The sequence below is a fragment of the Kitasatospora sp. NPDC001603 genome (genome assembly GCF_040298365.1).
Lineage (GTDB): Bacteria > Actinomycetota > Actinomycetes > Streptomycetales > Streptomycetaceae > Kitasatospora.
On record NZ_JBEPAA010000006.1, the window covers coordinates 1 to 114,483 of the forward strand.

Below are 114,483 nucleotides of genomic sequence, written 5' to 3' on the forward strand. Positions count from 1 at the left end.
ATCTGGCGCCCCAGCGCAGCGCCAGGGCCAGCGCGGGGCCGGCCGCCCGGGCTCGCCCGGTCGGCGGCCTGCGCCTTGATGGCGCGCTCGACCCCGGCGCGCTGCTCGATCACCCGGCGACGCAGCGCCGGCGCCGGCTCGGCCGTGCTCAGCCAGGCGTCGGTGGCGTCCAGCGTGGCCTGCTCGACCTGCAGCGACGGGTACAGCCCCACGATGATCAGCATCGCGATCTCGTGGCTGCGGCTCTCCCAGATGCCCTTGAGCGCCGCGAAGTACTTCGCGCCGTAGGGCGCCAGCAGCTCGCGCTGGTCGGCCTGCTGGAAGCCGGCGATCACCGCGTCCTGGACGTAGTTGGTGAGCTTGTCCGACTCCATCACCGAGGCCCAGGCCGCGGCCTTGGCCTCGGCGGTCGGCACGGCGGCCCGGCAGCTGGCGGCGTGCTCCTGGCCGGCCGCGGTGTTGTCGCGGGCCAGCTCGGCCGCGATGGCGGCCTCGTCGGCGCGGCCGGTGGCGGCCAGCCGGCCGAGCAGCGTCCAGCGCAGCTCGGTGTCCACGGCCAGGCCCTTGATCTCGACCGAGCCGTCCAGCAGCGCGGCGAGCAGGTCCAGCTGCCCCTCGCTGCGGGCGACGGCGGCCAGCGCGCGGGCCCAGGCCAGCTGGTGGTCGCTGCCGGGCTGGGCGGCGCGCAGCTGCTCCTCGGCGGCCTCGGCCCAGCGGGCGAGACCCTGCTCGCTCCACGCCGGGTCGGTGTAGGCGTCGAGGGCGAGCTTGACCTGGCGGTGCACCGACTGGACGACGCCGATGTCGGACTCCCGGCGGAGGCCCGAGACGGCCAGCTCCAGGTAGTCGCGGGCGGCCATCTCGCCGTCGCGGGTCATGTCCCAGGCGGAGGCCCAGCACAGGGCGCGCGGCAGCGAGTCGGTGAAGCCGCCGAGGTGCTCGGTGACGACGGCCAGCGAGTCCTCGTCCAGGCGGACCTTGGCGTAGGAGAGGTCGTCGTCGTTGAGCAGGATGACGGCCGGGCGGTGCCGGCCGACCAGCTCGGGGACCTCGGTGCGCGGACCGTCGACGTCCAGCTCGATCCGGTCGGTGCGCACCAGCGCGCCGTCGGCCAGCTCGTAGAGGCCGATGGCGATCCGGTGCGGGCGCAGGACGGCCTCGCCCTTGGCACCGGCCGGCAGCGCGGGGGCCTCCTGCAGCACGGCGAAGGACTCGATCTCGCCGTCGGTGTTGAGGGTGAGGGCCGGGCGCAGCACGTTGATGCCGGCCGTCTCCAGCCACGCCTTGGACCAGGCCTTGAGGTCGCGCCCGCTGGCCTCCTCCAGTGCGCCGAGCAGGTCGGCCAGGCGGGTGTTGCCCCAGGCGTGCCGCTTGAAGTAGGCCTGCACGCCCTGGAAGAAGGCGTCCTGGCCGACGTACGCCACCAGCTGCTTGAGGACCGAGGCGCCCTTGGCGTAGGTGATGCCGTCGAAGTTGACCTGGACGTCCTCCAGGTCGTTGATGTCGGCCATGATCGGGTGGGTGGACGGCAGCTGGTCCTGCCGGTACGCCCAGGTCTTCATCTGGTTGGCGAAGGTGGTCCAGGAGTGCGGCCACTTCGAACCGGGGGCCTCGGCCTGGCAGACGGCCTCGGCGAAGGTCGCGAACGACTCGTTCAGCCAGAGGTCGTTCCACCACTCCATGGTGACGAGGTCGCCGAACCACATGTGGGCGAGCTCGTGCAGGATGGTCGCGGCCCGCGCCTCGTACGCGGCGTCGGTCACCTTGGAGCGGAACACGTACTGGTCCCGCAGGGTGACGGCGCCCGCGTTCTCCATCGCGCCGGCGTTGAACTCCGGGACGAACAGCTGGTCGTACTTGGCGAACGGGTAGGGGAAGTCGAACTTCTCCTGGAAGTAGTCGAAGCCCTGCTTGGTGACCTCGAAGATCGCCTCGGCGTCCAGGAACTCACGCAGCGACGGGCGGCAGTACACGCCCAGCGGGACCTTCTGGTCGCCGTTCTCGTAGCTGTCGAAGACCCCGACGTACGGGCCGGCGACCAGTGCCGTGATGTAGGAGGAGATCCGGCCGGTGGGCTCGAACCTCCAGACCTGGCTGTCGCCCTCGCCGACCGGGGTCGGGGTGGGCGAGTTGGAGACCACGACCCAGCCGGTGGGCGCGGTCACCGTGAAGGCGAACGTGGCCTTGAGGTCGGGCTGCTCGAAGGTGGCGAAGACGCGGCGGGCGTCCGGCACCTCGAACTGGGTGTACAGGTAGGTCTCGTCGTCGACCGGGTCGACGAACCGGTGCAGGCCCTCACCGGTGTTGGTGTAGGCGCAGTCGGCGACGATCCGCAGCTCGTTCTCGGCGGCCAGGTTCGGCAGCGTGATCCGGCTGTCGGAGAAGTTGGCGTTGTCGAGCCGCTCGCCGTTGAGGGTGATCTCCTCGACGCTCGGCGCCACGAGGTCGATGAAGGAGGACGCGCCGGGGGTGTTGGCGCTGAACCGGACCACGGTGGTGGACCGGAAGGTGCCTCCCTCCCGGGCCGAGCTCAGGTCGAGCTCGATGTCGTACGCGTCCACGTGCAGGAGGTCGGCCCGGGTACGGGCCTCCTCACGGGTGAGGTTGGTGCCGGGCACTCGCAGGACTCCTTCGTCAGGCTGATGCTTCGCATCCTCCCATGCCCGGCGCGCGGCGCCCGGGGAAATGTTCGAGGGCGGGGCGGAACAGGCGGGTTGGCCTGTTCCGCCCCGCCCTCGACCGGGTCGGGCACCGGGGCGCTACGCCCCCGGCGTCACTTCTTCGCGTACTTGACCACGGGCGCGTCCGAGCCCGCGCTGCGGGCGAAACCGAACAGCGAACCGTCCGACTGCAGCACGTACTCGGTGGTGCTGGAGCCGATGAAGTCGGAGTTCTTCTGGCTGGTGATGGTGCCGAGTTCGGTCACCGCGCCGTCGGCCGGCGCGAGCGTGACGATCTTGGCACCCTTGCCGTAGCCCATGTCCAGCACGGCCCGGACCCTGCCGTCCTTGTCGGTGCCGGAGACCAGCCGGATGCCGTCGTTGGTGCCGCCGGTGGACGACCAGAGCCGCTTGCCGGTCGTCAGGTCGTAGGCGTTGACGGCGGGCTTGCTCGGGTTGGTCTGGACGTACAGCGTGGTGCCGCTGACGACGTTCTGGGTGAACGCGTCCGCCTGGCCGGAGAGCCGCAGGCTGTCCGCCCCGGGCTCCTTGACCGACATCGGGGTCATCGGCTTGTTGCTCTTGTCGAACGGCAGGATGTAGTCGCCGTTCGGACCGCTGGTCACCAGCAGCACCAGCGGCTGGTCCGAGACCACCTTGTCGATGCGCTCGATGCTGCCGGTGAACGGGACCGGCGCGGGGCTGGTGGTCTTGCCGGTGTCGGTGTCGACCAGCACCAGCTGCGACTTGGGGTTGGCGTTGGAGCCGTAGCAGCGGTCGCTCACCGCGATCTGGGTGCCGGCGACCTTGCCGTAGACGTTGCAGTCCTTGTCACGGGGCTGGAACTGCCAGACCGGCGAGCCGTCGGCGATGTTCACCGCGCCGGCCACGTTGCCGCCGATGCCGATGACCTTCTCGGTGACGGTCAGGGTGGGCGAGGACATCCGCTCGGTGCTGACCTTGGCCGACCAGAGCAGCTTGCCGGTGCTGATGTCGACCGCGCCGACGGTGGAGCAGTCGCTGTCACCGGTGTTGAGCGCGACGGCGGCGATGTGCTTCGAGTTCACCCCGTACGAGACGGCGCAGAACTCCTTGCTGCCGGCCGGCGGCGCGAGCGTCCACAGCTCCTTGCCGTCGGCCGAGTTGAGCGCGCGGATGCCGTAGCTGTCGGCGCGCACCACGGCCTTGTCGGCGCCCCAGATACCGAGCAGCTGCGAGCCGCTGGCCGCGTTGGCCGGCTTCGCGGCGGTCCAGGCGAGGCTGTAGGAGCCCGCCTTGCCGCCGCTGCCGCCGCCGGTGCCCGCGGAGGGGTCGGTGGTCGAGCTGTCGGTGGTGCCGCCCGTGCTGCTGGTGCCGCCGTCCGCGGACGGGGTGTCCGGGTCCTTCTTGTTCTCGGTGAACAGCACGACCAGACCGGCGACGATGGCGATCGCCAGCACACCGCCGATGATGCCGCCCCAGACCATCACCGGGTTGCGCCGCTTGGGCGGCGCCGGCACCGGTGCGCCGGGGAAGGCGTACCCGGGCTGCTGCTGCGGGTATCCGTACCCGGCTCCGCCGTCGGCCGGCGGCGGGGCGGTGTAGCCGTACTGCTGGCCGGCGTTGGGGGCCGGGAACGGGGGCTGGGCCGGGTTGTACGGGCCGGCCGGTGCGGCGCCGGGCGGCGGCGGGGCGCCCTGGGCGGGGAAGGCGGCGGCGGTGGGCGCGTAGGCGTACTCGCTGCCCGGGGCCGGCGGCTGCCCGGGTGCGGCGCCCGGCGCGGCCGGTCCGCCCTGCCCGGGGACCGGAGCCCCGTCGAGCTGTGTCATCTGGTTCGCCACGGCGGCCGGGTCCACGCCTCCCGGCGTGCGGCCGAGCGAGACGCCCCGATTGTCCTGCGGCCCGGTACCGGGTGTGTCGCCTGCCCCCGGCGTAGGGTGATCCCCTGCCATCTGATGCCCCGTCATGTCTGGAAGCGCCCCCCGGCCGGTCACGTCCGTGGCCGGTGGGACGGGTGAGAATGGGCACCATGGTACGGGTGGGCGGTTTTCGGCCGGTCGCAGGAGCCCGGCAGGCCGCGCGTCGCGGCTCTGAGCTGCGGCCCCGTCCCCGGCGCCCGCCGCCCGGTGGCACACCGCCCGGCGCCCGGTGGCACACCGCCCGGCGCCGTGCGAGGCCCCGGAGCAGTCCACCGGGACCACCTTGCCCACCCCTTCCCTCCCCCTTCCCCACCCCGCCACCGCGGTAGCCGCGCCACCCGACGCCGTCAGGCCCTAGGCTTCAGGAGTTGAAGGGATCGCCCGGCGGAGGGGTTCCCTCGCCCTTGGAAGGGTGGATCATGGCGACGGACACACCGGGTTCGCAGTCCTCACTGCACCGGGCCAACCTGGAGCGGGTGCTGCGCGCGGTACGGATGGCCGGCTCGCTGACCCAGGCCGAGATCGCCCGCGCCACCGGCCTCTCGGCGGCGACCGTGTCCAACATCGTCCGGGAGCTCAAGGAGAGCGGCACCGTCGTGGTCGCCGACACCTCCTCCGGCGGCCGCCGCGCCCGCAGCGTCTCGCTCAGCGGCGACGCCGGCATCGTGGTGGGGATCGATTTCGGCCACACCCACCTCCGGGTCGCCGTCGGCAACCTCGCGCACCGGGTGCTCGCCGAGGAGAGCGAGCCGATCGACGTCGACGTCTCCGCGGCCCAGGGCTTCGACCGCGCCGAGGCGCTGGTGGACCGGCTGCTCCAGGAGGCCGGCTTCCGCCCGGACAAGGTGATCGGCGTCGGCCTCGGCGTCCCCGGCCCGATCGACGTGGAGACCGGCGCGCTGGGCTCCACCGCGATCCTGCCCGGCTGGACGGGCATCGCCCCCGGCCGGGAGCTGGCCGAGCGGCTCGGCATGCCGGTGCACGTGGACAACGACGCCAACCTGGGCGCGCTCGGCGAACTCGTCTGGGGCGCCGGCCGCGGCCTGAGCGACCTCGCCTACATCAAGGTGGCCAGCGGCGTCGGCGCGGGACTGGTGGTCAACGGGCAGATCTACCGCGGCCCGGGCGGCACCGCCGGTGAGATAGGGCACATCACGCTGGACGAGGCCGGCCCGGTCTGCCGCTGCGGCAACCGCGGCTGCCTGGAGACCTTCGTCGGCTCCCGCTACCTGCTCGGCCTGCTCTCCTCCACGCTCGGCCAGGACCTGAGCGTGCCCCGGGTGGTCGAGCTGGCCCACCAGGGCGACCTCGGCTGCCGCCGGGTGATCGCCGACGCCGGCCGGCAGATCGGCACCGGTGTCGCCACCCTCTGCAACCTGCTCAACCCGCGCCGGGTGATCCTCGGCGGGGACCTCGCCGACGCCGGTGAGCTGGTGCTCGGCCCGATCCGCGACTCGGTGGCCCGCTACGCCATCCCCAGCGCGGCCCGCCAGCTCTCGGTCGTCCCGGGCACCCTGGGCGGCCGGGCCGAGGTGCTCGGCGCGCTCGCCCTGGTGATGAGCGAGATGGACGACTCCAGCCCGATCGGGCGGTCCGTACAGGCGTCCGTCGCCCGGCCGTGAGTGCCGGCCGGTCCGCGGCGGTCCGACCGTCCGTGTCCGGCGCCGACCGGGTCTGCCGCCCTTCGACCGTCCGTGCCCGCCCCCGGACCCTCCGTGGCCGCGGCGCGCCGTGAACGGCGAGTACGGGCCGCCGGCACCGGGCACCCCGCTCGGTGTCCGGTAGGCGGACATTAGACTCGACCGGTCGGCGCACCGCCGAGACCGATCGGCGCGACGGCACACGGGCAGCGAGGCCCGTCGGACCGCCCGCGGTCCGCGACTTTGAACGAGGAGGAACGGGTGGCCCTGCTGACCCGCATTCGGGGACCGCGCGATCTCGACCGGCTCACGCCCGGACAGCTGGCCGCGCTGGCCCAGGAGATCCGGACCTTCCTGGTGACGGAGGTCTCCAAGACGGGCGGCCACCTCGGGCCCAACCTCGGCGTCGTGGAGCTGACCGTCGCGCTGCACCGGGTCTTCGACTCGCCGCGCGACCGCATCCTCTTCGACACCGGCCACCAGAGCTACGTCCACAAGCTGCTCACCGGCCGCCAGGACTTCTCCCGGCTGCGGATGAAGGACGGCCTCTCCGGCTACCCCTCCCGCGCCGAGTCCGAGCACGACGTCATCGAGAACTCGCACGCCTCGACCGTGCTCTCCTACGCCGACGGCCTGGCCAAGGCCAACCAGCTCCAGGGGAAGAAGGACCCGGTCGTCGCCGTGATCGGCGACGGCGCCCTCACCGGCGGCATGGCCTGGGAGGCGCTCAACAACATCGCCGACTCCAAGGACCGCCCGCTGGTCATCGTCGTCAACGACAACGAGCGGTCCTACTCCCCGACCATCGGCGGGATGGCGAACCACCTGGCCACGCTGCGCACCACCCAGGGCTACGAGCGCTTCCTCTCCTGGGGCAAGGACGCCCTGCAGCGCACCCCGGTGGTCGGCCAGCAGCTCTTCGAGACGCTGCACGGCGCCAAGAAGGGCCTCAAGGACTTCATCGCCCCGCAGGGCATGTTCGAGGACCTCGGCCTCAAGTACATCGGCCCGATCGACGGCCACGACCTCACCGCCCTGGAGTCCGCGCTCACCAAGGCGCGCGGCTTCGGCGGCCCGGTGATCGTGCACTGCCTCACCGAGAAGGGCCGCGGCTACCACGCCGCCGAGAACAACGAGGAGGACCGCTTCCACGCGGTCGGCGTGATCCACCCGGAGACCGGCCTGCCGATCAAGAGCGCCGGCAAGGACTGGACGTCCGTCTTCGGCGAGGAGATGGTCGCGCTCGGCCGCGAGCGCGAGGACATCGTCGGCATCACCGCCGCGATGCTCCACCCGGTCGGCCTGGCCCCGTTCGCCAAGGCCTTCCCGGACCGGATCTTCGACGTCGGCATCGCCGAGCAGCACGCCGTGACCAGCGCGGCCGGCATGGCCACCAACGGCCTGCACCCGGTGTTCGCGGTCTACGCGACCTTCCTCAACCGGGCCTTCGACCAGGTCCTGATGGACGTGGCGCTGCACCGGCTGGGCGTCACCTTCGTGCTGGACCGGGCCGGTGTCACCGGCACCGACGGCGCCTCGCACAACGGCATGTGGGACATGTCGATCCTCCAGGTCGTCCCCGGTCTGCGGCTCGCCGCCCCGCGCGACGCCGACCAGCTGCGCGCCCAGCTGCGCGAGGCCGTCGAGGTGGAGGACGCCCCGACCGTGGTCCGCTACTCCAAGGGCACGGTCGGCCCGGCCGTCCCCGCGGTCGGCCGGATCGGCGGCATGGACGTGCTGCGCGCCCCCGAGGCGCCGGCCGAGGAGCGCCGCGCCGACGTGCTGATCGTCTCGGTCGGCGCGATGGCCGCGACGAGCCTGGAGGTCGCCGACCTGCTGGCGGCCGAGGGCGTCACCGCCACCGTGGTGGACCCGCGCTGGGTCAAGCCGGTGGACCGCGCCCTGCCGGGCCTGGCCGCCGAGCACCGCGCGGTCGTCACGATCGAGGACAACGGCCGCGTCGGCGGTGTGGGCGCCGCCGTGGCGCAGGCGCTGCGCGACGCCGAGGTGGACGTCCCGGTGCGCGACTTCGGCATCCCGCAGGAGTTCCTGGACCACGCCTCGCGGCCCGAGATCCTCGCCGAGATCGGTCTCACCGCCCCGGACATCGCCCGCAAGGTGACGGCCCTGGTCTCCCGGCTGGACGTGGCGGCCGTCCGCGCCTGAGCCGCCCGGTCCGCGGCCGTTTGCCACAACTGGGCAACAGTTCGTCGCAAGACAGGCTGATAATCGCACCGAAAGGCGGGACCGGCGCTGCCCGCGCCGATCCCGCCCGGTAGGTTGTCATCCGTGCCGACCCCCACCCGCCCCCGCCTCGTCGGGCTTGCCGAGCGCCTGCCCGACCGCGTCCGCCAGGGTTACTGGACGAGGCTGGTGCCGGTGCTGGCCCTGGTCGCGCTCGCCACCCACATCCCCTCCTTCGTCCGGCCGGTCTGGAGCCCCGACGAGGGGTTCCTGGCCACCCAGGCCCGGATGCTGGCGGACGGCGGCGTCCTCTACGACACCGTGGTCGACCGCAAGCCGCCGCTGCTGCCCTGGCTCTACCAGGCCTGCTTCGCCGTCTTCGGCTCCGCCTCGCTCTGGCCGCTGCGCACCCTGGCGGTGGTCGCCCACCTGGTCACCGCGATCCTGCTGGCCTCGATCGCCCGCGGCCGCTGGGGCAACCGGGCGGGCGCCGGGGCGGGTCTGCTCTACCTGCTGGTCTCCATCGGGCTCTCCCCGGAGGACACCCAGGCGGCGACCTTCGAGGTCTTCATGCTGCCCGCCATGGTGGCCGCCTTCCGGTACGCCGAGCGCCGCCGCTGGCTGGCCGCCGGCATCGCGGTGGCACTCTGCTCGCTGACCAAGCAGACCGGCGGCGCCGTCCTGCTGCCGGTGCTCTGGATGCTGTTCCAGGACGCCCGCCGGCGCGGCGTCCGCTGGCCGCCCGCCCTGTTCAAGATCGGATTCGGTTTCACCCTGCCGATAGCGCTGGTCGCGGTGATCCTCACCAAACCCAAGGGCTTCCTGTTCTGGGTGGTCACCGGCAGCGGGGACTACGCCTCGGTGGGCGGCGCCTGGCTGCAGATGGCCGGCCGCGCGCTGGGCAACTCGGCGATCCTGGTCGGCGCCGGCCTGGGCTTCCTGCTGCCGGTCGGCCGCCGGCTCTGGCTGAAGCACCGCCACCGCCCGCTGCCGGTCGCCGGGGAGGAGCACGGCTCCACCACCGACCTCTGGGTCTGGCTGCTCTCCTCGGTGGTCGCGGTCAGCGTCGGGTTCCACTTCTTCGGCCACTACTACCTGCAGCTGATGCCCCCGCTGGTGCTGCTGGGCACCGGCGCGGTCGCCACCTCGGCGATCCGCTGGAAACCGGTCCTGGTGTACACCACGGCCGCCGCCACGGTGTTCTGGGGCCTCGCGCTGGCCTGGCCGGGGGAGCGGCTCACCCGGACCACCGAGGTGGCCACCGCGGTCGCCGCGCAGAGCAAGCCGCAGGACACCGTGCTGGTCTGGGGCATGCACCCGGAGCTGTACTGGCTGGCCGACCGCAAGCCGGCCACCCGCTACCTGACCGCGGGCTTCCTGACCAACTTCAGCGGCGGCAAGGACGGCAACGCCAACGTCGGCGAGCAGTTCAGCGTCAGCAACGCCTGGCAGACCTTCGACCGGGAGATCGCCAAGGGCCTGCCCGAGATCGTCGTGGACGACTCCGGCCTGGCGCCCTACCAGCCCGGCATGATCCCGAAGATCGAGAACCTGCTGGACACCCACTACGAGATGGTCGGCGTCTTCGCCGACACCGTGGTCTACCGCCTCAAGCGCTGACCGCGCCCGGCGCGCGACAGGGCCCTCGCGCCCGCGGCCCCGGGCTCCCCCGGCCCCGCCCCGCCGAGAGTGCCCGCCGCGCCCCACCGCCCCCGCCACGACGCGCAGGAGCCCCGGTGACCCTGAGGTCACCGGGGCTCCCGCGTCGTACGGGGCCTACGCCTTAGGCGGGCACCGAGGCCACGCCAGGGGCGAGGAACCGCTTGCCGTTCACCCGCTCCGAGACGCCCTCACGGTCCAGGTACGGGGTGATCCCGCCCAGGTGGAAGGGCCAGCCGGCGCCGGTGATCATGCAGAGGTCGATGTCCTGCGCCTCGGCGACGACACCCTCCTCCAGCATCAGGCCGATCTCCTGCGCGACGGCCTCCAGAGCGCGGTTCAGCACCTGCTCCTCGGTCAGCACGGTGTCGCCGAAGGTGAGCAGCTCCAGCACCTCGGGGTCGAGCACCTGCTTGCCGTCGACCCAGGTGTAGAAGCCGCGCTTGCCGGCCTTGACCACCCGGCCGAGGTTCTCGGAGACGGTGAACCGCTCCGGGAAGGCGCCGCGCAGCGTCTCCGAGACGTGCAGCGCGATGGCCGGGCCGACCAGCTCCAGCAGCACGATCGGGGACATCGGCAGGCCGAGCGGCTCGACGCCCTTCTCGACCGTGGCGATCGGGGTGCCCTCGTCGATGATGTCCTGGATCTCGCCCATGAAGCGGGTCAGGATCCGGTTCACCACGAACGCCGGGGCGTCCTTGACCAGCACCGAGGTCTTCTTCAGCTTCTTCGAGACGCCGAAGGCGGTGGCCAGCGCGGCGTCGTCGGTCCGCTCGCCGCGGACGATCTCCAGCAGCGGCAGGATCGCGACGGGGTTGAAGAAGTGGAAGCCGACGACCCGCTCGGGGTGCTTCAGCTTCGAGGCCATCTCGGTGACCGAGAGGGAGGAGGTGTTGGTCGCCAGCACGCAGGTCGGCGAGACCACGTTCTCCAGGTCCGCGAAGACGTTCTGCTTGACGCCCATCTCCTCGAACACGGCCTCGATCACGAAGTCCGCGTCGGCGAAGCCGGCGGCCTTGTCGAGCGAGCCGGTGACCAGGCCCTTGAGCCGGTTGGCCTTGTCCTGGCCGATCCGGCCCTTGCCGAGCAGCTTGTCGATCTCGGCGTGGACGTAGCCGACGCCCTTGTCGATGCGCTCCTGGTCGATGTCGGTGAGGACCACCGGCACCTCCATCCGGCGGGCGAACAGCAGCGCCAGCTGCGAGGCCATCAGACCGGCGCCCACGACGCCGACCTTGGTGACCGGGCGGGCCAGCGACTTGTCCGGCGCACCGAACGGACGCTTCGCCCGGCGCTGCACCAGGTTGAAGGCGTAGATGCCGCTGCGCAGCTCGCCGCTCATGATGAGGTCGGCCAGCGCCGCGTCCTCGGCGTCGAAGCCGGCCTGCAGGTCGGCGTCCTTGACCTGCTGGATGATGTCCAGCGCCTTGTAGGCGGCCGGGGCCGCGCCGTGCACCTTGGAGTCGGCGACCAGCCGGCCCCAGGCGACGGCGTCGTCCCAGGCCTTGCCGCGGTCGATCGCCTCGCGCTCGACCACGCCGTCGCCGGTGAGCACCTTGGCGGCCCAGAGCAGCGACTGCTCCAGGAAGTCGGCCGGCTCGAAGATCGCGTCGGCGATCCCCAGCTCGAACACGTCCTTGCCCTTGAGCTGCTTGTTCTGGCTCATCGAGTTCTCGATGATGACCTTGATCGCCTTCGAGGGGCCGATCAGGTTCGGCAGGATGGTGCAGCCGCCCCAGCCGGGGACGAGGCCCAGGAAGACCTCCGGCAGCGAGAACGCCGGGACGCCCGCGCTGACGGTGCGGTAGGTGGCGTGCAGGCCGACCTCGACGCCGCCGCCCATCGCCGCGCCGTTGTAGAAGGCGAAGGAGGGGACGGGCAGCGCGGCGATCCGCTTGAAGACCTCGTGGCCGCCCTTGCCGATGGCCAGCGCGTCCGCGTGCTCCTTGAGGATCTCGACCCCCTTGAGGTCGGCGCCGACCGCGAAGATGAACGGCTTGCCGGTGATCGCGACACCGACGATCGTGCCCGCGGCGGCCTCGGCCTCGACCTGGTCCAGCGCGGTGGACAGCTTCAGCAGCGAGCCCGGGCCGAAGGTGGTCGGCTTGGTGTGGTCGAAGCCGTTGTCCAGGGTGATCAGGGCCAGCCGGCCGGCCTGCAGCGGCAGGTCCAGGTGGCGGACGTGCGCGGTCGTGACGACCTCGCCGGGGAACAGCTCGGCGCCCTGCTGCAGCAGCTCAGTCGTGGTGCTCATGGTCACTTACCACCCTCGAAGTGCGGGTTCTCCCAGATGATGGTGCCGCCCATGCCGAAGCCGATGCACATCGTGGTGAGGCCGTAACGGACGTCCGGGCGCTGCTCGAAGCGGCGGGCCAGCTGGTTCATCAGGCGCACGCCCGAGGAGGCCAGCGGGTGGCCGAAGGCGATCGCACCGCCGAACGGGTTGACCCGCTCGTCGTCGTCCGCGATGCCGTAGTGGTCCAGGAAGGCCAGCACCTGGACGGCGAAGGCCTCGTTGACCTCGAAGGCCTGGATGTCGTCGATGGTCAGACCGGCCTTGGCCAGCGCCTTCTCGGTGGCCGGCACCGGGCCGATGCCCATCACCTCGGGCTCGACGCCCGCGAAGGCGAACGAGACCAGGCGCATCTTGACCGGCAGGCCGAGCTCCTCGGCGACGTCCTCGGCGGCCAGCAGCGACGCGGTGGCGCCGTCGTTCAGGCCGGCCGAGTTGCCCGCGGTGATGTTGCCGTGCGGGCGGAACGGGGTCTTCAGACCCGCCAGCGACTCCATCGTCGTGCCCGGGCGCATCGGCTCGTCCGTGGTCGACAGGCCCCAGCCGGTCTCGCCGACCTCGGGGTTGGAGTTGCGGACCGAGATCGGCACCAGGTCGGGCTGGATGTCGCCGTTGGCGTACGCCTTGGCGGCCTTCTCCTGCGAGCGCACGGCGTAGGCGTCGCAGCGCTCCTTGGTGATGTGCGGGAACCGGTCGTGCAGGTTCTCCGCGGTCATCCCCATGAACAGGGCGGACTCGTCGACGAGCTTCTCGGACACGAAGCGCGGGTTCGGGTCGACGCCCTCGCCCATCGGGTGACGGCCCATGTGCTCGACGCCGCCGGCCACGACCACGTCGTACGCGCCGAAGGCGATGCCGCCGGCGGTCGTGGTCACGGCGGTCAGCGCGCCCGCACACATGCGGTCGATGGCGTAACCGGGAACGGACTTCGGCAGGCCGGACAGCAGGGCCGCGGTGCGGCCGATGGTCAGACCCTGGTCGCCGATCTGCGTGGTGGCCGCGATGGCGACCTCGTCGATCCGCTCGACGGGCAGGTTCGGGTTACGGCGCACGAGCTCCCGGATGCACTTGACGACGAGGTCGTCGGCGCGCGTCTCGTGGTAGATGCCCTTCGGGCCGGCCTTGCCGAACGGGGTGCGGACGCCATCGACGAAGACGACGTCCCTCGCGGTACGAGGCACGGGGGCTCTCCTCCCAGGGACCAACAGGTTGAGGTGGGCAGGCTGCCGCCGTCCGTCGCACGGGGGCACGTGAGCGGCGCTGCTTCACCGTCATGCTACCCGCCGGTAACCAACCTGCCCAGGCCCGACGGCCGGTTCACCCCGTGTGTCCCCCGACACGTCCTCCCGGCGGAGCCCGGGAGCGGTGGCGCCGGGGCGCGCGGGCGGCCGCCCGGACACGGCGGAGGGGATGCCGTCGCTCGACGGCATCCCCTCCGCGCGGCAGCGCTCCGCCGCTGCCACGGTCCCCGGTCCGGCCCGCGGGTTACTCCGGCTCGACCTCCGCGGCCTTGACGAAGGCCGCGGCCACGACCGGTGCCACCAGGTCGACCTGCCACTGCCGGGCGCCCAGCCGGCGCAGCGCGGCGGCCACGCCGACCGCGCTCGGGTCGGCCGGCGGCTCCCAGGAGACCCGGCGGACGAGGTCCGGCGTGATCAGGTTCTCGGCCGGCAGGTTGCGCGCCTCGGCCAGCTCGCTCACCGCGGCCCGGGCCCCGGACAGCCGGGCGGCCGCGACCGGGTCCTTCTCGGCCCAGGCGCGCGGCGGCGGCGGGCCGTCGTGCGGGGCGGCGGCCGGCGGCAGCTGGTTCTCCGGGACCTCCCGGCCCCGCTGGACGGCGGCCAGCCACTGCTCCAGCTGGCGGCGGTGGACCCGCGGCCCGAAGCCCTGGACGGCCTGCAGGGCGGCGATGTTCAGCGGCATGGCCAGCGCGGCGTTGACGATCGCCGCGTCCGAGAGCACCCGGCCGGGCGAGACGTCGCGCTCCTGCGCCAGCCGGTCCCGGGTCAGCCAGAGCTCGCGCACCACGGCGAGCTGGCGGCGCCGGCGGACCTTGTGCAGCTGCGAGGTGCGGCGCCAGGGGTCGGTGCGCGGGGCCGGGCGGGGTGCGGCGGCGATCGCCGCGAACTCCTCCAGCGCCCAGCCGAGCTTGCCCTGGGCGTCCAGCTCCTGTTCGAGTGCGTCCCGCAGCTCGACCAGCACCTCGACGTCCAGAGCGGCGTAGCGCAGCCACGGCTCGGGCAGCGGGCGGGTGGACCAGTCGACGGCGGAGTGCTCCTTGGCCAGGCTCAGCCCGAGCACGCTCTCGGTCATCGGTCCGAGGCCGACCCGGGCGAAGCCGGCGATCCGTCCGGCCAGCTCGGTGTCGAAGAGCCGCTGCGGCCGCATCCCGACCTCGGCCAGGCAGGGCAGGTCCTGGGTGGCGGCGTGCACCACCCATTCGGTGTCCGCGAGGGCGGCGCCGAGCCCGCTGAGGTCGGGGCAGGCGATCGGGTCGATCAGCGCGGTGCCGGCGCCCGCGCGGCGCAGCTGGATGAGGTACGCCCGTTGGCCGTAGCGGTAGCCGGAGGCTCGCTCGGCGTCCACGGCGACCGGTCCGGTGCCCGCTGCGAAGGCGGCGACGGTGGCGGCCAGCGCCTCCTCGTCCGCCACGACTGGCGGGATCCCCTCCTTCGGTTCGAGGAGCGGGACCGGGGCTGCTTCTTCTTGGGTGGCTGCTACGGCGTCGGTCACTCACCAAGGGTACGACGGACCTCGGGGCCAGGAGTGTTGTCGGACTGGTCAGACCGGGTTCGTGACTATGCCACCGGACGGCCTGCGCCGTCCCCGCTCCCGTGGTCCGGGACCGGGGGCGGTCCGGAGCGGCCGCGGGGGTCGCGGTGACGCCGCCGCGGGGCCGTCCGGACGCCGCTGCGGCGGTCCTGGAGGAAACGTTCCTCCAGGACCGCCGCAGCGGCCCACCGATCGCTCAGTGGATGATGCCGGTGCGCAGCGCGACGGCGACCATCCCGGCCCGGTCACCGGTGCCCAGCTTGCGGGCGATCCGGGCCAGGTGGCTCTTCACGGTGAGCGCGGACAGGCCCATCGCGACGCCGATGGCCTTGTTGGACTGGCCCTCGGCGACCAGCCGCAGCACCTCGACCTCACGGCCGGAGAGCTCGCGGTAGGCGGACTGCTGGGTACCCGGCGCGCCGGGCGCACCGGGAGCTCCGGGGGCGCCCGGCGCACCGGCGGCACCGGGCATCCCCGGCATGCCGGGGCGGCGCATCCGGCCGGCCAGACCACCCGCGCCGAGCGGCAGGCCGGGGCGACCCGGCATGGCCACGTTGGTGCGGGTACCGGTGACCACGTAGCCCTTGACGCCGCCGGCCAGCGCACTGCGGACCGCGCCGATGTCGTCGGCGGCGGAGAGCGCGAGGCCGTTGGGCCAGCCCGCGGCGCGGGTCTCGGCCAGGATGGTCAGCCCGGAGCCGTCCGGGAGGTGGACGTCGGCGACGCAGATGTCGCGTGGGGTGGAGACCCGGGGGCGGGCCTCGGCGATCGAGGACACCTCGATCACGTCCCGGACGCCGAGCGCCCAGAGGTGGCGGGTGACGGTGTTTCGGACACGGGGGTCAGCGATGACCACCATGGCGGTGGGCTTGGTCGGCCGGTAGGCGACCACGTTTGCGGGGTGCTCAAGAAGGACCGACACCAGGCCTCCTGCGGGGAGTGGCGGACGGAACCCCGATGGGGCGGTCGGAGTGTTCCGCGTTTGGAAAGGGTCACAGTCTGCTTCGGCAGCTACCGTGCCCGGCTTTAGCGAAAGATCACGATCTAGTGAGTAACAATACGGACAAATCGCGCAGGTGACTGATACGACATGCCTGAAATTCGTACAAAATCGATCAGAGTCGGCATGAATCGGTCACGTCAGGCATCACGTCAGGCCGGACAAATTGCCGCAGAGCGGGTCCGAAGCCACACTCCGTCAGCCCTGGGGGTGGCGCTGGGTCCGGTACCGCCGCCGGCGGCCACGGACCACCCGTCAGTGCGAGCGCGGGCGCCGGCGGGCGGGCATCGGGACCACCCCACCGAGTGACGGCACGTCGACGGCCGGCTGCGGCGCGGGCGCGACCGGGGGCAGACCGGCGCTGATGCAGAGCAGGTCCCCCCAGGCGGCCAGGTGCCGCTCGAAGCGGCCGTCGGCCGGCGTCCAGGAGGCCCGGATCTCGATCTCGGTGGACGACTCGCGGTCCGCCAGGGCGCCGAAGTACTGCGAGGCGCACCTGGTCACCGTCCCGGACGGCTCCGCGTACCCGGCGCCGTGCGCCTGCAGCGCGTCCATCAGCCAGGCCCAGCCGACCTCGGAGAGCATCGGGTCGCCGGCCATCTCCGGCTCCAGCTCGGCCCGGGTCATGGTCACCACGCGGAAGTCCCCGTTCCAGGCCTCCTGCCCGGCCGGGTCGTACAGCAGCACCAGTCGGCCGTCGGCCAGCTCGTCGCCGTCCACCTCCACCGAGGCGGTCAGGGCGAACGCGTGGGGGGCGAGCCGGCGCGGCGCCGGGGCGGGGGAGAGTTCGAGCTCGGGGCGCAGCCGCGCCGCCGTCAGAGCCTCGACCGCGGCCCGGAACTCGCTCGGCGCCGCCTCCCGACCCGTTCCGCCACCTGTTCCGCCACCCTGTGCGGGGTGCCCGCCGACCGCTGCCATGCCCCGAAGACTAGGTCGAAGGCCGGGGTAATCGCCGCAACTTCTGCCCGCGCGGCGTGCCGGGACGGCAAACCGACCAGATCTTGGAGGAACCGACGAGCCCGGGCGGGGAGCCGGGTCCGGGGCGCGTGCGAAGATTTGAACCGTGAGCGAGACAACGGCAGACACCACGGCAGTCACTCAGGCAGGCACCCCCACCGGTCAGCAGCCCTCCGTGCGACGCGGCGCCGCGCACGACTCCGCGTTCCTGCGGGCCTGCCGGCACGAGCCGGTGCCCCACACCCCGGTGTGGTTCATGCGCCAGGCCGGCCGCTCGCTGCCCGAGTACCTGAAGGTCCGCGAGGGCATCCCGATGCTGGACTCCTGCATGCGGCCCGAGCTGGTCAAGGAGATCACCCTGCAGCCGGTCCGCCGGCACAAGGTCGACGCGGCGATCTTCTTCAGCGACATCGTGGTGCCGCTCAAGGCCGTCGGCATCGACGTCGACATCAAGCCCGGCATCGGCCCGGTGATCGCCGACCCGATCCGCACCGCCGAGGACCTCAAGCGGCTGCGCCCGCTGGAGCCGGACGACGTCCCCTACATCACCGAGGCGGTCGGCCTGCTCGTCGACGAGCTCGGCGGCACCCCGCTGATCGGCTTCGCCGGCGCGCCCTACACCCTCGCCAGCTACCTGATCGAGGGCGGGCCGTCCAAGAACCACGAGAACACCAAGGCCATGATGTACGGGCAGCCCGAGCTGTGGGCCGCCCTGCTCGACCGGCTGGCCGACATCACCTCCGCCTTCCTGAAGGTGCAGATCGAGGCCGGCGCCTCCGCCGTGCAGCTCTTCGACTCCTGGGTGGGCGCGCTCGCCCCCGACGACTACCGCCGCTCGGTGATGCCGTCCAGCACCAAGGTCTTCGACGCGGTCGCCGGGTACGGCGTGCCGCGGATCCACTTCGGCGTCGGCACCGGTGAGCTGCTCGGTCTGATGGGTCAGGCCGGCGCGGACATCGTCGGCGTGGACTGGCGGGTGCCGCTGAACGTCGCCGCCGAGCGGGTCGGCCCCGGCAAGGGGCTCCAGGGCAACCTGGACCCGGCCGTCCTCTTCGCCCCCACCAAGGCGGTCGAGACCAAGGCCCGCGAGGTGCTGCACGCCGCCCAGGCGCTCGGTACCAGCGGCCACATCTTCAACCTCGGCCACGGCGTGCTGCCCAGCATGGACCCGGACGCGCTCAGCCGGCTGGTCGCCTTCGTGCACGAGGCCAGCGCGCGCTGACCGACCGCGTGGCGGGTCCCCGGGTGTCGGGGGCCCGCCACCGTCGTGCTCAGGCCTCCCGCCGCTGCGCCTCCTCCTCGTTCGCCGTCTCCCCGCTCTGCCCGCCGTGCCCGCTCTCCCCGCTTTCCTCGCGCCGCGGCGGCTCGGTGGGCTTCGGCGGCAGCGCGGGCGTCCGGCGCCGCCGGACCAGCCGGAGCACCGCCACCACCGGCACGAGCACCAGCAGGAACGGCGCCGCCGCCGCGACCGCGACCGCCAGTGCGCGCACGATCGCGACCAGGACGTCCCAGCCGCCGCCGAGGCCCGCGCCGACCGAGTGCCAGAAGCCGTCCTTCTTCGCCGGGGCGGCCTCCCCGTCCGGTGCCCTTGTCTCCGTCCTCTGCCGCACGTCCAGCGTGACCGTGGAGAGCGACGTCTTCGCCGACAGCTCCTTCAGCTGCTTCTGCAGCGACTCAAGATCCGCCTCGCGGCGGCTCAACTCGCCCTCCAGGCTGGTGATCTCGGCCAGCGTCTTCGCCTGCGCCATCAGCGCCCGGACCCGGTCGACGCTCGCCTGCTGGGTCTGCACCCGGCTGCCGACGTCGGCGACCTGCTGGGTCAGGTCGTCCGCCTGGCTGCGGCGGGACAGCACCTCGCCCAGCCCGGCCAGCTGGTCCAGGGTCTGCTGGAACGCCGCCGACGGCACCTTCAGCGTCAGCTGACCGCTCTGCGGTCCGGCCACGCCGTCGGCGGGCTGCCCGCCGCTGCCGGTCACCGTCTCGCTCGCCACGTACCCGCCGGCGGCCAGCGCCAGCTCGCGCGCCCGCGCCAGCGCGGCGTCCGCCTTGGCCACCCGAACCGACAGCTGCGCGCTGTACGCGATCTGCCGGGTGTCCACCACCGGCACCGCGGCCGACGCCCCGGCGGCGGCGCCCGGAGCGGGCGCGGCCTTCGGAACCGCCGACGCGGCCACGCCCGGGGCCGCCGCGTCGCCCGCCGGGGCCGCGGCCGACCTCTCCCTCGCCCCGCCGCCGTCCGCGCCGCACCCACCGGCCAGCACCGCCACCACGGCCACCGCCGCCAGTGCCCCCGCTCCGCGCCGTCCTCGTCCCACGACCGACCCCTCCCAGTCCACGGTTGCGGCGCCGCGTCCTCCGGCGCCCGGACCATTCGACGGCCGCCGCCCCCGATCGGACCCGCCCCGGAGGTCGCAGCTCGATCACGACTCGGCCGCACGCCGGTCAAGGCCGCGGCCCGCCGTCGCTCGTTCGGGTGAGCGGAGGGCCGCGGGCCGCCTCCTACGCGCCGGCCGGGATCCTCCGGGGGCGGTTGCGGCGGCCGGTGCCATTCGCCGTCGATCTCGACCTCGACGGTCTCGTGCCTGTCCGGAAGCGGGCGGATTGAGGCATTGATGTAAGGACCTGCGAGACTGCGGGGCATGTCGCAAGCACAGGTCGTCGTGATCGGTGGCGGTATCGCGGGGCTGGCCGCGGCCGCTTTTCTCAGCGGGGCGGCCGGCGGGGCCGCGCGGGCGCGGGTGACGCTGCTGGAGGCGTCCGACCGGCTCGGCGGGAAGCTGTACGGGGGAGAGGTCGGCGGGGTCCGGGTGGACCTCGGGGCCGAGTCGATGCTGGCGCGGCGGCCGGAGGCGGTCGAGCTGGCGCGGGCGGTCGGGCTGGGCGGCGAACTGGAGCCGCCCACCACCGCCAAGGCCGCGATCTGGACCAGGGGCGCGCTGCGGCCGCTGCCAGGCGGCCAGGTGATGGGCGTCCCCGGTGACCTGGTGGCGCTCGCCGCCTCCGGGGTGCTCAGTGCCGAGGGCCTGGAGCGGGCCCGGCACGAGGGCGCCACCGAGGTCGGGGACGATGTCGCGATCGGGCGGTACGTCGCGGACCGGCTCGGGCGCGAGGTGGTCGACCGGCTGGTCGAACCGCTGCTCGGCGGCGTCTACGCCGGGCACGCCGACGAGATCTCGCTGCGCGCCGCCGTGCCGCAGCTGCTGGAGGTCGCGCGCGGCGGGGGCTCGCTGGTCGAGGGCGTGCACGAGCTCGCCAACCGGCCGCGCACCGTCGGCACTCCCGTCTTCCAGGGCCTGCGCGGCGGTCTCGGCACGCTGCCCGAGGCGGTCGCCGCGGCCTGCGCCCGGGCCGGTGCCGAGCTGCGCACCCGTACCGCGGTGGAGGGGCTGCACCGGACCCCGGGGGGCTGGCGGGTGGTGACCGCCGGGGGCGGGGCGCTGGAGGCGGACGCCGTGGTGCTCGCGGTGCCCGCGCCCGCCGCCGCCCGGCTGCTGCGCGCGGACGCGCCGGGGGCCGCCGTCGAGCTGGACGCCGTCGAGTACGCGGGGATGGCTCTGGTCACCCTGGCGTTCCGGCGGGCCGAGCTGCCCACGCCGCCGGCCGGCAGCGGTTTCCTGGTGCCGCCGGTGGACGGCCGCCGGATCAAGGCGTCCACCTTCTCCTCCAACAAGTGGGGCTGGCTGGCGCGTTCGGCCCCCGACAGCTTCGTGCTGCGCACCTCGCTCGGCCGGCTGCGCGAGGAGCAGCCGCTGGAGCTGTCGGACGAGGAGCTGGTGGCGCGGTCGCTGGCCGACCTGGGCGAGGCGATCGGTCTGACCGCCCGCCCGTACGACACCGTGGTGACCCGCTGGCGGGCCGGCCTGCCGCAGTACCCCGTCGGCCACCTCGACCGGGTGGCCCGGATCCGGACCGCGGTCGGCCGGGTGGGCGGGCTGGCCGTCTGCGGCGCGGCCTACGACGGCGTGGGCATCCCGGCCTGCGTCGCGAGCGCGCGGGCGGCCGTCGCCGCGCTCGACGAACTGTTGACCCCGGCGACCGGGGAGAACGTCACGGAGAGGACAATGGGCGCATGACTGAGACCGTTGAGCAGCAGCCGGAGCAGCAGCCCGAGAAGAAGAAGGCGCGCGACCTGAACCAGGTCATCCGCTACACCATGTGGTCGGTGTTCAAGCTCAAGGGCGAGCTGCCCGAGGACCGCACCGCGCTGGCCGCCGAGGTCGACGAGCTGTTCGCGCAGCTCGCCGCGAAGGACGTCACCGTGCGCGGCACCTACGACGTCTCCGGTCTGCGGGCGGACGCCGACATCCTGGTCTGGTGGCACGCGGCGGACTCCGACGACCTCCAGGAGGCGTACAACCGCTTCCGCCGCACCGGCCTCGGCCGGGTGCTGGAGCCGGTCTGGTCCAACATGGCGCTGCACCGCCCGGCCGAGTTCAACAAGTCGCACATCCCGGCCTTCCTGGCCGACGAGCGCGCGCGCGACTACGTCTGCGTCTACCCCTTCGTCCGCTCCTACGAGTGGTACCTGCTGCCGGACGCCGAGCGGCGCGCGATGCTCGCCGAGCACGGCCAGATGGCGCGCGGCTACCCGGACGTGCGGGCCAACACGGTCGCCTCGTTCGCGCTCGGCGACTACGAGTGGCTGCTCGCCTTCGAGGCGGACGAGCTGCACCGGATCGTCGACCTGATGCGCGACCTGCGCCCCTCCCGGGCCCGGCTGCACGTCCGCGAGGAGGTCCCCTTCTACACGGGCCGCCGCAAGCCGGTCAGCGAGCTGCTCAACGGCCTGGTCTGACGCCTCCGCCCGAGGGGCCGGCCGTTCCCGTCGAGGGGAGCGGCCGGCCCCTCGGCCGTCGGCGGGTCAGCTCCGGTGCGGGCGCAGGGCCGCGCGGAGGCGGGCGTCCGGCAGCGCGACGGAGCCGATCATCGCGACGGCGGTGAGCAGCTCGCGCTCGTCGTCGTCGGTGAGGCCGTGCTGGCGGGGCGGCCGGACCTCGCGCAGCACCTCCTGGCCGACCGGGGAGGCCCAGCGGGTGTAGGGGTAGACGTCGACCCGGGCCATCAGCAGCGTGCCCGCGGTCAGCACCAGCGGCAGGGAGAACCAGGCCAGCGGTGCCAGCGCGTCACCGCCGGAGAAGCCGCCGACCGCCAGCGCGGCCGCCAGCAGCACCAGCGTGAGCAGCATCGCCTGCCGGACCTGGCGGATCACCAGGACGGTCTGCCGCTGCACCGGCGCCGGGGTGGCCAGACCGGCCAGTGCGAGGCGGCCGCCGATCTCCAGCACGGTCGGGTGGACGGACATCACCCGGCGCAGGTCGTCCGTCCGGCACTGGCCCCCGGGCCCGACGGCGGCGACCACCGCCCGCTCCAGGCGGCTGCGGCCCCTGGGGTCGACGACGGTGGTCCAGCCGGTGTGGGCGAGGTGCAGCCGGCCCCGGGAGGCCATCAGGACCAGGGCCAGTTCGACCACCCGGTCCGGGCCGCCCGCCAGGTAGGCCGTCTCGTACAGGCCGATGCCGACCGCCTCGCGCGGCCGGGGCCCCTCCTGTCCGGCGAGCGCGTCGGCGGTGGCGGTCATCCGGACCAGCCGGATGCAGGAGAGCACCGCGCTGACGCAGGCCGGGATCAGGAAGAGCAACCACATGGGCCCGTTGTAGACCTGCCCCCGCTCCGGGCGGAACGCCTTTCCGGTGCGCGATATCGAACTGTGACTCGGGAGGGCGGTGGGCCTCAGGATCCGCAGCTGCTCCCGCCGCCGCAGCTGGAGGAGGATCCGCAGCTGCTGGAGCTGCCGCCGCAGCTCGACGAGGAGGAGCCGCAGCTGCTTCCGCCGCAGCTCGACCCGGACGAGCCCGAGCCCGAATCGGAGCCGCTGCCGCACCAGGTGACGCCGCCGCAGGAAGTGCCGGAGGAGCCGGAGGAGCACGAGGTGTAGGTGGAGGACGAGGAACCGCCCGTCGCCGCGGCCTTGGCGGTCGCCAGGTCGGCCGCCGCCGCGGCGAGCATCGCCTCCTGGAGCTCCGCGTCGTCCAGCCCGGAGGCGGCCAGCCCGCTGAGCGCGACCGCGCCGAGCAGGACGCCGCCGGCCGCCCGCGGTGCCAGGCCGGCACTGGGCTTCCACGGCTTGCCGACGGACATCAGGGCGAGCTGACGGCGGCCGGCCGGGGTGATCCGCCCCTTGAACGGCCAGGTCACCAGCAGCGACACCAGACCGAGGACCACCAGCACGGACGGGAGCCAGAGGACGGGGCGGTCCGCCTCCCCGTGGTCGACCGCGTGGGCGACCACGGTGGTCACCACCACGCTCAGCAGGGCGAGCCAGAGCAGCCGACGGGCCACCTTGGCCCGGTGCATCAGGGCGGGGTTGCGCAGCAGCCCGCGGTTGGCGAGCCCGTCGCCGAGCTGCTGGACGGCGGGGGCGCGCATCACCGCGCGCCGCAGCGGGGCGAGCTCCCGCTGCCCGGTCGGCCCGACCGCCTCGATGATCGCCTCGTCGACGGCGTCGTAGGCCTTCCGGGTGGTCAGCGTGACCAGGCCGGCCCGGTTGACGACGACGCGGCCGGCCTGGTGCATCCGGACCAGGGCGGTGTCGAAGACCCGGCCGGGGCCGCCGGAGAGGAACGCGGTGTCCAGCAGCGGCAGTCCGCGGCCGGGCAGGCCCTTGACCTGCGGTACCCGCCGGACCCGGCCCTTGGTGTACGAGGCGTACGCCGCGGCCGCGACCATCAGCAGCGCCGGTACGACGAAGAAGGTGTTGTGCCACATGGGCGGTTCCCCCGGAATGGTGTGGGTGGTTCTGGTTCAGTGCCGCGGGCCGGGCCGCAGGGCCCGGCGCAGGCGGGCGAGCGGCCCCTGCGGGCGCTCGGGCGCGGGGCCGTGGAGCCACCGCTCCAGGGCCTGCCGCTGCTCGGGGTCGAGCGTGGGGTCGAGCGCGGGGCCGGGCTCGGTGCCGGACCGCCCGGCGTCCGGGCGGGTGCCCGGCTCGTCGGTGAGCGCCCACGCGGCGAAGGCGCGGGCGTCGGCGCGGTAGCCGCCGGTCTGCGGGTGCGTCCGCGCGTAGGCGAGGAACAGCGGCCCGTACCGCCGGCCGAGCAGGCGGGGCAGCTCCGGGGCCACCTTGGCGGTGGTGTCCCGGCGCTTGGCGGCCAGACCGGCCGACTGGGCGCGGACCTGGGCCGGGTCGAAGCCGGGCGGGACGGGCCCGCCGGCCACCAGGGCGGCCAGCAGTTCCTCCTGGCGCCGGGCCAGCGCGGCGCGGGCGGCGGTGAGGCCGTGGGCCTCGCCGGTCGGGCCGGTCATCCGGCCCGACCCCCGTCCAGCACGCGGCGGATGGCGTCCAGTTCGGCCGCCAGCTCCGCGGGCGGCGGGAAGTTGGCGTCCCGCTCCAGCAGGACGCCGGGCGGTGCGACCCGGTCGCAGAGTTCGGCCAGCACCTCCAGCACCGGTTCGGTGACGGGGTGGGCGTGGGTGTCGTGCCAGACGCCGTCGATCATGGTGCCACCGGCGACGTGGACGTAGGCCAGCGCCTCCAGCGGCAGGCGGTCCAGTTCGGCGGCCGGGTCCAGACCGAGGTTGACCCGGTTGGTGTGCAGGTTGGCGACGTCGATCAGGAGCCGGACACCGGTGCGCTCGACCAGCTCGGCGAGGAACTGTCCCTCGGTCAGTTCGTCGTCCGGCCAGGCCAGCTGGGCGGCGATGTTCTCCAGGGCCAGCGGCACCGGGAGCCGGTCCTGCGCGATCCGGACGTTCTCGGCGATCACCCTGAGCGCGTCGCGCGAGCGGGGCACCGGCAGCAGGTGCCCGGCCTCCAGGCCACCGGCCCGGACGAACGCCAGGTGCTCGGTCACCAGCGGGGAGCCGAGCGCGCCGGCCGCCTCCGCGAGCCGGTCGAGCCGTGCCGGGTCGGGCCGGTCGGCGCCGCCGAGGCCGAGCGAGACGCCGTGCGGGACCACCGTGACGCCGCGGGCCCGCAGGATCCGCAGCGACTCGGGGAGGTGGTCGGCGCAGACGTTCTCCGCGACCACCTCGACCCAGTCCAGGCCGGGCTGGCGCTCCACGACGGTGTCGATCTCGCCGCGCCAGCCCAGGCCGACGCCGAGCGCGGTGGGTGCGGGACCGGCCGTACCCGCCGGTCGTTCGGTGGCCCTGGTCGGAGCGGCGGGCGTCCTGCGCCGGACGGCAGGAGAGGTCATGGGTTCGCCCCCTTCGGAGGGCTGGGTGGGAAGCCGTCGGCCGACGCGGGCATCGTCGCCAGGGTCGGGCCGGGCCGTGCTGCTGAGGATGTCCCCGGTGGGGGCGGCTGCCAAGCCCCATCCGGTCTTCTCAGAGCATTATTTGAGCTTGTCGACCCGGTGATGAGGGACTTTGGTCCCGTCCCTGTCACCGGCCCCCCGGACGGGGCGGAAATTCGGAGGCGAACCGGTCGGCGGGGCGGTTACGGTACCCGCCCATGACGACGCTGACCGTGCGTGACTTCCGCCCCGCCGACGCCGAGGCCGCCGCGGCCGCCCACCGGGCGGGCCGCGAGCACCTGCTCCTCACCCCCGAGGTCTTCGCCTGGCTGAACGCCCGCCGGGCCACGGGGGAGCACTTCCGCACCTTCGTCGCCGAGCTGGACGGCGAGGTGGTCGGCTCGGTCCGGTGCGGTGTGGTCGTCGGCACCACCACCCGGGGCATCGGGTACGCCAACGGCAGTGTGCTGCCGGCCTTCCGGCGCCGCGGGGTCTTCACCGCCCTGCTGGCGGCGGCCGAGCGGCACCTGGCCGGGCACGGCGTGGTCGAGCTGCACAGCTGGGTGGACGAGGAGCCGGCGTCGCGCGCCTTCGCCGCCGCCCGCGGCTTCACCGAGGGGCGGCTGGCCCACTTCGCCGGCCGGGACCTCGCCCGGCCGCTGCCCGCGGTCCCGGCACTGCCGCCCGGGGTCGAGCTGCGCCCGGCCACCGACTGGGCGGACGACCCGTACCCGATCTTCGTGATCGAGGCGGACGCGGCCCTGGACGAGCCGGGCGAGATCGCGATGGACGCCGCCGACTACGAGGCGTTCCTGACGGGGGACTGGGCCCGCCCGGACCTCGACCGCGAGCTGACCGTGGTGGCGGTGGTCGACGGCGAGCCGGCCGCGTTCAGCGCGGTGCAGACGGACGGCGCGGAACGCTACTGGTCGGCGTTCACCGCCTGCCGGCGGGCCTTCCGGGGCCGGGGGCTGAGCAAGCTGGCCAAGACCGAGTCGCTGCACCGGGCCCGGGCGGCCGGCTACCGGTGGGCCTACACCAGCAACGACGCCACCAACGCGCCGATGCTCGCGATCAACGCGTGGCTCGGGTACGAGCGGTGCGCGAACGAGCGGAAGTTCACCAAGCGGTCCCAGAGGTGACGGGTCGGGAGGGAGCGGCCGGTTTCGGTCGCTCGAAAGAGTGAATCCGGCGCACTTCCCCCGCGCTGCGCCGGGTGGACCGCCGTGTCGGGAGTCCCCGGCGTTCTGTGCGGGCATCACCTCACGGCAGACAGTTCGTGCCCGAGTCTTCCTCGGTGGGGGATGCTATGGAGATCCTGCTTCAGGTCCTGGTCGGGTTCGTTCCGGCCGTGATCGGCTTTCTCGCGGCCCGCTCCCTCGCCCGGACCAGACTGTTCCTGCGGTACGGCTTCCTCCGGGTGCTGCTCGCCCCGTACGGCCGGGTCCAGATCGTCACCCCCAGCATCGAGGCGGCGGCGTTCGCGTTCGCGAAGGACGGCCGCCCGCTGATCAGCCGGGGGCCGAAGAACGTCCTCTTCATGCCGATGGCCGAGGCCCGGGCGATAGCCCAACTCACCGATCTGCTGAGGAAGATCAACCGGAAGGCGACGATAGAACTGGTCACCGCCGGGGCGCAGGACCCGAGGATGCCGACCTTCTCGATCGGCGGACCGAGCGTCAATCCGTACTCGGCGACCGTGCTCGGCGCGGGATTCCCGGACTTCTGCATCGAGTACCCGGACGCGGCCCGGGCCCGCTGGGGCGGAATGACCTTCGAGGCGCAGTACAACGCGGCCGACGAGTTGATCCGGGACCACGGTTTCGTCTTCGTGACCCGGACGTCGCGCCAGGCGCCCTGCGTCGTGCTCTGCGGGGTCTTCGCCTTCGGCTCGGCGATGGCCGTGGAGGCGCTGGCGGCCGCCACCCGGAAGTCGCCGCTGGCGGCGATCTTCCGCGCGGGGGAGAAAGGATTCGTCGCGGTCGAGGGCCGGGTGATCGGGCTGGACACCGTCGATGTGACCGTCGAGGTCTGCCGGTTGCTGCCGGTGGTGTGAGCGGACGGCGCCCCGGGTGCGGCGCCGCCGGCCTTTCCGGCAGCTCGGGGCGGCCTTCCCGTCCTGCCCCTTGAGACGAAGTGGTCCAGACCGCATGGGTGCGAAACGGGACAGGTCGGGAGGGTCTGGGGCGGGAAGTGGCTTGAATCGCCGGTGTTTTGCTTCACTGTCATCACATCATCGGCATAATCGCGCCCATGACGATCAGCCGCGCGAACGTGAGCGCGATTGCCGAGGACCTGTATGTGTGGCTTCCGCCGAAGCGCGGCTGGGGCCTGGCCAACTGCGGGCTGCTCACCTCACCGCGGACGGCGCTCTGGATCGACACGCCCTACGATCCCTCCCTCGCCGCGGAGTTCCTCGCGCAGAGCCGGCAGCGGCTGGCCGACGGGGTGGACATCGACCGGGTGATCGTCACCCACGCCAACGGCGACCACCTCTGGGGCGCCGGGGTGGTGCCCGACGCCGAGGTGATCGCCACCCGGGAGGCGCTGGAGCACATCCACTGGGAGCCGACGCCGAAGCAGCAGCACGCGCTGGTCGCGGGCAGCGACCCGGCCTCGCCGCTCGGCGGCTACCTCCGGGAGCACTTCGGCCCGTTCGACTGGTCGCAGACCGATCCCGTCCACCCGCACACCGTCTTCACCGGTGAACTGGAGCTGCGGGTGGGGGAGTACCCCGTGCGGATCACCGGGCTGCCGGCCGCGCACACCGGCGGCGACCTGCTGGTCCACCTGCCGCACCAGCGGGTGGTGTTCACCGGCGACGTGATCTTCGGCTCGACGCCCGAGCAGCCCGGAGACCACCCCTCGCACTGGGCCGGACCGCTGGAGAACATCATCGGCGCCTGCGAGCAGGCGCTGGCCACCGGCGCCGAACTCTTCGTCCCCGGCCACGGTCCGGTGCTCGACCGGTCCGGCGTGGAGGCCCACATCGGCTACCTCGGGTACGTGCGCGGCCGCGCCCACGCGCTGCACCGCGCCGGGATACCGGCCCTGGACGCGGCCCGGCGGATCATCGCCGAGCAGCGCCACCCCGAACTCGGCCTGCCCGAGCGGCTGGTGCTCACCGTCGCGGCCGAGTACCGGCACCTGGACGGCAGCGCGGTGCCGAACGTCCTGGAGGCGATGGGCCAGGTCGCCCTGGTGGCGCGGGAGCTGGCCCAGGACGCGGGCCGGGTGCCGTCCTCCCGCCCCCGGCGGTTCCCCTCCTCGCCGGCCTGACCACCTGTCGCCGAGGCTCCGCCACCGGCACCTCCCCACCCCTTCGAGCGAGGACTTCCGAGGACTTCGATGACCCAGATCGCGCTGCTGGCCCTCGCGGTGGCCACGGTCGCCGCGCTCGCGGCGGCCGCCGTCCTGGCCCGCGGACGCGCCCGGGCACTCGCCCGGGCCACCGCCGCCGAGGCGGCCACCGTCCACAGCGAGGAGCGCACCCGCACCGCCGAGGGCCGGCTGGCCCGGGTCGAGCAGCAACTGCGCGAGGCCCAGACGGCCGCCCGGCGGGCGGACGAGGAGGCCCGCCGGGTCGAGACCAGGGCGCTCGCCGCCGAGGGCCGGGTCCGGGAGGCCGAGCAGCGCACCGCGGCCGCCGACCACCGCGCGGCCGAGGCGGAACTGCACGCCCGGGCGGCCGAGGACCGCACCGCGGAGGCAGGCCGGCAGCTCGCGGCCGCCCAGGGGCGGTCGGCCGCCCTGCTGGCCGAGGTCGGCCACCTGGCCGAGGAGCGGGTGGCGGCCGCCGCGCTGCGGCTCAGCCACCCCAACGCGCCGGACACCGGGCCGCTGGACGCGCGGGCCGCTGGTCCCGAGGCGGTGCGCGCCCTCCAGGCCGTGCTGGACGCCTCGGTCGCGGCCGTCACCGGTGAGCGCGAGCGGGTCGACGCCGCCGCCCGGGCCGCGATGCGCGGTGCCACCTCCAAGATCCAGACCCTGCTGTACCAGATCCAGAGCCTGGTCCAGCAGCTCCAGCACGACAACGACGACCCGCGGCTACTGGAGGTCGACTTCCGCAACGAGGTCGCGCTGCGCCGGATCCAGACCATCGCGGTGCTCTGCGAGGCCTGGCCCGGTCTGGCCCGGACCGACTCGCCGCTGGCCGAGGTGGTGGTCGGGGCGCTCTCCCGGGTGCCCGGCTACGCCCGGATCAAGGTGGCCAACCACCTGCGCGAGAACCGGCTCGCCGTGGTCGCCCGGGCCGCCGAGCCGCTCGCCATCACGATCGCCGAGCTGCTCGCCAACGCCGCGTCGTACTCGCACCCGGAGACCGATGTGCCGGTGACCGTCCAGCAGGGCGGCCGCGGCGCCCTGGTGATCATCGACGACAGCGGCATCGGGATGGAGGAGGACCAGCTGCGCCGGGCCCGCCGGCTGCTGGCCGGTCCCTCGGACGTGCTGCTGACGGAGCTCGGCAACCCGCCGAAGACCGGCTTCGCGGTGGTCGGCAAGCTCGCCCGGCAGTACGGGTTCTCCTGTCACATCGAGCCCTCGCCGTACGGCGGCATGCGGACCATCGTGCGGATCCCGGCCGCCCTGCTGACGGTCGTGGACGAGGAGCAGCCGCTCTCGGTGCTCACCCCGCTGCCACTGCGGGCGGGCGCCGGCCCGGCTCCCGCGCCCACCGTCCAGGCGGTGCCGACCCCGCGTGCGGGATCCGATGATCCCACCGGGCAGGACGTGCCGGAGTGGCACGACGTGCCGGACGGGCACGACACGCCGACCCGGCACCCGGCGCCGGCCATGCACGTCGTGCCGCCGGTACGGGGGGTGACCGCCGACGACAGCGGTCTGCCGAGCCGGCGCCGGCGCCGACCGCTCGGCCCGCAGGTGCCGGAGGCGGCCCGGCCCTCCGGCGGGGCGGCCGCGCCGGAGGATGCCGCGGACGGCGCGGCGCGGTCCGCGGCCACCGGCCGGTCCGCCCGGACGCCCGAGCGGGCGGCCGCCCGCTGGGACGCCCTGCAGCAGGGCACGGGCTCCGGCCGCGCCGCCGTCGCGGAGGCGGCCGCCGCGGGCACCTCGCCCGGCGGGGCCCCGGACCCGACCGCCACCGGAGCCGCCACCGACCCGGCGGGTACCGGCACGACGGGTACCGCCCCCACGAGCGACACCTCCACGAGCGACACCTCCACGAGCGCCGCCTCCACGAGCGCCGTCCCCACGAGCACCACCCGCGCCGAGGCCACCGGAGCGGAGGCCGCCGACCACCCCGGCCCCGCCGGCCGCTCGGACCGGACCGGCCGCCACCCCGCCCAGACCTCCGAAGGAGCCGAGCAGTGAGCACGCCCAGCCCTACCGCCACCGATGAGATCTCGTGGGTGCTGACCCCGCTGCTGGAGCTGCCGGGCGTCCTGCACGCGGTGATCGCGACCGGTGACGGCCTCGTCGAGGGCGCCTCGGCCGGCCTCGGCCGCGCCTCGGCGGAGCGGGTCGCCGCGATGACCGCCACCGTGCACGCCGCCGCCCGCGCGTTCACCACCGCCTTCACCGACGTCGAGCAGCCCCGGCTGGCACAGACGGTGGTGGAGTCCGAGCTGGGCTTCGCCATCGTCGTCCCGGCCGGGGAGAACACCTCACTCGCGGTGTTCACCACGCCGGAGGCCCAACTCGGCAACGTGGCCTACCAGATGCAGGTGCAGGTCGCCGCCCTGGGCCGCGCGCTGGCGAGCCCGGCCCGGCAGCAGGACACCACCGCCCGGTCATGACCGCCGTACCCCGCAGGCGGATGGTCCCCGCCTACCTGGCCACCGGCGGCCGGACCAGGCCCGGCACGGCGGGCTTCGATCGGCTCACCGTCCTGTACGCGGCCGGTGCGGAGCCGCCGCAGGACGTGGAGGACGAACACCGGCGGCTCTGGGAGCTGCTGCGGCCGGGCGCACTGACCGTGGTGGAGGCCGCCGCCCACCTGCGCCTGCCGGTCAGCGCCACCGTCTTCCTCGCGGCCGACCTGGTCGAGGCGGGCTGCTTACAGGCCCGTGCCCCGATCCCCCGCGCACAGCAGACCGACCGCTCCATCGTCGAGAGGCTCCTCGTTGGACTCCGCACGCTCCGGTAGCCCGACCGGCCGGACCGACCGGGTGGGCTACCTGCCCGACCGGGACCAGACGCTGATGAAGCTGGTGGTCGCCGGCCCGTTCGGCGTCGGGAAGACCACGCTGATCCGCACCCTGTCGGAGATCCCCACGCTGCACACCGAGGAGGCGATGACCGAGACCGGTGCCCCCGTCGACGACGCGGAGGGTCTGCCGGGCAAGACCACCACCACGGTGGCGGTCGACTTCGGCCGCCTGACGCTGCCCGGGCAGGTGGTGCTCTACATGTTCGGCACCCCCGGGCAGCGCCGGTTCTTCCCGCTCTGGCAGGACATCGCCCGCGGCGCCCTCGGTGCCCTGGTGCTGGCCGACACCCGCCGGCTCGCCGACTCCTTCGAGATCATGGACATGGTCGAGGAGCAGGGGCTGCCCTACGCGGTCGCCGTCAACTGCTTCCCGGGCGCGCCCGCGCACCCGATCGAGGTGCTCCGGGCCCACCTGGACCTGCACGCCGCCACCCCGCTGGTGCTCTGCGACGCCCGTGAGCGCGGTTCCAGCCTCGACGCACTGATCGCGCTGACCGAGCACGTGCTGCACGGTCTGCCCGCCACACCCGACGCCGCCCCGGAGCAGCCGTGACCAGCACCGACGAAGCGACCGCCACCGCCGAAGCGACCGCCACCGACGAGGCCCCCACGGCCGCCGGCCCGGCCGCCGGCTCCGGCAGCGCGCCCGGCACCCGGCCGGTGCCGATCTACGGCCCGGCCTTCGCCGCCGACCCGCAACTCGTCTACGAGCGGCTGCGCCGCTACGGCGCCGTCGCCCCGGTGGAGATCTCGCCCGGCGTGGAGGCCCTGCTGGTCACCGACTACCAGGCCGCGCTGGACCTGCTGCGCGACACCGACACCTTCTCCAAGGACTCCCGGGCCTGGCAGCAGACCGTCCCGCCGACCTCCCCGCTCCTGCCGGTGCTCGGCTACCGCCCCACCGCCTTCTTCAGCGACGGCGAGGTGCACGCCCGCTACCGCCAGGTGATCACCGACGGCCTGGCCCTGCTCGAACCGCACCTGCTGCAGCGCCGGGTCGCCGAGGTCGCGCACCGGCTGATCGACGCCTTCGTGGCCACCGGTTCGGCCGATCTGATCGACGAGTACGCCCGGCAGCTGCCGGTGGCCGTGTTCAACACCTGGTTCGGCGTCCCCGAGGAGCACAGCGCCCGGCTGGTGGCCGGCATCGCCGGCATGATGGAGTCCACCGAGAAGGCCGTCGCCGCCTACGGCGACCTCGTCTCCGTGGTCACCGACATGGTCGCCGAGCGGCGCGAGCGCCCCCGGCACGACCTCACCTCGTGGTTCCTCACCCACCCGGCCGGGCTGGACAACGACGAGGTGGTCCGGCAGATCACCCTCACCATGATCGCCGGGAACCAGCCGACCACCAATCTGATCGGCAACGCGCTGATGCGGCTGCTCACCGACGCCCGGTACGCGGGATCGCTGTTCGGCGGCGCCATGACGGCCTACCAGGCGATCGACGAGGTGCTCTGGCACGACCCGCCGCTGGCCAACCTCTCCGCCCACTACCCTCGCTACGACATCACCTTCCACGGCCGGGAGATCCCCGCCGGCTCGCTGGTGCTGGTCTCCTACGGGGCCGCCAACTCGCAGGCCGCGCCGCCCACCGACGGCACCGAGCTGCGCAGCGGCGAGTCCGCCCACCTGGCCTGGGCGGCCGGCCCGCACGCCTGTCCGGCCCGGGACCCGGCGCTGCTGATCGCGATCACCGCGATCGAGCAGCTCACCAGCCGGCTGAGCGACCTCGAACTGAGCACCGGCGCCGAGGACCTCCTCTGGCGCCCGGGCCCGTTCCACCGCGCCCTGCTCCACCTCCCGGTGCGCTTCCAGCCGGTCGGCGGATAGCCGCGGGCCCGGGCGCCGAACCGGCTCCCGGGCCCGCGTGCCGTGCTCAGCCGCCGTCGGCCGGGCGCAGCGTCAGCGAGATGCTGTTGATGCAGTAGCGCTGGTCGGTCGGCGTGCCGTAGCCCTCGCCCTCGAAGACGTGGCCCAGGTGCCCGCCGCAGCGCGCGCAGCGGACCTCCACCCGGCGCATGCCGAGCGTGGTGTCCTCGATGTACTGCACCCGGTCCCCGGCGAGCGGGGCGTAGTAGGACGGCCAGCCGCAGTGGCTGTCGAACTTGGTCTCCGAGCTGAACAGCTCCGACCCGCAGGCGCGGCAGCTGTAGACGCCGACGGTCTTGGTGTCGGTGTACTCACCCGTGAACGGGCGCTCGGTGCCGGCTTCGCGGAGCACGTGGTACTCGTCGGGGCTCAGCTCGGCGCGCCACTCGGCGTCGCTCTTCTCGATCTCGTAGCTCATCGCAGACTCCCGGTCGGCAGGTCTCGGACGTCGGTGCCAACGCTCGCGAGGTGCCGGAGGATTTCCGGCCCGAGGTTGGTGACGTCACCGGCACCCATGGTGAGCAGCAGGTCGCCCGGGCGGGTCAGGCCCGCCAGCAGGGCGGGGGCGGCGTCGAACGCGTGCTCGGCGGTGACCTCGGCGCCGGCCCGCTTCGCCGCGTCGATGATCAGCTCGCTGGTGACGCCGGGGATCGGGTCCTCGCGGGCGGGGTAGATGTCCAGCACCACCGAGGCGTCGGCCAGGGCGAGCGCCCGGCCCATCTCCTCGGCGAGCTGCTGGGTGCGGCTGAACAGGTGCGGCTGGAAGACCACGAGCACCCGCCCGGCGCCGTCCAGGCCCTCGCGGATCGCCTCCAGGTCGGCGGTCATCTCGGTGGGGTGGTGGGCGTAGGAGTCGATCACCTGGACGCCGGCCGCCTCGCCCTTGAGCTGGAGCCGCCGCCGCACGCCGGTGTAGGCGCCGAGCGCCTTGGCGAGGTCGGCGGCCGGCACGCCCAGGGCGACGCCGGCGGCCAGCGCCGCGACCGCGTTGTGGGCGTAGTGCCGGCCGGGCACCGAGACGGTGAAGGTCAGCTCGGCGCCGTCCAGCCGGACGGTGACCTCGCTGGTCATGCCGTGCGCGACCACCGACAGCACGCGGACGTCGGCGTCCTCGGCCGCGCCGACGGTGACGACGTTCAGGCCCTCGCGGCCGGCCACCCGGGAGGTCAGCTCGCGGGCGCCGTCGTGGTCGGCGGAGACCACCAGGGTGCCGCCGGGGGCGATCCGGCCGACGAAGGTCTCGAAGGACTCGTAGATCTCCTCGATCGAGGCGTAGTTCGCGTGGTGGTCGAGCTCGACGTTGAGCACGATCGCCACCTCGGGCGCGTACTTGTGGAAGCTGCGGTCGCTCTCGTCGGCCTCCGCGACGAAGATCTCGCCGGTGCCGTGGTGGGCGTTGGAGCCGGGCGCGTCGAGGTCGCCGCCGATCGCGTACGAGGGGTCGAGGCCCAGCTCGCCGAGGGCGACGGCGAGCATGCTGGTGGTGGTGGTCTTGCCGTGGGTGCCGGCCACGGCCAGCGCCCGGCGGCCGCCCATCAGCGCGGCCAGCGCGTCGGAGCGGTGGACCACCGGGACGCCCCGCTCGCGGGCGGTGGCCAGCTCCGGGTTGTCCGCGCGGATGGCGCTGGACACCACCACGCTGCTGACACCGTCCGGCACGTGCTCGGCGGCGTGGCCGATGTGCACGACGGCGCCGAGCGCGCGCAGCGCCAGGACGGTCTCGGACTCCTTGGAGTCGCTGCCGGAGACGCTGGCGCCGCGCACCGCGAGGATCTTCGCCAGGCCGGACATCCCGGCGCCGCCGATACCGATGAAGTGCGGGGCGTGCAGGTCGTGCGCGGCGTCGTTCAAGGCAAGGCTCCGTACGGGCGGGGGCAGACAAGGGGCAGAGCGGGTGCAGCGGGTACGTCGGTCGGCGGACCAACGGGCGAATCGTCCTCGCGGACGGGCCGCAAGGACGATTCTGCACCACCGGCGGGTCGGTTCAGGAGTCGCTGGCGAACAGTCGCAGGACCGGGACACCCACCTTGTGCCGGGCCTGGGAGGCCCAGTCGCGGTGGAAGAACTCCTCCACGAAGTGCGGCGAGGTGAGCACCACGACCTCGTCGGCCCGGTGCTCCTCGACCACCGCGCGCAGCCGGTCCAGCGGCTTCTCCTCGACCAGCTCGCCGATCGCCTCCGCGCCGGCCTGGCGCAGGTGGCGCAGGCTGTGGGCGAGCGATTCGCCGGCCACCGTCGGCTCGTGCTCGGACTCGTCGTGCTCGCGCACCACCTTGTCGAGGTGGCCGAGGGCGACGTCGTCCAGCGCCCTCAGCAGCTCGTCCTGTTTGCCGCGCGGCTGCATCAGGACGACGAAGGACACCTTCTCGTCGCTGTGGAGCGTGGTGACGAGCTCCACATCGGCGTCGGAGAGCGCCTTTTCGATCATCAGTACCGTCTTGAACACGTGAGTCCCTTCCATGACCGGCCCCCGGGCCCCGGCATCGCATCCCATACTGCCCGGCGGGAAGCTTTCCGCATGCTGCCCCGCGACCCTGCGGGCCACGCGGGTGGAGCTCCCGAAGGAGAGCGGGATCACTGTCCGGCGGTCACGGGGGCCGGTGACGCGGCTTGCGGGTGAAGACGCAGGTAGCGGGTGAAGAGGAATCCTTTCTGCTCGATCAATGAGACCAGTCGCATCCGCTGCACGTCAGGCATTTCCGCATCGTGGATGATGCGCGGCGCGTCGCCGGCCGTGATCAGCGGTGCCACCGACAGGCACAGCTCGTCCAGCAGGTCCGCGGCGGCGAGCTGCCCCAGCAGCCGCGGACCGCCCTCGCTCAGCAGCCTCGTCCACCCCCGCTCGGCCAACGCGGCGACCGCGGCGGGCAGGTCCACCGAGCCCTTCCCGGCCACCACCACGTCGGCCACCTCGGCCACCGCCCGGCGGCTGCGCGCCGGCGCGTCCTCGGTGGTGATCACCACCGTCCGCACCAGCGGCTCGGTGAACAGCGGCGCCGCGAGGTCCAGCCCCAGCGAGCGGCTGACGATCGCGATCACCGGGGCCGGGGCCTGCCCGGCCGCCGCCCGCGCCGCGGCGAAGTCGGCCCGGGCCCGGCCCGGCCGGTACCCCTCGGCGCGGACCGTCTCGGCGCCCACCAGCACCACGTCCGACAGCGCCCGCAGCACTCCGAAGATCCGTTTGTCGGCGTCCCCCGAGAGCCCCTCGGACAGGCCCGCCAGCTTCGCCCCGCCGTCCAGGCCGGCCACCATGTTGGCCCGCAGCCACGGCCGGCCGTGATTCACCTGCTCGGGGTACGCGTAGACGGCGGCGAGCGACTCCAGCGACGCGGGATCGGCGAACGGCCGGGACAGCGGACTGATCAACTGTTGCATGCCGTCCAGTCTCGTCGCCCGGGGCCCGGCGATCCACCGGCGGCCCTCGGCCCGAGCGGTGCGCCGGCAGGCGTACCCTCTAGTACCGTGCCCGCAGCCCCACTCCCCGACGCGCCGACCGAGCCGATAGCGACCGCAGACGTGGCCACCGCTCCCCTCGCGCTCACCGACCGGCGCCCCGTCGTCCCCGCCGAGCGCCTGGTGGCCGAGATGGTCCCGCCACCGCGCTTCTCCCTCGTCAGCTTCGGAACGTACCTCCCGGACCCGAACCAGCCCAGCCAGTACGAGGCGGTCCAGGTCCTGGAGCAGTTCGCCGGCACGCTCAACGCCGGAGACGGCGGCGCCCCCAAGCGCAGCTGGTTCCGCCGTACGGCCCCCGTGCCCACCGGCCCGGCCGGCGTCTACCTGGACGGCGGCTACGGCGTCGGCAAGACCCACCTGCTGGCCTCGCTCTGGCACGCCGCCCCCGGCCCTAAGGCGTTCGGCACCTTCGTCGAGCTGACCAACCTGGTCGGCGCGCTCGGCTTCCAGCAGGCCGTCCGGACCCTCTCCGACCACCGCCTGCTCTGCATCGACGAGTTCGAGCTGGACGACCCGGGCGACACGGTGCTGGTCTCCACCCTGCTCGGCCGCCTGGTCGACAACGGCGTCAAGCTCTGCGCCACCTCGAACACCCTGCCGGAGAAGCTCGGCGAGGGCCGGTTCGCCGCCGCCGACTTCCTGCGCGAGATCCAGGGCCTCTCCGCGCACTTCCGCCCGATGCGGATCGACGGCCAGGACTACCGCCACCGCGGCCTGCCGGCCGCCCCGCCGCCGTACGACGACGAGACCGTCGCCGCCGTCGCCGCCCGCACCCCGGGCGCCTCGCTGGACGAGTTCTCCGGGCTGCTCGACCACCTCTCCGCCGTCCACCCGAGCCGCTACGGCGCGCTGCTGGACGACGTGCAGGCGGTCTGCCTGCGCGGCGTGCGGCAGGTCGACGACCAGTCGACCGCGCTGCGCCTGGTCGTCCTCGCCGACCGGATGTACGACCGCGAGCTGCCGATCACCGCCTCCGGGATCCCCTTCGACCAGGTCTTCCCCGAGGAGATGCTGCGCGGCGGCTACCGCAAGAAGTACCTCCGGGCGGTCTCCCGGCTGGTCGCGCTGGCCCGGGACAGCGCCAAGTAGGCGCCGGTTGTCAGTGGTGGGTCGTACGGTGGACACGTGCGACCCATCACGAGTATTGAGCGCTCAGAGACGCCCTTCGAGGTCGTCAGCCCCTTCCAGCCCAATGGCGACCAGCCGGCGGCGATCGCCGAGCTGGAGCGCCGGATCCGCGCGGGGGAGAAGGACGTCGTCCTGCTCGGCGCCACCGGCACCGGCAAGTCGGCCACCACGGCCTGGATGATCGAGAAGCTGCAGCGCCCCACCCTGGTGATGGCGCCGAACAAGACCCTGGCCGCCCAGCTGGCCAACGAGTTCCGGGAACTCCTGCCGAACAACGCGGTCGAGTACTTCGTCTCGTACTACGACTACTACCAGCCCGAGGCGTACGTCCCGCAGACGGACACCTACATCGAGAAGGACTCCTCGATCAACGAGGAGGTCGAGCGGCTGCGCCACTCCGCGACCAACTCGCTGCTCACCCGCCGGGACGTGGTCGTCGTCGCGTCCGTCTCCTGCATCTACGGCCTCGGCACCCCGCAGGAGTACGTCGACCGGATGGTCCGGCTCAAGGTGGGCGAGGAGATCGACCGCGACGTGCTGCTGCGCCGCTTCGTCGACATCCAGTACACCCGCAACGACCTCGCCTTCACCCGCGGCACCTTCCGGGTCCGCGGCGACACCATCGAGATCTTCCCGGTCTACGAGGAGCTCGCCCTGCGGATCGAGATGTTCGGCGACGAGATCGAGTCGCTGTACACCCTGCACCCGCTGACCGGCGAGATCATCAGCCAGGACGACTCCGTCCACGTCTTCCCCGCCTCGCACTACGTGGCCGGCCCGGAGCGGATGGAGCGTGCGGTCAACGACATCGAGAAGGAGCTGGCCGAGACGCTGGCCCGGATGGAGAAGCAGGGCAAGCTGCTGGAGGCCCAGCGGCTGCGGATGCGCACCACCTACGACATCGAGATGCTCCGCCAGATCGGCACCTGCTCGGGCGTCGAGAACTACTCGATGCACTTCGACGGCCGCGCGCCCGGCTCCCCGCCGAACACCCTGCTCGACTACTTCCCGGAGGACTTCCTCCTGGTCATCGACGAGTCGCACGTCACCGTCCCGCAGATCGGCGCGATGTACGAGGGCGACGCCTCCCGCAAGCGCACCCTGGTCGAGCACGGCTTCCGGCTGCCCTCCGCGATGGACAACCGCCCGCTCAAGTGGGAGGAGTTCCTGGAGCGGACCGACCAGACCGTCTACCTCTCGGCCACCCCCGGCGCGTACGAGCTGTCCCGCGGCGACGGCCAGGTCGAGCAGATCATCCGCCCGACCGGCCTGATCGACCCCGAGGTGATCGTCAAGCCGACCGAGGGCCAGATCGACGACCTGGTGCACGAGGTGCGGACGCGGGTGGAGCGGGACGAGCGCGTCCTGGTCACCACCCTCACCAAGAAGATGGCCGAGGACCTCACCGACTACATGCTCGGTCTGGACATCCGGGTCCGGTACCTGCACAGCGACGTCGACACGCTGCGCCGGGTCGAGCTGCTGCGCGAGCTGCGGGCCGGCCGGTACGACGTGCTGGTCGGCATCAACCTGCTCCGTGAGGGCCTCGACCTGCCCGAGGTCTCCCTGGTGGCGATCCTGGACGCGGACAAGGAGGGCTTCCTGCGCTCCGGCACCTCGCTGATCCAGACCATCGGCCGCGCGGCCCGCAACGTCTCCGGCCAGGTCCACATGTACGCGGACCGGATCACCCCCTCGATGGCGAAGGCGATCGACGAGACCAACCGCCGCCGGGCCGTGCAGCAGGCCTACAACAAGAAGCACGGGATCGACCCGCAGCCGCTCCGCAAGAAGATCGGCGACATCCTGGACACCCTCGCCCGCGAGGAGGTCGACACCGACGAGCTGCTCTCCTCCGGCTACCGGGCGGGGGGCAAGGGCAAGGCCCCGGTGCCGGCGCTGGGCGCGGACCGCAAGCCCGCCAAGAGCCTGCCGGCGGCCGAGCTGGCCGAGCTGATCCAGTCGATGACGGAGCGGATGCACGCGGCCGCGACGGACCTCCAGTTCGAGGTCGCGGCCCGGCTGCGCGACGAGGTCAAGGAGCTGAAGAAGGAGCTCCGCCAGATGCGCGAGGCGGGTATCGCGTAGGGCCGGTCGCGGCCCGCGCCGGGCTTGGCCGGATCCGGTACCGGTCAAGCCCGGCGGTGTCTCAGCCTTGCCACAAACGGGTAGACGCTGACGGACGCGGCCGACCGCAGGCCCTAGGCTGGCCTGCGGTGCCGCCCGGGACGGGCGGTCGCATCAGGGGGCCTCAGCCGGGGGACGGCAAGGGGGTGTTCCACCGTGAAGCCGGCGCGGATACCGACCGCCCGGCTGGGCAGAGAGGACAATGCCGTGTCGGTGAACCTTGCCAAGGGGCAGCAGGTCAGCCTGCAGAAGGGTTCGGGCGAGTCGCTGACGGTCGTCCGGATGGGGCTGGGCTGGAAGGCGGCGCCCAAGCGCGGCCTCTTCGGCAGCCGGACGCGACAGATCGACCTGGACGCCTCGGCGCTGCTGTACGCCGAGCAGACCCCGTCCGACGTGGTCTTCTTCCAGCACCTGGAGAGCAACGACGGCTCCGTCCGGCACACCGGGGACAACCTGGTCGGCGGCACCGGGGCGGGCGAGGACGACGAGTCGATCCTGGTCGACCTGGCCCACGTACCGGTGCACATCACCCAGGTGGTGTTCACGGTCAGCTCGTACACCGGGCAGACCTTCGCCGAGGTGCAGAACGCGTACTGCCGGCTGGTGGACGACTCGACCGGGCTGGAGCTGGCCCGCTACGAGCTGGCCGGCGGCGGCCCGCACACCGGGCAGATCATGGCGAAGGTGTTCCGCGAGCCGTCCGGCGGCTGGGGGATGCAGGCGATCGGCGCGCCGGCCCGGGGCCGGACCTTCCAGGACCTGCTGCCGGCCATCGAGCCCTTCCTCTAGCGGGCGGGGCCCCGGCCGGCGGCGGACGCCCCGGGTCGTTCTTTACCTTCTTTACCTTCTCTTGGTTCTTCTGTTAGCCTCGTGGGAGCGGAGGGGAGTATTCCCTCGCAGTTGTCCCGTCATCACGGGCGCCCACCTGGCGGCGTCCCGGGGCGCTGGTCCGCGGGCGCCGCCCATGCGCCCGGCGGGCGGAAGAGACCTCCGGCAGTGACGATGACTGTCTCGCCTACCTGCCGGAGGAGCAGTAGTGGACGTTTCCGTAAGTTTGTGGATCGGCACGATCGGTGTGCTGTTGGCCCTGATCGTGGCCGACTTCTTCATCGGCGGCCGCAAGCCGCACGAGGTGTCGGTCAAGGAAGCCGGTGTCTGGACCACGGTCTGGATCGTGCTGGCCGCCGTCTTCGGCGGGTTCCTCTGGTGGCACTCCGGTTCCAAGCCGGCCGGTGAGTTCTTCGCCGGGTACATCACCGAGAAGTCGCTCAGCGTCGACAACCTGTTCGTGTTCATCCTGATCATGGGCAAGTTCGCGGTGCCGAAGATCTACCAGCAGCGCGTGCTGATGTTCGGTGTGATCATCGCCCTGGTGCTGCGGGCGGTCTTCATCGCCGGCGGCGCGGCCCTGGTGGCGCAGTTCTCCTGGGTGTTCTTCATCTTCGGCGGCTTCCTGGTCTGGACGGCCTGGAAGCTGATCAAGGAGGCCCGGGCCGACGAGGAGGACGAGGAGTTCGAGGAGAACCGGCTGCTCAAGTCGATCGAGCAGCGCTTCCCGTCGACCGACAAGTACCACGGCACCAAGCTCTTCATCCGGGAGAACGGCCGTCGGCTGATGACGCCGATGCTGATCGTGATGCTCGCGATCGGCACCACGGACGTCCTGTTCGCGCTGGACTCGATCCCGGCGATCTTCGGCCTGACCCAGGACCCGTACATCGTCTTCACCGCGAACGCCTTCGCCCTGATGGGGCTGCGCCAGCTGTACTTCCTGATCGGCGGGCTGCTGAAGAAGCTGGTCCACCTCTCGTACGGCCTGTCGGTGATCCTCGGCTTCATCGGCGTGAAGCTGGTGCTGCACGCGCTGCACGAGCAGGGTGTGCACGTCCCCGAGATCGGCATCCCGTTCTCGCTGGGCTTCATCGTGGTGGTGCTGGCCGTCACCACGGTGACCAGCCTGATCGCCGCGAAGAAGCAGGAGCGGGCCGACGAGGCCCCGGAGAAGATCGACGCCTGATCCCCTGTTCCCCCGGACCCCCGGGGGCCACGGCGGCGGGCCCGCGACCGAGCAGTGGTCGCGGGCCCGCCGTTCCTCGTACCGGGGCTACCAGCCGCGCTCGCGCCACTCCTGGAGGTGCGGGCGCTCCGCGCCGAGGGTGGTGTCCTTGCCGTGGCCGGGGTACACCCAGGCCTCGTCCGGCAGCACGTCGAAGATCTTCTCGTTGACGTCCCGGTAGAGGCTCTCGAAGGCGGCCCTGTCGTCCCAGGTGTTCCCGACGCCACCGGGGAAGAGGCAGTCGCCGGTGAAGACGTGCGGGTGGCCCTGGGGGTCGTCGTAGACCAGCACGATGGCGCCGGGGGTGTGCCCGACCAGGTGCCGGACGGTCAGCTCGATCTGCCCGAACCGCAGCGGCTCGCCGTCCTCCAGCAGCAGCTCGGTCGGGACGTCGATGCCCTCGGCGTCGTACCGCCCGGCGGCGGTGCGGGCGCCGGTCGCCGCGACCACCTCGGCGAGCGCGCCCCAGTGGTCGTGGTGGCGGTGCGTGGTGACCACGGTGGTCAGCTCGGCACCGACCGTCTCCAGCAGCACCGGCGCGTCGGCGGCGGCGTCGATCAGCAGCTGCTCGTCGGTGGCCCGGCAGCGCAGCAGGTAGGCGTTGTTGTCGTACGGGCCGACGGCCGCCTTGGTGATGATCAGGTGGGCCAGCTCGCGCACGTCCGGCGGCCCGCCGACCTTGACCGCTCCGTGGTACGTCATCCGTCCGCTCCTCGTCGTTCCGGGGCCGCCGTCGGCATCGCCCCTGCTGCCAGCATCGTCGCGCGGCCGGGCCGCGTCTTGTGGATCTTCCCGTGCCGGGGCCCGGCCCGGTGCGGGTGCCCGCCCCGCGTCAGCCCAGCGGCGGGAGCGCGGGCAGCGCGCTGCGGCCGTCGGCGAGCTGGTCGCCGCCGCGGTGGACCTGCAGGCCGTCGCCGTCGGAGCGGCCGGAGAGCCAGGCGGCGAGCGCCCGCACCGGGCCCTCGGCGGTCAGCCCGGGCCCCTCGCCGGCGGTGCCGATCACGGCCCGGTCCTCGGTGTCGTCGGCGACCAGCTCGACCGCGGGCAGGCCCTCGGCGCCCGCCAGCCGGTCGGACAGGCGCCGGAACTCGGCCACCGCGAAGAGCTCCGGCCAGTGCGCGGGGGAGTAGCCGGCGGCCAGGTCGACGTGGTGGTACTCGACCTCCATCAGCCGCTTCCACGGGATGTCGGCGGCCGGGAAGACGTAGCCGGTGCGGTGGCGCACCGAGGCCGTCCAGGCCCCGGGCGCCAGCGCCGCGGCGGCCGCGGCGAACCGCTCGTCGGAGTCGCGCAGGTCGTCGAGCTGGACGTCGAGCGGGCGGCCGGCGCCGTCCTCGATGCCCTGGTCACGGGCCTCGTCGCTGGGGTACTGCGGGATGTCGGTGGCGGTCCGGGCGCCGTCGAGCAGATTGACCAGCGAGTCCGCGTTGCGGGCCAGGTGGGCCAGCACGTGGCCCCGAGTCCAGCCCGGCAGGGCGGAGGGCTCCGCGAGGGCCTCGGGCTTCAGTCCGGCCACGGTGTGCAGCAGGTGCCCGGTGCTGGTGGCGACCAGCCGGAGCCGCTCGTCGGCGAGGTCGGCGGCGGTCTGGGGGTCGGTCATCGGTGGCGGCCTCCGTCGGAGTGGTCGGCAGCGTTGCCCGCACGGGCACTCGCTCGTTGACGAGGGTGACGCTATCTCCGATGTCACGGCTGAGCAGGGCTTTTCTCGAACAGGCCCGGTCAACGTCGAGCAGGTCTCTCACTCGATCGGGTGGACTCCGCTGGACAAGGTCGAGAATCGAACGCCTGAGCTATAGGCTGGCAGGCGCATCCTGGAAGAAGTACACCTCTCACGCAAAGCCATCTCGCCCCGGAGAAAGGCGCCAGAAGCAGTGGCCGACCGCCTCATCGTCCGCGGTGCTCGCGAGCACAACCTCAAGAACGTCTCGCTCGACCTGCCCCGCGACTCCCTCATCGTCTTCACGGGCCTCTCCGGCTCCGGCAAGTCCTCGCTCGCCTTCGACACGATCTTCGCCGAGGGCCAGCGCCGATACGTCGAGTCGTTGTCCTCCTACGCCCGTCAGTTCCTCGGGCAGATGGACAAGCCCGACGTCGACTTCATCGAAGGCCTCTCCCCGGCCGTCTCGATCGACCAGAAGTCCACCAACCGGAACCCGCGCTCGACCGTCGGCACCATCACCGAGGTCTACGACTACCTGCGCCTGCTGTTCGCGCGGATCGGCAAGCCGCACTGCCCGCACTGCGGCCGCCCGATCGCCAAGCAGTCCCCGCAGGCGATCGTGGACAAGGTGCTGGAGCTCACCGAGGGCACCCGGTTCCAGGTGCTCAGCCCGGTGGTGCGCGAGCGCAAGGGCGAGTTCGTCGACCTCTTCGCCGACCTCCAGTCCAAGGGCTACGCCCGGGCCCGGGTGGACGGCGAGACGGTCCAGCTCGCCGAGCCGCCCAAGCTCAAGAAGCAGGAGAAGCACACCATCGAGGTGGTCATCGACCGCCTCACCGTGAAGAGCAGCGCCAAGCGCCGGCTGACCGACTCGGTGGAGACGGCCCTGCGGCTCGGCGGCGGCATGGTCGTGCTCGACTTCGTCGACCTCCCGGAGGGCGACCCGGAGCGCGAGCGGATGTACTCCGAGCACCTCTACTGCCCGTACGACGACGTGTCGTTCGAGGAGCTGGAGCCGCGCTCGTTCTCCTTCAACTCGCCGTTCGGCGCCTGCCCGGACTGCTCCGGCCTGGGCAACCGGATGGAGGTCGACCCGGAGCTGGTCGTCCCCGACGAGGAGAAGTCGCTGGACGAGGGGGCTATCCACCCGTGGTCCGGCGGCCACACCAAGGAGTACTTCCAGCGCCTGATCGACGCCCTCGCCGGCGAGCTGGGCTTCCGGACGGACCTCCCCTGGGCCGGGCTGCCGGCCCGCGCCAGGAAGGCGCTGCTGTACGGGCACAAGCACCAGGTCGAGGTGCGCTACCGCAACCGCTACGGCCGGGACCGCTCCTACACCACGGGCTTCGAGGGCGCGGTGCCGTTCATCCAGCGCCGGCACACCGAGGCGGAGAGCGACAGCAGCCGCGAGCGCTTCGAGGGCTACATGCGCGAGGTGCCCTGCCCGACCTGCCGGGGCACCCGGCTCAAGCCGGTCGTGCTGGCCGTCACCGTCGAGGGCCGGTCCATCGCGGACGTCTCGGCGATGTCGATCAGCGACTGCTCGGACTTCCTCGGCGCGATGAAGCTCAACGCGCGGGACAAGCGGATCGCCGAGCGCGTCCTGAAGGAGGTCAACGAGCGGCTGCGGTTCCTGGTCGACGTCGGCCTGGACTACCTCTCGCTGAACCGCGCGGCCGGCACCCTGTCCGGCGGCGAGGCCCAGCGGATCCGGCTCGCCACCCAGATCGGCTCCGGCCTGGTCGGCGTGCTCTACGTGCTGGACGAGCCCTCGATCGGCCTGCACCAGCGGGACAACCACCGGCTGATCGAGACCCTGGTCCGGCTGCGGGACATCGGCAACACCCTGATCGTCGTCGAGCACGACGAGGACACCATCAAGATGGCCGACTGGGTGGTCGACATCGGCCCGGGCGCCGGTGAGCACGGCGGCAAGGTGGTGCACTCCGGCTCGCTCAAGCAGCTGCTCGCCAACAAGGAGTCGCTGACCGGCCAGTACCTCTCCGGCAAGCGGTCCATCCCGATCCCGGCCACCCGCCGCGAGCGGGACAAGAAGCGCCAGCTGACCGTCCACGGCGCCCGCGAGCACAACCTCAAGGACGTCACGGTCGGCTTCCCGCTCGGGACGTTCACCGCGATCACCGGGGTCTCCGGCTCCGGCAAGTCGACGCTGGTCAACGACATCCTCTACACCCACCTCGCCCGGGAGCTGAACGGCGCCCGCAGCGTGCCGGGCCGGCACACCCGGATCACCGGCACCGACCAGGTGGACAAGGTCGTGCACGTCGACCAGTCGCCGATCGGCCGCACCCCGCGCTCCAACCCGGCCACCTACACCGGCGTGTTCGACCACGTCCGGCGGCTCTTCGCCGAGACGCAGGAGGCCAAGGTCCGCGGCTACCTGCCCGGCCGGTTCTCGTTCAACGTCAAGGGCGGCCGCTGCGAGAACTGCTCCGGCGACGGCACCATCAAGATCGAGATGAACTTCCTGCCGGACGTCTACGTGCCGTGCGAGGTCTGCCACGGCGCCCGGTACAACCGGGAGACGCTGGAGGTCCACTTCAAGGGCAAGTCCATCGCCGAGGTCCTGGACATGCCGATCGAGGAGGCGATGGACTTCTTCGAGGCCGTCCCGGCGATCGCCCGGCACCTGCGGACGCTCAACGACGTCGGCCTCGGCTACGTCCGGCTCGGCCAGTCCGCGCCGACCCTCTCCGGTGGTGAGGCGCAGCGCGTCAAGCTCGCCTCCGAGCTGCAGAAGCGCTCCACCGGGCGGACGGTCTACGTGCTGGACGAGCCCACCACCGGTCTGCACTTCGAGGACATCAGCAAGCTGATCAAGGTGCTCTCGGGTCTGGTGGAGAAGGGCAACACGGTGATCGTCATCGAGCACAACCTCGATGTGATCAAGACCGCCGACTGGATCGTCGACATGGGCCCCGAGGGCGGCTCCGGCGGCGGCATGGTGGTGGCCGAGGGCACGCCGGAGCATATCGCGGCGGTCTCCGAGAGCCACACCGGCAAGTTCCTCCGGGACATCCTCCCGGGCGAGTTCACCGACGCCGCGGCGCCGGTGAAGGCCCCGCGCAAGCGGGCGGTCGCCAAGAAGAAGTAGCGCCGCGAGGTCGGCGGCACGACACCGGCCCGGCCGACCCCCGCTCGGGGGGCGGCCGGGTAAGGGCCGCATAGAATCACCGCCGACCGGCGCCGCGGGGGGACCCGCGGCGAACCGCAGCGACTCCAGGAGCGAACCACATGTCCGAGGCCCCCGAGAGCCCGCTGGGCGAGAACCCCGCCACCTCCCGCCGCACCCTGCTCTGCGGTGCCGCGGCCGTCCTCGCCGCAGGCGGCGGCACGCTGGCGGTCGCCGGCTGCTCCTCGTCGTCCTCGTCCACCTCCACGTCCTCCGGGCCCAAGACCCCGGTGGACGTCGGCCCGGCCACCGCCGTGCCGGTCGGCGGCGGCACCGTCTACCGGGACAAGAAGATCGTGGTGACCCAGCCCAACGCCGGCGAGTACAAGGCGTTCAGCGCCACGTGCACCCACGCCGGCTGCATCGTCGACCAGGTCAAGAACCAGAAGATCCAATGCCCCTGTCACGGCAGCATGTTCGCCATCACCGACGGCGCGGTGCTGGACGGACCGGCGCCCACCCCGCTCCCCGCCTACTCCGTGGCGGTCGAGGGCGGCAACCTCAAGGTGACCCCGAGCTGAACCAGTTGATCTCCCCTCCGCAGCCCCGGCCCGACTCGGTACGGTGGACCCATGGCTGACCCGTCCACCTACCGCCCCGCACCGGGCGCGATCCCGACCTCGCCGGGCGTCTACAAGTTCCGCGACGCCCACGGGCGGGTCATCTACGTCGGCAAGGCCAAGAGCCTGCGGCCCCGGCTGTCGTCCTACTTCCAGGACCTCGCCGGGCTGCACCCGCGGACCGCGACGATGGTCACCACGGCCGCCTCGGTGGAGTGGACGGTCGTCGCGACCGAGGTCGAGGCGCTCCAGCTGGAGTACTCCTGGATCAAGGAGTTCGATCCCCGCTTCAACGTCAAGTACCGCGACGACAAGAGCTATCCGGAGCTCGCGGTCACCCTCAACGAGGAGTACCCGCGGGTCCAGGTGATGCGCGGGGCGCACAAGAAGGGCGTGCGCTACTTCGGCCCCTACGGGCACGCCTGGGCGATCCGCGAGACGGTCGACCTGCTGCTGCGCGTCTTCCCCGTCCGCACCTGCTCCAACGGCGTCTTCAAGCGGGCCCGCCAGGTCGGCCGGCCCTGTCTGCTCGGCTACATCGGCAAGTGCGCCGCGCCCTGCGTCGGCAAGGTCTCGGCCGAGGAACACCGCGAGCTGGCCGAGGACTTCTGCGACTTCATGGCCGGCCGCACCGGCAACTACCTGCGCCGGCTGGAAGAGCAGATGCGGGAGGCCGCCGCCGACCTGGAGTACGAGAAGGCGGGCCGGCTGCGGGACGACATCGGGGCGCTGAAGCGCGCGATGGAGAAGAACGCCATCGTCCTCGCCGACGCCACCGACGCCGACCTGCTCGCCCTCGCCGAGGACGAGCTGGAGGCGTCCGTCCAGATCTTCCACGTCCGCGGCGGCCGGGTCCGCGGCCAGCGCGGCTGGGTCACCGACAAGGTCGAGGACGTCGACACCGCGGCCCTGGTCGAGCACGCCCTGCAGCAGCTCTACGGCGGCGGCGACGGCGCCGTGCCGCGCGAGGTGCTGGTGCCCGCGCTGCCGGAGCCCGCCGAACCGGTCCGGGAGTGGCTGACCGGCCTGCGCGGCAGCCAGGTCGACCTGCGGATCCCGCAGCGCGGCGACAAGAAGGACCTGATGGCCACCGTGCAGCGCAACGCCCAGCAGGCGCTGGCGCTGCACAAGACCAAGCGCGCCTCCGACCTCACCACCCGCAGCCGCGCCCTCCAGGAGATCGCCGACGCGCTGGAGCTGGACTCCGTCCCCCTGCGGATCGAGTGCTTCGACATCTCGCACCTCCAGGGCGAGGACGTGGTCGCCTCGATGGTGGTCTTCGAGGACGGCCTGGCCCGCAAGAGCGAGTACCGCCGGTTCCAGATCAAGGGCTTCGAGGGCCAGGACGACGTCCGCTCGATGCACGAGGTGATCGGACGCCGGTTCCGCCGCTACCTCCAGGAGCGCGAGCAGACCGGGGAGTGGGCCGTTCCCGAGGCGGACGACCCCGGCGCGCCCGCGGAGGCCGGCGGACCCGGGCCGCACGGCGCCGCCCGCGGGTCCGACGACCCCGACGGCCCGGAGGTCGTGGTCGGCCCGGTGGACCCGGAGACCGGCCGCCCGCGCCGCTTCGCCTACCCGCCGCAGCTGCTGGTCGTCGACGGCGGCCAGCCGCAGGTCGCCGCCGCCAAGCGCGCCCTGGACGAGCTCGGCATCGACGACGTCGCCCTCTGCGGCCTGGCCAAGCGGCTGGAGGAGGTCTGGCTGCCCGGCGAGGACGACCCGGTGGTCCTGCCGCGCAGCAGCGAGGGCCTCTACCTGCTCCAGCGGGTCCGCGACGAGGCGCACCGGTTCGCCATCACCTACCAGCGCAGCAAGCGGTCCAAGCGACTCACCGCCGGGGAGCTGGACTCCGTCCCCGGCCTCGGCGAGACTCGCCGCCAGGCGCTGCTCAAGCACTTCGGCTCGCTGAAGAAGCTCCGGCTGGCCACCGTCGACGAACTCTGCGCCGTCCCCGGCATCGGACGCCGGACGGCGGAGACTGTTGCGGCGGCGTTGTCGTCCCGTCCATCCGCGACACCCGCCGTGAACACCGCCACCGGCGAGATCATCGATGACGGCGCCGTCCCGGCCGGCCCGGCGGCCGGCACCGGGACCGACGCCGCACCCCAGACCGCACCATTCCAGGAGACGCCATGACGGCCGACGCCGTCCGTCAGCCGGCGCGCCCCGCGTTCACTCGCCCGAGTGAGCAGGGGAAGCGTGGCCGTGCCGCGCGCGTTCTCCACAGCAGAACCACCGAGAGCGGGGAACCGAAGTGACGATGTCCGACGATGGCGGCACCGCCCGACCACTGGCCGCGGGCGAGAACGTGCCGGAGCTGGTGATCATCTCCGGGATGTCCGGAGCCGGCCGGTCGACGGCGGCCAAGTGCCTGGAGGACCTGGGCTGGTTCGTGGTGGACAACCTGCCGCCGGCCCTCATCCCGACCATGGTCGACCTCGGCGCCCGTTCCCAGGGGAACGTCGCCCGGATCGGCGCCGTGGTCGACGTCCGCGGCCGCCAGTTCTTCGACGACCTGCTCACCTCGCTGGACGAGCTGGAGAAGCGCGGCGTCCGGCTGAGCGTGGTCTTCCTGGACTCCTCCGACGACGCCCTGGTCCGGCGCTTCGAGAGCGTGCGCCGCCCGCACCCGCTCCAGGCCGACGGCCGGATCGTGGACGGCATCGCCCAGGAGCGCGACCTCCTGCGCGAGCTGCGCGGCGAGGCCGACCTGGTGATCGACACCTCCAACCTCAACGTGCACCAGCTGCGGGCCAAGCTGGACGCCCAGTTCGCCGACCACGACGAGCCCGAGCTGCGCGCCACCGTGATGTCCTTCGGCTTCAAGTACGGCCTCCCGGTCGACGCCGACCTCGTGGTGGACTGCCGCTTCCTGCCGAATCCGCACTGGGTGCCGGAGCTCCGCGCCCGGACGGGCACCGACGCCGACGTCGCCGACTACGTGTTCCAGCAGCCCGGTGCCAACGAGTTCCTCAACGGCTACGCGGAGCTGCTGCGCATCATCACCGAGGGGTACCGCCGCGAGGGGAAGCGTTACATGACCCTTGCCGTAGGCTGCACCGGTGGCAAGCACCGCAGTGTCGCGATGTCCGAGCGGCTGACCAAGCGTCTGATCGCGGACGGCGTCGAAACGGTGCTGGTCCACCGTGACATGGGACGGGAGTAGCCGCCTCACCCCCTGCCGGGCCGCCGGCGGAGGCCGGCGGCGGGCAAGAGGAACGCGAGGTAGGTGTGACGGGATACGTGCCCGGGCGGCAGCTGCAGAACAAGACCGCCGACCGGACGGGGGTCCCGTCGCGCGGCGCGTCGCCCAACCGGCCGCGGACCGGCCAGGTCCGCACCAGCCCGGCCCGTACCAACCAGGCACCCCGCGGCAACCAGGCGCCCCGGATCGCCGCCCTCGGCGGCGGTCAGGGGCTCTCGGCCTCGCTCTCCGCCCTCCGCCGGCTCACCACCGACCTCACCGCCGTGGTCACCGTCGCCGACGACGGCGGCTCCAGCGGCCGGCTGCGCGAGGAGCTCGGGGTGCTGCCCCCGGGCGACCTCCGCAAGGCGCTGGCCGCGCTCTGCGGCGACGACGACTGGGGCCGGACCTGGTCCGAGGTGATCCAGCAGCGCTTCACGGGCTCCGGCGGCCTGGGCGGCCACGCCGTCGGCAACCTGTTGATCGTCGCGCTCTGGGAGAAGCTGGGGGACCCGGTCGCCGCCCTGGACTGGGTGGGCCGGCTGCTGAACGTCCAGGGCCGGGTGCTGCCGATGTCGGCGGTACCGCTGGACATCGAGGCGGTCGTGCGCGGCCACGACCCGGCCAGCCCGGGCGAGCTGTCCGCCGTCCGGGGCCAGGCGAGCGTCGCCGTGACGCCCGGCACCGTGCAGTCCATCCGGCTGCTGCCGGACGGGCCGCCGGCCGTTCCGGAGGCCGTCACGGCCGTCCGGGAGGCGGACTGGGTGGTGCTCGGGCCCGGCTCCTGGTTCACCAGCGTGCTGCCCCACCTGCTCGTCCCCGAGCTCGCCGAGGCGCTCACCGAGACCCGCGCGCGCCGGCTGCTCACCCTGAACCTGGCCCCCCAGCCCGGCGAGACGGAGGGCTTCACCCCGCAGCGCCACCTGGAGGTCATCGCCGACCACGCACCCGCCCTCGCGGTGGATGCGATCCTGGTGGACGAGCGCGCCGTCACCGGCGGCGCCTTCGGCCAGGCGGACCTGGCCGGCCTGGAGAAGGCCGCGGAGCGGATGGGCGCGGCCCTGGTGCTCGGCCGGGTCGCCCGTACCGACGGCACGCCGCGACACGACCCGGAGCTCTTGGCCGCCGCGTACGACCGGATTTTCCGGACACATGGAAGGATCGGGCCATGGCGATGACTCCAGCGGTGAAGGACGAAATCAGCCGGCTCCCGGTCACCCGGGCCTGCTGCCGCAAGGCGGAGGTCTCGGCGATCCTGCGTTTCGCGGGCGGGCTGCACATCGTGAGCGGCCGCATCGTGATCGAGGCGGAGCTGGACACCGGGGCGGCAGCGCGACGCCTGCGCAAGGACCTCCTGGAGATCTTCGGACACTCCTCGGACCTGGTGGTGATGGCGCCCGGCGGTCTGCGGCGCGGCAGCCGCTACGTGGTGCGGGTGGTCAAGGACGGCGAGCTGCTGGCGCGGCAGACCGGTCTGGTGGACGGCCGCGGTCGGCCGATCCGGGGCCTGCCCCCGGCCGTCGTCTCCGGGGCGACCTGTGACGCGGAGGCGGCCTGGCGGGGCGCCTTCCTGGCGCACGGCTCGCTCACCGAGCCGGGCCGCTCCTCCTCGCTGGAGATCACCTGCCCCGGCTCCGAGGCGGCCCTCGCCCTGGTCGGCGCGGCCCGCCGGCTCGGCATCCCGGCCAAGGCCCGCGAGGTGCGCGGCGTCGACCGGGTGGTGATCCGGGACGGCGACGCCATCGGCGCGCTGCTGACCCGCCTCGGCGCCCACGAGTCGGTGCTGGCGTGGGAGGAGCGGCGGATGCGGCGCGAGGTCCGGGCCACCGCCAACCGCCTGGCCAACTTCGACGACGCCAACCTGCGCCGCTCGGCCCGGGCCGCGGTCGCGGCCGGCGCCCGGGTGCAGCGCGCGCTGGAGATCCTCGGCGAGGAGGTGCCGGACCACCTGGCCGCCGCCGGCCAGCTGCGGATGCAGCACAAGCAGGCCTCGCTGGAGGAGTTGGGCGCCCTGGCCGATCCGCCGCTGACCAAGGACGCGGTGGCCGGCCGGATCCGCCGGCTGCTGGCGATGGCCGACAAGCGCGCCTCCGAGCTCGGCCTGCCGAGCACCGAGGCCAATCTGACCGACGAGATGGCGCTCAACTAGCGACCACAGCCAGTGACGGCAGACCAGCCGGTGTCCGGATTCCGGGCACCGGCTGTGCCGTGTCCGGACGGTGCGGCCGGGGGGCTCCGGACCGGTCCGCGCGGGCCGCGACCAACTGCCCCCGACGGCAAGGACGGAAGCCCTGCTCGCACCCTCTTGACACGCCACGCCAAGGCGTCCGACCCGGCCTGATGTGCCCTCCCAGGCCTTGGAGAGGTAGGGTCATAGGCGGTCGGGGACCTCCCAAATTCCACCCCGTCGGCATAGCTCCGGCGTACCTAACGAGGAGATCGGTTCGTGACGATCCGGGTAGGCATCAACGGATTCGGCCGCATCGGCCGCAACTTCTTCCGTGCGGTCAAGGCTCAGGGCGCGGACATCGAGATCGTCGGTGTCAACGACCTGACCGACACCAAGACCCTGGCGCACCTGCTCAAGTACGACTCGATCCTGGGCACCTTCCCGGGCGAGGTCTCGCACACCGAGAACAGCATCACCGTCGACGGCAAGACCTTCAAGGTCATCGCCGAGCGTGACCCGGCCAACCTCCCCTGGGGCGAGCTGGGCGTGGACATCGTGATCGAGTCCACCGGCATCTTCACCAAGGCCGAGGCGGCCAAGAAGCACATCACCGCCGGTGCCAAGAAGGTCATCATCTCGGCGCCCGCCACCGACGAGGACGTCACCATCGTGATGGGCGTCAACGACGAGAAGTACGACGCCGCCAAGCACGACGTGATCTCCAACGCCTCCTGCACCACCAACTGCGTGGCGCCGCTGGCGAAGGTGCTCAACGAGAACTTCGGCATCGTCAAGGGTCTGATGACCACGGTGCACGCGTACACCAACGACCAGGTCACCCTGGACTTCCCGCACAAGGACCTGCGTCGCGCCCGCGCCGCGGCCCTCAACATCATCCCGACGTCCACCGGTGCCGCCAAGGCCACCGCGCTGGTCCTGCCGGAGCTGAAGGGCAAGCTGGACGGCACCTCGCTGCGCGTCCCGGTCCCGACCGGTTCGATCACCGACCTGGTCGTCACCCTTGAGCGCGACGTCACCGTCGAGGAGGTCAACGCGGCCTTCCAGAAGGCCTCCGAGGGCTCCCTCAAGGGCATCCTGCAGTACACCGAGGACCCGATCGTCTCCTCCGACATCGTGAACTCGCCGTTCTCCACGATCTTCGACTCGCTGATGACCATGGTCCAGGGCAACCAGGTCAAGGTCTTCGGCTGGTACGACAACGAGTGGGGCTACTCGAACCGCCTCGTCAACCTGACCACCCTCGTCGGCGGCCAGCTCTGACGCAGCGGGAGCTGACGTGAAGTAGGGGGGAGGGCCCGGACACCGCACGCCGTCCGGGCCCTCCGTCTGCGCACCCTCGAAACTCAACTCCCAGGCGGCCCGCCGTTGTGCCGCTGCCAACAGCGCAACCATCTCCCCAGGAGACCGAAGACCGTGAAGACCATCGAAGACCTCGACGTCGCCGGCAAGCGCGTGTTCGTCCGCGCCGACCTCAACGTCCCGCTGTCCGACGGCACGATCACCGACGACGGCCGGATCCGCGCCGTCGCCCCGACCATCGCCAAGCTCGTCGAGCGCGGTGCGAAGGTCGTCGTCGCCTCCCACCTCGGCCGCCCGAAGGGCGAGCCCGACCCGCAGTTCTCCCTCGCGCCGGTGGCCGCCCGCCTCGGCGAGATCCTCGGTACGCCGGTCTCGTTCGCGACCGACACCGTGGGCGAGAGCGCGAAGGCCACCGTCGCCGCCCTGGCCGACGGCGAGGTCACGCTGCTCGAGAACCTGCGCTTCAACGCCGGTGAGACCAGCAAGGACGACGCCGAGCGCGGCGCCTTCGCCGACGAGCTGGCCGCGCTGGCCGAGCTGTACGTCGGCGACGGCTTCGGCGCCGTGCACCGCAAGCACGCCTCGGTGTACGACCTGCCGGCCCGTCTGCCGCACGCCGTCGGCGACCTGATCGCCGCCGAGGTGGCCGTGCTCAAGCGGCTCACCGAGGAGGTCGAGCGGCCGTACGTGGTCGTCCTGGGCGGGTCCAAGGTGTCCGACAAGGTCGGCGTGATCGAGAACCTGCTCGGCAAGGCCGACCGCATCCTCATCGGCGGCGGCATGGCGTACACCTTCCTCGCGGCCCTGGGGCACGAGGTCGGCATCTCGCTGCTGCAGAAGGACCAGATCCCGGTCGTCCTGGACTACCTGGAGCGGGCGAAGGCGAACGGCGTCGAGTTCGTGCTGCCGGTGGACATCGCGGTCTCCGGGTCGTTCCCCGACACCAAGACCCACAAGCCGGTCGAGGACTTCGCGGTCGTCGACGCCGACAAGATCCCCGCGGACAAGGAGGGCCTGGACATCGGCCCGAAGACCCGGGAGCTGTTCGCGGCGAAGCTGGCCGACGCCAAGACGGTGTTCTGGAACGGTCCGGTCGGTGTCTTCGAGCACCCGACCTTCGCCGAGGGCACCAAGGCCGTCGCGCAGGCCCTGCTCGACAGCGACGCGTTCACCGTGGTCGGTGGCGGCGACTCCGCCGCGGCCGTCCGCATCCTGGGCTTCGACGAGACGAAGTTCGGGCACATCTCGACCGGCGGTGGCGCCAGCCTTGAGTACCTGGAGGGCAAGACGCTCCCCGGTCTCGCCGCCCTGGAAGGCTGAGGCAATGACTGAGCGTCTCCCGCTGATGGCGGGCAACTGGAAGATGAACCTCAACCACCTTGAGGCCATCCAGCACACCCAGAAGCTGGCGTTCGCGCTGGCCGACAAGGACTACGAGTCGGTCGAGGTCGCCGTTCTGGTGCCGTTCACCGACCTGCGCTCGGTGCAGACCCTGGTCGACGGCGACAAGCTGAAGATCAAGTACGGCTCGCAGGACATCTCGCAGCACGACTCCGGTGCCTACACCGGCGAGATCTCCGGCCCGATGCTGTCGAAGCTGAAGTGCACCTACGCGGTGATCGGCCACTCGGAGCGCCGCCAGTACCACGGCGAGAACGAGGAGATCGTCAACGCCAAGGTCAAGGCCGCCTACCGCAGCGGGGTCACCCCGATCCTCTGCATCGGCGAGCCGCTGGAGATCCGCAAGGCCGGCACCCACGTCGAGTACACCCTGGCCCAGCTCGACGGCGCCCTGAAGGACGTCCCGGCCGACCAGGCCGAGTCCGTCGTGGTCGCCTACGAGCCGGTCTGGGCGATCGGCACCGGCGAGGTGGCGACCCCCGAGGACGCCCAGGAGGTCTGCTCGGCCATCCGCAAGCGGATCGCCGAGCTGTACGACGCCCCGCTGGCCGAGAAGGTCCGGGTGCTCTACGGCGGCTCGGTCAAGTCCTCCAGCGCGGCCGGCCTGATGGCCAAGCCGGACGTCGACGGCGGCCTGATCGGCGGTGCCTCCCTGGACGCCGACGAGTTCGTCAAGATCGTGCGGTACCGTGACCAGGCAGTAGGCTAACGCCGCCGCAGCAACGTAGGCTTTGGGGCCGGACCGCATCGTGCGGCCCGGCCCCTTCGCCGAAGATACGAGAGAGTTGGTCCCGCCGTGGTTCTCGGGTTCTCGATTGCCCTGATCATCTTCAGCCTGCTGATGATCCTCCTGGTGCTGCTGCACAAGGGGAAGGGCGGCGGCCTGTCCGACATGTTCGGTGGCGGCGCGATGTCCACCGGCGGCGGCTCGGCCGTGGCCGAGCGCAACCTGGACCGCATCACGGTCATCGTGGGTTTCGCCTGGTTCGCGTGCATCATCGTGCTCGGCCTGGTGCTCAAGTACAAGAGCTGACGTATCTCTGACGCCCTGTCGCCCCGCGGCCTATGCTGGAACGGTCCGGGGCGGAGTCGGTGACGGTGCATCCTTAACTCCTGCTTACACTAGGACGACTTTAGCCACCGACGCGCACCGCGGCGGGTCGGCGCACCAGCACGCAGGGAGTCAGACCGTGGCAAGTGGCAACGCCATCCGTGGCAGCAGGGTCGGAGCCGGCCCGATGGGCGAGGCGGAGCGCGGCGAATCCGCCCCCCGCAACCGGATCTCCTTCTGGTGTGCCAACAAGCACGAGACCCGTCCCAGCTTCGCCGCGGAGGCGGTCATCCCGGACACCTGGGACTGCCCGCGGTGCGGGTTTCCGGCCGGTCAGGACGAGCACAACCCGCCGGCCCCCTCGCGCAACGAGCCCTACAAGACCCACCTCGCCTACGTCCGTGAGCGGCGCACCGACGCCGACGGCGAGGCGATCCTCGCCGAGGCGCTGGCCAAGCTGCGCGGTGAGATCTGAGCACCTGACCGACGCCGAAGGGCGCCACCGTGGAGAACGGTGGCGCCCTTCGTCATGCCGTCGGGCCGAACGCGGTCAGGCCGAGGCCGGCGGGTACAGCTGCGGCGGGAGCTGAGCCGCCGCCGCGCGGTCCAGCAGCCACAGGGTCCGGCTCCGTCCGTGGGCGCCCGAGGCGGGCGCCTGGAGCTCGCCCGGGCCGGACAGGGCCAGCGCCACGGCGCCCGCCTTGTCCTCGCCGGCCGCCAGCAGCCAGACCTCGCGGGCCGCCCGGATGGCCGGGAGGGTGAGCGAGATCCGGGTCGGCGGGGGCTTGGGCGCACCGCGCACGCCGACCACCGTCAGCCCGGTCTCCCGGACGCCCGGGTGCTCGGGGAAGAGCGAGGCGACATGGGTGTCCGGGCCGACGCCGAGCAGCAGCACGTCGAAGGCGGGCACACCGAGGCGGTCACCCGGACCGGCGGCCTTGGCCAGCTCCTCCGCGTACCGGGCCGCGGCGGCCTCGACGTCCGAGCCGTCGACGCCGTCCGAGGCGGGCATCTCGTGCACCCGGGCCGGGTCGAGCGGGACGGCGTCGAGCAGTTCCGCCCGGGCCTGGACGGCGTTGCGCTCGGCGTTGTCGGCGGCGACGAAGCGCTCGTCGCCCCACCAGAGGTCCAGCCGGGCCCAGTCGACCGCGTCCCGGGCGGGGGAGGCGGCGATGGCGGCGAGCAGCGCGTTGCCGTTGCGCCCGCCGGTGAGCACCACCGAGGCGGTGCCGCGGGCGGCCTGGGCGTCCACGATCCGGGTGATCAGCCGGGCCGCGGCCGCCTGGGCCATCAGCTCCTTGTCCCGGTGGACGACCAGCTGCGGGGTCGCCGCCGTCACGAGGACGCCTTCTTGCCGGTGCGCTTGGCCGGGGCCTTCTTCGCCGGGCCGGCCTCCCCGGCCGGCTCCGACGCGTCCTGGACCTTGGCGGTCACCCGGGTCGGGTTGGCCACCGCGGCCTCGGAGACCACCGCCCGGGTGGCCTCCTCGGCCGCCTCGGTCTCGGCGGTGTCCGGCTGGCTCAGCCGCTCGACCGGCGTGCGGACGGCCGTCGCGTAGATGTCGTCCGGGTCGAGCCGGCGCAGCTCCTCCGCGATCAGCTCGGACGTCTCGCGACGCTTGAGCGCCACCTGGCGGTCCGGCGAGCCGGGCATCGACAGGGTGCCCATCAGGCCGTCCGGGCGGTCCAGGGTGATGTCCCCGTCCTTGGTGCGCAGGTGCACCGCGGTGATGCCCGGGCCGCCGGTGACGACCCGCTCAACCGGCACGTGCAGCCGGTTGTGCAGCCAGAGGCCGAGCAGCTCGACGCTGGGGTTGTACGACTCGCCCTCGACCACCGCGGAGGTGACCTCGGAGGGTCGCTGGTCCAGTGCGGCGGCCAGCATCGAGCGCCAGCCGGTGATCCTGGTCCAGGCCAGGTCGGTGTCGCCCGGGGTGTAGCTCTGGGCCCGCTGGGCGAGCTGGCCCACCGGCGACTCGGCGGTGACGGCGTCGGTGATCCTGCGCTGGGCGATCGAGCCCAGCGGGTCCTGTGCCGGGTGCAGCGGCGCATTCTCGGGCCACCAGACCACCACCGGGGCGTCCGGCAGGAGCAGCGGCAGGACGACCGACTGGGCGTGCGCGGCGAGCTCGCCGTGCATGCGCAGGACGACCGTCTCGCCGGAGCCGGCGGCGGTGCCGACCAGGATCTCGGCGTCCAGGCGGGTCTCCGCGCGCGCCCGGGGCGAGCGCCCGGCGCGCTTGATGACCGCCAGGGTGCGCGAGGGGTGCTCGCGGGAGGCGTCGTTGGCGGCCTTGAGGGCGTCGTAGGCGCTGCCCTCGTCGGTCACGATCACCAGGGTGAGCACCATGCCGGCGGCGGTGGAGCCGCTGGCCCGGCGCGCCTCCATCAGGGCTGCGTTGATCTTGCTGGACGTGGTGTCCGTGAGGTCGATCTTCATGGCCGGCGCCAGCTCCTGCCGTCTCGTGCGAGCATCTCGTCGGCCTCGACCGGACCCCAGGTCCCTGCCGGGTACTGGGCGGGCTTGCCGTGGTCGTCCCAGTACTTCTCGATCGGGTCGAGGATCTGCCAGGAGAGTTCGACCTCCTGGTGGCGCGGGAACAGGTTGGCGTCGCCGAGCAGCACGTCGAGGATGAGCCGCTCGTAGGCCTCCGGGCTGGACTCGGTGAAGGACTCGCCGTAGGCGAAGTCCATCGTGACGTCCCGGACCTCGAAGGAGGTCCCCGGCACCTTGGAACCGAACCGCACCGTCACGCCCTCGTCCGGCTGGACCCGGATGACCAGGGCGTTCTGCCCCAGCTCCTCGGTCGCGTAGGAGTCGAACGGCAGGTACGGGGCGCGCTGGAAGACCACCGCGATCTCGGTGACCCGGCGGCCGAGCCGCTTGCCGGTGCGCAGGTAGAACGGCACCCCGGCCCAGCGGCGGTTGTTGATCTCCAGCTTGATGGCCGCGTAGGTGTCGGTCTTGGAGTCCGGGTTGATGCCGTCCTCGTCGAGGTAGCCGAGCACCTCCTCGCCGCCCTGCCAGCCGGCCGCGTACTGGCCGCGCACGGTGTGCTTGCCCAGGTCGGCCGGGAGCTTGACGGCGCTGAGCACCTTGAGCTTCTCGGCCACCAGCGCCTTGGGGTGGAACGAGGCCGGCTCCTCGATGGCGGTGAGCGCCATCAGCTGGAGCAGGTGGTTCTGGATGACGTCGCGGGCCGAGCCGATGCCGTCGTAGTAGCCGGCCCGGCCGCCGATGCCGATGTCCTCGGCCATGGTGATCTGCACGTGGTCGACGTACGACCGGTTCCAGATCGGCTCGAACATCTGGTTCGCGAAGCGCAGCGCCAGGATGTTCTGGACGGTCTCCTTGCCCAGGTAGTGGTCGATCCGGAAGACCTCGTCACGGGGGAAGACCTCGTGGACGATCCGGTTCAGCTCCTGGGCGCTCTCCAGGTCGTGGCCGAAGGGCTTCTCGATGACGGCGCGCCGCCAGGAGCCCTGGGGCGGGTCGGCCAGGCCGTGCTTCTTCAGCTGCTGGACGACGGTCGGGAAGAACTTCGGCGGTACCGAGAGGTAGAACGCGAAGTTGCCGCCGGTGCCCTGGGCCTTGTCGAGCTCCTCGATGGTCGCCCGGAGCTTGTCGAAGGCGTCGTCGTCGTCGAAGGTGCCGTGGACGAAGCGCATGCCCTTGGCGAGCTGCTGCCAGACCTCCTCGCGGAACGGGGTCCGGGCGTGCTCCTTGACCGCGTCGTGGACCTCCTTGGCGAAGTCCTCGTCCTTCCACTCGCGGCGGGCGAAGCCGACGAGCGAGAAGCCCGGCGGCAGCAGGCCGCGGTTGGCCAGGTCGTAGATGGCCGGCATGAGCTTCTTGCGGGACAGGTCGCCGGTGACCCCGAAGATGACCAGGCCGGACGGCCCCGCGATGCGCGGGAGCCGCCGGTCGGTGGGGTCACGAAGCGGGTTGACGGGAGCGGCGGGAGCGTCGCTCGGGTCCGAGTCCGACGTCAACTCAGGAAAATCAGTGCTCACTGGATGTGCTCCGCTTTCGTGCGCTGGCTGTGAGCAGGGGTCACTTCTCGTCGGCGAACGAGGCGAGCGAGGCGGTGACGGTGTCGAGCAGCTCGTTCCAGGACTGCTCGAACTTCTGGACGCCCTCGTCCTCCAGGACCTGGACCACGTCGTCGTAGTCCACGCCGGCGGCGGCGATGGCGGCCATCACCTCGGTGGCGTCGGCGTAGTTGGGGACGATGGTGCCGCCGGTGATCACGCCGTGGTCGCCGGTGGCCTCCAGGGTGGCCTCGGGCATCGTGTTGACGGTGCCGGGGGCGACCAGCTCGGTGACGTAGAGGGTGTCCGGCAGGGCCGGGTCCTTGACGCCGGTGGAGGCCCAGAGCGGGCGCTGCGGCTTGGCGCCGGCGGCCTCCAGGGCCTTCCAGCGGTCGCTGCCGGCGGTCTTGCCGTCGACGCTGCCGAAGACCTCCTCGTACGCCTGGTAGGCCAGGCGGGCGTTGGCCAGGGCGGCCTTGGAGCGCAGCTGCTTGGCGTCGCCGCCGACCTCGTCGAGGCGCTTGTCGATCTCGGTGTCCACGCGGGAGACGAAGAAGGAGGCGACCGACTCGATCTGCGAGAGGTCCAGGCCCTTGGCCTTGGCGCCCTCCAGACCGGTCAGGAAGGCGTCGATCACCGCGCGGTAGCGCTCCAGCGAGAAGATCAGCGTGACGTTGACGCTGATGCCCTTGCCGATGACCTCGGCGATCGCGGGCAGGCCGGCCTTGGTGGCGGGGATCTTGATGAAGACGTTCGGGCGGTCGACCAGCCACCAGAGCTGCTTGGCCTCGGCGACGGTCGCGGCCGTCTCGTGGGCCAGCCGCGGGTCGACCTCGATGGAGACCCGGCCGTCGCGGCCGTTGGAGGCGTCGTAGACCGGGCGCAGCACGTCGGCGGCGTCCCGGACGTCCGAGGTGGTGATCATGCGGACGGCTTCGTCGGTGGTGACCTTGCGGACGGCGAGGTCGCGCAGCTGGCCGTCGTAGGAGGAGTCCCCGCCGCCGATGGCCTTCTGGAAGATGGTGGGATTGGTGGTGACGCCCACCACGTGCTTGTTCTGTACCAGCTCGGCGAGGTTGCCGGTGTTCAGTCGCTTCCGGCTGAGGTCGTCCAGCCAGATCGCCACGCCTTCGTCGCTGAGGCGCTTCAGTGCGTCAGTCATGGTGCTCAGTCCTTCTTCTGTCTTCATCTGTCTGTGGGGTCGTCAGACGGGCCGCGTACCCGCTGTGCGGGCGGGCACGCGGCCCAGGCGGTACTAGCGGTTGACGGCTTCGAGCGAGCGCAGGGCGTTGTGCGCCTCCGCGACGACCCGCTCGGCGGTCAGACCGAACTCCTCGAAGAGCACCTGGTAGTCGGCGGAGGCGCCGAAGTGCTCCAGCGAGACGATCCGGCCGTGGTCGCCGACCAGCTCGCGCCAGCCCTGGGCGATGCCGGCCTCGACCGAGACGCGGGCCCGGACCGACGGCGGCAGCACGCTGTCGCGGTAGGCCTGGTCCTGCTCCTGGAACCACTCGAAGGACGGCAGCGAGACCACGCGGGTCGCGACGCCCTCGGCCTCCAGGACCTCGCGGGCCCGGACGGCCAGCTGGACCTCGGAGCCGGTGGCGAGCAGGATCAGCTGCGGGTCGCCGGTCGACGCCTCGGCCAGGACGTAGCCGCCCTTCGCGGTGCCCTCGGCGGAGCCGAAGACCTCGCGGTCGAAGGTCGGGACGTTCTGGCGGGTGAGCGCCAGGCCGACCGGGCCCGGGTGGCTGCTGTGCCGCTCGACGATCGTGCGCCAGGCGACGGCCGTCTCGTTGGCGTCGGCCGGGCGGACCATCGACAGGCCCGGGATGGCGCGCAGCGAGGCGAGGTGCTCGACGGGCTGGTGGGTCGGGCCGTCCTCGCCGAGGCCGATCGAGTCGTGCGTCCAGACGTAGGTGACCGGCAGCTTCATCAGCGCGGCCAGGCGGACGGCCGGGCGCATGTAGTCGGCGAAGACCAGGAAGGTGCCGCCGAAGACCCGGGTCCCGCCGTGCAGCGCGATGCCGTTCATGGTCGAGCCCATGGCGTGCTCGCGGATGCCGAAGTGGATCGTCCGGCCGTAGGGGCTGGCCGACTTCAGCGGGTTGCCCTCGGGGAGGAAGGAGCTGTCCTCGTCGATGGTGGTGAGGTTGGACTCCGCGAGGTCGGCCGAGCCGCCCCACAGTTCCGGGATCACCGCGCCGAGCGCCTTGAGGGTCTCGCCGGAGGCCTTGCGGGTGGCGACGTCCTTGCCGGCCGCGAAGACCGGGACGGCCTTCTTCCAGCCGTCGGGGAGCTCGCCGGCCTGGATGCGGTCGAACTCGGCGGCGCGGTGCGGGTGGGCGGCGCGCCAGGCGTCGAGGGAGCGCTGCCACTCGTCGCGGGCGGCCTTGCCGCGCTTGATCACCTGACGGGCGTGCTCGATGACCTTGTCGCTGACCTCGAAGGTCTTCTCCGGGTCGAAGCCCAGGACCTTCTTGGTGGCGGCGATCTCGGCGGCGCCGAGCGCGGAACCGTGCGCCTTGGCGGTGTTCTGCGCGTCCGGGGCCGGCCAGGCGATGATGGTGCGCATCGCGATGATCGACGGGCGGGAGGTCTCGGCCTTGGCCGCGGCCAGCGCCTCGGCCACCAGGGCCACGTCGATGTCGCCGTTGGACTTCGGGGCGACCCGCTGGACGTGCCAGCCGTACGCCTCGTAGCGCTTGAGCACGTCCTCGGAGAAGGCGGTCTCGGTGTCGCCCTCGATCGAGATGTGGTTGTCGTCGTAGAGCGCGACCAGGTTGCCCAGCTTCTGGTGGCCGGCCAGCGAGGAGGCCTCGGCGGAGATGCCCTCCTCCAGGTCGCCGTCGGAGACGATGGCCCAGATGGTGTGGTCGAACGGCGACTCGCCGGCGGGGGCGTCCGGGTCGAACAGACCGCGCTCGAAGCGGGCGGCCATCGCCATGCCCACGGCGTTGCCGATGCCCTGGCCGAGCGGGCCGGTGGTGGTCTCGACACCCGCGGTGTGACCGTGCTCGGGGTGGCCCGGGGTGCGGCTGCCCGCGACCCGGAACGCCTTGAGGTCGTCCAGCTCCAGGCCGTAGCCCGAGAAGTAGAGCTGCGTGTAGAGGGTCAGGCTGGTGTGCCCGGGAGAGAGGACGAAACGGTCGCGGCCCACCCAGGCCGGGTCGGTCGGGTCGTGGCGCAGGAAGCGCTGGAAGATCAGGTACGCCGCCGGGGCCAGCGACATGGCCGTCCCGGGGTGTCCGTTGCCGACCTTCTGGACCGCGTCCATGGCCAGGACGCGGGCGGTGTCGACCGTCCGCTCGTCCAGCTCGGACCACTCGAATGCATTCGTCGGCGTCGTGCTCACCCTGTCTCAGGGCTCCTTCCGTTGTGAAGAGTGACCCCGTGAAGGGGACCGGGTCGGCCACGTCGATGGGGCCGGACGCTGGGTGGTGCCGGTCACGGAGGGTAGATCCCGCTTCTCGGTGCGAGCCTACCGTCCGGGTCGGGGATCACCCTCCGTGCTGAGACAACGGGCATTTCCGTATGGCGATTCCCACGAGGGTTCGAAGGGTTCTTTTGTCCCAGCCTCTCCTGGTTTCACGGCCTCTGCCCGTTCGGGGGCCGGGACGGGGGACAGGTATCGCAGCAGGTCGGCTTCGTGTGTTCGCCCAGGGGTTCACCCAGGGGTGTGCGTTCCGCCCCGCCCGGGGGACCCCGGAGCCGGTGGGGAGATATGGAGCGTCTAAGGTGGCGTGGTACGCGCAGAGCGGACGATTCGGGAACATCGTTCCGGTGGACGCCTGCGAAGATTCATCTTCAGTTGGGGTGTTAGTGACCGCCGTCGAATCCCGTCCCGCCGGGGTCACCGGGGCGACGCCTGCGCACCGGCCGTTCGGGGCCCGTGTCGGCGCATTCGTCGCACTGACCAAGCCTCGGATCATCGAACTGCTGCTGATCACCACCGTCCCGGTGATGTTCCTGGCGCAGCGCGGTGTCCCGGATCCGCTGCTGGTCCTCAAGGTGGTCATCGGCGGCTACCTGTCGGCCGGTGGCGCCAACGCCCTCAACATGTACATCGACCGCGACATCGACGCGGTGATGTCGCGCACCGAGCGGCGGCCGCTCGTCACCGGGATGGTGTCACCGCGCGAGGCGCTGGTCTTCGGCATCGCGCTGGCGGTCGGCTCCACGCTCTGGCTCGGCTTCCTGGTCAACGCGCTCTCCTCGCTGCTGGCGCTGTCGGCCCTGCTGTTCTACGTGTTCGTCTACACGCTGGGGCTGAAGCGGCGCACCGCGCAGAACATCGTCTGGGGCGGGATCGCCGGCTGCATGCCGGTCTTCGTCGGCTGGGCGGCGGTCACCGGCTCGGTGTCCTGGTCGGCGCTGGTGCTCTTCCTGGTCATCTTCTTCTGGACGCCGCCGCACTACTGGCCGCTGTCGATGAAGGTGCGCGAGGACTACGAGCGGGCCGGCGTGCCGATGCTCCCGGTGGTCAAGGGCAACCTGGCGGTCGCCAAGCAGATCGTCCTCTACTCCTGGGTGATGGTCGCCGTCTCGCTGGCGCTCTGGCCGCTGGCGGAGACCAGCTGGCTGTACCCCGTCTCGGCGGTCGTGCTGGGCGCGGCCTGGCTGAAGGAGGCGCACGGACTGTACGCCCGGGCCAAGGCCGGGGTGGTCGGCGCGAAGCTCAAGGAGATGCGCCTCTTCCACTGGTCGATCACCTATCTGACGCTGCTGTTCGTGGTGATCGCGGTGGATCCGTTCGTGAAGTAGCCGCCGACGCGGAGAAGGGGCCCCGGTCTTCGGACCGGGGCCCCTTCCGCGTCTCAGCGCGGGGGCAGTTCGGAGGGTCCCACCCGGTCGTCCAGCCAGTCCCGCAGCGGCTGGGAGGCCCGCAGGAAGCCGGTGATCCGGTCGTGGGCGGCCCGGGTGCCGAGCCACGCCGCCGGCGGCCACTCCTGCCAGGCGACCAGCCCCTTGTGGCGGAGCAGCTCGATCCGCGGGTGGTCCCGGGGGTAGCCGCGCGGGGCGGACCTGAGGCTGTCCCGGCCGACCACCTCCGGCCCGGCCGCGCGGACCCGGGCGATCACCCGCTCCAGCTCGGCGCCGCCGACCTCCTCGGCGACGGCGGCCCGGTAGCGCGCCAGCTGGTCCGGGGCGAGCCGGTACAGCCCGTTGCCGCAGGCCAGGCCGTCGGCGGAGAGCTGGATGTAGCCGCCGCTCTCCAGGTGGGCGCCGATGTGCGTCTTGTACGGGGACTTGTCGGCGCTGAACCGGACGTCCCGGTTGGGGCGGAAGATCCTGCCCGGCCCGAAGCCGGGCTCCAGCTCGGCGAGCAGTCGCTCCATCGGCTCCCGCACGGCGTGCTCGTACCGGTCCTTGTGGGACTGCCAGAAGGTCCTGGAGTTGTCGGTCTCCAGGTGCTCGTAGAACTCTAGGGCCTCGGCCGGCCAGCCTTGGAAGGTCACCGCTCCAGTATGTGGTCCGGTGCACAGCCCGGTCCCGTCGCCAGCTCCGCTACCGATCGGTAGCATGCGGGCATGAGCAGCGCAGAGACCGCCACCCCCGCCGCGCCGGACGCCCGCGTCGAGCGCCGCGCCAAGCGCATCGCCAAGCACCTGACCGCCTTCGCCGAGCAGCACGGCGGCAGCGCCGACGGCGTCGTCGAGTACGTGGGCACCGTCGCCACCCGGATCGTCGTGGTCGGCGCGGACGGCGCCTGGGGCGACCAGGTCGCCCCGAGCTACGCCGTCGGCCGCCGGGCCGCCGAGCTGGCCGGGGTCACCCTGCACGACAGCTTCGAGGGCGAGCTGGGCCTGAAGGTCAGGACCGGCCCGTACGAGTGGAAGCGGATGGCCGGTATCCAGATCGGCGGCTGAGGCCGCGCCGAGTACGCGAGAGGGGCCCCGGGTTTCCCCGGGGCCCCTCTCGCACGCTCAGACCGCGGCGGTCCGCGGCGCCTGCGCGGGCAGCGGCGCGGTGGGCGCGGCGCCCTCGCGCACGCGCAGCGCCAGCGGGATGCGCAGGACGGCGATCCAGGTGAGCGTGGCGCCCAGCATGTGGATGCCGACCAGCAGCTCCGGGACGTCCGTGAAGTACTGGACGAAGCCGAGCACGCCCTGGAGCAGCAGCACCGCGAGCAGCTCGCGGGCCCGCGCGCGGGCGGCCGGCGGGGCCTTCACGGCGGCGAACACGAAGAGCACCGCGACCGCCAGGCCGACCGAGACGAACGCCAGGTCGGCGTGCACCTGGGCGAGGCGGTCGTAGTCGAGGGGGATCCGCGGCACCAGCTTGTTGTCCTTGGGCGTCCCGGGGTGGTGCCCGGCGCCGGTCACCAGCGTCCCGGCCGCCACCAGCAGGCCGATCACGGCGACCAGGACGTAGGAGAGCCGGACGATCGGACCGGCCACCGCCGGCCGCGGCGGGCCGTCGCCCTCGCGCGAGCGCTCCCACATCAGCAGCGCGACCCAGACCAGGGCCATCGCGGAGATCAGGTGGACGGCGACCGTGTAGGGGTTGAGGCCGGTCAGGACGGTGATGCCGCCGATCACGGCGTTGCTCATCACCAGCCAGAACTGGGCCCAGCCGAGCCTGCTCAGACCGCGCCGCCAGGGCCGGTGGCAGCGGGCGGCGAGGATCGCCCAGCCGACCGCGGCGCTCAGCACGTAGGTCAGCATCCGGTTGGTGAACTCGATGATGCCGTGGAGGCCCATTTCGGGCGTCGGCGTGATGCTCTCGCCGGTGCAGCGGGGCCAGGTGGTGCAGCCGAGGCCGGAGGCGGTGAGCCGGACGGCTCCGCCGGTCACGACGATCACCACGCTCATCACCAGCGCGGCGAACGCGGCGCGCCGGACCATGGCGGCGGACGGCTGCCAGCGGTCGGCGAGCAGGGAGAAGGGGGTAGGCACGGGGTCAATCGTAGGCGGCCTTACAGCCGATCTTGGGGCGGGGCGGGGTCGCGCCGGGCGGGCGCCGTCCGGCCCGTCGCCGGTCCGGCGCCCCGGGGGCCGTCCGACGGGCCCCGGTGCGGGCCGTTCGGCCCGAACGGGACTGTTCGGGCAAGGCGGACATTGGTCTTGACCAATCACTCGGTTGGCCGAAAGAGTGCGGCTTGGTCCATACCTTTTTCCGGGACCGCTCCCACCCCCGCACGTAAGCGGAGATCCTGCACATGCGCATACCCACACCCGCCGCAGCGCTCGCTCTCGGCGGATCCCTCGCCCTGGCCGGTCTGATCGCCCCGGCCGCGCACGCGGCCGAGCCCGGCCGGCAGTGCCAGAGCCTCGGCGTCGCCAATCTCTACGGGGAGTTCATCGAGGGCGACGACAGCCACACGCCGGACGCCGAGGGCGCGGTGGCGGTCGGCGGCAACGCGGACTTCACCGGCGGCTTCTCGGTCGGCCAGGAACTGACCGCGGACCAGGTCGCGGCGCTTCCCGGCGGCAACGCGCTGGTCGTCGCCGGCAAGATCACCGGGCACAACACCCAGGTGATGAAGGGCAACGGCGTCTACGGCTCGAAGGCCCCCGGCGCCGTGGTGGACGCCCACCAGGGCAAGATCAGCCAGGGCGCCTCCCCGATCGACTTCAAGGCCGAGTTCGCCAAGCTCCGCTCGGCCGCCACCGCCCTCGCGGCCGGGGCGCAGACCGCCGGCGCCAAGGTCGAGGCGAAGGGCGCGCAGCTCTACCTGAGCAGCGCCGACGCCACGCTCAACAGCTTCACCGTCAGCGCGGCGACGCTCCAGGGCGCCACCGACGTCTTCGTGAAGGTGCCGGTCGGTTCGGTCACCGTCGTCACCGTGACCGGCGACAGCTACGACATGGCCGCCGCCCGGACCACGGGCTTCCACCTGTGGGACGAGGGCAAGAAGGCCTACGTCCTGGACGACAAGCTGCAGAGCGCGTCGGGCGGGGCGGTCCGGGCCAAGCTGCTCTGGAACTTCCCGACCGCCACCAAGGTGGTCAAGAACAGCCAGGCCGCCTGGGCCGGCACCGTGCTGGCGCCGAACGCCGCCTTCGACCTCGGCAGCGGCGGACCGGTCAACGGCTCGGTGATCGCCAAGTCGCTGACCGGCAAGGGCGGCGCGGAGACGCACCACTACCCGTTCACCGGCTGCCTGAACACCGAGGTGCCGCCGACCACCGTGCCGACCGTGCCGCCGGTGGTGCCGAGCGGTTCGCCGTCGCCGTCCTCCACGCCGAGCGCGTCGGTGACCCCGAGCACGCCGGCGACGCCCGGCGCCTCGGTGACCCCGGGCGGCCCCGGCAGCCCGTCCGCCCCGACGACCGGCACACCGGGCCCGGGCGCCCCGGGCAGCCCGGCGGCCTCCGCCTCCCCGTCGGCGGCGGTGGTGCCGAGCGCCTCGGCCGCCCCGTCGGCGGAGGCGACCACCGGAGGCGGCCTCGCCCACACCGGCTCCGGCCCGGTCGTCCCGCTGACGATCGCCGGCGCCGTCGTGATCGCCGCCGGTGGCGCGATCGTGGTGGCCACCCGTCGCCGGGCGGCCAGGAAGGCCTGACGGCCCGCCGGGCGACCGTAGTGCTGCCCCCGGTGGTCGGATTCGACCGCCGGGGGCAGTGCGTTTGCGCCACCGTGACGGAATACGTTCAAGTTCGCCGAACGGGTGTCGTGCGAGGTCGCCGCCGTGATGGGCTGCTCCTTGCACAACCGAGGCCGGACGGACAGTCGAAATCCGGTCGTACGGCGGGGTGTGGGGAGGTGAGGGTGTGCCGGTAGAGTCCCCCGGACAGTCGTGGCGGGCCACCGCGAGCCTTTCAACAAGCCTGCTGCGCAAGACCGTTCGGAGGGGACAACGAAATGGCGCGACAGCGGCGGCAGATCGGCATCAGGAACGCGGCACTGGCGGGGACGGCGGCAGCCGCCGTCCTGCTGCCCTTGGCACTGGCGACCAGCGCCTCGGCGCACGCGCCCAAGTGGCAGGTGACCTGCGACAAGATCGTGATCGATCTGACCAACTACAGCGACGCGAGCGGTGTGAAGAACGTCGTCAGCCTGACCGTCGACGGCGAGAAGGTGCTCGACCAGAAGCCGTTCGGCAAGGAGTTCCACGGGACGTTCCCGGTGAAGGACCACGCCAAGCCGGTCAGCGCGACCTTCGTGGTCACCACCACCGAGGACCCGAAGAACGCCGACTGGAACAAGACGGAGACCAAGACGATCGAGGTCTGCCAGACCCCGACGCCCACCCCGACCCCCACGCCCACCAAGACCCCGACTCCCACCCCCACCCCGACCCCCACGGCGACCCCGACGCCGACGCCCACCCTGACCCCTACGCCCACCAGGACCCCGACGTCGAGCCCGACGCCGACCCCCACCAAGACCCCCACGGCGACGCCCACCCCGACCCGGACGCCCACCCCGGCGCCGAGCACCGCCACCCCGGGCCCGGTGCTCGCCCAGACCGGTGGCAGTGACGCCACCCCGATCATCGCCGCGGCCGGTGGCGGCGTCGTCCTGCTCGGCGGCGCGCTCGTCCTGCTGGCCCGCAAGCGCCGCAGCGGCGGCAGCGAGAGCTGACGCCCACGGCCGATCGCACGGTGGCCCCCGCTCGCACGACGAGCGGGGGCCACCGTGTTCTGTGCGGGGGTTTCGCGTGCCCTGCTAGCCCGGGGTGACGGTCGCGAAGACGCCCCGGGCGGGTGTGCCGTCCGGCCAGGTCCACCCGGCGACCAGGCGCGCGGCAGGGCCCCCCTCCGCGGCCTCCGTGGGCCGCAGGACGCGGTTGAGCCGGACGTCGAACGCCTCGGCGGCCGGTGCGCCGTGCACGGTGACGCCGGGGTCGGGGGTGTCGCTCAGGCTCTGGTGCTGCGGGACGGCCCCGCCGCGCAGGAGCGCGCGCGACTGCGCCGTCACCACCGGGTCGTGGGCGCCGTCGTAGATCCACCGGGTGCCGAGCACCCCGTGCTCGGAGGTGCCGATCAGCGCCTCGGCCGGAGCGTCCGCCAGCGCCGTACCCCGGTAGGCCAGCGGCACCAGGTACGCGACCGGTTCCGGCGCGGAGGTGTCCACCACGACCATGAACTCGATCCCGACCTCGCCCGCCGGATCGTCCAGCCGGAACCCGCCGGCCGTCGTCAGTTCCGGGGTGCCTGCGGTGCCCACGTACCAGCTCTGCTTCGGCAGCCAGCCGGTGAGCAGCTCCAGTTTGGTGGGCTTCATGGTGGTGCGGTGGATGGCGGCCATGACTTCCCTCGCGCGTAGATCCGGGCCCGTCCTGCCACGGGATGCGGTCGAACGTATCGGACGGCATCACCCGGTGCGGGCGGGGGGCGGTGCCGAACCGGGCCGGGCGCTCGGCGCCGGGCCGAACAAAACGGATTGCCGCCCCTGCGGGGGTGTGCCACTGTTCGGCCGGGACCGAGCAGTTGATCAACGTCGGCAGGTCGGTCGGGCCCCGGGGAATTCGCCGACGGGGCACAGGGAATCACGGGAATCGGTGCCATGGGGAATCAGTACGAGGACGAGTGTCGCCGGGCGTTGGCCGGGGAGCAGGCGAAGAGCCTCGCCGAGACCGACCACTGGGAACACGTGGACCGGGACCGGGTCCACCAGGACTGGGACGTGCTGTACAAGGAGATCGCGGCCGTTCTGGAGGGCTCCCTGCCCGGGGACCCGCGGATCCAGGAGTTCGTCGGCAGGCACTTCGACATCGCCTGCCGGTTCTACGTCCCCACCAGGAAGGCCTACCTCGGCATGGCGCTCTTCTACGCGGAGAACGACGACATGAGGGACTTCCACAACTCCTACCACCCCAGGATGGTGGAGTTCCTGGGGGAGGCGATGGGCGTCTTCGCCGAACGCGGGACCGGCTTCGCCCCGTAGGGCGGGACCCGCCGGTACGGCCGCGTCGCGGGCTCCCGCCGACGGCCGGGCGGGCTACGCTCGCAGCCAGCACGGGACCGAGGAGATCCGAGGAGGGCGCGACGGCCCGGACCAGCCGCGAACGCGTCATCAGAACGCTGACGTTCTGGCTTCGCCCGGCCTTCGCCCTGCGCTGCGTCAGCCGTTTCCAGAAGCTCGTGGGTTTCGACCGCTCGATGGCCCTGGCCGCCGGCGCGCTGGCGGCGACCGTCCCGCTCTCGATCCTCACCGGCGGCGTCCTGGCGCGCACGGGGCACGCGGACACGGCGGAGCGGATCATCGGCCGCTACCAGCTCACCGGCGAGGGCGCCGACGCCATCCGGCAGGTGTTCGCGCCCTCGTCCGGCACGGCCGCGACCATCGGTGTCTTCGGAGCGGTGTTCCTCGTGATCTCGGTGCTGAGCTTCGCCCGGGCGGTCCAGCGCCTGTTCGAGCAGACCTGGGAGCTCAGACCGCTCAGTGTGCGCAACACGCTGAACGACCTGTGGTGGGTGGCCGGTCTCACCGGCTACCTGATGGCCACCGGTCTGGTCTACGGCTTCCTCGGCCGGGGGCGCCTGCAGCTGGGGGCGGCCGCGGCCGAAGCGCCGGTGACCGCGGCCTTCCTCGTCTGGGGCGGCTGGATCCTCACCGCGCGGCGGGTCGCCTGGCGGGCCCTGCTCCCGTTCGGTGTCGTCGGGGGCGTCCTGGCGGCGGTCTACTCGGTGGGTGCGACGGTCTACCTGCCGCACCTGTTCAGTTCCTCGGCCGCCCGGTACGGCGCCGTGGGCGCCGTCTTCGCGACGCTCTCGGGACTCTTCGGCGCCATGCTCGTCACCGTCGGCTCGGCCGCGCTCGGGCGGGAGGTGCGCGACGAGCTCGTCGGTATCGCCCGGGGTGAGCGCCCGCCCGACGACGAGATCCGCCGCGAGTGGCACACCGTGATCGAGCAGGCGCGGTCCCGGTGGCACACCACCCGGCGGCAGATCGCCCGCTACCGCCGGTCCAAGGACCCGGACGAGCCGGGCGGGCCCTGACCCTCGGGGCGCCGCCCCGAGGGTCACTCCCAGCGGAAGAAGCGGGCGGCGGCGGCCAGGGCCACGACCGCCCAGGCGCCCAGGATGCCGAGGTCGGCCCAGGGCACACCGGCGCCGGTCTGGAGGACCGAGCGGAGGCCGTCCGACAGCGCGGCGATCGGGAGCAGCTCCAGCACCGACTGGACGGCCTCCGGGAACCTGCTCAGCGGCACGATCACGCCGCCGGCCAGCAGCAGCAGGACGAAGACCAGGTTGGCGGCGGCCAGCGTGGCCTCCGCCCTGAGGGTGCCGGCCATCAGCAGCCCGAGGCCGGAGAAGGCCGCGGTGCCGAGGACGAGCAGGGCGACGACGCTGAACGGGTCGCCGTGCGGGGACCAGCCGAGGGCGAGCGCGATCACGCTCAGCAGGGCGACCTGGAGCGCCTCGGTGACCAGCACGCAGCCGGTCTTGGCGGTGAGCAGCGCCCAGCGCGGCAGCGGGCTGGCGCCGAGCCGCTTCAGCACGCCGTAGCGGCGTTCGAATCCGGTGGCGATGGCCTGCCCGGTGAACGCGGTGGACATCACGGCCAGCGCCAGCAGGCCGGGTGCCAGGAAGTCGACGCGCTTGCCGGGGCCCTCGACGGCGACGACGTCGACGGCGGAGAAGAGCACGAGCAGCACCGTCGGGATGATGACGGTCAGCAGCAGCTGTTCGCCGTTGCGCAGCAGCATCTTCGTCTCGAAGGCGGTCTGCGCGAGCAGCATCCGGCCGACCGGGGCGGCGCCGGGCGCGGGCGAGTAGTCGGTGGTCGTCACGAGCGGAGGTCCCGTCCGGTCAGGTCGAGGAAGACGTCTTCGAGGCTGCGGCGCTGCACGGCGAGCCGCTCGGGGAGGATGCCGGAGGCCGCGCACCAACCGGTGACGGTGGCCAGCAGCTGCGGATCGACGGGCGCCTCGATGCGGTAGCTGCCGGGCGAGGCCTCGGCGGCGGTGGCGCCGTCGGGCAGCTCCTTGAGCAGCGGGGCGAGGTCGAGCCCGGGCGGGCCGTCGAAGCGCAGCGAGGACTCGGCGCCGCCGCGGCAGAGCTCGTCCGGGGTGCCCTCGGCGATCACCCGGCCGCGGTCGACCACGGCGACCCGGTCGGCGAGCTGCTCGGCCTCGTCCATGTGGTGGGTGGTGACGACCACGGTGACGCCGTCCCGGCGCAGGTCGCGGACCAGCTCCCAGGTGGCGCGGCGGGCCTGCGGGTCCAGGCCGGCGGTCGGCTCGTCCAGGAAGACCAGCTCGGGCCGGCCGACCACGGCCATCGCCAGGGCGAGCCGCTGCTGCTGGCCGCCGGAGAGCCGGCGGTAGGTGGTCCGGCCGCAGGAGCCGAGGCCGAGGCGTTCGACCAGGGCGTCCACGTCCAGCGGGTGGGCGTGCAGCTTGGCGGTGTGCCGGAGCATTTCGACGGCGCGCGCTCCCGCGTACACGCCGCCGGACTGCAGCATCACGCCGATCCGGGGGCGGAGCTCGGCGCCCTGGGCGACAGGGTCGAGGCCGAGGACGCGGACGGTGCCGGCGTCGGGGCGGCGGTAGCCCTCGCAGATCTCGATGGTGGTGGTCTTGCCGGCGCCGTTGGGACCGAGCACGGCGGTGACGGCGCCGCGCGCGAGGGTCAGGTCGAGACCGTCCACCGCCGTCTTGGTGCCGTAGCGCTTGACCAGCCCGGTGACCCGGACCGCGGGTTCGGAATGCATACCGGCGAGTGTATGAGGCGCGAACACGGCGGCCCGGAGCGGGACGCCGCGCCGGGGCCGGACGCGGCACCGGACGGGCGGCCGAAGGGGTGGCGGGTGGAGCGGGTCGATGGCCTGGTCGGCGGGCCGTCCGGGGGTCCGACGGGGGGCGAGGAGGGCCGGAACGACCGCCGGAACCGGTGCCAGGTGATCGTTTTCGCAGGTCAGGTAAGGCTTACCTGCGTGACAGATGACACGAGTGAGGCCTGCATCACGGCTTGTCCCGGCGGAAGTAATTACGCAACAATCGTGTTGTGAAAAACATGCGCGAGCACTCCCCGCAGCAGGAGGCCGAGTCGGCCCCCGGCTGCGCCGTGCCCGCGAACGCGACCGAGGTGCTGCTCGACGGTCACCGCGCGACCCGGGACCGGGTGGCCCGGTCGATCCTCGACCACGGTCCGTCCTCCGCCGCCGACCTGGCGAACCGGCTCGGTCTGACGACCGCCGCCGTCCGCCGTCACCTGGACGGCCTAGCCGCCGCAGGACTGGTCGACGCCCGTGAACAGCGGGTCTACGGCAGCCGCGGCCGGGGTCGCCCGGCCAAGGTCTTCGCCCTCACCGAGTCCGGTCGGGACGCCTTCTACCAGGCGTACGACCAGCTCGCGGCCGACGCGCTGCGCTGGATCTCCGACGCGGTGGGCGGCGGCGCGGCGGGCGAGGAGGCGGTCGCCGCCTTTGCCCGCGCCCGGTTCGGCAAGCAGGGTGAGAAGTACCTGGACGCCCTGCGCCAGGCCGAGGCCGGTGAGCGGACCGAGGCACTCGCCCGGGCGCTCAGCGCCGACGGGTACGCTGCCACGGTGCGGCGGGTTCCGTCAGCCGCGGCGAAAGCCCCGGCGGGCGCCCAGCTCTGCCAGCACCACTGCCCGGTCGCGCACATCGCCGAGCAGTTCCCGCAGCTCTGCGAGGCGGAGACCGAGGTCTTCTCCCAACTGCTGGGCACCCATGTGCAACGGCTGGCCACCATCGCCCACGGCGACGGGGTCTGCACCACCTATGTGCCGGCACCCGGTGCCGCATCGTCGCCCTCCCTGCGCAGCGCGGGTCCGGGTTCCGGTGCAGTGCCGACTGCCGGTACGTCCACCGAAGATTCAGCGTCCGCGCGTTAGGAAGCTCGCATGACTGACACCGTTTCGCACCCGGAGCTCGAAGGCCTGGGCACCTACGAGTACGGCTGGGCGGACCCGGATGCCGCCGGCTCCGTCGCCAAGCGCGGGCTCAGCGAGGACGTCGTCCGCGACATCTCGGCGAAGAAGAGCGAGTCCGAGTGGATGCTGAACCTGCGGCTCAAGGGCCTCAAGCTGTTCGGCAAGAAGCCCATGCCCACCTGGGGCTCGGACCTCACCGGCATCGACTTCGACAACATCAAGTACTTCGTGCGCTCGACCGAGAAGCAGGCCGAGTCCTGGGAGGACCTGCCCGCCGACATCAAGGCGACGTACGACCGGCTCGGCATCCCGGAGGCGGAGAAGCAGCGGCTGGTGGCCGGTGTGGCCGCGCAGTACGAGTCCGAGGTGGTCTACCACCAGATCCGTGAGGACCTGGAGGAGCAGGGTGTCATCTTCCTGGACACCGACACCGCGCTGAAGCAGCACCCGGAGATCTTCGAGGAGTACTTCGGCACCGTCATCCCGGCCGGCGACAACAAGTTCGCCGCGCTGAACACGGCGGTGTGGTCGGGCGGCTCCTTCATCTACGTGCCCAAGGGTGTCCACGTCGACATCCCGCTGCAGGCCTACTTCCGGATCAACACCGAGAACATGGGCCAGTTCGAGCGGACGCTGATCATCGTCGACGAGGACGCCTACGTCCACTACGTCGAGGGCTGCACCGCGCCGATCTACTCCTCGGACTCGCTGCACTCCGCGGTCGTGGAGATCATCGTCAAGAAGGGCGGCCGCTGCCGCTACACGACGATCCAGAACTGGTCGAACAACGTCTACAACCTGGTCACCAAGCGCGCCGTGGCGTACGAGGGCGCGACCATGGAGTGGATCGACGGCAACATCGGGTCCAAGGTCACCATGAAGTACCCGGCCGTCTACCTGATGGGGGAGCACGCCAAGGGCGAGACCCTGTCGATCGCCTTCGCCGGTGAGGGCCAGCACCAGGACGCCGGCGCCAAGATGGTCCACATGGCGCCGAACACCTCCTCCAACATCGTCTCCAAGTCGGTGGCGCGAGGCGGCGGCCGCACCTCCTACCGCGGTCTGATCGAGATCGGCGAGGGCTCCAAGGGCGCGAAGTCCAACGTGCTCTGCGACGCCCTGCTGGTCGACACCATCTCCCGCTCGGACACCTACCCGTACGTGGACGTCCGCGAGGACGACGTGTCGATGGGCCACGAGGCGACCGTCTCCAAGGTCAGCGAGGACCAGCTCTTCTACCTGATGAGCCGGGGCATGACCGAGTTCGAGGCGATGGCCATGATCGTCCGCGGCTTCGTCGAGCCGATCGCGCGCGAGCTGCCGATGGAGTACGCGCTGGAGCTGAACCGGCTGATCGAGCTGCAGATGGAGGGCTCCGTCGGCTGACGCACAGCCGCACGCAGTCCAGCCACCAACTTTGAGGAAGAGAGCACTACGACAGCCATGGCTGACACGCCTTTGAATGTCGCTGGGACCACCGCCGGTTCCACCACCGCCGGTTCGATCGAGGTCGGCACCGCCGGGGCGGGCGCGCAGCTCGCCGGCCCCGGCACCGGCCGCGCGACCGTCCAGCAGCCGATCGACGCCCGCGTCGCCGTCAAGCCCTCCTTCGAGGTCGGCGACTTCCCGGTGCCGACCGGCCGCGAGGAGGACTGGCGGTTCACCCCGCTGCACCGCCTGAAGGGCCTGCACGACGGCAGCGCCGCCGAGGCGGAGAAGGGCGCGGACAAGGTCGAGCTGAGCCTGCCGGACGGCGTCACCGCCGAGACCGTCGGCCGCGACGACGCCCGCCTGGGCAAGGCCGGCAAGCCGGTCGACCGGGTCGCCGCCCAGGCGTTCAGCGCCTTCGAGCAGGCGCTCGTAGTCACCGTGCCCAAGGAGACGGTGCTCACCGAGCCGGTGAAGATCGACGTGCACGGCGAGGGCGGCACCCGCTTCGCCCACGTGGTGATCGACGTCAAGCCGTTCGCCGAGGCCGTCGTGGTGATCAACCACACCGGGACGGGCACCCGCGCGGCCAACGTCGAGCTGCTGCTCGGCGACGGCGCCAAGCTGACCTTCGTCTCCGTCCAGGACTGGGACCGCGACGCGGTGCACACCGCCCAGCAGACCGCCCTGGTCGGCCGGGACGCCTCGCTGAAGTCCGTCGTGGTCACCTTCGGCGGCGACGTGGTCCGCATCCACCCGCGGGTCTCCTACTCCGCTCCCGGCGGCGAGGCCGAGCTGTTCGGCCTGTACTTCGCCGACGCCGGCCAGCACCTGGAGCACCGTCTGGTCATCGACCACGACACCCCGCACTGCCGCTCCAACGTCGTCTACAAGGGCGCGCTGCAGGGCCAGGACGCGCACGCCGTCTGGGTCGGCGACGTGCTGATCCGCGCCGCCGCCGAGGGCACCGACACCTACGAGCTCAACCGCAACCTGGTGCTCACCGACGGTGCCCGGGTCGACTCGATCCCCAACCTGGAGATCGAGACCGGCGAGATCGTCGGTGCCGGCCACGCCTCCGCGACCGGCCGCTTCGACGACGAGCAGCTGTTCTACCTGCGGGCCCGCGGCATCCCGGCCGACGAGGCCCGCCGCCTGGTGGTGCGCGGCTTCTTCGCCGAACTGGTCCAGCAGATCGGCGTCGCCGAGATCCAGGAGCAGCTCATGGAGAAGATCGAGGCCGAGCTGGAAGCGGCGGTCTGAGGCCGATGAGTTTTCTCCGTGCCTGCGCGCTGAGCGAGCTCCAGGAGGACGTGCCCCGGCGCGTCGACCTCAACGGCGTGCCCGTCTCCGTCGTCCGCACCGACGAGGGGGTGTTCGCGATCAACGACACCTGCTCGCACGCGAACGTCTCGCTGTCCGAGGGCGAGGTCGAGGACTGCATGATCGAGTGCTGGCTGCACGGCTCCAGCTTCGACCTGCGCACCGGCAAGCCCTCCGGACTGCCCGCCACCAAGCCGGTCGCTGTCTACCCCGTAAAGATCGAAGGGGACGATGTGCTCGTCTCCGTCAACCAGGAGTCCTGAGTACATATGGCAACCCTTGAAATCCGCGACCTGCACGTCACCGTCGAGGCGGAGAACGGCCCCCGGGAGATCCTGAAGGGCGTCGACCTGACCGTGAAGCAGGGCGAGACCCACGCGATCATGGGTCCGAACGGCTCCGGCAAGTCGACCCTGGCGTACTCGCTGGCGGGACACCCCAAGTACACCGTCACCAGTGGCTCGGTGCTGCTGGACGGCGAGGACGTCCTGGAGATGTCCGTCGACGAGCGGGCCCGGGCCGGTGTCTTCCTGGCCATGCAGTACCCGGTCGAGGTCCCCGGCGTCTCGGTCTCCAACTTCCTGCGCACCGCCGCCACCGCCGTCCGCGGCGAGGCCCCGAAGCTGCGGCTCTGGGTCAAGGAGGTCAAGGCGGCGATGGCGGCCCTCCAGATGGACCCGGCCTTCGCCGAGCGCAACGTCAACGAGGGCTTCTCCGGCGGTGAGAAGAAGCGCCACGAGATCCTCCAGCTGGAGCTCCTCAAGCCGAAGATCGCGATCCTCGACGAGACCGACTCCGGTCTGGACGTCGACGCGCTGCGGGTCGTCTCCGAGGGCATCAACCGGGTCCGCTCGACCGGCGAGGTCGGCACCCTGCTGGTGACCCACTACACCCGCATCCTGCGCTACATCAAGCCCGACCACGTCCACGTCTTCTCGGCCGGCCGCATCGTCGAGTCCGGCGGCGCCGAGCTCGCCGACAAGCTGGAGGAAGAGGGCTACGAGTCCTACGTGAAGGGTGGCGCTTCCGAGTGATCCATACCCCCGAGACGAGTGGCCCCGCCACGGGCCTGCCGGGTCTGCTCGACACCGACGCGATCCGCAAGGACTTCCCCGTCCTGCAGCGCCTGCTGCACGACGACAAGCCCCTGGTCTACCTGGACAACGCCGCCACCTCGCAGAAGCCGCGCCAGGTGCTGGAGGCGCTGAACGCCTACTACGAGCGGCACAACGCCAACGTGCACCGCGGCGTCCACGTCCTCGCCGAGGAGGCCACGGCGCTGTACGAGGGCGCCCGTGACAAGGTCGCGGCCTTCGTCAACGCGCCGAGCCGCAACGAGGTGGTCTTCACCAAGAACGCCTCGGAGTCGCTCAACCTGGTCGCCAACATGCTGACCTGGGCGGACGAGCCGTACCGGGTGGACGCCGACTCCGAGATCGTCATCACGGAGATGGAGCACCACTCCAACATCGTCCCGTGGCAGCTGCTCTCGCAGCGCACCGGCGCGAAGCTGAAGTGGTTCGGGCTGACCGACGAGGGCCGGCTCGACCTGTCCAACATCGACGAGCTGATCACCGAGAGGACCAAGGTCGTCTCGTTCACCCTGGTCTCCAACCTGCTCGGCACGGTGAACCCGGTCGAGGCCATCGTGCGCAAGGCCCAGGACGTCGGTGCGCTGGTCGTCATCGACGCCTCGCAGGCCGCGCCGCACATGGTGCTGGACGTGCAGGCGCTGGAGGCCGACTTCGTCGCCTTCACCGGCCACAAGATGCTCGCCCCGACCGGCATCGGCGTGCTCTGGGGCCGCCAGGAGCTGCTGGAGGACCTCCCGCCGTTCCTCGGCGGCGGCGAGATGATCGAGACCGTCACCATGGGCTCGTCCACCTACGCCCCGGCGCCGCACAAGTTCGAGGCCGGCACCCCGCCGATCGCCCAGGCGGTCGGGCTCGGCGCGGCCATCGACTACCTGTCGAACATCGGCATGGACCGGATCGCCGCGCACGAGCACGCCATCACCGCGTACGCGGTGGAGCGGCTGCTGGAGGTCCCGGACCTGCGGATCATCGGTCCGCGCACGGCCGTGGACCGGGGCGCCGCGATCTCCTTCACGCTGGGCGACATCCACCCGCACGACGTGGGCCAGGTGCTCGACGAGCAGGGCATCGCCGTGCGCGTCGGCCACCACTGCGCGCGGCCGGTCTGCCTGCGGTACGGAATTCCCGCGACCACGCGGGCGTCGTTCTACCTGTACTCGACGCCGGGCGAGGTCGACGCCCTGATCGACGGCCTGCACCACGTCCGGAACTTCTTCGGCTGACGGGACGGCCCACGACATGAAGCTCGACTCGATGTACCAGGACATCATCCTGGACCACTACCGCAACCCGCACGGCAAGGGGCTGCGGGACGGCGACGCCGAGGTGCACCACGTCAACCCGACCTGCGGGGACGAGATCACCCTGCGGGTGCGGCTCGACGGGGCCACGGTCGTGGACGTCTCGTACGAGTCGCAGGGCTGTTCCATCAGCCAGGCCAGCGCCTCGGTGCTGAACGACCTGGTGGTCGGCAAGACCGTCGGCGAGGCGCAGGCCGTCCAGGAGGCCTTCCTGGAGCTGATGCAGAGCAAGGGCCAGGGCGAGGGGGACGAGGAGGTGCTGGAGGACGCGGTCGCGTTCGCCGGCGTCTCCAAGTACCCGGCCCGGGTCAAGTGCGCGCTGCTCAGCTGGATGGCCTGGAAGGACGCCACCGCCAAGGCCCTGGCCGAGCAGCCCGCCGTGCACGACCTGAACGACTGAAGCAGAAGAGGAGGACAGACACATGAGTGACACCGAGACGCCCGCCCCTTCCGCTGAGGAGGGTCCGACCGTCATCGTCGGCACCACCGCCGGCACCGTCTCCGTCGAGGACCTGACCGAGGCCCTGATGGACGTCGTCGACCCCGAGCTGGGCATCGACGTCGTCAACCTGGGCCTGATCTACGGCATCCACATCGACGAGTCCGACGTGGCCACCATCGACATGACGCTCACCTCGGCGGCCTGCCCGCTGACCGACGTCATCGAGGACCAGGCGAAGACCGCCACCGACGGCCTCGTCCAGGACCTGCGCATCAACTGGGTCTGGATGCCGCCGTGGGGCCCGGACAAGATCACCGACGACGGCCGCGAGCAGCTCCGCGCCCTCGGCTTCAACGTCTGACGGACGTCCTGCGTCAACCCGCTGCCGCGCGAGTCTCTCCTTCGGGGGAATCATTCGCGCGGCAGTGGTATATCTGCGAGCGGGCGGCCACGCTGGTGCCGCGACCGCGAAGGGAGCGACGGGATGGCTGTGGAAGCGATCGGGCACTGGACGTTGCCCGCCTCGCCGTATGCCATGTGGGTCCGGGGAGAGCTGGAGGCGTACCTGCGCATCCCGGACGACGGCACACGGGTCGAGGTGATCGGAGGGGAGTTCGTCGTGTCACCGGCCCCTGTGTACCTGCACGCGGGGATTCTTACGGACATCCAGGAGGCGGTGCTGTCCGCCAGAGTGCTGGATGCGGCCTTCCCCTGGCGGGCCGTGCAAACCGTCAACCTCGACCTGGTGGAGATCGGCGACGGCTACGTCCCCGACATGGTGGTCGTCCACCAGGACACCGATGCCAGGAGCAGGGCGGAGGACGTGCTCTTCCTGCAGCCGCAGGACCTCGACCTGGCGATCGAGGTGACCTCGCCGTCCAACGCCCGCGACGACCGCCGTCCGCTGCTCGGCCGTCGGCTCAAGCCCACCAAGTGGAGCGGGTGCGCGCGGACCGGCGTGCCGTACTACCTCCTGGTCGACCGTGACCCGCGGCAGCCCGGCATCACCCTGTTCGGTGAGCCGGACCGGGGCGAGGGGAGCTACCGGGTGCTCGGCGAGTGGAAGTTCGGTGAGCCGCTGCGGCTGCCGGAGCCGTTCGGGTTCGAGGTCTCCACGGAGACCTGGAAGCCCTGGGCGGAGTAGGTCCGGGAAGGCCGCTGCCCGGTACGGGATCCGTACCGGGCAGCGGCGTTCCCGTCGGTCAGGCGGTGCGGGGCCGGCGGGCGACGGCGACGGCCAGGGCGACGCAGAGGACGGCGGCGAGGCCGACGAAGCCGCTGGTGGCCGGGAGCAGGCCGTAGCGCTGGACGAGGGCGCCGACGCCGACGATCGGCAGCGAGCTGCCGAGGTAGACGATGACCCAGAGGGAGCTGAGCTCGGAGCCCCGGCGTTCCGGGTTCATCGCGGCCACCGCGCCGGTGAACAGCGAGCGGAAGGCGACCCCCTGGCAGGAGCCGCCGAGGACGCTGCCGATGAACAGCAGCGCCGGTGTGCCGGTGTACTGGGCGGTGACGACCAGGCCGAGGCCGGTCGCCAGACCGGTCATGCCGAGGGCGATGACCAGCCGGTCGGCGGTCGGCGGGACGAGCAGCTGGGCCACGGCGGAGGAGCCGAGCAGCAGCGCGGCCACCACGGCGCCGGTCAGCCGGGAGTCGGTGTGCAGCAGCTTGGCGGAGAAGGCCGGGGCCAGGCTGAGGTAGACGCCGAAGACCGCGTAGGAGATGAACCCGGCGGCCGAGGCCAGCAGGAACGCCCGGCGGCCGGTGGACGGCAGGGCGAGGCGCTGGGGGCGCAGGTGCGCCGGGGTGGTGATGCGCGGCGGGGAGGCCGGCGGGCGGCTGCGGCCGGGCATCCGGGGGTGGACCAGGGCGAGCGGCACGCAGAGCGCGAGCAGGGCGACGGCGTGCAGCAGGAAGGGCGTCATCAGCGGGTCGGAGCCGCCGGCCAGCAGGGCGCCGACCACCGGGCCGATCGCCACGCCGCCCGCCGAACAGGCCAGGGTGAGCTTGGCCGCCAGCGTGGGGTGGTCGGGCAGCAGGTCGCCGAGGGCGGCTCCGGCGGCGCCGGTGGACAGGCCCACCGCGACGCCCTGGACGGCGCGGCCGAGGGCGAGCTGCCAGAAGCTGCCCGAGGTGGCGAAGACGACGTCCCCGGCGGCGGCCAGGGCCACGGCGGGCAGGATCAGCGCGCGCCGGCCGAGGTGGTCGGACCAGTGGCCGACCGCGGCGAGCACCGGGACCAGCGCGAACACGTACACCGTGAAGAGGATCGTGGTGTCGAGCGCGGTCAGCGAGAGCCGCTGCTGGAGCAGCGGGTAGATCGGCGTGGCCAGGTTGGCACCGATCAGCATGAGGAGGAGGGCGCCGGCGACGAGGCCGACGCGGACGCCGCGGAGCGCGTTCCATCGGCTGATCGCGGCGAGCTGGAGCTGGGCGCGCGGGGCGAGCTCCAGGGGAAGCAGGGCCTCCGACAGTCGGCGTCCGTCGAACTGCGCGGTGCGCAGGCCGGAGCCGGCAGGGGAGAGGTCCGCCATGGCAGGGGTCTCCTGTGGCCGGGCGCCACCAAGGTCGGCGGGGTGTGCCGGCGCGCCCGTCCGGTGGCGCTGTGGTGGTGGCCTCGGTGCGGGGACTTCCTGGTGGAGCGGGTGAGCATGGGACCCTCCGTCCCGGAGCCGGGCGAGGAGGGTGGAGGGGCTTCGTTGCCCGGTGGCCCGCGCGGGGTGTGCACGGTGCCGATTCGAAGGATAAGGGGTGGGCGCACGGTTGCGGCGCGCGCCCCTGGAGGCCGGGCATCGGGGGTGCCCGGCCTATACGCTGAGGTAGTGGACCGGCACAGGGAGCTGATCCACTGCGGCCGGAACGGATCGGCCGACCGCTGGCTGTAGGGAGAACGCGCGACAATGGCCGGACGACGTCGTAAGAACGCTGGGGCTTCGTCGGCGGGTGCGCCGGACGAGGGGGCGGTCGGCGCTGTGCTGCCCGCCGACCTGGAGCTGCAGGACCTCTATGGGGCGTTCGCCGCGCACGGGCTGGACGACGAAGACCTGGACGACGCCGCCGTGCTGGTGCCGCCGGTCCGGCTGCCGGCCGAGTCCGAGCTGGCCGACCAGGCGAAGGCCGTGCCGATGTTCGGGTACGCGCTGAAGCTGGCCCGCTGGACGGCCCCGCACCGGGAGGTGGACGAGTTCGGCGACCTCACCGGTCCGGACCGGGCGCCCGCCGCCCGGCTGCTCGGCCTCGCGCCCGAGCAGGGGGAGGCGCCGGAGGAGGCCGTGGTCGAGGCGATGCGGGCCTGGTCGCTGGCCTGCGACCTGGACCTCATCGAGATCGGCACCACCGCCGCCGGTGAGCACGTGGCCATTCCCGGGCCGGACCTGGAGCCGGCCGAGCGGGGGGACGCGGAGACCGTCCTGGAGCTCTGGCTGACCGCCGCCGGGATCGTCCGGGAGCTGGCCGTGGAGGCCGACTCGCTGCCGGAGGAGGAGGCCGCCGAGGAGGCGGCCGAGCGCGCCGGGGCCGCGGCGGAGCCGGAGCCGGAGTCGGAGGATGACGACGACGAGGAGCGGCTGGCGCGGGTCGAGGAGGCCCGGGAGGAGGCCGCCGAGCTGCTCGACGAGGCGCTCCAGGTGCTCTACGAGACGACCGCCTTCGCCGACCCGGGCACCGAGACCGTGCCGCTGGGCGTGCTGGCCGCGCTGCTGGTCGTCCCGGAGGGCGAGGAGCCGAGCGAGGAGCTGCTCGGCGACATCACCGATGTGATGGTCGCGCTGGACCCGATGCTGAACGACCTCGCCGAACTCGGCGTGCTGGACTACCGCCCGATCGACCCGGAGCTGTTCGACGAGGAGGAGGGGCAGGAGCCCCTCGGCGGCGGGGTCGGCGACGAGCCGCTGGACGAGGAGGAGTCGGCCCGCTTCGGCCTGGTCCGGCTCACCCCGCTCGGCCAGTACGGCATCCGGCAGTGGCTGCTGGAGGACGGCTACGACGCGCCGCTGGTCGGCGAGCTGGCCCAGGGGGACGCCGCCGAGCTGCTGCGCGGGATCTGCGAGGCCGCCAACGTGCTGCCCGAGGAGGAGCTGCAGGTCTGGGTGACCGGCCGGGAGCCGGTGGACGCGGCCCGCGAGCTGCTCGCGGCGTCGCGCGGCAACGACGCGTACGCCCCGATGCGCCGGATGCTCAGCCGGCTGGCGCTGGGCATGATCGGCCGGCCCGCCGAGCCCGCCGTCCGGGAGGTGCTGGACGACCCGGAGCTGGGCGGGGCCGCGCGGGCCTGGCTGGTGGATCTCGGCGCCACCGATGTGCCCGCGCCGGAGCGGGGGATGGCGCTGTGGACGGTGATCGACACCTTCGCCGCCCAGCTGCTCGACACCGGCGGCGACGCCGAACTGCTTCGCGAGCTGATCGCCGACCTGCCGGTGACCGGCAACCCGGCGAGCTACTTCGGCGAGCTCTGGCGGGTCGACCACCCCTACACGGCGGACGTGCTGGAGGCGGTCGGCGAGCTGCACCTCGACCGGACGGTGGCCAAGGAGGCCCGCAAGGCGGCCTTCAAGGCGCGTTCGAAGAGCTGAGGGCCCAGGGGGCGTGCGGGGCCGGGCCGGCCGGGGCGGGATGCCCGGCCGGTCACGGCAGGTCCAGTGAGCCCTCCGCGGTGAACGGGAAGAACGGGTTGTGGGCCAGCTCCCACAGGTGGCCGTCCGGGTCCTCGAAGTAGCCCGAGTAGCCGCCCCAGCTGGTCGCGGTCGGGGGCTTGACCACCGTGGCGCCCGCCTCGACGGCCGTCCGCAGGGCGGCGTCCACGCGCTCGGTCGACTCCAGGTTCACCGCGAGGGTGACGCCCCGGAACGACGGCTCGCCGAGGGCGGGGACCCCGGCGTCGGCGGCCAGCTCGTCGGTCGGGAAGAGGCCCAGCACCGAGTCGGCGGTGCGGAACCAGACGATCTCCGGGCTGGAGACCGACGAACGGCGCCACCCGAGGTCCTCGTAGAACCGGGCGCTGCGGTCGAGATCGGTCACCCCGAGGGTGACGATGCTGATGCGGGCGGGAAAGTCCTGGGTTGCTGTCATGCCCGACAGCGTAGGAAGCGGCACTGACAAACGCGCGTCCTGACACGACGGCGCGGGTGGCGATCCGTCCGGCGGGGCAAAGGAGCTGATGACCCGGCAGGTCGGGCCACGTATCGTGTCCCGCAGGCGGTGTGCGGGCGGCGAGGACACGGGGGTGCGGCGCGGGATGACGCGGGAGAGCGGTGGCAGGCAGGACGGTCTCCGGGGGGACGGCGCGCGGTGGATGGACCCGTGCGGACCGGAGGACCGCTTCACCGACCAGGAGGAGTTCTCCCGCCGCACCCTGGCCGCGGCCGGCTTCCCGGTGTACGGCGTCGTGCGCGGCGCCGACCCGGGCGGTGACGCGCTGACCGCGTTCGAGACCTGTGACGGCCGGCTGTCCTGGGTCGAGGTCTGCTCCGGCGACTGGACCTCCGCCGACGGCCCGTACGTCACCGTGCGCACCTACCGTCCCGGGGCCGACCGGCCGGGCGCGCTGCCCGAGCTGGAGGACGTGGTCGAGGACGAGCGCGACCGGGTCTACGAGCAGCTCGGCGTCGACGAGGGCGACTGCCCCGGCCGGGTCCGGGCGCTGCGTGAGTGGATCACCGTGGACGGCGAGCCGTGCGCGGTGGAGGTCCACGAGGACCTGCGCGACCCCTGGGACCGGCCGGACGCCCCGCTGCCCGGCCGCGGCGCCACCCCCGGTGCCGGCCCGGTCTGGGCGGGCCGGTTCCGGGTGGACGGGCTGACCGTCACGGTCTGCGGGCGCGGCGTGGTGCCGGGCAGCCTCGAACTGGCCCCGATCCAGGACGTCGAGCGGCATCTGCGCGGCCGGACTGCGCTGCTGCGCGGCCTCGCCGCCCGCCGGGCCCGGTACGTCCCGGTCGAGGAGCGCGAACTCCCGCCGACGGTCGGGCTGGAGGCGCACCGGGCGGTGATCGAGCACGGCATCGCCGAGTCCGCGGCGATCGAGGCGCAGGTCCGGGCCGGGCGCACGCCGCGGCTGCCGCGCGGGCTGCGCGGCGAGACCGGCGCGCTGCGCTGGGAGGCCGCGGTCCGCCAGCAGATGCGGCTCGGCTCGGAGAGCCGGGAGGAGGCGGTCGCGGCGGTCACGGCGATGGTCAACCACCTCAACCGGCTGTCCCGGCAGACCCAGTGGGTGGTCGGCACGGTGGAGGGGGTGGCCGCGGTCGAGGAGGTCATCCGCTACACGGTCTTCGCCAGCGAGGTGGCGAGCCTGCCCGCGCAGCGTGCCTGGGAGCAGCTCTGGCGGGACCGGGCGGACGGTGCCGGCGCGGCGGGCGACGGCTGGGAGGAGGAGCGGATCGGCGAGCAGCTCTGGCTCGCGGCCTGGGAGCAGTGGCGGGCGGCCCGCGCGGGGCGGTGAGCGCCGCCGACGGACCGTCGTGCGGGGTGCCGCTCCGTTCCGCGCCTGTTCTCCGGCTCCGTTTCCGCGGCTGTTCGATGGCGCTGTTCCGTGGCTGTTCGGTGGCGCTGTTCCGCGGTTCTGTTCTGCGGCGCGGCCGTGACCTGCGGTGCACGGGGCAAAGAACGGGTCATGGATTCGAATACGGTCGGCAAATGAACACCCGGACGCGGTGTCCGCTTCACCGGGCGTTCATCACACCGGCGGAGTCTGCAGGCGTCGACGAGCTACCTCGACACCTCGCACGCCTCGTACCGGGCTCCGCTCCGGTCGGCGCCCCACCTCTCAGGAGTGACTCACATGTCGCTGTCCCGTCGGGACTTCGTCAACCGTTCCACCCTCGTCGGGGCCGGCGTGCTGATCGCCGGTAGCGCCGAGGCGCTGGCCAGCGCCCCGGGCGCGATCGCCGCCCCGGTCGGCGGCGAGGTGCGGGACGCCGCGACCGCCGACGCCGAGCGTGCCGCGGTCGGCTACGGCGCGCTGGTCAAGGACCCGGAGAACCTGCTCGCACTGCCCAAGGGCTTCAGCTACAAGGTGGTGAACCGCGCGGGCGTCACCAAGCTGCGCACCGGCGAGTTCACGCCCAGCAACCACGACGGCACCTCCGCCTTCGAGGACGAGCGCGGCGGCAACCTGCTGGTCGTCAACCACGAGCTGAGCGGCGCCCGCTCCGGCTGGGCGTACCCGGTGCCGCTGACCGAGGGCCACGTCTACGACCCGGGCGCGGCCGGCGGCTGCACCATCGTGCACGCCAAGCGCAACGGCACGGTCGAGCAGTGGGTCGGCATCGCCGGCACCGCCACCAACTGCGCCGGTGGCGTGAGCCCGTGGGGCACCTGGCTGTCCGGCGAGGAGACCGAGGACAGGGCCGGCAAGAACGGCTTCACCAAGGACCACGGCTACATCTTCGAGGTCGACCCGTTCGACGACGAGTACAACCTCGACCCCAAGCCCGTGAAGGCCTTCGGCCGTTACGCGCACGAGGCCGTCGTGGTGGACCCGAAGCGCGGCCACGTCTACCTGACCGAGGACGCCTCGAACCCCAACGGGCTGCTGTTCCGCTGGACCCCGCCGGCCGGCTTCAAGCACGGCCGCTACCAGCTGCGCAAGCTCGCCGACGACGCCGGCACGCTGGAGGCCTTCAAGGTCTTCGACGCGCAGGGCAAGTTCATCGACGACCTGTCGCGCGCCACCAAGGTCGGCACCACCTACGGCGTGGACTGGGTCAAGGTCCAGGACCGCGACGCCAGGACCGTCTCCGTCCGCAAGCAGTTCAAGGACGGCGAGGTCACCCGCGCCCGCAAGCTGGAGGGCATGTGGTGGGGTGACGGCGGCTTCTACTTCGTCTCCAGCTTCGCCCGCTCGGAGAGCCCGCTCCAGCACGACGGCCAGGTCTGGTTCTTCAACCCCGTCCGCCGCACCATCACCCTGAAGGTGCTGCTCGGCGTCAACACCGACGTCTGGGGCGACCACGACAACTTCGACGGCCCGGACAACATCACCGTCTCGCCGTACGGCGGCATCGTGATCGCCGAGGACGGCGAGGGCGTCTCGCACCTGTTCGGTGCCACCGAGGACGGGCTGACCTACCCGATCGCCCGCAACGAGCTCAACATCGGCTCCGCCGACAAGCCGGAGTTCAGCGAGTTCACCGGCGTCACCTTCTCGGACGACGGCAAGACGCTGTTCGCCAACATCCAGACCCCGGGCATCCAGCTGGCCATCACCGGCCCGTGGCACCGCCTGAACGAGCACAAGCGCGGTCAGGGCTACGGCGCCTGATCAGGCTGAGGCCGGGAGGGCCCGCTCCGGCGGGCCCTCCCGGCTTTCCCGATCGTGCTTTCCCGATCGTGTTGTCCCGGTCCGGCTTGCCCGGGCCCCCGGAGGCGGGCGTCGTGCCGGGACGCGGGCGTCACTCCTCCGGCAGGCGCAGCTGGAGCATGGCCAGCAGGCGCTGCTGCGGCTGCGCGAGGTCGACACCGGTGAGCTGCTCGGCCCGGCGCACCCGGTACCGCAGGGTGTTGGGGTGGATGTGCAGGGCGTCCGCCGCGACCCGGACCTCGCCCAGCGCGTCCAGCCAGGCCAGCACCGACTCGGCGAGCCGGGTGCCGTGCCGGCGGTCGTACGCGGTCAGGGCGGTCAGCCGCGGGTCGCGCAGGCCCGAGCGCTCCTGCAGCAGGGCCAGCATCTCGCTGACCAGGACCTCCGCCTGGACGTCGATCAGTGCGGCGACCTCCAGGTCCACCCCGCCCCGGCCCATGGCGTCCAGGATCCGGTCCGCCTGCGCCCGGGAGTCGGGCACCTGGGCCAGGCCGTCCACCGTGGAGCCGATCGCCGCCCGCAGCGGGACGCCCAGGTGGTCCCGGGCCGCCTCCACCACCTCCAGCGCCCAGTCGCGGACCGTCGTCATCGGCAGGCCGGCCGGCAGCTCGGGCAGCAGCACGTAGACCCGGGACTCGATCGGGGCGAGCAGCGCGCTGCGGTGGCGGGCGGCGGTGTGCACCGAGATCAGGCCGGTCACCTCGGCGCGGGTCAGCGCCTCGGTGGTCGGCGCGCTGTACGCCAGCACGGTGGCGGGCCGGCGCAGGTCCAGGCCCAGATGGGTGGCGAGCGACTGCGGCCCGGTCGAGCCCTCCAGCAGGCCGGTGAGCAGGGTGCGGGTCAGCCGGACGTCCGCCGACAGCTCCCGCCGCCGCCGGACCAGCTGCGCCGCCGCCACCCGGGCCGCGCCGACCAGCGCCTGCTCGGCGAGCGGCGCCAGCGGCTGGGCGCCCTCCTGCACCCAGATCGTCCCGAGCGGCTGGGCGCCGGTCCGGATGCCGATCGCCAGACGCCGGCGCAGGCCCAGCTCCGGGTGCGGGTCCACCGCGATGGCCGAGTCCGAGGTGCGCAGGTGCTGGAAGATCCCCCACTCGCGCAGCTTGGAGAGGTAGGGCTCGGGGCCCTGCCAGCCGAGGATGGAGAGCCGGCGCAGGTCGTCCACCTCGTCGGAGTCCGAGGAGCGGGAGTAGGCCAGCACCCGGCTGGAGGTGTCCTCGATCGAGACGATGCCGTGGGTGAGCACGGCGACGGTCTGGGCGAGCGAGAAGAGGTCGCCCGCGTTGTGCTCGGGGGCGCCCGCGGCGTCCGCGGTGTCCGGGCCGGCGATGATCGCCCGGGCGAGCGAGTCCAGGTGCTCCCACCGGGTCTCCCGGCGGACCGAGAGCAGCGCCACCCCCGCCTCGGTGGCCGCCTCCCGCAGCGCGTCGGCCTGGCCGGGGCCGTCCAGCTTCACCGCGACCGCGGCGGCGCCGGCCCGGCCGGCCGCGCGCAGCGCGGGGAGCGCGGCCCGGCCCCGGGCACCGATGGCGAGCACGAGTTCGCCGGGAGCGGCGGTGGGAGGGTCCTCCGGGTCGAGGATCGCGACGTCGCGCACCGCGACGTCCAGGCCCAGCGGGGCGGCCTGGAGCTCGACCAGCGGTTCGCCGAGGGACATCAGCAGCTGACGGAGCGGGAGGCCGGCGGGCTGCGACACCGGAGGCTCCTTCACGCTCGTGCGAACCGGGGCGGATCAGTGCGAATGGTGCGAACGGACCGTCGAGCATCGTGCGAACGGACCATCGCGTACCGCCGATTTTAGCGGGGCGGACAGGCCTCGGGAGTGGGCGAGCGGCCCGGCCGGCGGCCGGCGGGTCCGGTGGCCCGCCCGGCGGTGGCCGTGACCGCGCCGTGACCCCTTCGTCGGGCCGGACAACGCCGTACGGGGGACTTTAGCCGCCCGGCCAATCAAGTGGAGCCCGGTGCAGGAATAGCGTTCGTCCTGTGGCCGACGTGCGACCCGCGTCGGCATCCCCCGCATGAACCGAAGGAGAGCGTGCGCTCATGGATGCTGTGACCCAGGTCCCCGCGCCGGTGAACGAGCCGGTCCACAGCTACGCCCCCGGCAGCCCCGAACGGGCCCGCCTGGAGGCCAAGCTGAAGGAGCTGGGCGGCCAGGAGCCGGTCCAGCTGACCATGACGATCAACGGTGAGCGCCGCCTCGGCGGCGGCACCGAGATCCACGTCGTCCAGCCGCACAACCACGCGGCGAGGCTCGGAACGCTGCGCAACGCCACCCAGGCCGACGCGCAGGACGCCATCGACGCTGCCCTGGCCGCCGCTCCGGCCTGGCAGGCGCTCTCCTTCGACTCGCGCGCCGCGATCTTCCTCCGGGCCGCCGACCTGCTGGCCGGCCCCTGGCGCGAGACGCTGGCCGCGGCCACCATGCTCGGCCAGTCCAAGACCGCGCAGCAGGCCGAGATCGACACCCCCTGCGAGCTGGTCGACTTCCTGCGCTTCAACGTGCACTTCGCCCGGCAGATCCTGGCCGAGCAGCCGATCTCCTCGGACGGGGTCTGGAACCGCAGCGACCACCGCCCGCTGGAGGGCTTCGTCTACGCGATCACCCCGTTCAACTTCACCGCCATCGCCGGCAACCTGCCGACCGCGCCGGCGCTGATGGGCAACGTGGTGCTCTGGAAGCCCTCCCCGACCCAGCAGTTCTCCGCGCACCTGCTGATGCAGCTGCTGGAGGAGGCCGGGCTGCCCAAGGGCGTCATCAACATGGTGACCGGCGACGGCCTGGACGTCTCCGCCGTCGCGCTGAAGCACCCGGCGCTGGCCGGCATCCACTTCACCGGCTCCACCCCGACCTTCCAGCACCTGTGGCGCACCGTCGGCGAGAACATCTCCGGCTACCGCACCTACCCGCGGATCGTCGGCGAGACCGGCGGCAAGGACTTCCTGGTCGCCCACCCGTCCGCCGACCCGGCCGTGCTGAAGACCGCGATGACCCGCGGCGCCTTCGAGTTCCAGGGCCAGAAGTGCTCGGCGCTCTCCCGCGCCTACGTCCCGGCCTCGCTCTGGGCCAGCCTCAAGGACGCCTTCCGCGACGAGGTCGAGGGCCTCACCATGGGCGACGTCAACGACCTGTCGAACTTCATGTCGGCCGTCATCGACGACCGCGCGTTCGCCAAGAACAAGGCCGCGATCGACCGGGCCCGGGCGGACGACTCCGTCGAGGTGCTGGCCGGCGGCACGTACGACGACTCGGTGGGCTACTTCGTCCGCCCGACCGTGCTGGTCTGCGCGGACCCGGCGAGCGAGTACTTCAAGGACGAGTACTTCGGCCCGATCCTCGCCGTCCACGTCTACGAGGACGAGAAGTACGAGGAGATGCTGGCCCAGATGGAGTCGGTGTCGCCCTACGGCCTGACCGGCTCGATCATCTCCCAGGACCGCGCGGCCGCCCAGGACGCGATGCACAAGCTGCGGTTCGCGGCCGGCAACTTCTACATCAACGACAAGCCGACCGGCGCGGTCGTCGGCCAGCAGCCCTTCGGCGGCGGCCGGGCGTCCGGGACCAACGACAAGGCCGGCGCCAAGCAGAACCTGGCGCGCTGGACCTCGACCCGTTCGGTCAAGGAGACCTTCGTCCCGCCGACCGACTACCGCTACCCGCACATGGGCTGAGTGCCCCGCCGACGCCCGGTCCCGCAGCCGGGTGTCCCCGCGGGGGCGGGCGGCCCCACCCCCTGGCCGCCCGCCCCCGCCACCTCCTTCTGCCACCCTTAGAAGCACCAGCTCCAGGAGTCACGATGCTCCGTTCCGCCCTTCTCGCGGCCTCCCGCTCCCCGCAGGTCCGCACCGTCGTCGAGAAGTTCCCGCCGACCCACGCGATAGTCGAGCGGTTCGTCGCCGGCGAGGCCCTCGACGACGCCGTCACCGCCTGCGACGACCTGGTCGCCACCGGCCGCAAGGTCACCCTGGACCACCTCGGTGAGGACACCAAGGACGCCGCCCAGGCCGCCGGGACCGCCGAGGCGTACGAGCACCTGCTCGCCGCGCTCAAGGACACCGGCCTGGCGGCCGGCGCCGAGGTCTCGGTGAAGCTGTCGGCCGTCGGCCAGTTCCTGCCGGTGGACGGCGAGAAGATCGCGCTGGAGAACGCCCGCCGGATCTGCGAGGCGGCCGCCGACGCGGGCACCACGGTGACCCTCGACATGGAGGACCACACCACCACGGACTCCACCCTCGCCATCGCGCGGGAGCTGCGGGCCGACTTCCCCTGGCTGGGCGTCGTGCTCCAGGCCTACCTGCGCCGCACCGAGGCCGACTGCCGCGAGTTCTCCGGCCCCGGTTCCCGCGTGCGGCTCTGCAAGGGCGCCTACAAGGAGCCCGAGTCGGTCGCCTTCCAGGGCAAGCACGAGGTGGACCTCGCCTACGTCCGCGCGCTGAAGATCCTGATGGCCGGCGAGGGCTACCCGATGATCGCCTCGCACGACCCCAACATGATCAAGATCGCCGGCCAGCTCGCCCAGTGGAACGGCCGCGAGCGCGACTCCTTCGAGTACCAGATGCTGTTCGGCATCCGCCCCGAGGAGCAGCTGCGCCTGGCCGGCGAGGGCAACACCATGCGGGTGTACCTGCCGTACGGCGAGGAGTGGTACGGCTACTTCATGCGCCGCCTCGCCGAGCGCCCGGCCAACCTGACCTTCTTCCTGCGGGCCATGGCGACCCGCGGCTGAGGCCCTGCCGTACGGACGGCCCGCACCCCTTGTGGAAGGGGGGTGCGGGCCGTCCGTCGTCGGGGGCGGCGGGGCGGCCTAGGATCGGGGGCGGTGAAGTGTGGTCGGGTCGCGTCGAGTTGGGCAGGTGGTTGAGGTGCTGAAGGCCTTCGCGGAGTTGTCGACGCCGTTGGTGGCGGATGCGTGCGTGCGGGTGGGGGTGGGGTTGCGGGTGGCGCCGGCGGGGGTCGGGCCGGTGGTGGCGGGGCGCCGGGTCGCGGGGCGGGTGCTGCCGGTGCGGCACTACGGGAGCGTGGACGTGTTCCTGGAGGCGTTCGGCGCGGCCGAGCCCGGGGACGTGCTGGTCGTCGACAACGGCGGGCGGGTCGACGAGGCCTGCGTCGGGGACCTCGCGGTGCTGGAGGCGAAGGCCGCCGGGGTGGCCGGGGTGGTGGTGTGGGGCCTGCACCGGGACACGCCGGAGCTGGTGGAGATCGGGCTGCCGCTGTTCAGCTACGGCGCGCTGCCGCTGGGCCCGTTGCGGCTCGACGAGCGGGAGCCGGAGGCGCTGGTCACCGCCCGGTTCGGGACGCACCTGGTGAGCGCCGGGGACGTGGTGTTCGGGGACGCCGACGGCGTGCTGTTCGTGCCGGCCGCCCGGGTCGACGAGGTGCTGGAGGTGGCGGGCGGGATCGCGCGCACGGAGCGCGCGCAGGCCGAGCGGATCCGCTCGGGCGACACGCTGCGCCGGCAGACCGCGTTCGACGACTACCTGGTGCGGCGGGCCGCCGATCCGTCGTACAGCTTCCGCCAGCACCTGCGACGGGTCGGCGGCGCGATCGAGGAGTAGCGGGCGGCGGGCCGGAGTTCAGAGCGCGCGGTGCATGACGTGCAGGCCGACGTACCCGTGGACGGGGTGGCGGAAGCCCTCGGGGAGGGTGCCCAGGATCTCGAAGCCGAGCGACCGGTACAGCCCCACCGCGCGCTCGTTGCTCGCCACCACGGCGTTGAACTGCATGGCGCGGTAGCCCGCCGCACGCGCCCAGTCCAGGGTGTACTCGGTGAGCGCGCGCCCGATGCCCCGGCCGGAGTGCGCCGGGTCGACCATGTAGCTGGCGCTCGCGATGTGCGAGCCGTTGCCCTGGTGGTTGCGGTTCATCTTGGCGCTGCCGAGGACGGTGCCGTCCTCGGCGACCGCGACCACGGTGCGGCTCGGGGCGGGGAGGAGCCACCACTCACGGCCCTGCTCGAAGGTCAGGTCGAGCGGGTAGGTGAACGTCTCGCCCGCGGCGGCGATGACGTGGAAGAACGGCCAGATGGACGGCCAGTCCTCGGGGGTGGCTTCCCTGATCAACATCCGGACAGGATGGCACGCCGACCGGCCGCCGGCCAGCGGTTTTCGGGTGCCCGGGCGGTGGGCCCGGGCACCCGGGGGGTCAGAGCATCGAGGCGGCGGGCTTGACCATGGCGCGGGCGGTCTTGGCGTCCACGTACTCGCCGATCGCGGTCATCACCCACTCGCCGGAGTACTGGCGGACCAGCTTGCACATCACCACGCCGGTGTGCGGCTCGGACTGGGTGAGGTCGAAACGGACCAGCTCCTGGTCCGAACCGGCGTCCACCAGGCGGCAGTAGGCGTTCTTGACGTCGGTGAACTTCTGGCCGGAGAAGGAGTTGACCACGAAGACCAGGCCGCAGACCTCGGGCGGCAGGCCGTCCAGGTGGACGGTGATCGACTCGTCGTCACCGCCGCCCGCGCCCGTGAGGTTGTCGCCGGAGTGGGCGACGGCGCCGTTGAAGATCCCCAGCTTCATGAACCAGGCGGTGTCCAGCTTCTCCCGCTTGGCGTCGAAGGCGATGCAGGAGGCGTCCAGGTCGATGTTGCGGCCGCGGCCGGCGGGCTCCCAGCCGAGTCCCATTCGGACGGAGGAGAGGAAGGGCTTGCCGTTCTTCTCCAGGGAGACCGAGCCGCCCTTGGTGAGGTTCACCCGGCCCTTGTCCAGGGTGATCTTGGTGAGGGCCGGCGGGGCGGCGGGCGCCGCGGGCGGGGCCGGCGGCATCGGGGGAGCGCTCTGCGGCAGCGGCGGGGCGACCGGGGCCGGGGCCGGGGCCGGGGCCGGGGCGGTGACCGGCGGGGCGACCGGGGCGGCGGTGGCGGCCGCCGGGGCGGGCTCGTCCTCCACGGTGACGCCGAAGTCGGTGGCGATGCCGGCCAGGCCGTTGGCGTAGCCCTGGCCGACCGCCCGGACCTTCCAGGCGCCGCCGCGCTGGTAGACCTCGACCACGATCAGCGCGGTCTCGCGGCCCAGCTGGGGAGGGGTGAAGGTGACCAGGACCTGGCCGGAGTCGGCGTCCCGGACCGTCGCGGTCGGCTCGATGCCGGCGAAGGTGGCGCCGGCCTCGTCGGGGCTCGCCGTGACGACGATCTTGGTGATGCCGGCCGGGACGGCGGCGGTGTCGATGGTGATCGCGTCCGGGGTCCCGCCGGAGGCCGGGCGGTGGGTGACACCGGGGCCGTGCGGGGCGTTGAAGAACACGAAGTCGGCGTCCGAGCGGACCTTTCCGGCCTCGGTCAGCAGCAGGCCGGAGACGTCCAGCGCCTTGGGTGCGGTGACCTCGACGGTCACCCGCGCGGCGGTCAGCGGGGCGTTGCCGCCTTGGGTCAGGACCGTGGACACGAACTCCTCCTCGGATGCGGTGGCACGGCGTGCGGGACCCGAGTCGGGGCGCCGTGCCGAGTGGTACCCACAGTAACGAACGGGGTTGTCGAGACGAGCCCGATCAAGGCGGTGACCTGTCGGGTTGTCGGACGGTCGGTCAGCTCGGTCCGACGGCGAACGCTCCCAGCGCGGCGACGGCCCGCGGGTGGTGGATGCCGAACGCCGAGGCGCTCCAGCTCTCGGCCGGGGCGGCCTTGCCGGGGCCGGTGGGCGCGCTCTCCCCGCGCCCCGGTGCGGCCGGTGCGGGCGCGGCACCGGGGACGCCGGTGGTGGGCGCGCCGGTGGCGGGTGCCTCGGTGCCCGGCGTCGCGGCCGGGCGGGTGTGCCGGACACCGAAGGTGTAGCGGCCGGGCGTGACGTCGGTGCCGGGCGGGGTGGTGAAGCGGTAGACCAGGGTGCCGCGTTCGTGGTGGGTGGTGACCACGGCGCCGGCCAGGTCGGTCCAGGCGGTGCCGGAGGGGGAGGTGGCGGCGGTGGCGTCCGGTGCCGGACCGCCCGGGGCCGCCGCGTCCGGCGCGAGCCGGAGTTCGGCCTGCAGCGCGGTGAGCGGCTCGGTGACGGTCAGGGTGAGGACGTGCCGGGTGCCGTCGCGGCCGAGCGACTGGACCAGTGCGGCGCCGGTGAGCGCGTGGTCGGCCGTGCCGTCGGGGTCGCCCGGGCCCGGGGCGGTACCGCCGGCCGGGTCCTTGGGGACGGTGGTCGGGTCCTGGGCGCCGGGCGGCAGGCCGGTCCAGCCGTCGGTGGGGTCGGCGGGCGGTCGGACGCCGGGCGCGCCGGGCGCGCCGGGCGCGGGGGCGAGCGGCTTGGGCGGCTCGGGCGATCGGGCCGCGAGCGGTTGGCCGGACTCCACGGGCTCGGGCCGCTGGTGGGACGGCCCGTCGGTGGGCGGCGGCGCGGTGGCGGCGGTCAGGCCGTTTTTCTGCGGGAAGGGGCCGAGGGCCTGGGTCGACGGGGTGTCGGAGGTGCTCCGGCCGCCGGTCCGGCCCTCGGCGAGCGGCACGGCCGAGCCCGGGGCGGGCGAGCGGGGTGCCGGGACGCCGGAGACGGGCGGGTGCGAGGCGTGCGACTCGGACGTGGCGGGGCCGGCGGGGCGGACGGAGGGGCGCCCGGACGGCAGCGGCGCGGCCGGCGCCTGCGAGGAGTCGGGCGCGGAGGCGGCGTCGGCCCGGTCGGCGCCGGGGGTGGGCGGCGGGCTGGACCCGACCTGGGCCACTCCGGCGCGGCGCCCGACGCCCTGCTGCTCGTGGAGCAGCCAGGTGGTGGCGATGCTGATGCCGACCACGGTGGACATCGCCATCGCGGCGCCGGAGAACCGCAGGGTGGGCAGCCGGAGCCGGCCCCCGAACGGCTTGGGCCGGCCGTGCCGGCCGTGCCGCTCGCGCGGCAGGTCGCGCTCGTGCCGCGCGTCCGGCCCGATCTCCTCGCGCAGAGCCACCCGACCCTCCCTCCCCGAAGCCGTCGCTGAGTCGCCGCATTCTCCCATGCGCTGCCGACAGGCCCGAATCGCCGTCATGGGCGGACTGCCGCCGGTTCGCCCGGGTTCGGCCGGGGTCGCTCGTGCGGGTCCGCCGGTGGACGCGCAGGAGCCCGCGCCGGCAGGGGGACGAGCGTACCAGCGGCTGCCCGGGCCCTGGCCAGCCCTCGTGCGGGATCGACGAAATCCGTGGACGGCCTTTCGCTGAGCGGAAGTTGACGGTCCGTCTGACAAGCCCTGCGCGGCCCGGGCCGTCGGTGCGCGGATTATTGCAACCTCCTTGCAACCCTTGCCGGTCCGGCCTCCGGTGGCGCAAGGTGGGGGAATCCCACGCCGTCCCGGAGAGCCCGTCATGCCGTCCGACCCGTTGTCAGCACCCTCCAGTGCCCCTCTCGCCGCCACCCCCACGGGCGGCGATGAGGCAGGCTCCACCGCCGCTCCGGCGGCGGTGGAGGAGGTGCTGACACTGCGGATCTCGCTGGGCGAGGAAGTCGTCGGCGAGGTGCGGACGCGATTCCGGTTCGATGCCGAGCGTCCGTACGAGGTACTGCTGACGTTCCATCTGGGGCGGCCGGACGAGGCCGATTGGGTGTTCTCGCGTGATCTGCTGCGCGACGGCCTGCGCTCGCTGAGCGGCCAGGGCGACGTCAAGCTGTGGCCGGCCTACTGTCCGTGCCACGGCTCGACGTTGCACCTGGCCCTCGAATCCCCCCACGGCAGTGCCCTGTTGGAGGTCTCCAAGCCCAGGGTTCAGGCGTGGCTGGACCGGACGTACGCGCTGGTCTCCGAGGAGGCCGAGCAGGCCTACGGCCCGACCGACGCCCAGTTGTCCGCGTTGCTGGCCGGCGGCTGAGGCCGGGACGCCGGGGCGACGTCGTCGCCCGGGGCGCGCGGGGCCGGCAGCGGGGGACCGCCCGGCAGCCGGACGGCGCCCGCGGCCAGAGCCGCCCGCAACCGGCGCACGGCCGGCGCGGAGGAGACCGGCAGCAGGTCGTACGGGTCGTCCGGTCCGTCCACGGTGACCAGGACCGAATCGGCGAACCGGTACGGCCGGTGGGCCAGCAGGCCGCCCAGGTACCGCCGCAGCCGGGAGAGTTCGGCGCGGACCGTCACCGTCCGCGCCGGGTCGCCGAAGAGCGCGTCGGCGAGCTGCGCCGCGCTGTGCCCGGAGCGCTCGGTGGCGAGCAGCAGCAGCAGTTCGGCGTGGCGCGGGCTGAGCGCGTGCGACCAGCTGCCGGCGGCGCCGCGCACCGACAGCTCGGGGCGGTCCGGCCGGCGCAGGTCGAGCCGGAGCCGGGCCCCCTCGGCCTGTTCGGCGGTCACCGCGGCGGCGCCGTCCGCCGTCCGTTCGTCTCCCAGCGGCCGGACCAGCCAGCCGTCGGCGAGCGGCTCGACGGAGCACTCGCCGATGCCGGGCAGCCAGTGCACCGCGGCCGGGCTCCAGCCCTCGGCGGGCAGCCGCAGCCGGACCGGTGGCGGCAGGCCGGCCGCGCAGGCGATCCAGCCGGCCGCGTCGACCACCAGGGCCGGGCCGTCCACCCGGGCCAGGAGCGGGGCGGCCAGGGTGCGCAGGTGGTGCAGCGACTCCAGGCGGCGGGCGCGCAGTTCGGTCTCGGCGAGCCGGGCGGCGGTGGCGGTCAGCTGCAGCAGGTACGGGCGGACGTTGCCGGCCGGGCCGCTGAGGTTGATGGCGCCGACCAGCCGGCCGGTGCCCGGGTCGTGCACGGGGGCGGCGACGCAGGTCCAGGAGTGGTGGCTGCGCAGGTAGTGCTCGGCGGAGTGGACCTGCATCGGCCGCTGGGCGCGCAGGGCGGAGGCGATGCCGTTGGTGCCGACGCTCTCCTCGATCCAGCGGGCGCCGGTCAGGAACCCGATCCGGTCGGCGCTGCGGCGCAGGCTGCGCTCGCCCTCCTGCCAGAGGATGTGGCCCTCGGCATCGGCGATGGCGAGGATCAGCGGGACGTGGTCGGCCGGGGCGAGCAGGGTGTCGCGCAGCACCGGCAGCAGGATGTCGAGGCCGCTGGCGCGGCGGCGGTGCTCGACCTCGGCCGGGCCCAGGTGGACGGTGGCGGCGCCGGCGTCCGGGTCCAGGCCGAGGCGGCGCAGCCGGGCCCAGGAGTCGCCGATCTCCGGTCGGGGCCCGGGCAGCGGCTCGGTGCCTCCCGGGCCGGCCTCCCGGGCCGGTCCGTGGGTGACGGGTTCGGCCAGGGCGCGGTCGTGCAGCCTGGCGAGCTCCGCCGGGCTCGACGGACTTCGGGGCTCTGGCCGTCGGTTCTGCCGTCCGGTCTGCCGCACTCGGTTTGCTCCTCGCCGCCGATCGAGGGCGCGTCGGGGCCGACGCGCTGACGAAAGCGTACGGGGGCCGCCCGGTCCTGGGGACGGGGTCGGCCAACTAGGGCCGGTCACCGGTATCAGAGTGGACATGCCAACAAGTTATGAGTGCCGCGCGGCCGAAAATCGACCACCGGGGCGGTGTGGTCCGGGGGAGTGGAGCAGGGCGCGGGCCCGGCCGCGGAGGGCGCGGAGGTGGAGGGCGCGGAGGTGGTGCGCGAGGGCGTGCGGGCGGCGGGTCTCCCGGGCGGCCTCGGTGCGCGCTCGGCGCATGGAGGCGCGCGGGGGGCGCATGTCCACATGCTGGTCGGCCGGGCGGCGGGCCGGCCGGACGGCGAGGAGGGGCAGCGGCAGCGGCACCCGGACGGTCAGGATCACGGGGTGACCGGCCCGGTGGCGCCCCGCGGGCCCGCGCTCCCGTCGGGGGGACCGCCCCCGCCCGTGTCGGCCCCGGCGCCGGCGCCGGTGCCGTCGCCGAGGAGCTCGCGCAGCAGCCGCTCGTCCTCGCCGGAGAGGTCGGAGACGAAGCGGGCCAGCACGGTGGACCGGTCCGCCTCCCGCCCCAGCTCGGTGTGCATCCGGCGGGCGGCGAGCCCGGCCCGGTCCTGGACGGTCGGGGTGTACGCGTAGGCGCGCCCCGCCCGGGTGCGTTCCACGGTGCCCTTGTCGTGCAGCCGGGCCAGGATCGTGGCGACGGTGGTCCGCGCGAGGGCGCGCCCGAGGGCCGTCTGGACGTCCTGCGGCGTCAGCGGCTCGCGGGCGGCCCAGAGGGCGGCCAGCACCTCGGCCTCCAGCTCCCCGGCGGGCCGGCGGGCCGGCGGTACGTCGGACATGGCGGCCGTTCCTCCCCGATTCGTCTACAGTCGTGTAGACCGTCTACGGCACTGTAGACGATCGAGGGCGGCCGCGCCGCCCTCCCGTACGGGAGGTCCGCCGGCCTTGTTCCAGTCGTCCGCCACTCCGGCCGTTCACGCCCTCGCGGTGAACCCGCTGGACGCCTCGTCGCTGCTCGCCGCCTTCGGGGCGCTCGGGATCGCCGTCGTGCTCTTCGCCGAGACCGGGCTGCTCGTCGGGTTCTTCCTGCCCGGCGACTCGCTGCTGTTCACCGCCGGTCTGCTCTGCGCCCCCGGCGGCGCGGACGGTCCGCGGCTGGAGCTCTCCCAGGTGCTGCCGGCCGCCCTGGCCGGTGCGCTGATCGGCGCCCAGGTCGGCTTCCTGATCGGCCGGCGCGGTGGCCGCGCGCTGCTGCGGCGGACCGAGCGGAAGAGCCTGCGGCACGGGGCCGAGCGGGCCGAGGAACTGCTCGTCAGGTACGGGTACGGCAAGGCGATCGTGCTCGGCCGCTTCATCCCGGTGGTCCGGACGGTGCTCAACCCGCTCTGCGGCGTGCTGGAGGTGCCGGTGCGCACGTTCACCCTCTGGCAGGTGGTGGGCGGCGTGGTCTGGACCGTCGGCGTGGTGCTGGCCGGGTACGCGCTCGGCTCCTCGGTGCCTGATATCGACCGTTACCTCCTCCCCATCATCGGTCTGGTAGTAGTTGTCTCCGTGATCCCGATCGTTCTGGAAATGTTCCGCGCCCGCAGGGCCCGGCGCCGTGGCGGTGACGCCCGGTGACGCCCTCCCGCGCGCTGGCCGTCTACGACGGCAGCGGCATCGACGGCGGCCTCTACGGCCGGGTGATCGGGTGGGCGGACGCCGCGCCCGCCTGGCTGGACCAGGTGATCCGGATCTGGTCCGCCCTGGGGCTGGGGCTGTTCGCCGTCGTCATGCTCCGGGCGTGGTGGCGGGCGCGCGACGCCGGTCCGGCGGTGATGGCGCGGGTGCTGGCCTCGCCGCTGATCGTGGTCGTCGCCTTCGTCCTCAACTCCGGGCTCAAGAGCGTGGTCGAGGAGGTGCGTCCGTGCACCCAGCTCGGTGTGCCCGGCACGCTGGAGACCTGTCCCGGCGCCGGTGACTGGTCCTTCCCGAGCAACCACACCGTGATCGCCTTCGCCGCCGCGACCGCGCTCTGGTTCGCGGACCGGCGGCTGGGCGCGTTCGCGGTGGCCGCTGCCGCGCTGATGGGTGCCTCCCGGGTCTGGGTCGGCGTCCACTACCCGCACGACGTACTGGTCGGTGCGCTGGTCGGCGTTCTGGCGGCGGCCGCGCTCGCGCTGGCGGCCGGCCGGGCCGCACCGCTGATCGACCGGGCCCGCCGGGGCCCGCTGCGGCCGCTGCTGGGCGCGGGCGACGCCGCGCCGGCGGCCGACGGCGGGCCGTCACCGGCGACCCAGCGGCGCCGGGTTCCGTGACCTGCCCGGCCCTTGTGCGGCCGGGGTGGCGGGGCGAGCGTGCGAGCCGGGCGCGGGCCCTTCGGACGGGCACCCGCCTGCGGGCGACCGTGGTGCGCTGACCCGGCCCCCCGCCGGCGGGCCCGGCCGGGCGGGGCGCGGCCCGCCCGGGCGGTGTTGGCTGTACAACTTTTCGGTCGGTTCACCTGCGCGCCGCCGTTCGGACTCCGCTCGGCCACCTCGCGGCATCAGCCTGGCCGCATGAGAGTCATCGTCGTAGGAGCAGGCGTGCTCGGCAGCATGCACGCCTGGCAGGCCGTCGAGCGCGGCCACGAGGTCGTCCACCTGGAGCGCGAGTCCGAGGCGCGCGGCGCTTCGGTGCGCAACTTCGGACTGGTCTGGGTCAGCGGCCGGTCGGGCGGTGAGGAACTGGACACCGCGCTGCGGGCCCGCGAACTGTGGGAGGAGATCGGCGCGAGGGTGCCCGAGCTCGGCTTCCGGGCCAACGGCTCGCTCACCGCGATCCGCACCGAGGCCGAACTCGCCGTCGCCGAACAGGCGCTGACCCGGGCGGACGCCGCCGCGCGCGGCTACCGGCTGCTCGACGCGGCCGAGACCAGAGCCGCCAACCCCGCCCTGCGCGGCAAGCTGCTCGGCGCGCTGCGGTGCGACCGGGACGCCGCCGTCGAGCCGCGCACCGCCCAGCCCGCGCTGCGCGCCGCACTGCTGGCCGGCGGCCGGTACACCTTCCTCCCCGGGCGGGAGGTCTGCGAGGTGATCGGTGGGAACGCCGTCCGCGACGACCACGGCGACGTCCACACCGGTGACCTGGTGATCCTCTGCACCGGCGCCTGGCTGGGCGGGCTGGTGCGCGAGCTGGCGCCCGAGCTGCCCGTCCGCAGGGTGCGGCTGCAGATGATGCAGACCGACCCGCTCGGCGAGGAGCTCACCACCTCGGTCGCCGACGGCGACAGCTTCCGCTACTACCCCGCCTTCGCCGGTGACGCGCTGGAGCGGCTGAAGGCCGCGCAGCCGCAGCCGCCGGTCGCCGCCGAGCACAAGATGCAGCTGCTGATGGTCCAGCGCAAGGACGGCGGCCTCACCATCGGCGACACCCACGAGTACGACCACCCGTTCGGCTTCGACGTCGTCGAGGACCCGTACGACCACCTGGTCGGGGTGGCCGAGGAGCTGCTCGGCCGGCCGCTGCCCCGGGTGCGCCGCCGCTGGGCCGGGGTGTACGCGCAGTGCGTGGACACCACCCGGGTGGTCCACCGGGAGCGGGTCCGGGACGCCGTCTGGCTGGTCACCGGTCCCGGTGGCCGCGGCATGACCTGCTCGCCGGCCATCGCCGAGACCACCGCCGAACTCGCCAACCTGTAAGGAATGTGAACATGTCCGTTGACATCCGTCTGGTCGTCCTCGACATGGCCGGCACCACCGTCGCCGACGGCGGCCTGGTCGAGCAGGCCTTCCGGGCCGCCGCCGGTTCGCTCGGCGTCGAGGCCGGCAGCCCCGAGCACGCCCGCATGCTGGAGCACGTCCGGCTCACCATGGGCGAGTCCAAGATCTCCGTCTTCCGCCACCTGTTCGGCGCGGAGGAGAAGGCGCAGGCCGCCAACACCGCCTTCGAGGCCGCCTACCACGACCTCGTCGACGCGGGGCACTGCGCCGCGCTGCCGGGCGCGGCCGAGGCCATCGCCGAACTCCGGGGCCAGGGCCGCAAGGTGGTCCTCACCACCGGCTTCTCCCGGGCCACCCAGGACCGGATCCTGCGGGCACTCGGCTGGGAGTCGATCGCCGACCTCACCCTCTGCCCGGCCGAGGCCGGCCGCGGCCGCCCGTACCCGGACCTGGCGCTCACCGCCCTGCTGCGGACCTCCACCGACTCCGTCCGCCAGATGGCCGTCGCCGGGGACACCGGCTACGACATGCTGACCGGCACCCGGGCCGGTGCCTCGGTGGTGGCCGGTGTGCTGACCGGCGCCCACGACGAGGCCCGGCTGCGGGCCGACGGCGCGACGCACGTCCTGAAGTCGATCGCCGACCTGCCGGGCGTCCTCGCGGGCTGAGCGTGCGACGGCCGGGCGGGGTGCGCCGACCCGCCCGGCCGGCTTCTCCCCGGGGTGGTCCCGCGGTGGGCCCGGGCTCAGTGGGCGGCGAGCAGGCCGGGCAGTTCGCGCATGTCGTGGAAGACGACGGTGCCGGGGCCCGCGAGCCGCTCGGCGGGGGTCAGGCCGCCGGCGTAGCCGAAGGCGCGCATGCCGGCGGCGCGGGCGGCCTCGACACCGGGACGGCTGTCCTCGACCACCGCGCAGGCGGCCGGGTCGACGCCCGACCGCCGGGCGGCGTGCAGGAAGAGGTCCGGCGCGGGCTTGCCGCGGTCGACCTCGGTGGCACTGAAGATCCGGCCCGCGAAGTGCTCGTAGAGGCCGGTGCGGCCCAGGGTGTGACGCATCTTCTCGTGCGAGCCGCTGGAAGCGACGCAGGTCGGCAGGGTGAGGGCGGCCAGCGCCTCGGGGAGCCCGTCGACCGGGGCCAGCCCGGCGTCCACCTGCTCGCGGTGGAGCTGCTCGAAGCGACTGCTCCAGAGGGCCGCGGTGGCCTCCCCGAGCCGGGCGGCGACCTGCTCGCCGATCGAGGCGTGGGAGCGCCCGATGAACCGCTCGACCACCTCCGCCTCGGTGAGCGGCCAGCCCAGCTCCGCGCCCAGGGCGACCTGGACGCGGGCCGCGATGCGCTCGCTGTCGACCAGCACGCCGTCGCAGTCGAAAATCACCAGTTCTATCGGCTTGATCATCCCCGCAGGATAGGGGGCGCCTTCGCCCGGGGGAGCGGGGCGCCTTCGCCGGGGGAGCGGGGCGCCGGACGGGCCGGCGCTCCGCTCCGCCGGGGCGGGTCAGTGCAGGGTGCCCGCGGAGCGCTGGGTGAAGCGGGTGCCGGTGGGTGCGGTGACGGCGCCGGCGAAGCGGCGGACGAAGCCGTCGGGGCCGTGGGTGGTGACGTCGTACCGGCCGTCGGTGGTGGCGGCGTCCCAGGTGCGGGTACGGGTGACGCCGGGGGCGACGGTGGAGGGCGGGCCGGCGAAGGCGTACACGGTGGCGGGGTGGACGGTGTCGGAGAGGGCGGACAACTCGCCGTCGATTGCTGGTCGTTGACGAGCGGGGGAGTCGCATCCGGCGCGCCCGGCACACGTGTCGCGGCTACGGCGAGGTGCCCCGGGGCCCGCCCCGGAGCCGTGCGCGCGGGGCGGGCGGGCGGCTCAGTGGGTGCCCTTCAGGTTGAGCACCACCACGCCGACGATGATCAGGGCCAGGCCGAGCCACTGGAGCCGGCCCAGCGACTCGCCGAAGGCGATCACGCCGATGCCCGCCACGGCGGCCGTACCGGCGCCGGACCAGACGGCGTAGGCGACCGAGACCGGTATGTGCTTCAGGGCCCTGCCGAGCAGGGCGAAGGAGAGCACGTAGCCGACGGCGACGCCGAGGCTCGGCCAGAGGCGGGTGAAGCCCTCGGTGAGCTTGAGGGCGCTGGTGGCGCAGACCTCACTGACGATGGCGAGGGCGAGCAGGAGATAGGGCATGGCCGGTCACACCGCGGGTGCGGCGCCGAGCTTCCCCAGCAGCGCGAGGTTGGCGTTCACCAGGCTGTCCAGCAGGGTGACGCGCGATCCCCGGGGGATGGGCGTGGCGGTCGAGGGGACGGCGAGCACCGCGCAGCCCGCGGCGGCGGCCGAGGCGACGCCGGTCGGGGTGTCCTCGACGGCCACGCAGTCGGCCGGGTCGAGGCCCAGCCGCTCGGCGGCGGCGAGGTAGGGGTCGGGCGCGGGCTTGGTGCGCGGGGTGTCCTCGGCGGCCAGCGTCACGGCGAACCAGTCGCGGCCGATGGTGGACAGCACGAGGTCGACCACCCGGCGCGGGGAGGCCGACACCAGCGCGGTGGGCACCCGGGCGTCCCGGAGCTCGGCGAGCAGGGCGAGCGCCCCCGGCCGCGGGACGGTCTGCGCGGCGACCTTGCCGGCGAAGGACTCGCCGAGGCGGTCGGCGAGTTCGGCCTCGCTGAGGCTGGTGCCGCTGACCCGGTGCAGGTGGGCGGCGGTGTGCTCGATGGCCTGGCCGAGCACCTCGGGCGCGTCCTGGTCGGTGAGCGGGTGGCGCAGCTCGTCGGCGAGTTCGGCGGCGGCCTGCCACCAGAGGTGCTCGGTGTCGACGAGGGTGCCGTCCATGTCGAACAGGACGGCGGCGGGCGCGGCGGATCCGGGCTTCGCCGGGTCGGCCTTCGTGGGGTCGGGCTGGGCCGGGGCCGGCTGTGCGGAATCGGGCTGTGCGGAACCCGGCTGTGCGGTATCAGGCATGGCGGTACCTTCGGTGGTTCGTCGGACGAGCGGACAGGTCAGACCGTACGACGGTCGACCAGGACCGGGCGCTCCGGCAGCGACAGCGCGGCGCGCGAACCGACCGGCAGGAGGGCGGCGGCGTCGGTCGGCAGGTCGGCCTTGACCTCGGTGCCGTCGTCGAGCCGGACGGTGAGGCGGGTGACGGCGCCCAGGAAGGACGCGGAGACCACCAGCGCCTGGCCGTTCAGGGCCGGGACCAGCGACACGTTCTCCGGCCGGACCAGTACGTCGAGCGAGCCGTCCGCCGGCGCGGCCCCGTCCACCGGGTGGCGGTGGCCGAGCACCTCGACGCCGTCGGCGGTGCGGGTGCAGGGGATGCGGCTCATGGTGCCGACGAACTCGGCGACGAAGGCGGTGGCCGGGCGGGCGTACAGCTCGGACGGTGTGGCGCACTGCTCCAGCCGGCCCGCGCGCAGCACCGCGACCCGGTCGGCCATCGAGAGCGCCTCCTCCTGGTCGTGGGTGACGAACAGGGTGGTGATCCCCAGCTCCTGCTGGAGGCGGCGGATCTCCTCGCGCAGCGAGAGGCGGACCTTGGCGTCCAGGGCGGAGAGCGGTTCGTCGAGCAGCAGCACGCGCGGCCGCAGGGCGAGCGCGCGGGCGAGCGCGATGCGCTGCTGCTGGCCGCCGGACATCTGGTGCGGGTAGCGGTCGGCGTGCTGCGGCAGACCGACCAGCTCCAGCAACTCCTGGGCGCGCCTGCGGCGTTCGGCCTTGCCGGTGCCGCGCATCCGCATGCCGAAGGCCACGTTGTCGGCGGCGGTCAGGTGCGGGAACAGGCTGTAGGACTGGAACACCATGCCCGCGTCGCGCCGGTGCGCGGGGATGCGGGTGATGTCCTCGCCGTCCACCAGCACCTGGCCGGAGTCGTGCTGCTCGAAGCCGGCCAGGATGCGCAGTGCGGTCGTCTTGCCGCAGCCGGACGGGCCGAGCAGGGCGAGGAGCTCGCCGGGCCGGACGGTCAGGTCGAGGCCGTCCAGCGCGGTGGTGGCACCGAACGAGCGGCGCAGGCCGAGGAATTCGACGGTCGCGCCGCCGGGTGCGAGGGGGGTGCCGGCGACGGGGGCGGTAACCGTGGTCATGATGGGGATCGCTCCGGGGGGCTTCAGGAAGTGGTGGTCTTGTGGCGGCGCTCGCGGCCGACGGTGGCCAGCAGGAGCAGCAGCAGCCAGGTGATCAGCAGGCTCAGGATGGAGACCGCGACCGACATGTGGGCCTGGCTGTTGCCGACCGAGTAGATCCACACCGGGAAGGGCTGGTAGCCGAGGATTGAGGCGGCGGTGAACTCGCCGAGGACCAGGGCCAGGGTGAGGAAGGAGGCGTTCAGCAGCGCGCCGCGCAGGTTGGGCAGCACCACGGTGAACACCGCGCGCGGCCAGCTCGCGCCGCAGTTGCGGGCGGCCTCGACCAGGGTGCGCAGGTCCACCGCGCGCAGACCGGCGTCCAGCGCCCGGTAGGCGAGCGGGAGCGACATCAGCACGTAGGCGATGACCAGCACCAGCGGGAAGTCCGGGTCCTGGATGAACACGAAGGTCTGGAAGAACGGCGTGTCCATCAGGTAGTCCGGGCCCCAGCGCAGCACGCCGATCAGGCCGGCGGTCAGCGCGACCGGCGGGACGACCAGCGGCAGGGTGCAGAGCACGTCGATCACCGGGCGCAGCCTCGGCGAGCCGAGCCGCACCGCGATCAGCGCCGGTACCAGCAGGAGCAGCAGCACCAGGACGGTGACCACGGCCAGGCCCAGGGTGAGCCAGAGGCTGTCCAGGAAGCCGGGGGCGCTGAGCAGTCCGGTGTACGCCTCGAAGGAGTAGCCCTTCGGGTCGTCGATCGAGAAGTAGCCGGCGGCGGCCAGCGGGACGACGAAGTAGACGCCCGCGAGCAGCAGGACGGCGCCGCGCCACCAGCGCACCTTGCGGCGCGGCGAGGAGGGGCGGGCGGAGGTCAGCTGAGCCATCGGGCACTCCGGCGCTGGAGGGGGAGGTACACGGCCATCACCAGGACGGCCACCACGATCATGTTGAGGCTGAGGGCGAGCGCGAGGTTGCCCTGGCCGACCAGCACGTTGCCGGAGAGCGCGTCCGCGATCGAGCGGCTGACCAGCGGCACGGTCGCGCCGACCATGGCCGCGGCGGTGGCGTACGCGGCGAAGGCGCTGCCGAACAGCAGCACGAAGCCGCCGAGCAGGGAGGGCAGCAGGATCGGCAGCGCGACGTGCAGCCAGTACTGGACGGTGGTGGCCCGGTTGTTGTGGGCCGCCTCGCGCCACTGCACCCGCAGGCCGTCCAGGGCCGGGGTGATGGTGAGCACCATCAGCGGGATGAGGAAGTACAGGTAGACGATGGTCAGGCCGGTGAAGGAGTAGAGCGACCAGCCGTGGTCCGTCAGGTGGAGCAGCTTGGTGACCTCGCCCGCGTTGCCGAGGGTGGCGACGAAGGCGAAGGCGAGCGGCAGGCCGCCGAAGTTGGCGAGCACGCCGGAGGCGGTCAGCACCGCCTGGCGCAGCCAGGTCTGCCGGGAGGTCACCACGGCCTGCGCGATCGGCAGGCCGATCAGGGTGGCGAGCAGCGCGGTCAGCGCGGACAGCTTGAGGCTGCTGAGCATCGCCGTCCAGTACGCGCCCTGGACGGAGTCCCTGATGTTGTCGAGGGTGAACTGGCCGCCCCCGCCCTCCGCGTCGCTGGAGGTGGTGAACGCGCCGATCACGATGGCGACGGCGGGGAGGCCGAAGCCGATCAGGAAGAAGAGGAAGAGCGGCACCGTGGCGAGCCAGGAGCCGCCGCGCGGGCGCCGGCGGGTGGGCCGGGCGGGGGTGGGGGTGGGAGCGGTGGCGGACGCCCCCGCGCCGCCACCGTGAACGGTGGCGGCGGGGGTGGTCGGCACCGGGGCGGGAGCCGTGGTCATGAGTGGGATCAGCCCGTTTCGGGTTGCTGCGGCCGGGGGTCAGCCTGCTATGGCCTTCGTCCAGTTCTCGGTGACGACCTTCTTGGCGGCCGTGATCTGGTCCTGGGTCGGGAAGGTGGTGAACGGCTTCTCGACGGCGGGCAGCTTGGCGGCGGCCGCGGTGTCGAGGGTGCCGTCCTTCTTCAGGGCCTCGAAGGTGGAGGGGGTGGCGTAGCCGCCGAGGAAGAGGTTCTGGCCCTCGGCGCTGAACAGGTACTCCTGCCACAGGCGGGCGGCCGCCGGGTGCGGGGCCCACTTGTTGACGGCCTGGTTGTAGAACTGGGCGTAGCTGCCGTCGGAGGGGACGGAGACCTTCCAGTCGACGCCCTTCTCCTTGAACTCGTCGGTGTAGCCGGCGTTCAGGTACGACCAGTCGATCGAGATCGGGGTCTCGCCCTTCTCGATGGTGGCCGGGGTGGACTCGACGGGGTTGAAGTTGCCCGTGGCCTTCAGCTTCCCGAAGAAGTCGATGCCGGGCTGGATGTTGTCCAGCGAACCGCCGTTGGCGAGCGCGGCCGCGTAGACGCCGCCGAACGCGGAGCCGGACTTGGTCGGGTTGCCGTTCAAGGCGACCTGGCCCTTGTACTCGGGCTTGAGCAGGTCCGCGAAGGTCTTCGGGCAGTTCGGGATCTTCTTGGCGTCGCAGCCGATGGAGACGTAGCCGCCGTAGTCGTTGACGGCGGCGCCGTTCGCGTCCTTCATGGTGTCCGGCACCTTGTCGAAGGTGGCCACCTTGTAGGGGGCGAGCAGGCCGTCCTTGACCGCCTGGAGCGCGAACGCGCTGCCGAGGTCGACGACGTCGGGGGCGCGGTCCTGGCCCTTGCGGGAGGTGATCGCGTTGATCTCGTCCTGGCTGGAGCCGTCCGGGTTCTCGTCCTCGATCTCGATGCCGTACTTGGCCTTGAACGAGTCCATGATCTTGCCGTAGTTGGCCCAGTCCCTGGGCAGCGTGATGACGTGCAGCTTGCCCTCCTTCTTGGCGGCGGCGACGAGGCCGTCCAGACCGCCGAAGTCGGCGAGCGAGGTGGCGTCCTTGGCGTCCTTCGCGCCGGCCTTGGCGGCGTCACCGGACTTCGGGGCGGTCGAACCGGCGGAGCCGCAGGCGGTGAGGGAGAGCGCGGCGGCGGTCAGTACGGCCGCGAAGGCGGCGGCGCGGGCACGGTGCACGGTCACGGGTCAGTCTCCTGATCAGGGGCGTACTGCGAGGGGTGCGTTTCGCGGGGGTGCGTCTCGCTGAGAGGTGCTTCTTCACAAGGGCGGGCCGGGCGATCAGTCGTTCGGAACCGTCCGAGTTGACTAGCCAACTTCGCCTGACGGAGGTAAGTACGCCGGAGTCCGGTGACGGGAAGGTGAACGGATGGCCCAGAACCGGGGGCGGCTACGGGAACGGTCGAATCAGGGCCTCGGTGAGTGATCGACCGAATGCGATGCTTCGAAGGCGCAGCGGGATAAAGTCGGGCTGTCCGGGCCGGTACGGCTGCGCAGGACACCGCCCCAGGAGGGACATTGACTGACGTGGCACTGGAGCCCGACCGCCCCGCGGTCCCTGCGGCACCCGCCGCCCCCGTGGCCCCTGCCGCGCCGGGCCAGGAGCGCGCCGCCGGTGCGCTCTACCGCAAGGTCGCCGCCGATCTGCGCGAGGCGATCACCACCGGCGCGTTCGGCGAGGCCGGCCGGCTGCCCGCCGAGGGCACGCTGGCCGAGCAGTACGGGGTCTCCCGCGGCACCGTCCGCCAGGCGCTCGCCGTGCTGCGCTCGGACGGCCTGGTCACCTCCCGGCGCGGCACCCGGCGGGTGGTGCTGGGCACCGCCCGGGTGCAGAGCTTCTCCGAACTGCTGAGCTTCACGCACTGGGCCTACTCGATGGGCGAGGAGCCCGGCGGCATCCTGGACTCGCTGGTGCGCCGGCCGGCCGACGCTGCCGAGCGCGAGCAGCTGCGCCTGGAGGCCGGCTCCGAGGTGTACGCCACCGTCCGGCTGCGCACGCTCTCCGGCGCGGCGGTGATGGTGGAGCGGACGGTCTACCCGCCCCGGGTCGGCGAGATCGTCGCCCAGCTGCCGACCGACGTGGTCTCGCACACCGAAGTCCTGCGCGAGCACGGCATCCTGTTCACGGACGCCGACCACACCATCGACATAGTCGCCGCCAACGCGGAGGACGCCCGGCTGCTCGGCTGCCGCCGGGGCAGCCCGCTGCTGCGCGAGCGGCGCCGGACCACCGACCCGACCGGGATGCCGGTGGAGTGGTCCCAGGACCGCTACCTGCCCGGCACGGTGGCCTTCAGCATCCACAACTCGCTGGCCACCTCGGCCCTTTCGCGGCACGCCCGGGAGGGTGACTGAACTCCGGGGCCGGAGTGGGGAGTCGGACCGGCCGACGCTCCACTCCCCCTAGCGCATGAGGGCGGCCAGCAGCGGGCGGAAGTGCTCGAACCCCGGGGTCTCGGCGCCCGGGTCCTTGGCCTGTTCGTCCCAGCGGCGCACGGCGACGGCGTCGGCCGCGCCGGGCAGGGCCGCGAAGGCGGCGGCCTGCTCCGCGCCCATCGGGCCGCCCTGCACCCGGAGCGTGTGCTCCGAGGCCTCGGAGAGCCGCTCGCGGTAGCCGGGCTCGGCCGTGCACAGGTAGCGCTTGGCGGCCACGTGCAGCCGGACCGGCTCGGTGACCTGCGGGCCGAACCACTGGGCCAGCCAGGCGGCGCCGGTGTCGCTGTGCCGGTTGTCCTGGCCGTCCATCAGGTCGCGCCCGTGCGAGGCGCCGTGGCCGTGCTTGTCGAAGAAGTGCCCGATGTCGTGCAGCAGCGCGGCCGCGACCAGCTCCGGCGCGGCCCCGGCGGCCTGCGCCAGCGCCCCGGCCTGCAGCATGTGCTCGGCCATGGTGACCGCCTCGCCCAGGTACTCGCCGGCGCCCTCGCCCGCGAACAGCTCGGCGATCGTGTCCAGCGCGGCGGTGCGCCGGTGCAGTACCGCGAGGGTGCTGTGCAGCGAGTCGAGGTCCGCGTAGCAGCCCTGGAGGTGGCGCGAGCCGTCCTGCTCGAAGGCCGTCCGGGCGTGCAGCAGACGGACGTTGTCGAAGATCAGGCAGTCGCCCCGGTCGAGCCGGAAGTCCAGCCGGAGCTCGGGCCGCAGGGTGATCGCGGCGAACCGGCGGTAGGCCGCGTAGAAGGCGTCCAGCTCCTCGGCGGACCCGCGCAGCGTGCTGATCGACCGGTTGTTGAACCGCACCTCGCGGATCCGGCCGCGCGCGTCCACCTCGATCAGCGGGCGGTCGGCGCGCAGTTCGGTGCCGCGGTCGCGGAACACGAAGGGGACCGGGGTACGGGTCAGCACCACGAAGTCCGCCGGGGACTCCTCGCGCAGCAGCGCCGCCGCCTTGAAGCCGTCCACCAGCCCGGAGTCGCCGCCGGTCGCGGAGTTCTCCAGGCAGTGCAGCAGCTGCAGGGTGGGCACCGGGTCCCGGTACGGGTTGTCGCTGTGCGGGGCGATCGCGGCGCTGGTGAAGGCCAGGTTGTTCGGGTCCGGCTCGACCCGGACGTCGAACAGCTCGCCGTAGTTGGTGACCCGGACGTGGCCGAAGGAGCGGGCCACCGCGAGCACCTGCCGTTCGACCGCCGGTACCCCGCGCAGCACCGCGAACCCGGAGCGCCGGACGGCCCCGAGCACCGCCGCCTGCTCGGCCGGGTCGGCCAGGTAGGCCTCCCACGCCGCCTCCGGGATGCCGCGGCGGAAGTCGGCCGCGACCCAGAGCCGCTTCTCCGCCTCGGTGCGCCCGTCGCCGTCGGCGTCCCGCGCCAGCCACTCCAGCGGGTAGCGCGACCGGTGGCCGTCCGACCAGAGCACCTCCAGGTTCCCGCCGACCTCGGTGTGGGCGGCGAGGGCGAGGTCGGCCGGCAGGTCGGTGATCTGGAACAGCTTCTGCCCGCTGCGCCCGTCCCGGCACTCGGCGCAGGGGCAGTTGTCGCGCAGCCAGTACGGCGGCAGGTGGGTCGGGAGCGCCATGGGTCTCTCCTGGTCGGCAGATGGCTTGGTGAAGTTGTATAGCCAACTTCTCCTCGTGCGGGAGCCTGCCGGGTGACGGTGAGATCTGGGTGGCCACACGGTGAACCCCTCGGGAACAAGAGCTCCCGAGGGGTTCGCGGCGTGGTCGGGCGACCGGTCTCAGCCGGCGGCGACGGCGCTCTCCCAGGCGGCGTCGGCCGCCTTGAGGGCGGATCCGGCGTCCGCCCCGGTGTCGGTGTCGGCCCCGGTGTCGGCGCCGAGGGTGGTGGCCAGGGCGGTCAGGAAGGCGCGGACGGTGGCGA

The 114,483-nt window shown here is 73.0% G+C and carries 100 protein-coding genes and 1 pseudogene (1 of these 101 only partly in view); 56 read left to right on the forward strand and 45 right to left on the reverse strand.

Annotated elements, in window-relative coordinates; genetic code table 11:
* Together pepN and ABT263_RS06050 are read right to left on the reverse strand one after the other, a co-directional pair.
* Positions 1-2,618 (reverse strand): aminopeptidase N (pepN, locus tag ABT263_RS06045; RefSeq protein WP_352288076.1); only part of this gene is annotated, 2,618 nt, incomplete at its 3' end.
* 155 nt (positions 2,619-2,773) lie between these two features.
* Positions 2,774-4,468 carry an outer membrane protein assembly factor BamB family protein gene (locus ABT263_RS06050; protein WP_352288079.1) on the reverse strand — a complete coding sequence of 565 codons (1,695 nt, stop codon included), beginning with the start codon at positions 4,466-4,468 and terminating at the stop codon, positions 2,774-2,776.
* Between the two features lie 509 nt (positions 4,469-4,977).
* Between ABT263_RS06050 and ABT263_RS06055 the strand changes: the two genes are divergently transcribed.
* The 3 genes from ABT263_RS06055 to ABT263_RS06065 all read left to right on the forward strand — a co-directional run bounded on the left by ABT263_RS06055 (position 4,978) and on the right by ABT263_RS06065 (position 10,002).
* Positions 4,978-6,180 carry an ROK family transcriptional regulator gene (locus tag ABT263_RS06055; RefSeq protein ID WP_329489976.1) on the forward strand — a complete coding sequence of 401 codons (1,203 nt, stop codon included), beginning with the start codon at positions 4,978-4,980 and terminating at the stop codon, positions 6,178-6,180.
* 279 nt (positions 6,181-6,459) lie between these two features.
* Positions 6,460-8,364, forward strand: a complete 1,905-nt coding sequence (gene dxs / locus ABT263_RS06060) for a 1-deoxy-D-xylulose-5-phosphate synthase (RefSeq protein WP_352288082.1) — start codon at positions 6,460-6,462, stop codon at positions 8,362-8,364.
* A 123-nt stretch (positions 8,365-8,487) separates the two neighbouring features.
* On the forward strand, positions 8,488-10,002 hold the full coding sequence (locus tag ABT263_RS06065) for an ArnT family glycosyltransferase (RefSeq protein ID WP_352288085.1): 1,515 nt from the start codon (positions 8,488-8,490) through the stop codon (positions 10,000-10,002).
* Between the two features lie 163 nt (positions 10,003-10,165).
* On the opposite strand, the gene ABT263_RS06070 is transcribed toward ABT263_RS06065, so the two are convergent.
* The 5 genes from ABT263_RS06070 to ABT263_RS06090 form a co-directional block, all read right to left on the reverse strand.
* Entirely contained in the window at positions 10,166-12,295 is a 2,130-nt protein-coding gene (locus ABT263_RS06070; RefSeq protein WP_352288088.1) for a 3-hydroxyacyl-CoA dehydrogenase NAD-binding domain-containing protein, read from the reverse strand.
* 2 nt (positions 12,296-12,297) lie between these two features.
* Complete coding sequence (locus ABT263_RS06075) at positions 12,298-13,515, reverse strand: thiolase family protein (protein WP_329489980.1); 1,218 nt, start codon at positions 13,513-13,515, stop codon at positions 12,298-12,300.
* A gap of 304 nt (positions 13,516-13,819) precedes the next feature.
* Positions 13,820-15,067, reverse strand: a complete 1,248-nt coding sequence (locus tag ABT263_RS06080; protein ID WP_352288091.1) for a ribonuclease D — start codon at positions 15,065-15,067, stop codon at positions 13,820-13,822.
* A gap of 235 nt (positions 15,068-15,302) precedes the next feature.
* Positions 15,303-16,028, reverse strand: a complete 726-nt coding sequence (locus ABT263_RS06085) for a LuxR C-terminal-related transcriptional regulator (RefSeq protein ID WP_329489982.1) — start codon at positions 16,026-16,028, stop codon at positions 15,303-15,305.
* Between the two features lie 333 nt (positions 16,029-16,361).
* Positions 16,362-17,024: a DUF3000 domain-containing protein gene (locus ABT263_RS06090; RefSeq protein ID WP_329489983.1), complete on the reverse strand. Its 663-nt coding sequence runs from the start codon at positions 17,022-17,024 to the stop codon at positions 16,362-16,364.
* 145 nt (positions 17,025-17,169) lie between these two features.
* Here ABT263_RS06090 and hemE point away from each other — a divergent pair, with 145 nt between their 5' ends.
* Complete coding sequence (hemE, locus tag ABT263_RS06095; protein WP_380392239.1) at positions 17,170-18,285, forward strand: uroporphyrinogen decarboxylase; 1,116 nt, start codon at positions 17,170-17,172, stop codon at positions 18,283-18,285.
* A 49-nt stretch (positions 18,286-18,334) separates the two neighbouring features.
* Here hemE and ABT263_RS06100 read toward each other — a convergent pair whose 3' ends face one another.
* Positions 18,335-19,378: a DUF4349 domain-containing protein gene (locus ABT263_RS06100; protein ID WP_352288093.1), complete on the reverse strand. Its 1,044-nt coding sequence runs from the start codon at positions 19,376-19,378 to the stop codon at positions 18,335-18,337.
* Positions 19,379-19,702: 324 nt separating this feature from the next.
* Between ABT263_RS06100 and hemG the strand changes: the two genes are divergently transcribed.
* Both hemG and hemQ read left to right on the forward strand, forming a co-directional pair.
* Positions 19,703-21,136: a protoporphyrinogen oxidase gene (gene hemG, locus ABT263_RS06105; RefSeq protein ID WP_352288095.1), complete on the forward strand. Its 1,434-nt coding sequence runs from the start codon at positions 19,703-19,705 to the stop codon at positions 21,134-21,136.
* Positions 21,133-21,858: a hydrogen peroxide-dependent heme synthase gene (gene hemQ / locus ABT263_RS06110; protein ID WP_329489986.1), complete on the forward strand. Its 726-nt coding sequence runs from the start codon at positions 21,133-21,135 to the stop codon at positions 21,856-21,858. Before hemG ends, hemQ begins: the two co-directional genes overlap by 4 nt.
* A gap of 66 nt (positions 21,859-21,924) precedes the next feature.
* Here hemQ and ABT263_RS06115 read toward each other — a convergent pair whose 3' ends face one another.
* From ABT263_RS06115 to ABT263_RS06125, 3 genes and pseudogenes are all read right to left on the reverse strand, one after another.
* On the reverse strand, positions 21,925-22,707 hold the full coding sequence (locus ABT263_RS06115; RefSeq protein ID WP_352288098.1) for a TIGR04222 domain-containing membrane protein: 783 nt from the start codon (positions 22,705-22,707) through the stop codon (positions 21,925-21,927).
* A gap of 86 nt (positions 22,708-22,793) precedes the next feature.
* A complete protein-coding gene (locus tag ABT263_RS06120; RefSeq protein WP_352288101.1) occupies positions 22,794-23,828 on the reverse strand; it encodes a TIGR04222 domain-containing membrane protein in 1,035 nt (344 codons plus the stop codon).
* Positions 23,829-23,864: 36 nt separating this feature from the next.
* A pseudogene (locus ABT263_RS06125) lies at positions 23,865-25,255 on the reverse strand (MbnB/TglH/ChrH family RiPP precursor modification enzyme).
* A 257-nt stretch (positions 25,256-25,512) separates the two neighbouring features.
* Between ABT263_RS06125 and ABT263_RS06130 the strand changes: the two are divergent.
* The 8 genes from ABT263_RS06130 to ABT263_RS06165 all read left to right on the forward strand — a co-directional run bounded on the left by ABT263_RS06130 (position 25,513) and on the right by ABT263_RS06165 (position 33,296).
* On the forward strand, positions 25,513-26,436 hold the full coding sequence (locus ABT263_RS06130; protein WP_352288104.1) for a GNAT family N-acetyltransferase: 924 nt from the start codon (positions 25,513-25,515) through the stop codon (positions 26,434-26,436).
* A gap of 167 nt (positions 26,437-26,603) precedes the next feature.
* Positions 26,604-27,350 (forward strand): hypothetical protein, encoded by a 747-nt coding sequence (locus ABT263_RS06135; RefSeq protein ID WP_352288106.1) that lies wholly within the window; start codon positions 26,604-26,606, stop codon positions 27,348-27,350.
* Between the two features lie 197 nt (positions 27,351-27,547).
* Positions 27,548-28,573, forward strand: a complete 1,026-nt coding sequence (locus tag ABT263_RS06140) for an MBL fold metallo-hydrolase (protein ID WP_352288109.1) — start codon at positions 27,548-27,550, stop codon at positions 28,571-28,573.
* 69 nt (positions 28,574-28,642) lie between these two features.
* On the forward strand, positions 28,643-30,625 hold the full coding sequence (locus tag ABT263_RS06145; RefSeq protein ID WP_352288112.1) for an ATP-binding protein: 1,983 nt from the start codon (positions 28,643-28,645) through the stop codon (positions 30,623-30,625).
* Positions 30,622-31,050 (forward strand): roadblock/LC7 domain-containing protein, encoded by a 429-nt coding sequence (locus ABT263_RS06150; RefSeq protein ID WP_329489993.1) that lies wholly within the window; start codon positions 30,622-30,624, stop codon positions 31,048-31,050. The genes ABT263_RS06145 and ABT263_RS06150 overlap by 4 nt, the downstream gene beginning before the upstream one ends.
* A complete protein-coding gene (locus ABT263_RS06155; RefSeq protein ID WP_352288115.1) occupies positions 31,047-31,400 on the forward strand; it encodes a DUF742 domain-containing protein in 354 nt (117 codons plus the stop codon). The genes ABT263_RS06150 and ABT263_RS06155 overlap by 4 nt, the downstream gene beginning before the upstream one ends.
* Positions 31,378-32,016 (forward strand): GTP-binding protein, encoded by a 639-nt coding sequence (locus tag ABT263_RS06160; RefSeq protein WP_380392916.1) that lies wholly within the window; start codon positions 31,378-31,380, stop codon positions 32,014-32,016. Before ABT263_RS06155 ends, ABT263_RS06160 begins: the two co-directional genes overlap by 23 nt.
* Before the next feature lie 107 nt (positions 32,017-32,123).
* Positions 32,124-33,296 (forward strand): cytochrome P450, encoded by a 1,173-nt coding sequence (locus tag ABT263_RS06165; RefSeq protein ID WP_352288362.1) that lies wholly within the window; start codon positions 32,124-32,126, stop codon positions 33,294-33,296.
* Between the two features lie 46 nt (positions 33,297-33,342).
* Here the strand turns inward: ABT263_RS06165 and msrB are convergent, their stop codons facing one another.
* The 4 genes from msrB to ABT263_RS06185 form a co-directional block, all read right to left on the reverse strand.
* Positions 33,343-33,753 carry a peptide-methionine (R)-S-oxide reductase MsrB gene (msrB, locus tag ABT263_RS06170; protein ID WP_352288118.1) on the reverse strand — a complete coding sequence of 137 codons (411 nt, stop codon included), beginning with the start codon at positions 33,751-33,753 and terminating at the stop codon, positions 33,343-33,345.
* Positions 33,750-35,186 (reverse strand): UDP-N-acetylmuramate--L-alanine ligase, encoded by a 1,437-nt coding sequence (murC, locus tag ABT263_RS06175; protein WP_329489996.1) that lies wholly within the window; start codon positions 35,184-35,186, stop codon positions 33,750-33,752. Before murC ends, msrB begins: the two co-directional genes overlap by 4 nt.
* Before the next feature lie 133 nt (positions 35,187-35,319).
* Entirely contained in the window at positions 35,320-35,781 is a 462-nt protein-coding gene (locus tag ABT263_RS06180) for an indole-3-glycerol phosphate synthase (protein WP_352288121.1), read from the reverse strand.
* A gap of 128 nt (positions 35,782-35,909) precedes the next feature.
* Positions 35,910-36,710, reverse strand: coding sequence for a pyrimidine reductase family protein (locus ABT263_RS06185; protein ID WP_329489998.1), 801 nt, complete (start codon positions 36,708-36,710; stop codon positions 35,910-35,912).
* A gap of 87 nt (positions 36,711-36,797) precedes the next feature.
* Here ABT263_RS06185 and zapE point away from each other — a divergent pair, with 87 nt between their 5' ends.
* The 4 genes from zapE to ABT263_RS06205 all read left to right on the forward strand — a co-directional run bounded on the left by zapE (position 36,798) and on the right by ABT263_RS06205 (position 42,063).
* Positions 36,798-37,880 (forward strand): cell division protein ZapE, encoded by a 1,083-nt coding sequence (gene zapE, locus ABT263_RS06190; protein WP_396489961.1) that lies wholly within the window; start codon positions 36,798-36,800, stop codon positions 37,878-37,880.
* Between the two features lie 36 nt (positions 37,881-37,916).
* Positions 37,917-40,007, forward strand: a complete 2,091-nt coding sequence (gene uvrB / locus ABT263_RS06195; protein ID WP_329489999.1) for an excinuclease ABC subunit UvrB — start codon at positions 37,917-37,919, stop codon at positions 40,005-40,007.
* Between the two features lie 246 nt (positions 40,008-40,253).
* Positions 40,254-40,835, forward strand: a complete 582-nt coding sequence (locus ABT263_RS06200) for a TerD family protein (RefSeq protein ID WP_329490000.1) — start codon at positions 40,254-40,256, stop codon at positions 40,833-40,835.
* Positions 40,836-41,082: 247 nt separating this feature from the next.
* Positions 41,083-42,063 carry a TerC family protein gene (locus ABT263_RS06205; protein ID WP_329490001.1) on the forward strand — a complete coding sequence of 327 codons (981 nt, stop codon included), beginning with the start codon at positions 41,083-41,085 and terminating at the stop codon, positions 42,061-42,063.
* Between the two features lie 87 nt (positions 42,064-42,150).
* Here the strand turns inward: ABT263_RS06205 and ABT263_RS06210 are convergent, their stop codons facing one another.
* Together ABT263_RS06210 and ABT263_RS06215 are read right to left on the reverse strand one after the other, a co-directional pair.
* Entirely contained in the window at positions 42,151-42,804 is a 654-nt protein-coding gene (locus ABT263_RS06210; protein WP_352288124.1) for an MBL fold metallo-hydrolase, read from the reverse strand.
* 130 nt (positions 42,805-42,934) lie between these two features.
* Entirely contained in the window at positions 42,935-43,702 is a 768-nt protein-coding gene (locus ABT263_RS06215; RefSeq protein ID WP_352288125.1) for a maleylpyruvate isomerase family mycothiol-dependent enzyme, read from the reverse strand.
* Between the two features lie 271 nt (positions 43,703-43,973).
* Here ABT263_RS06215 and uvrA point away from each other — a divergent pair, with 271 nt between their 5' ends.
* The 11 genes from uvrA (at position 43,974) to ABT263_RS06270 (ending at position 57,119) form a co-directional block, all read left to right on the forward strand.
* Entirely contained in the window at positions 43,974-46,877 is a 2,904-nt protein-coding gene (gene uvrA, locus ABT263_RS06220; RefSeq protein ID WP_352288127.1) for an excinuclease ABC subunit UvrA, read from the forward strand.
* Between the two features lie 140 nt (positions 46,878-47,017).
* A complete protein-coding gene (locus ABT263_RS06225; protein WP_352288129.1) occupies positions 47,018-47,476 on the forward strand; it encodes a Rieske (2Fe-2S) protein in 459 nt (152 codons plus the stop codon).
* 51 nt (positions 47,477-47,527) lie between these two features.
* On the forward strand, positions 47,528-49,654 hold the full coding sequence (uvrC, locus tag ABT263_RS06230; RefSeq protein ID WP_352288131.1) for an excinuclease ABC subunit UvrC: 2,127 nt from the start codon (positions 47,528-47,530) through the stop codon (positions 49,652-49,654).
* Positions 49,655-49,778: 124 nt separating this feature from the next.
* On the forward strand, positions 49,779-50,684 hold the full coding sequence (gene rapZ, locus ABT263_RS06235; protein ID WP_329490007.1) for an RNase adapter RapZ: 906 nt from the start codon (positions 49,779-49,781) through the stop codon (positions 50,682-50,684).
* A gap of 224 nt (positions 50,685-50,908) precedes the next feature.
* A complete protein-coding gene (locus ABT263_RS06240; RefSeq protein WP_329492283.1) occupies positions 50,909-51,880 on the forward strand; it encodes a gluconeogenesis factor YvcK family protein in 972 nt (323 codons plus the stop codon).
* On the forward strand, positions 51,871-52,851 hold the full coding sequence (whiA, locus tag ABT263_RS06245; protein ID WP_329490008.1) for a DNA-binding protein WhiA: 981 nt from the start codon (positions 51,871-51,873) through the stop codon (positions 52,849-52,851). Before ABT263_RS06240 ends, whiA begins: the two co-directional genes overlap by 10 nt.
* Before the next feature lie 297 nt (positions 52,852-53,148).
* Positions 53,149-54,153, forward strand: coding sequence for a type I glyceraldehyde-3-phosphate dehydrogenase (gene gap / locus ABT263_RS06250; protein ID WP_329490009.1), 1,005 nt, complete (start codon positions 53,149-53,151; stop codon positions 54,151-54,153).
* Positions 54,154-54,306: 153 nt separating this feature from the next.
* Complete coding sequence (locus tag ABT263_RS06255) at positions 54,307-55,512, forward strand: phosphoglycerate kinase (protein ID WP_329490010.1); 1,206 nt, start codon at positions 54,307-54,309, stop codon at positions 55,510-55,512.
* A 4-nt stretch (positions 55,513-55,516) separates the two neighbouring features.
* Positions 55,517-56,302: a triose-phosphate isomerase gene (gene tpiA / locus ABT263_RS06260; protein ID WP_352288133.1), complete on the forward strand. Its 786-nt coding sequence runs from the start codon at positions 55,517-55,519 to the stop codon at positions 56,300-56,302.
* An 87-nt stretch (positions 56,303-56,389) separates the two neighbouring features.
* The gene (gene secG, locus ABT263_RS06265) at positions 56,390-56,626 is read left to right on the forward strand and encodes a preprotein translocase subunit SecG (protein WP_329490012.1); all 237 of its coding nucleotides are present in this window, start codon (positions 56,390-56,392) and stop codon (positions 56,624-56,626) included.
* 205 nt (positions 56,627-56,831) lie between these two features.
* A complete protein-coding gene (locus ABT263_RS06270) occupies positions 56,832-57,119 on the forward strand; it encodes an RNA polymerase-binding protein RbpA (RefSeq protein WP_030308030.1) in 288 nt (95 codons plus the stop codon).
* A gap of 75 nt (positions 57,120-57,194) precedes the next feature.
* Here the strand turns inward: ABT263_RS06270 and pgl are convergent, their stop codons facing one another.
* The 5 genes from pgl to tkt all read right to left on the reverse strand — a co-directional run bounded on the left by pgl (position 57,195) and on the right by tkt (position 64,030).
* Complete coding sequence (gene pgl / locus ABT263_RS06275; protein ID WP_329490013.1) at positions 57,195-57,983, reverse strand: 6-phosphogluconolactonase; 789 nt, start codon at positions 57,981-57,983, stop codon at positions 57,195-57,197.
* Entirely contained in the window at positions 57,980-59,083 is a 1,104-nt protein-coding gene (opcA, locus tag ABT263_RS06280; RefSeq protein WP_352288135.1) for a glucose-6-phosphate dehydrogenase assembly protein OpcA, read from the reverse strand. Before opcA ends, pgl begins: the two co-directional genes overlap by 4 nt.
* Complete coding sequence (zwf, locus tag ABT263_RS06285; protein WP_329492285.1) at positions 59,080-60,636, reverse strand: glucose-6-phosphate dehydrogenase; 1,557 nt, start codon at positions 60,634-60,636, stop codon at positions 59,080-59,082. Before zwf ends, opcA begins: the two co-directional genes overlap by 4 nt.
* A 61-nt stretch (positions 60,637-60,697) precedes the next feature.
* The gene (gene tal, locus ABT263_RS06290) at positions 60,698-61,837 is read right to left on the reverse strand and encodes a transaldolase (protein WP_352288137.1); all 1,140 of its coding nucleotides are present in this window, start codon (positions 61,835-61,837) and stop codon (positions 60,698-60,700) included.
* A 93-nt stretch (positions 61,838-61,930) separates the two neighbouring features.
* Positions 61,931-64,030 (reverse strand): transketolase, encoded by a 2,100-nt coding sequence (gene tkt / locus ABT263_RS06295; protein ID WP_329490016.1) that lies wholly within the window; start codon positions 64,028-64,030, stop codon positions 61,931-61,933.
* Positions 64,031-64,497: 467 nt separating this feature from the next.
* Here tkt and ABT263_RS06300 point away from each other — a divergent pair, with 467 nt between their 5' ends.
* Positions 64,498-65,439: a heme o synthase gene (locus ABT263_RS06300; RefSeq protein WP_329490017.1), complete on the forward strand. Its 942-nt coding sequence runs from the start codon at positions 64,498-64,500 to the stop codon at positions 65,437-65,439.
* 53 nt (positions 65,440-65,492) lie between these two features.
* On the opposite strand, the gene ABT263_RS06305 is transcribed toward ABT263_RS06300, so the two are convergent.
* Positions 65,493-66,134 (reverse strand): DUF2461 domain-containing protein, encoded by a 642-nt coding sequence (locus ABT263_RS06305; protein ID WP_352288140.1) that lies wholly within the window; start codon positions 66,132-66,134, stop codon positions 65,493-65,495.
* Positions 66,135-66,206: 72 nt separating this feature from the next.
* On the opposite strand from ABT263_RS06305, the gene ABT263_RS06310 reads away from it, so the two are divergent.
* Positions 66,207-66,545 carry a hypothetical protein gene (locus ABT263_RS06310; protein WP_352288142.1) on the forward strand — a complete coding sequence of 113 codons (339 nt, stop codon included), beginning with the start codon at positions 66,207-66,209 and terminating at the stop codon, positions 66,543-66,545.
* Between the two features lie 57 nt (positions 66,546-66,602).
* On the opposite strand, the gene ABT263_RS06315 is transcribed toward ABT263_RS06310, so the two are convergent.
* The gene (locus ABT263_RS06315; protein WP_502885764.1) at positions 66,603-67,583 is read right to left on the reverse strand and encodes a COX15/CtaA family protein; all 981 of its coding nucleotides are present in this window, start codon (positions 67,581-67,583) and stop codon (positions 66,603-66,605) included.
* A gap of 254 nt (positions 67,584-67,837) precedes the next feature.
* On the opposite strand from ABT263_RS06315, the gene ABT263_RS06320 reads away from it, so the two are divergent.
* Both ABT263_RS06320 and ABT263_RS06325 read left to right on the forward strand, forming a co-directional pair.
* A complete protein-coding gene (locus tag ABT263_RS06320; RefSeq protein WP_352288145.1) occupies positions 67,838-69,184 on the forward strand; it encodes a choice-of-anchor A family protein in 1,347 nt (448 codons plus the stop codon).
* A 299-nt stretch (positions 69,185-69,483) separates the two neighbouring features.
* Complete coding sequence (locus ABT263_RS06325) at positions 69,484-70,206, forward strand: LAETG motif-containing sortase-dependent surface protein (RefSeq protein ID WP_352288147.1); 723 nt, start codon at positions 69,484-69,486, stop codon at positions 70,204-70,206.
* A gap of 84 nt (positions 70,207-70,290) precedes the next feature.
* On the opposite strand, the gene ABT263_RS06330 is transcribed toward ABT263_RS06325, so the two are convergent.
* Positions 70,291-70,872: a maltokinase N-terminal cap-like domain-containing protein gene (locus tag ABT263_RS06330; protein WP_352288149.1), complete on the reverse strand. Its 582-nt coding sequence runs from the start codon at positions 70,870-70,872 to the stop codon at positions 70,291-70,293.
* Between the two features lie 258 nt (positions 70,873-71,130).
* Here ABT263_RS06330 and ABT263_RS06335 point away from each other — a divergent pair, with 258 nt between their 5' ends.
* Together ABT263_RS06335 and ABT263_RS06340 are read left to right on the forward strand one after the other, a co-directional pair.
* A complete protein-coding gene (locus tag ABT263_RS06335) occupies positions 71,131-71,511 on the forward strand; it encodes a TipAS antibiotic-recognition domain-containing protein (RefSeq protein ID WP_352288151.1) in 381 nt (126 codons plus the stop codon).
* Between the two features lie 167 nt (positions 71,512-71,678).
* Positions 71,679-72,566, forward strand: a complete 888-nt coding sequence (locus tag ABT263_RS06340; protein ID WP_502885765.1) for a YhjD/YihY/BrkB family envelope integrity protein — start codon at positions 71,679-71,681, stop codon at positions 72,564-72,566.
* 23 nt (positions 72,567-72,589) lie between these two features.
* On the opposite strand, the gene ABT263_RS06345 is transcribed toward ABT263_RS06340, so the two are convergent.
* Both ABT263_RS06345 and ABT263_RS06350 read right to left on the reverse strand, forming a co-directional pair.
* Entirely contained in the window at positions 72,590-73,309 is a 720-nt protein-coding gene (locus tag ABT263_RS06345; protein WP_352288370.1) for an ABC transporter permease, read from the reverse strand.
* A gap of 47 nt (positions 73,310-73,356) precedes the next feature.
* On the reverse strand, positions 73,357-74,283 hold the full coding sequence (locus ABT263_RS06350) for an ABC transporter ATP-binding protein (protein WP_352288154.1): 927 nt from the start codon (positions 74,281-74,283) through the stop codon (positions 73,357-73,359).
* Between the two features lie 302 nt (positions 74,284-74,585).
* Between ABT263_RS06350 and ABT263_RS06355 the strand changes: the two genes are divergently transcribed.
* From ABT263_RS06355 to ABT263_RS06395, 9 genes are all read left to right on the forward strand, one after another.
* Positions 74,586-75,428 carry a helix-turn-helix transcriptional regulator gene (locus tag ABT263_RS06355; RefSeq protein WP_329490026.1) on the forward strand — a complete coding sequence of 281 codons (843 nt, stop codon included), beginning with the start codon at positions 74,586-74,588 and terminating at the stop codon, positions 75,426-75,428.
* Between the two features lie 9 nt (positions 75,429-75,437).
* Positions 75,438-76,853, forward strand: coding sequence for a Fe-S cluster assembly protein SufB (gene sufB, locus ABT263_RS06360; RefSeq protein ID WP_329490027.1), 1,416 nt, complete (start codon positions 75,438-75,440; stop codon positions 76,851-76,853).
* Positions 76,854-76,910: 57 nt separating this feature from the next.
* Complete coding sequence (sufD, locus tag ABT263_RS06365; protein WP_329490028.1) at positions 76,911-78,158, forward strand: Fe-S cluster assembly protein SufD; 1,248 nt, start codon at positions 76,911-76,913, stop codon at positions 78,156-78,158.
* A 5-nt stretch (positions 78,159-78,163) separates the two neighbouring features.
* Entirely contained in the window at positions 78,164-78,481 is a 318-nt protein-coding gene (locus tag ABT263_RS06370; RefSeq protein ID WP_352288157.1) for a bifunctional 3-phenylpropionate/cinnamic acid dioxygenase ferredoxin subunit, read from the forward strand.
* Positions 78,482-78,487: 6 nt separating this feature from the next.
* Entirely contained in the window at positions 78,488-79,252 is a 765-nt protein-coding gene (sufC, locus tag ABT263_RS06375) for a Fe-S cluster assembly ATPase SufC (RefSeq protein WP_352288160.1), read from the forward strand.
* Positions 79,252-80,535 carry a cysteine desulfurase gene (locus ABT263_RS06380; protein ID WP_502885766.1) on the forward strand — a complete coding sequence of 428 codons (1,284 nt, stop codon included), beginning with the start codon at positions 79,252-79,254 and terminating at the stop codon, positions 80,533-80,535. The genes sufC and ABT263_RS06380 overlap by 1 nt, the downstream gene beginning before the upstream one ends.
* Positions 80,536-80,551: 16 nt before the next feature.
* A complete protein-coding gene (gene sufU / locus ABT263_RS06385) occupies positions 80,552-81,013 on the forward strand; it encodes a Fe-S cluster assembly sulfur transfer protein SufU (RefSeq protein ID WP_329490031.1) in 462 nt (153 codons plus the stop codon).
* 22 nt (positions 81,014-81,035) lie between these two features.
* Positions 81,036-81,416: a metal-sulfur cluster assembly factor gene (locus ABT263_RS06390; RefSeq protein WP_329490032.1), complete on the forward strand. Its 381-nt coding sequence runs from the start codon at positions 81,036-81,038 to the stop codon at positions 81,414-81,416.
* 123 nt (positions 81,417-81,539) lie between these two features.
* On the forward strand, positions 81,540-82,199 hold the full coding sequence (locus ABT263_RS06395; protein ID WP_352288162.1) for a Uma2 family endonuclease: 660 nt from the start codon (positions 81,540-81,542) through the stop codon (positions 82,197-82,199).
* 58 nt (positions 82,200-82,257) lie between these two features.
* Here the strand turns inward: ABT263_RS06395 and ABT263_RS06400 are convergent, their stop codons facing one another.
* Positions 82,258-83,589, reverse strand: a complete 1,332-nt coding sequence (locus ABT263_RS06400) for an MFS transporter (protein ID WP_352288165.1) — start codon at positions 83,587-83,589, stop codon at positions 82,258-82,260.
* Between the two features lie 366 nt (positions 83,590-83,955).
* Between ABT263_RS06400 and ABT263_RS06405 the strand changes: the two genes are divergently transcribed.
* Positions 83,956-85,626, forward strand: a complete 1,671-nt coding sequence (locus ABT263_RS06405; RefSeq protein ID WP_352288167.1) for a hypothetical protein — start codon at positions 83,956-83,958, stop codon at positions 85,624-85,626.
* A gap of 52 nt (positions 85,627-85,678) precedes the next feature.
* Here ABT263_RS06405 and ABT263_RS06410 read toward each other — a convergent pair whose 3' ends face one another.
* The gene (locus ABT263_RS06410; protein WP_329490036.1) at positions 85,679-86,122 is read right to left on the reverse strand and encodes a VOC family protein; all 444 of its coding nucleotides are present in this window, start codon (positions 86,120-86,122) and stop codon (positions 85,679-85,681) included.
* Between the two features lie 223 nt (positions 86,123-86,345).
* Here ABT263_RS06410 and ABT263_RS06415 point away from each other — a divergent pair, with 223 nt between their 5' ends.
* Together ABT263_RS06415 and ABT263_RS06420 are read left to right on the forward strand one after the other, a co-directional pair.
* On the forward strand, positions 86,346-87,491 hold the full coding sequence (locus ABT263_RS06415; protein ID WP_352288169.1) for a hypothetical protein: 1,146 nt from the start codon (positions 86,346-86,348) through the stop codon (positions 87,489-87,491).
* A 339-nt stretch (positions 87,492-87,830) separates the two neighbouring features.
* Entirely contained in the window at positions 87,831-89,312 is a 1,482-nt protein-coding gene (locus tag ABT263_RS06420) for an alkaline phosphatase PhoX (protein ID WP_352288172.1), read from the forward strand.
* Positions 89,313-89,442: 130 nt separating this feature from the next.
* Here ABT263_RS06420 and ABT263_RS06425 read toward each other — a convergent pair whose 3' ends face one another.
* Positions 89,443-91,044 carry a PucR family transcriptional regulator gene (locus tag ABT263_RS06425; protein ID WP_352288175.1) on the reverse strand — a complete coding sequence of 534 codons (1,602 nt, stop codon included), beginning with the start codon at positions 91,042-91,044 and terminating at the stop codon, positions 89,443-89,445.
* Positions 91,045-91,391: 347 nt separating this feature from the next.
* Here ABT263_RS06425 and pruA point away from each other — a divergent pair, with 347 nt between their 5' ends.
* The 3 genes from pruA (at position 91,392) to ABT263_RS06440 (ending at position 94,904) form a co-directional block, all read left to right on the forward strand.
* Positions 91,392-93,020, forward strand: coding sequence for an L-glutamate gamma-semialdehyde dehydrogenase (pruA, locus tag ABT263_RS06430; protein ID WP_352288177.1), 1,629 nt, complete (start codon positions 91,392-91,394; stop codon positions 93,018-93,020).
* 125 nt (positions 93,021-93,145) lie between these two features.
* Positions 93,146-94,075, forward strand: coding sequence for a proline dehydrogenase family protein (locus ABT263_RS06435; RefSeq protein ID WP_352288180.1), 930 nt, complete (start codon positions 93,146-93,148; stop codon positions 94,073-94,075).
* Positions 94,076-94,211: 136 nt separating this feature from the next.
* Entirely contained in the window at positions 94,212-94,904 is a 693-nt protein-coding gene (locus ABT263_RS06440) for an RraA family protein (RefSeq protein ID WP_352288374.1), read from the forward strand.
* A gap of 18 nt (positions 94,905-94,922) precedes the next feature.
* Here the strand turns inward: ABT263_RS06440 and ABT263_RS06445 are convergent, their stop codons facing one another.
* The 3 genes from ABT263_RS06445 to ABT263_RS06455 form a co-directional block, all read right to left on the reverse strand.
* Positions 94,923-95,411 (reverse strand): GNAT family N-acetyltransferase, encoded by a 489-nt coding sequence (locus ABT263_RS06445; protein ID WP_352288182.1) that lies wholly within the window; start codon positions 95,409-95,411, stop codon positions 94,923-94,925.
* A 79-nt stretch (positions 95,412-95,490) separates the two neighbouring features.
* The gene (locus ABT263_RS06450; protein WP_352288377.1) at positions 95,491-96,720 is read right to left on the reverse strand and encodes a TerD family protein; all 1,230 of its coding nucleotides are present in this window, start codon (positions 96,718-96,720) and stop codon (positions 95,491-95,493) included.
* A gap of 151 nt (positions 96,721-96,871) precedes the next feature.
* Positions 96,872-98,209, reverse strand: a complete 1,338-nt coding sequence (locus ABT263_RS06455; protein WP_352288185.1) for a hypothetical protein — start codon at positions 98,207-98,209, stop codon at positions 96,872-96,874.
* A gap of 391 nt (positions 98,210-98,600) precedes the next feature.
* Between ABT263_RS06455 and ABT263_RS06460 the strand changes: the two genes are divergently transcribed.
* Positions 98,601-99,101, forward strand: a complete 501-nt coding sequence (locus ABT263_RS06460; protein ID WP_329490044.1) for an SsgA family sporulation/cell division regulator — start codon at positions 98,601-98,603, stop codon at positions 99,099-99,101.
* Here ABT263_RS06460 and ABT263_RS06465 read toward each other — a convergent pair.
* Both ABT263_RS06465 and ABT263_RS06470 read right to left on the reverse strand, forming a co-directional pair.
* The gene (locus ABT263_RS06465) at positions 99,053-100,543 is read right to left on the reverse strand and encodes a GAF domain-containing protein (protein ID WP_352288188.1); all 1,491 of its coding nucleotides are present in this window, start codon (positions 100,541-100,543) and stop codon (positions 99,053-99,055) included. The genes ABT263_RS06460 and ABT263_RS06465 overlap by 49 nt on opposite strands.
* Positions 100,544-100,953: 410 nt before the next feature.
* The gene (locus tag ABT263_RS06470; protein WP_352288191.1) at positions 100,954-101,412 is read right to left on the reverse strand and encodes a BlaI/MecI/CopY family transcriptional regulator; all 459 of its coding nucleotides are present in this window, start codon (positions 101,410-101,412) and stop codon (positions 100,954-100,956) included.
* Between the two features lie 106 nt (positions 101,413-101,518).
* Between ABT263_RS06470 and ABT263_RS06475 the strand changes: the two genes are divergently transcribed.
* From ABT263_RS06475 to ABT263_RS06490, 4 genes are all read left to right on the forward strand, one after another.
* Positions 101,519-102,193 carry a DedA family protein gene (locus ABT263_RS06475; RefSeq protein WP_352288194.1) on the forward strand — a complete coding sequence of 225 codons (675 nt, stop codon included), beginning with the start codon at positions 101,519-101,521 and terminating at the stop codon, positions 102,191-102,193.
* Entirely contained in the window at positions 102,190-102,870 is a 681-nt protein-coding gene (locus tag ABT263_RS06480) for a phosphatase PAP2 family protein (protein ID WP_352288196.1), read from the forward strand. The genes ABT263_RS06475 and ABT263_RS06480 overlap by 4 nt, the downstream gene beginning before the upstream one ends.
* Positions 102,871-103,110: 240 nt before the next feature.
* A complete protein-coding gene (locus ABT263_RS06485; protein ID WP_352288199.1) occupies positions 103,111-104,232 on the forward strand; it encodes a TIGR03364 family FAD-dependent oxidoreductase in 1,122 nt (373 codons plus the stop codon).
* An 11-nt stretch (positions 104,233-104,243) separates the two neighbouring features.
* Positions 104,244-104,921, forward strand: a complete 678-nt coding sequence (locus ABT263_RS06490) for a phosphonatase-like hydrolase (RefSeq protein WP_352288202.1) — start codon at positions 104,244-104,246, stop codon at positions 104,919-104,921.
* A 77-nt stretch (positions 104,922-104,998) separates the two neighbouring features.
* Here the strand turns inward: ABT263_RS06490 and ABT263_RS06495 are convergent, their stop codons facing one another.
* From ABT263_RS06495 to ABT263_RS06530, 8 genes are all read right to left on the reverse strand, one after another.
* Positions 104,999-105,649, reverse strand: a complete 651-nt coding sequence (locus ABT263_RS06495; RefSeq protein WP_352288205.1) for an HAD family hydrolase — start codon at positions 105,647-105,649, stop codon at positions 104,999-105,001.
* 99 nt (positions 105,650-105,748) lie between these two features.
* Positions 105,749-105,982 carry a phospholipase domain-containing protein gene (locus ABT263_RS06500; protein ID WP_352288207.1) on the reverse strand — a complete coding sequence of 78 codons (234 nt, stop codon included), beginning with the start codon at positions 105,980-105,982 and terminating at the stop codon, positions 105,749-105,751.
* Between the two features lie 129 nt (positions 105,983-106,111).
* Entirely contained in the window at positions 106,112-106,432 is a 321-nt protein-coding gene (locus ABT263_RS06505) for a DMT family transporter (RefSeq protein WP_329490053.1), read from the reverse strand.
* A 6-nt stretch (positions 106,433-106,438) separates the two neighbouring features.
* On the reverse strand, positions 106,439-107,203 hold the full coding sequence (locus ABT263_RS06510) for an HAD family hydrolase (protein WP_352288209.1): 765 nt from the start codon (positions 107,201-107,203) through the stop codon (positions 106,439-106,441).
* A gap of 38 nt (positions 107,204-107,241) precedes the next feature.
* The gene (locus tag ABT263_RS06515) at positions 107,242-108,327 is read right to left on the reverse strand and encodes an ABC transporter ATP-binding protein (protein WP_352288212.1); all 1,086 of its coding nucleotides are present in this window, start codon (positions 108,325-108,327) and stop codon (positions 107,242-107,244) included.
* A gap of 23 nt (positions 108,328-108,350) precedes the next feature.
* A complete protein-coding gene (locus ABT263_RS06520) occupies positions 108,351-109,199 on the reverse strand; it encodes an ABC transporter permease (RefSeq protein ID WP_329490056.1) in 849 nt (282 codons plus the stop codon).
* Positions 109,187-110,146, reverse strand: coding sequence for an ABC transporter permease (locus ABT263_RS06525; protein WP_352288215.1), 960 nt, complete (start codon positions 110,144-110,146; stop codon positions 109,187-109,189). The genes ABT263_RS06520 and ABT263_RS06525 overlap by 13 nt, the downstream gene beginning before the upstream one ends.
* 39 nt (positions 110,147-110,185) lie before the next feature.
* Positions 110,186-111,358, reverse strand: coding sequence for an ABC transporter substrate-binding protein (locus tag ABT263_RS06530; protein ID WP_329490059.1), 1,173 nt, complete (start codon positions 111,356-111,358; stop codon positions 110,186-110,188).
* 342 nt (positions 111,359-111,700) lie between these two features.
* Here ABT263_RS06530 and ABT263_RS06535 point away from each other — a divergent pair, with 342 nt between their 5' ends.
* Positions 111,701-112,528 (forward strand): GntR family transcriptional regulator, encoded by an 828-nt coding sequence (locus tag ABT263_RS06535; protein ID WP_352288379.1) that lies wholly within the window; start codon positions 111,701-111,703, stop codon positions 112,526-112,528.
* Between the two features lie 48 nt (positions 112,529-112,576).
* On the opposite strand, the gene tmpA is transcribed toward ABT263_RS06535, so the two are convergent.
* Together tmpA and ABT263_RS06545 are read right to left on the reverse strand one after the other, a co-directional pair.
* Positions 112,577-114,181 (reverse strand): 2-trimethylaminoethylphosphonate dioxygenase, encoded by a 1,605-nt coding sequence (gene tmpA / locus ABT263_RS06540; protein ID WP_352288218.1) that lies wholly within the window; start codon positions 114,179-114,181, stop codon positions 112,577-112,579.
* Between the two features lie 159 nt (positions 114,182-114,340).
* On the reverse strand, positions 114,341-114,483 hold the final stretch of the coding sequence (locus ABT263_RS06545; RefSeq protein WP_352288220.1) for an aminotransferase class V-fold PLP-dependent enzyme. The gene runs 1,093 nt beyond the window's last position; 143 of the gene's 1,236 nt are visible here — the last part of the coding sequence; the start codon falls outside the window, past its right edge; it ends in the stop codon at positions 114,341-114,343.

What these genes read in the sequence shown, in the direction of transcription:
- ABT263_RS06050 (WP_352288079.1), bottom strand. Translation starts at nt 4,468, where the DNA reads ATGACACAGCTCGACGGGGCTCCGGTCCCCGGGCAGGGCGGACCGGCC.
- ABT263_RS06055 (WP_329489976.1), top strand. Translation starts at nt 4,978, where the DNA reads ATGGCGACGGACACACCGGGTTCGCAGTCCTCACTGCACCGGGCCAAC.
- ABT263_RS06070 (WP_352288088.1), bottom strand. Translation starts at nt 12,295, where the DNA reads ATGAGCACCACGACTGAGCTGCTGCAGCAGGGCGCCGAGCTGTTCCCC.
- ABT263_RS06090 (WP_329489983.1), bottom strand. Translation starts at nt 17,024, where the DNA reads ATGGCAGCGGTCGGCGGGCACCCCGCACAGGGTGGCGGAACAGGTGGC.
- hemG (WP_352288095.1), top strand. Translation starts at nt 19,703, where the DNA reads ATGTCGCAAGCACAGGTCGTCGTGATCGGTGGCGGTATCGCGGGGCTG.
- hemQ (WP_329489986.1), top strand. Translation starts at nt 21,133, where the DNA reads ATGACTGAGACCGTTGAGCAGCAGCCGGAGCAGCAGCCCGAGAAGAAG.
- ABT263_RS06115 (WP_352288098.1), bottom strand. Translation starts at nt 22,707, where the DNA reads ATGTGGTTGCTCTTCCTGATCCCGGCCTGCGTCAGCGCGGTGCTCTCC.
- ABT263_RS06120 (WP_352288101.1), bottom strand. Translation starts at nt 23,828, where the DNA reads ATGTGGCACAACACCTTCTTCGTCGTACCGGCGCTGCTGATGGTCGCG.
- ABT263_RS06130 (WP_352288104.1), top strand. Translation starts at nt 25,513, where the DNA reads ATGACGACGCTGACCGTGCGTGACTTCCGCCCCGCCGACGCCGAGGCC.
- ABT263_RS06135 (WP_352288106.1), top strand. Translation starts at nt 26,604, where the DNA reads ATGGAGATCCTGCTTCAGGTCCTGGTCGGGTTCGTTCCGGCCGTGATC.
- ABT263_RS06140 (WP_352288109.1), top strand. Translation starts at nt 27,548, where the DNA reads ATGACGATCAGCCGCGCGAACGTGAGCGCGATTGCCGAGGACCTGTAT.
- ABT263_RS06145 (WP_352288112.1), top strand. Translation starts at nt 28,643, where the DNA reads ATGACCCAGATCGCGCTGCTGGCCCTCGCGGTGGCCACGGTCGCCGCG.
- ABT263_RS06155 (WP_352288115.1), top strand. Translation starts at nt 31,047, where the DNA reads ATGACCGCCGTACCCCGCAGGCGGATGGTCCCCGCCTACCTGGCCACC.
- msrB (WP_352288118.1), bottom strand. Translation starts at nt 33,753, where the DNA reads ATGAGCTACGAGATCGAGAAGAGCGACGCCGAGTGGCGCGCCGAGCTG.
- ABT263_RS06185 (WP_329489998.1), bottom strand. Translation starts at nt 36,710, where the DNA reads ATGCAACAGTTGATCAGTCCGCTGTCCCGGCCGTTCGCCGATCCCGCG.
- ABT263_RS06210 (WP_352288124.1), bottom strand. Translation starts at nt 42,804, where the DNA reads ATGACGTACCACGGAGCGGTCAAGGTCGGCGGGCCGCCGGACGTGCGC.
- ABT263_RS06215 (WP_352288125.1), bottom strand. Translation starts at nt 43,702, where the DNA reads ATGACCGACCCCCAGACCGCCGCCGACCTCGCCGACGAGCGGCTCCGG.
- ABT263_RS06225 (WP_352288129.1), top strand. Translation starts at nt 47,018, where the DNA reads ATGTCCGAGGCCCCCGAGAGCCCGCTGGGCGAGAACCCCGCCACCTCC.
- uvrC (WP_352288131.1), top strand. Translation starts at nt 47,528, where the DNA reads ATGGCTGACCCGTCCACCTACCGCCCCGCACCGGGCGCGATCCCGACC.
- rapZ (WP_329490007.1), top strand. Translation starts at nt 49,779, where the DNA reads ATGTCCGACGATGGCGGCACCGCCCGACCACTGGCCGCGGGCGAGAAC.
- whiA (WP_329490008.1), top strand. Translation starts at nt 51,871, where the DNA reads ATGGCGATGACTCCAGCGGTGAAGGACGAAATCAGCCGGCTCCCGGTC.
- tpiA (WP_352288133.1), top strand. Translation starts at nt 55,517, where the DNA reads ATGACTGAGCGTCTCCCGCTGATGGCGGGCAACTGGAAGATGAACCTC.
- ABT263_RS06270 (WP_030308030.1), top strand. Translation starts at nt 56,832, where the DNA reads ATGGGCGAGGCGGAGCGCGGCGAATCCGCCCCCCGCAACCGGATCTCC.
- opcA (WP_352288135.1), bottom strand. Translation starts at nt 59,083, where the DNA reads ATGAAGATCGACCTCACGGACACCACGTCCAGCAAGATCAACGCAGCC.
- tal (WP_352288137.1), bottom strand. Translation starts at nt 61,837, where the DNA reads ATGACTGACGCACTGAAGCGCCTCAGCGACGAAGGCGTGGCGATCTGG.
- ABT263_RS06310 (WP_352288142.1), top strand. Translation starts at nt 66,207, where the DNA reads ATGAGCAGCGCAGAGACCGCCACCCCCGCCGCGCCGGACGCCCGCGTC.
- ABT263_RS06320 (WP_352288145.1), top strand. Translation starts at nt 67,838, where the DNA reads ATGCGCATACCCACACCCGCCGCAGCGCTCGCTCTCGGCGGATCCCTC.
- ABT263_RS06325 (WP_352288147.1), top strand. Translation starts at nt 69,484, where the DNA reads ATGGCGCGACAGCGGCGGCAGATCGGCATCAGGAACGCGGCACTGGCG.
- ABT263_RS06330 (WP_352288149.1), bottom strand. Translation starts at nt 70,872, where the DNA reads ATGGCCGCCATCCACCGCACCACCATGAAGCCCACCAAACTGGAGCTG.
- ABT263_RS06335 (WP_352288151.1), top strand. Translation starts at nt 71,131, where the DNA reads ATGGGGAATCAGTACGAGGACGAGTGTCGCCGGGCGTTGGCCGGGGAG.
- ABT263_RS06345 (WP_352288370.1), bottom strand. Translation starts at nt 73,309, where the DNA reads ATGCTGCTCGCGCAGACCGCCTTCGAGACGAAGATGCTGCTGCGCAAC.
- ABT263_RS06350 (WP_352288154.1), bottom strand. Translation starts at nt 74,283, where the DNA reads ATGCATTCCGAACCCGCGGTCCGGGTCACCGGGCTGGTCAAGCGCTAC.
- ABT263_RS06355 (WP_329490026.1), top strand. Translation starts at nt 74,586, where the DNA reads ATGCGCGAGCACTCCCCGCAGCAGGAGGCCGAGTCGGCCCCCGGCTGC.
- sufB (WP_329490027.1), top strand. Translation starts at nt 75,438, where the DNA reads ATGACTGACACCGTTTCGCACCCGGAGCTCGAAGGCCTGGGCACCTAC.
- sufD (WP_329490028.1), top strand. Translation starts at nt 76,911, where the DNA reads ATGGCTGACACGCCTTTGAATGTCGCTGGGACCACCGCCGGTTCCACC.
- ABT263_RS06370 (WP_352288157.1), top strand. Translation starts at nt 78,164, where the DNA reads ATGAGTTTTCTCCGTGCCTGCGCGCTGAGCGAGCTCCAGGAGGACGTG.
- sufC (WP_352288160.1), top strand. Translation starts at nt 78,488, where the DNA reads ATGGCAACCCTTGAAATCCGCGACCTGCACGTCACCGTCGAGGCGGAG.
- sufU (WP_329490031.1), top strand. Translation starts at nt 80,552, where the DNA reads ATGAAGCTCGACTCGATGTACCAGGACATCATCCTGGACCACTACCGC.
- ABT263_RS06390 (WP_329490032.1), top strand. Translation starts at nt 81,036, where the DNA reads ATGAGTGACACCGAGACGCCCGCCCCTTCCGCTGAGGAGGGTCCGACC.
- ABT263_RS06395 (WP_352288162.1), top strand. Translation starts at nt 81,540, where the DNA reads ATGGCTGTGGAAGCGATCGGGCACTGGACGTTGCCCGCCTCGCCGTAT.
- ABT263_RS06400 (WP_352288165.1), bottom strand. Translation starts at nt 83,589, where the DNA reads ATGGCGGACCTCTCCCCTGCCGGCTCCGGCCTGCGCACCGCGCAGTTC.
- ABT263_RS06405 (WP_352288167.1), top strand. Translation starts at nt 83,956, where the DNA reads ATGGCCGGACGACGTCGTAAGAACGCTGGGGCTTCGTCGGCGGGTGCG.
- ABT263_RS06410 (WP_329490036.1), bottom strand. Translation starts at nt 86,122, where the DNA reads ATGACAGCAACCCAGGACTTTCCCGCCCGCATCAGCATCGTCACCCTC.
- ABT263_RS06415 (WP_352288169.1), top strand. Translation starts at nt 86,346, where the DNA reads ATGGACCCGTGCGGACCGGAGGACCGCTTCACCGACCAGGAGGAGTTC.
- ABT263_RS06420 (WP_352288172.1), top strand. Translation starts at nt 87,831, where the DNA reads ATGTCGCTGTCCCGTCGGGACTTCGTCAACCGTTCCACCCTCGTCGGG.
- pruA (WP_352288177.1), top strand. Translation starts at nt 91,392, where the DNA reads ATGGATGCTGTGACCCAGGTCCCCGCGCCGGTGAACGAGCCGGTCCAC.
- ABT263_RS06435 (WP_352288180.1), top strand. Translation starts at nt 93,146, where the DNA reads ATGCTCCGTTCCGCCCTTCTCGCGGCCTCCCGCTCCCCGCAGGTCCGC.
- ABT263_RS06445 (WP_352288182.1), bottom strand. Translation starts at nt 95,411, where the DNA reads ATGTTGATCAGGGAAGCCACCCCCGAGGACTGGCCGTCCATCTGGCCG.
- ABT263_RS06460 (WP_329490044.1), top strand. Translation starts at nt 98,601, where the DNA reads ATGCCGTCCGACCCGTTGTCAGCACCCTCCAGTGCCCCTCTCGCCGCC.
- ABT263_RS06470 (WP_352288191.1), bottom strand. Translation starts at nt 101,412, where the DNA reads ATGTCCGACGTACCGCCGGCCCGCCGGCCCGCCGGGGAGCTGGAGGCC.
- ABT263_RS06485 (WP_352288199.1), top strand. Translation starts at nt 103,111, where the DNA reads ATGAGAGTCATCGTCGTAGGAGCAGGCGTGCTCGGCAGCATGCACGCC.
- ABT263_RS06490 (WP_352288202.1), top strand. Translation starts at nt 104,244, where the DNA reads ATGTCCGTTGACATCCGTCTGGTCGTCCTCGACATGGCCGGCACCACC.
- ABT263_RS06495 (WP_352288205.1), bottom strand. Translation starts at nt 105,649, where the DNA reads ATGATCAAGCCGATAGAACTGGTGATTTTCGACTGCGACGGCGTGCTG.
- ABT263_RS06505 (WP_329490053.1), bottom strand. Translation starts at nt 106,432, where the DNA reads ATGCCCTATCTCCTGCTCGCCCTCGCCATCGTCAGTGAGGTCTGCGCC.
- ABT263_RS06510 (WP_352288209.1), bottom strand. Translation starts at nt 107,203, where the DNA reads ATGCCTGATACCGCACAGCCGGGTTCCGCACAGCCCGATTCCGCACAG.
- ABT263_RS06515 (WP_352288212.1), bottom strand. Translation starts at nt 108,327, where the DNA reads ATGACCACGGTTACCGCCCCCGTCGCCGGCACCCCCCTCGCACCCGGC.
- ABT263_RS06520 (WP_329490056.1), bottom strand. Translation starts at nt 109,199, where the DNA reads ATGGCTCAGCTGACCTCCGCCCGCCCCTCCTCGCCGCGCCGCAAGGTG.
- ABT263_RS06525 (WP_352288215.1), bottom strand. Translation starts at nt 110,146, where the DNA reads ATGACCACGGCTCCCGCCCCGGTGCCGACCACCCCCGCCGCCACCGTT.
- tmpA (WP_352288218.1), bottom strand. Translation starts at nt 114,181, where the DNA reads ATGGCGCTCCCGACCCACCTGCCGCCGTACTGGCTGCGCGACAACTGC.